Source organism: Amniculibacterium aquaticum (genome assembly GCF_003852705.1).
GTDB classification, from domain to species: domain Bacteria; phylum Bacteroidota; class Bacteroidia; order Flavobacteriales; family Weeksellaceae; genus Amniculibacterium; species Amniculibacterium aquaticum.
Window position 1 is genome coordinate 115,343 of sequence record NZ_REFA01000001.1, and the last position, 115,343, is coordinate 230,685.

Sequence of the window (115,343 nt, forward strand, 5' to 3'; positions counted from 1 at the left end):
CTTTCAAAACCTTAGCCTACAAAGAAGGTGTTAATTATACCGCCGGGTTGCCTTTCGTAAGAACTTCTCCGGATCATGGTGTGGCGTATGACATTGCCGGAAAAAATTTGGCCGATGAACAAAGTTTTTTGGAGGCTGTCTTTACCGGGATTTCTATTTTTAATAACAGAAAAGAATATCAAGACTTGTCCGAAGGACGATTGAGGGTGAAGAAAAACCAACAAGATTCCGGTGTTGATGAGGATTTGTCGGCATTGGATAAGTAACAGTTCAACAAGGATTAAACCTTTTGCTGTAAGGTAAGGTTTATTTCTTAGATAAAAAATATTAAAACATTTGTTAAATTAAAAAAAAAGCGTAATTTTGCGCACTCATTTTATGGACAAATTAAGAAACTATGAGGTGAGCTTTTCCGGGTTGAAAGAAGGAAAACACAACTTTCAATTCCAGATAGGAACATCGTTCTTTGAACTTTTTGATACTGAACAAGAATTTACAAATCCAAAGATTGTAGCAGATGTGCTGTTGGATAAACATTCTACCTTTTTAGAATTTTGGGTGAAAACCTCAGGGACGGTAGAGCTGGTTTGTGATATATCAAACGAATCGTTTGATTGCCCAATAGAAAATGAAGCAAAATTTTTGGTGAAATTTGGAGAAGAATACGACGATAGCAACGAAGAGGTGATCACCATTCCTCAGCACGATTTTGCCTTCAATATTTCGCAAGTGGTTTACGAAAATGTAACCCTTGCCATTCCAATGAAGAAAATTTCTCCCAATCTGAGAGACGAAGATTTGGAAATTCTCAATAAGTTCAGTGTTAATGAAATTATAGAAGAAGAGCAACGAGAAGAAATAGATCCTCGTTGGGAAGCATTGAAACAGTTTAAAAATAAAAATTAAATAGTTTAAAAATATGATGAGATGATGAATCTCATCGCTCATCAATTAAAATTATTAGACATGGCACATCCAAAGAGAAGACAGTCATCTACAAGAAGAGACAAAAGAAGAACCCACTATAAGGCAGTGGCGCCACAATTGGCTAAAGATGCAACAACAGGTGAACTACACTTGTTCCACAGAGCGCATTGGCATGAAGGAAAACTTTACTACAAAGGTAAAGTAGTATTGGAAAAAGAGGTAGCATCTACTGAAGAGTAAGAAAAGCGGTAAAACCCTTTATTTATACAAAAACCACTCAAAATAATCATTTTTGAGTGGTTTTTTGTTGTTTTTTGTAAAAAAATGGTATCTTTGGGCATTAATAAAAACGACTATATGGACATTAAAGACATCCAAAACCTTATTAAATTTGTATCTAAAGCTGAAGTATCTGAAGTAAAATACAAAACCAAAGATTTTGAAATAACCATCAAAACTCCACTTGGTGGGAACGAAGTGAGCTATGTGCCACAACCGACCGTGTACCAAACAGCACCACAAGCTGTAGCGCCGGTTGCAGCAACTGCTCCAGCAGCACCTTCGGCAACTGCAGACGCAACTGCCGATGACAGTAAATTTGTGACGATTAAATCACCAATGATTGGTACTTTCTATAGAAAGCCGTCTCCAGACAAAGATGTTTTTGTAAATGTAGGTGATGAAGTTTCTTCAGGAAAAGTGGTTTGCGTTATCGAAGCGATGAAGCTATTCAACCAAATTGAATCTGAAGTATCTGGAAAAATTGTGAAAATTTTGGTAGATGATGCAACTCCTGTAGAGTACGATCAACCATTATTCTTAGTAGATCCATCATAGTAATTTTAGATTAAAGATTATAAATTTTAAATGAAGCTTTTTCGTTTAAAATAATTTAAAATTCAAAATTTATAATTTAAAATTTCTAATTGATGTTCAAAAAAATATTAATAGCCAATCGTGGCGAAATTGCAATGCGTATCCTTCGTACTTGCAAGGAAATGGGAATAAAAACAGTTGCGGTTTACTCAACAGCAGATAAAGATTCTTTACATGTAAGATTTGCAGATGAAGCAGTTTGTATCGGACCTGCAATGAGCAAAGACTCGTATCTTAAAATTCCTAATATCATTTCTGCGGCAGAAATTACCAATGCCGATGCCATCCACCCGGGTTACGGTTTCTTGTCAGAAAATTCTAATTTCTCTAGAATTTGTCAGAAAAACGGAATAAAATTTATTGGAGCAACGCCAGAGCAAATTGAAAGAATGGGCGATAAGGCAAACGCTAAGGCAACCATGAAAGAAGCTGGTGTGCCATGTGTACCGGGTTCTGATGGGTTGTTGGAGTCGTATGAAGATGCTCTTCAGACTGCTGAAAAGGTAGGATATCCTGTGATGATAAAAGCAACTGCCGGTGGTGGTGGTAAAGGGATGCGTGCCGTTTGGAAAGCAGAAGACCTAAAAGATCATTGGGAGTCGGCAATCCAAGAAGCTGTTGCCGCATTTGGAAACGGCGGCATGTACATGGAAAAACTGATTGAAGAGCCAAGACATATCGAAATTCAAGTTGCTGGAGACCAATTTGGTAAAGCGTGTCACCTTTCCGAAAGAGATTGCTCTGTACAAAGAAGAAATCAAAAACTTACCGAAGAAACTCCTTCACCTTTCATGACGGATGAATTGCGTGAGAAAATGGGGGCAGCTGCTGTAAAAGCTGCTGAATTTATTGGGTACGAAGGTGTTGGGACTATCGAATTCTTGGTAGATAAGCATAGAAATTTCTATTTCATGGAAATGAATACCAGAATCCAAGTAGAGCATCCAATTACGGAACAAGTGGTGGATTATGATTTGATTCGTGAGCAGATTTTATTGGCTGCCGGACATCCTATTTCTGGAAAAAATTATTATCCAAAATTGCATTCTATCGAGTGTAGAATCAATGCAGAAGATCCGTATGCCGATTTCCGTCCAAGCCCAGGGAAAATCACCAACCTGAACATTCCCGGAGGTCACGGAGTTCGTGTAGATACGCATGTGTATTCAGGATATACAATTCCGTCCAATTACGATTCGATGATTGCAAAGTTGATTACAACGGCGCAAACTCGTGAAGAAGCCATTCTTAAAATGAGAAGAGCTTTGGAAGAATTTTATATTGAAGGAGTGAAAACGACCATTCCGTTCCACAGACAATTGATGGAAAATCCAGATTATCTGGACGGAAATTATACCACCAAGTTTATGGAGGACTTCCAAATGGATAGAAAATACGAAAATCATTAAGATATTTTAATGAATATATTTAACCGCCTTTGTTTTTAGGCGGTTTTTTTATTTATATTTTGAAGGAAATTTCACTAAATTTGTGCAAAATAAAACAAAAATGTCAGCAACAGAAACCCAACATACATCAGCCTATTTCATAGATTTAGAAAATAAATACGGAGCACACAATTACCACCCTCTTCCAGTTGTTTTGGAAAAAGGCGAAGGTGTTTTTGTTTGGGATGTCGAAGGGAAAAGATATTACGATTTTCTTTCGGCATATTCTGCAGTTAACCAAGGGCACTCACATCCAAAAATTGTGGAGGCCATGGTTGGTCAAGCACAAAAATTGTCATTAACTTCAAGAGCATTTTTCAATAATAAATTGGGCGAATACGAAAAGAAAATTACCGAAATGCTCGGTTTTGATAAAGTTCTCCCGATGAATTCTGGTGCCGAAGCGGTAGAAACGGCCGTAAAGCTAGCTAGAAAATGGAGCTACGAAGTGAAAGGGATCAACGAAAATGCCGCGAAAATTGTCGTTTGCGAAAATAATTTTCACGGAAGAACCACAACCATTGTATCTTTTTCCAACGACCCGGATGCCAATCAAAATTACGGGCCTTTCACTCCAGGATTTGAAAAAATTCCGTACAACGACCTTCCAGCTTTGGAAGAATTACTAAAAACAGATGCGCAAAATATTGCTGCTTTTTTAGCAGAACCCATTCAAGGTGAAGCCGGAGTCTATGTTCCGGATACCGGATATTTAAAGGATGCTGCCGAACTTTGTAAAAAGTACAATGTTCTTTTTATTGCCGATGAGGTACAAACAGGGATTGCCAGAACAGGAAAGATGATTGCTTGTCATCATGAAAATGTACAACCCGATATCTTGGTTTTAGGAAAAGCACTTTCGGGTGGGATGTATCCGGTGTCGGCCGTCTTGGCAAATGACGAAATCATGAATGTGATAAAACCGGGACAGCACGGATCTACATTCGGAGGAAATCCTTTGGCTTGTGCAGTTGCAATCGCAGCCTTGGATGTTGTGGTTGATGAAAACTTGGCAGAAAACGCAGAGGTTTTAGGTCAGAAATTCAGATCTGAAATTGAAAAATTAATTTCAGAAACCAACCTGATCACCAAAGTTCGTGGCAAAGGTCTGCTGAATGCCATTCTCATCAACGATACGCCAGAAAGCACTACTGCTTGGGAAATTTGCTTGAAACTAAGAGACAACGGACTGCTTGCAAAACCTACACACGGAAATATCATTCGTTTTGCTCCGCCATTGGTGATGACCGAGGAGCAATTGATGGATTGTATCGCTATTATTAGGAAAACGATTTTAGAATATCAAGCTTAAAATAGATTTTTGGAAAAGGTTAGTGGATTAATAATTACCTTCAACGAAGAAAAAAATATTCGTGAAGTGCTTTGTTGTTTTGATTTTTGTGATGAAATAATTATCGTAGATTCTTATAGTACAGATCAAACGATGAGCATTGCTCAGTCTTTTCCAAAGGTAAAAGTCTTTCAAAATAAATTCGAAGATTTTACAAAACAAAGAAACTTCGCATTGGATAATGCAACGAACGATTGGGTGCTTTTTTTGGATGGCGACGAGAGGATCACACCGGATCTGAAAAGCGAAATTGTGGAAGAGTTAGGGAAAGAGAATAAAAAAGATGCGTATTATTTTTACAGAAAATTCTTTTTTTGTGGAAAACCCATTCATTTCTCTGGGACACAAACCGATAAAAATTTTAGATTGTTTAGAAAATCTAAAACGAGATACAAAGCCGATAAAAAAGTGCACGAAACGCTTGAGGTAGGTGGGACAATTGGAGAATTAAAAAATAAACTTTTGCATTTTTCGGTCACGGATTATTCTTCGTACAAAAAGAAAATGATGCATTATGGAGAACTGAAAGGCAAGGAGTTGGCAATGAAAGGGAAAAAGTACAGTTTCATGACTCATTGGTTAAAAACGATCTTTAAATTCTTTAAAACATACATCCTTCGATTGGGGATTTTGGATGGTGTAGAAGGATTTCAACTCTCTTATTTGCAAACTTTAAGCGTTTTTGTAACTTACCAATCTTTAAAAAGAAATACTAAAGCATGAAAATCTGTGTGGTAAGTTTTGATTTCTGGGATTACGATCACTACATCGTGAAAGCCTTATCAAAAAAAGGCGTTGAGTCTCATCATATAAAGATTGGAGCTGTTTCTCATGCAGGACTACAAGAAAAAGTGCTTAATGCTTTGTCAAAAGTGGTTTTGAAGAAAAATTTAAAACACGAAAAAAGACAAAAATATGTAATCAGTTCCTTGGAAAAATTAGGTTTTCAAGATCAAATATTGGTGCTCAATCCTGATGTTTTTACGCACGAAACCTTAGCGTACATTCGCTCTAAAACCAATAGATTGATAACTTTTTTGTACGATAATCTCCAACGATTTCCGGTTCAAGACAAACTGCATTTTTTTGATAAAGTGTTCTCTTTTGATGATGCAGATGTTCAAAAATATGGCTTTGAAAAACTGTGCAATTATAATTATCTAGACCTTCAGCCTCAAGCGGAAAACTCCTCGGACTTGGATCTTTTTTATGTCACTTCTTACGACAAAAGTAGAAATAAAATCATATATCCTCTGGTGCGTAAGTTGTTGCAAATCAATTCTGTATTTCAGATTGTGGTCGTAGGTAAAAAAGCTTGGGTGCCGAAGTTGAAATATTCTATTAATCCTCAAAAAAGCAGAGTTCCGGTCATTTTTAAAAGAAAAGCAATAGGTACCGGCATTATTCTCGACTTTTATAAAAGGACAAAATCCATTCTGGACTTAATGAGGTCTGGACAAACAGGTCTCAGTTTCAGGGTATTCGAGGCCATGGCTTTTGAGAAAAAAATAATTACCAACAATCCAACGATCAAGAATTACGATTTTTATAATCCAAAAAATATTTTGATTCTTAACGAAGATTTTTCTAACTTAACTCCTGAATTTTTCAATTCACCTTATGAAAAAATTCCAGAAGATATTTACCAAAAATATACACTGGACAGTTGGGTGAATTATGTATTTGATTTAAAAAAATAAACCCTGAAACATTTACTTATTTTCACAAAAGAATACCATCATCCTAAGATTTCACAATCCGGAGGGACGGGTGTTTTTTATAAAAATCTCGCAGAACATTTGGTGAGAAGAGGTTACCGAGTTACCGTTTTTGGGACATCAAAACATCCAATTGAGTTTTCGGAAAACGGAATCGATTTCAAATTTGTAAAAGAGTATTTCAAAAAATATAAAGTTAAAGACCTTCTTCGCTCAATAACCGGAAAAATTTCTTTTCTATCGGAGGCTCATCTGCAGTTTTTTGTTGATGAAAAAAAATATATGGTGGATGAGTTGAATGCTTTTTTACACGATAAAAACATAAAACCCGATGTGATAGAAACGCATGATTGGGAAGGCGTTTCTCTGTTTTTGGACCGGTTGAATGTTCCTTATGTCGTTCGTTGTCATGGTTCTTGGACTGTTTTAGAAGGAGAGTTTGGTTACCAAAATGTAGCTGTAGGTAAAAAATATTGTGAGAAACTAGCGTTTCAAAAATCCAAAAATAACATTGTCATATCAGAGTTTTCTAAGAAAATTAATATAAAATATTTTGATATTAACTCTCCTTGTTTGATCTATAACGGGATAGATACCCAGTTTTTTAAGCCGGATATCGATACGGGAAAACTTCCGGGATCTGTTTTTTATTTTGGAAATACCTCTACAGAAAAAGGTGCCGATACCGCTCTGAAAGCGTTTAAAAAAATAAGAGAAGCCATCTCTTACGCAACCCTCCATTTTGTTGGTAATCCTCAGGATTTTCCATCAAGATTGTCGGAGTTTTTGGATGAAAAAGACCAGCCCTTCGTTGTGTTTCACGGGCAAAAAAGAGCGTATGAAATAAAAGAATTATTAGCAAAAGCTGAGCTCTTATTGTTTCCTTCCAAAGGAGAAAATTTTAGTTTATCTTTGTTGGAAGCAATGGGAATGGCTAAGGTTGTAGTTTGCAACGCTATCCCAGCATTTACAGAAATCATAAAAAATGGTGAAAATGGATTTGTCGCAAATAATGAAGAAGGTTTTGCTGCAACTGCAATACAATTGTTGCAAGATACAGAATTGCTGGATGCAATAGGACAACGAGCAAGAAAAACAGTGGTCAAGCATTTTGATGTGAATACTATGATTAACGAAACCATAAAATATTACAAAGAAATACATGGAGAATAATTATGACAAGCCATTTTTGATGGACTTTCCGAAAATAGGAAAACCCGAGTTGGGCTATATTTCTTTGGCAGAAAAAGAAAATCTTCCATTTGTTCCCAAAAGAATATATTGGACTTACTATACTCCGGAGGAGGTGGAAAGAGGCGGGCATTCTCACTATGATTTGCACCAGGTTTTGGTTGCAGTTGCAGGGAAGATCATCGTTACTACAGAATTGTTAAATGGCGATAAACAAGAATTTGTTTTGGAAAAACCCAATCAAGGACTTTTTATCCCCAAAATGTGCTGGAGAACCATGAAATACTCACACAATGCCGTGCAAATGTGTATTGCGAGCATCGAGTATGATGAGAAAGATTACATCCGCGATTATGATGAATTCCTAAGTAAAAAATAGGATGAAAAAACAAAAAGATCTGGATAAGTACCTGTCTTTTCAAAGAAAAAAATATTATTTCAAATCGTTTTTCAGAAAGGCAAAAAGATTGATAGTGGATTTTATACCACTTCAACAAATAGATACTGGATATTGTTCGGAAAGACACACGCTAAGGGCACAAGAAGCCTCATCCGTGTTTTGTCCAAAAGATTTTAAGTCAGACATCGTCGAAAAACCCGTGTCTCTGCTTCCGGTAGAGGCGTTTTCACTTCGTGATGTGTATTTTTCTTTAGATTCTAATACCTTTCTCACAAAGAATTTGAAGACTGCTTATTATGAAGAAGTGGAGAAATTTTCTACCGAATATACACTGATGTACCATTCCAAAAATCTATTGTTTCATTCGGAAAAATTGGCGAAACTGAATAATTTACCGAAAATAGATTTGGGCAGAGAAGTTCTATTTTTAAGCGGTAATTTTTGTTTCAACTATTTTCATTTTCTAATCGAAATTCTTTCAAAAGTTGAGTTTTTAAAAAAGATACCCCACCACGAGCAACTCCTGGTGGTTACTCACCAAAAAGTGGAGGAAATTGAAAACATGAAAGTTTTGTTGTCTTTTTTCATCAAAGAAAATGAAATTCGCTTTTTATCTGAAGACCATTACTATACTGCACCAAAAGTTTGGCATATTTCTTACCCCAATGTTGCAGTACCCAACATCGGTGAAGGTGAGGAATATAAAGCTGAGTTTGCGAAATTTTCACCTCATTCCATCGATTATCTTCGGACGGTTTGTTTGTCTAATCTGGATATGAATGCCGTTAGAATAGATCCGATATCTAAAGTTTTTTTAGCTAGAAAATCTCAATTTAGAAAGTACAACGAAGACGAGTTGTTGCAAGTGGCAGAAAAGTACGGTTTTCAAGCGGTTTATTTAGAAGACCTTAATATTCATGAACAAATGTACCTGATGCAAAATGCAGATTGTATAATCGGACCCAGCGGAGCTGCTTGGACCAATGTACTGTTTGCTCAACCCGGCAAAACAAAAGGATTGCTTTGGTTGGCCAATGTGTGGAAGGAATTTTCTATATTCTCAACTTTAGCCGAATTCTCAGGCTTTGATTTGTACCATTGGCGTTTTGGAGATGAAAGTTTAGGCTTTCATGAAGATTATGTTTTGGATACAAATGAATTTGAACTTCAATTGAATCGATTATTGGCTTTATAAGGTGATTTAATTTTAAAAAATAATAGTATTTTTGTTGCTTATTCACGAAATAATACAACAAGAAAATATGGAAATTAAATTCCTTGACCTTCAGAAAATAAACCTTCAACATCAAGAAGAAATTGAAAACCAAATAGTAGAAACTTTCCGTAGCGGTTGGTATCTTTTGGGTGATAAAACCAAAACTTTTGAAAAAAATCTTGCCGAATACATCGGTGCAAAACATGTAATTGGTGTTGCCAACGGTTTGGATGCGCTTCGTTTGATCATTCGTGGTTATTTAGAATTGGGAATTTTCCAAAAAAATGACGAAATCATTGTCCCTGCCAATACCTACATTGCTTCGCTTTTGGCCATTTCGGACAACCAATTGATTCCGGTTTTGGTCGAGCCTAATCCAGAGAATCATAACATTGATGTGGATAAAATAGAAGCCGCCATCACCCCAAAAACCAAAGCCATAATGACGGTTCATTTGTACGGTCAGGTTTCCTACAACGAGCAACTAAAAGAGATTGCAGAAAAACACAATCTGAAAATTATCGAGGACAATGCACAAGCAATCGGAGCTGAATGCAAAGGCATAAAAACCGGTAATTTGGGTGATGCATCGGGGTTTTCTTTTTATCCCGGAAAAAACTTGGGAGCCTTAGGCGATGGTGGTGCAGTATCAACCAGCGACGATGTTTTGGCAGCAACCATTAGAGCTTTGGCAAATTACGGATCTACAAAAAAATATGTGAATGATTATCTGGGGCTTAACTCTAGATTGGATGAAATACAAGCTGCCATTTTAGATGCTAAACTAAAATATTTGGACCTGGACAATCAAAAAAGAAGAGAGATTGCCAAAAGATATTCATCTGAAATTTCCAATCCAAAAATTGAACTTCCAACTCTTCCTCAAAATGAAAAATCTCATGTTTGGCATCTTTTTGTAGTGAAAACCAAAGATAGAGAGGCTCTACAAAAACATTTGGAAGCTCATGCTATTCAATCCATCATCCATTACCCAATCCCACCTCACAAGCAAACTTGTTACTCGGAGTTGAACGGTTTGACTTTCCCGATCACGGAAAATCTTTGTCAAGAAGTTCTGAGTATTCCTATTTCACAAGTTATGACAGAGGAAGAAGTTTCTTTCGTAATCCAAGCTCTTAATCAGTTTTAATGCACAACAATCTTCCCTTAGTTAGTGTATTAATTCTGACAATGAATCATGAGAGATTCATTCAACAAGCTTGTGCATCGGCTTTGGCGCAGACCTATCCCAATTTGGAAATTATTTTGTTGGATAACTTGTCAGAAGACAAAACCTTTCAATTGGCAAAAGAATGCCTTTCTGATACCCATAGAAAAACGGAAGTTTACCAAAATGCCGAACCGTTGGGTGTTGCCAAAAATCTCAATTTCTTGTTGTCCAAGGCTTCGGGGAAATACATTGGGATTCTTTCCGGTGATGATTGGTGGGACGAAAAGATGATCGCCGAAAAAGTGAAATTTTTAGAAGAGTCCAATTGTGATTTCGCTTTGTCTGATGGATACAAATTTATACAAGAAACTGCTGAGACTGTACCGGCGTATTCTGGAAAAGACAAAGAAAAAGTACAAAACATGTTGGCCGATTTTTTTCTGAAAAATGTTACAGAAAATAGAACGGTGAATGTGGGGACTTTTGCAAAAAAAAACATCCTCGATCTCCATCCTTTTGATGAAAATATACAGACAGAAGATTGGGACATGAATTTGCGCTTGACTCGTTTGGGATACAAATTGGGTTTTTTAGATCAAAAATTATTCTATTACAGGGTTTTGGATAACAGTTTGTCCAGAAACTGGAAAGCAATGTCGGATTCCTACAAAAAAGTAACCGATAAATATCTAGATGTCATACACTCCGACCCGGATTTGGCGAAAGACTACAAACAGCATTTGTTGAAATTTCAATATGAAATTTTACTTTCAGAAACCCAAGACAAGCAAAAAAGAAAATCTCTGAAAAAAGAATGGAAGAAAGAAAAGTATAAAATAAAATATACGCAGCCGTTGTTGTTTTTCAAATTACTTTTGCTTCATTTCAAATAAAAAAAAGGTTGCTCAACTATGGGCAACCTTCTTATTCTTATTCTTATTATTTCAGAATGGATTAATTTCTGTCGTAATCGTCTTCCAACCTCACAATATCATCTTCCCCGAAATAAGTACCCGTTTGTACTTCTATAAAAACAACGGGCTTGTCAGAAAGATTCATCATTCTGTGTTTTGCACCCAATGGGATAAAGATGCTTTCGCCGTAGTTCAAGGCAATTTCTTTTCCATCCAATACAACGGTTGCATTTCCTTCGATAACCGTCCATTGTTCTTGTCTTTTGTGGTGGTATTGATACGATAGTTTTTGTCCCGGATTTACTTCAATTCTTTTTAATTTATAATGAGGTTCATCGGCCAATACAAAGTATTTTCCCCAAGGTCTTTCTCCTATTTCTAACATGGTTTTTTATTTTAATGCAAAAATAGTGATTTATTGAAAGCAAAAAGAACCTCATTTTTCATTAAATTTGCCGATTAAAATTTATAAAATGAGCAAAGTAAGAGTGCGATTTGCACCCAGTCCAACAGGACCATTGCATTTAGGAGGAGCCAGAACGGCTCTTTACGATTATCTTTTTGCTAAAAATAAAGGCGGAGATTTTGTACTTAGGATAGAAGATACCGATACGACCAGATATGTAGATGGTGCAGAAGAGTACATTATGGAAGCCATGGAATGGTTCGGAATTGTTCCGGACGAAAGTCCAAAACACGGTGGACCTTATGGGCCGTACAGACAAAGCGAAAGAAGAGATATCTACGATCGTTATACCGAACAAATCCTAAAAACGGATTATGCGTACATCGCATTTGATACTCCTGAAGAATTGGACGCCATCCGTGCGGAATACGAAGCGAAAGGCGAAGTTTTCTCTTATGACAATAAAACCAGAAGTGCTCTTAGAAACAGCATTTCGCTATCAGAAGCTGAGGTGCAAGAATTGTTAGAGTCGAAAACTCCATTCGTAGTGAGATTCAAGATGCCTTTTGATAGAGTACTCAATCTGGAAGACATCATTCGTGGAAAATTTTCTGTAAATACCAATACTTTGGACGATAAAGTCTTGGTGAAAAATGACGGAATGCCAACCTATCATTTTGCCAACATTATCGATGATCACGAAATGAAAATCTCGCATGTTATCCGCGGCGAAGAGTGGTTGCCGTCCATGGGACTTCATGTTTTGTTGTATGAAGCCATGGGTTGGGAGGCACCGGAATTTGCACACCTTTCTCTCATCCTAAAACCTGAAGGAAAAGGAAAACTAAGCAAAAGAGACGGGGACAAATTCGGATTCCCGGTTTTCCCACTAGATTTTAAAGATCCGCAAACGGGTGTGGTTTCTAACGGGTATAGAGAACAAGGGTATTTGCCCGAAGCTTTTGCTAATTTCTTGGCTTTGTTAGGCTGGAGTCCTGCCGATGACAAAGAAATTTTATCATTGGACGACATGGCAAAAGAATTTGATCTGAACAAAGTGCACAAAGCCGGAGCTCGTTTTTCCAAAGAAAAAGCAGAATGGTTCAACCATCAATACCTTCAGCAGAAATCCAATGACGAATTGGTGTCCTTGTTGAAAGCTTCTGTTCCGGAATTGTCCAATCATGATGAGGATAAATTAAATAGAATCGTTCAGTTGATGAAAGAACGAGCTACCTTCCCGAAAGACATTTTCGAAATGGGTAAATTTTTCTTTGTTGCACCAACTTCCTACGACGAAAAAGCTCTGAAAAAAGCATGGAATGAAGATACCCCAGCTGTTTTGACAGAGTTTGCCGATAAAATTTCGATTTTAGAAAAATTTGATGCTGAAAACATCAAAGAAAGCTTACATCAATTGGCCGAATCCAAAGGACTGGGCATGGGGAAAGTTATGATGCCGCTTCGATTGACTCTGGTGGGCGAATTAAAAGGTCCGGATGTCCCAGATATTATTGAAATACTTGGAAAAGAAGAGAGTACGAACAGAATCTTAAATGCTGTAAAGAATATTAACTAAGATTGGGATAATTTTTTTACATTTGAGGATTAAAATTCTAACAACAAAATGGAATACTTAAGTTTCGAAAAACCAATTGAAGAATTGATGGAACAATACCAAACTTGTTCATTGGTGGGAGAAGATGCCGGTGTAGATGTAAAGCTTGCCTGCAGCCAAATTGAAGATAAAATAATTGAAAAGAAAAAAGAAATCTACGGAAACCTAACCCCATGGGAAAGGGTACAACTATCAAGACATCCGGACAGACCCTATACACTTGACTTTATAGCCGGTATTGTCGATAAAGATTCGTTCTTGGAAATGCACGGAGATAGAAATTTTGCCGACGATCCTGCAATGATTGGTGGTATGGCAAAAATCGATGGACAAAGCGTAATGATCATCGGTACCCAAAAAGGAAGAACGACCAAAGAAAGACAACTCCGTCGTTTTGGTATGTCCAACCCCGAAGGCTATAGAAAAGCTTTGCGATTGATGAAGTTGGCAGAAAAATTTAACATTCCTGTAGTAACTTTAATCGATACACCAGGGGCTTATCCAGGTCTAGAGGCAGAAGAAAGAGGACAAGGTGAAGCCATTGCAAGAAATATTTTTGAAATGACCATGCTGAAAACTCCAATTTTCTGCTATGTAATTGGTGAAGGTGCCAGTGGTGGTGCTTTAGGAATTGGCGTTGGTAACAAAGTGTACATGTTGGAAAACACTTGGTACACCGTAATCGCACCAGAATCGTGCTCGTCAATCCTTTGGAGGAATTGGAATCATAAAGAAGATGCTGCCAATGCTTTGAAACTGACTCCAAAAGATGCTCTGAATGAAAAGTTTATCGATGGAATTATCGAAGAACCTCTTGGTGGAGCACACTACGAGCCGGAAGTGGCTTATGAAAATCTAAAACAATCCATACTACAAAACATCAAGGCTTTTTCTAAATTTACAGGAAAAGAATTGGAAGCTCAAAGGCAAGAGAAGTTTATTGCTATGGGAAAATTTAAAGGATAAAAATAATTTTAAAAATAGAAAGCTGTCATCTGTTGGCGGCTTTCATTTTTTTTAGACAACGAAACGAGAATGATTTTAAAAAAAATACTTACAGCATCATTGTTGGGAGCATCTTTTATAGGATTGATGGCTCAGTCATTCATACCTGCTTACTCCACCAGAGCCAATCAGGTGACACAGACCAATGTCAATACTCTTTTGCAAGAGTTTGAAGCCTTAGGTATAAAAAAAACAGGTACTGTTGCCAATGAAAATGCTTTGCAATGGATAAAAGCCAAGTATCTTAACTTCGGATATTCTGCAGGACAGATTGTCGAAGATGCCTTTTCTTACAACAACGGGATGTCTACGGTCAATTCAAAAAATTTGGTCATCACCAAGACAGGGACCACATATCCCAACACTTTTGTGATTATCTGTGGGCATTTTGATACCATCAACGGGCCGGGTGTAGACGACAACGGAAGTGGGACTGCAGCGATTTTGGAAGTTGCTAGGATACTGAAAGATGTTCCAACAGAATATTCGATAAAGTTCATTCATTTTTCTGGTGAAGAGCAAGGGCTAAAAGGAAGTGCCCATTATGTAAATTCTGTGGTGAATGCGACCAATCCTAAAATGAATATCAAGTTGGTTTTCAACTTGGACCAAGTTGGAGGCAAGATAGGAAATAATAACAATACCATCTATTGTGACCAAGATATGGGTGGGCTTTCGTCTAACAATGCGGCATCCCAAGCCATTACTTTGCAATTGGCCAATTGCACCACGCTGTATTCACCATTGCTAACCGCTTACGACCCTGCTGCCAATTCGGATTATATTCCTTTTGAACAAAATGGAGAAATTATTACCGGTTTTTACGAATATACCAGAGGATATCTGGAACATTCAGCCAACGATACCTTGGCCAATGTGGACAAAGTGTATGTCAAAAATGTAGCCATGGCATCTGTAGGAGCAGCGCAGCATTTTGCAGTAGCACAAAGTACTTTAGCAACCTCCGAGTCGTCTTTGGCAGATGATCAATTTCAAATATATCCAATCCCGACACAAAATGTATTGAATATTGATTTTGTTGAGGTTGGCAATGCTCAATTCATTTTCGACTTGATCGATGCTTCTGGTAGGTTGGTGATGACATCTCAAAACCAAAAACAAATAGATGTAACCGCTTTGGATACTGGGATATACATTGGAAGATTGAAAATAAAAGATAAAATTTTCCAAAAGAAAATCATCATTAAGAAATAAACAAAAGCTATCCTAAAGAAAGGGTAGCTTTTGTTTTATAAACTCTGAAAGGATTATCGGTCGTTCAGCGCCAAAGAGATGTTGTTTTGAATTGTTTTGGTGGAAGAATAAATGGCATTGCAAACATTGGTGGTTAGTGTGTAGGTGCCTTTTGAGACTTCGATAAAGTTTTTTCCTCTTGCTGGGACTTCCAATTTATAGTTTTTGTTTCCACTGAATTTTAAAACAAAACTACACTTGGACTTATTTTCAACCAAAAGTACAGCACTTTTTGAACTGGGATCTGGGTTGAATAAGTTGTTGAGCATAGAAACTGTTTTACCATTTTTTTCAGATTTGAAAACTATATTTTCATTATGAACTGTTTTTACTTTAGGAGATTCGCTAGAAGTTGATGTGCTAGTGTTTTGACTGATAAGTCCGATTAGTTTAGATTTTAACACGCCAAGGTTGGGGTGATCGGGGTTGTTTTTTATAAAGCCGGCAATGGTTTTGGTATCGTTACTTGAAATAGCTTCTTCATAGGTGTGGCTTGTTGCTGTAGGGATATTCTTTTTTTTCTGGGCGAATGAAATGGTCCCAAAGCAGAAAATCAGATAGATAATGAAACATCTCTTCATAATAATTAAATATTTGGCGGTTGTGAAATTAATATTTTTTCTATAACGCAGAAACATTATTTTTAGTTTGTTTGAAAATTATTATCTTTGCATCGCTCAAAATTGAGTAAAATAATGAAGTGTAATTAATAAACAAATAACAGATATGTACACACCAGTAGCGGCAGATGTAGCCAAACTAAGAAACACGACAGGTGCAGGAATGATGGACTGCAAAAAAGCTTTAGTAGAAGCAGAAGGCGATTTTGAAAAAGCAATTGAGATCCTTAGAAAAAAAGGTCAAAAAGTAGCTGCAAATAGAGCAGATAGAGAATCTACTGAAGGTGCTGTTATTGCAAAAGTAAACCAAGATAACACCGCAGGTGTAATTGTAACTTTAAGCTGCGAGACTGACTTCGTTGCAAAAAATGATGCATTCGTTGAGTTGGCTCACGAACTAGCAGAGCAAGCTTTGGCTTATGCTACAAAAGAAGAATTTTTGTCTTCTGACTTCCACGGACTTTCAGTTGCTGAAAAATTAATCGAGCAAACTGGCGTAATCGGTGAGAAAATTGAGATCGGAGCTTTCGAAAGAATCGAAGGTCCTTTCCTAGGAGCTTATATCCATGCAGGTAACAAAATCGCGTCCATTACTTCGCTTTCTGCAAATGTAGATGGCGCTATAGATGCTGCTAAAGCAGTTTCTATGCAAGTTGCTGCAATGAACCCAATCGCTTTGGACGAAACTCAGGTTTCTCAAGAAATTATTGAAAAAGAATTGGAAATCGAAAGAGAATTGCTTACTAAAGAAGGTAAACCAGAAAACATCATCGAAAACATCTTGAAAGGTAAAATGCAAAGATTCTACAAAGACAATACTTTGGTACACCAAGCATTCATCAAAGATAACGCTGTTTCTGTTGCAGATTATGTTAAGTCTGTAAATGCAGATCTTAAAGTAGCTGGATTCAAGAGAGTTAGCTTGTAATACTTTTTACAAAACATATTTCAAACTCCGCAATATTTTGCGGAGTTTTTTTGTATGTCTTTGATTATTAATAACTACATTTGTCTCCCATTTTTTTTAACAACCCATCAATGAGAAAGTTATTTTTACTGCTTTTTTTATCATTATTTAATTTTTCTTTTGCACAATTGGATACCGAACATTGGTTTGCACCCATGTCGGCACAGGCAGGAGCTGGGAATCTTCAAAGTTATTTGTACTTGTCAACCAACGAAACAACTCCCTTTTTGGTCGAGGTTTATAACGATAACATCCAGATTGCTACCGTCACCATCAGTAAAAATAACCCTCAGAAAGTTAATATTCCGGGGAGTTATATGGTGACCACCAATAGTGTTGATCTTTTCACACCCAATGGAATGGGACTTTATGTGAAAGGTGCTAAAAAATTCTATGCCAATTATCGTTTTTCGGTAACCAACCATGCCGAAATCATCACCTCCAAAGGGATGGCCGGTTTGGGAAAAAAATTCTATGCAGCCATGGCTCCCAATACAACTTCATTGTATTATGTCAGTTCTATGATTGGTATTATTGCAACCGAAGACAATACGACGGTTACTCTGTCGGGGTACGATGCCGGGGTTGTCTTTTCTAACGGCAGCACGACCATAACCCAGACCGTAACCCTCAATCGTGGGCAGTCGTACATTGCAGATGTCGTAAGTTCTTCGGCGAATGCCAATCTTACGGGGTTGGTTGGGACTAAAATTGTTGCCAACAAGCCCATCTCTGTTACCAATGGTAACTTCAACGGAATCTACACCATTTATAACTCGTCCAATAACGATATTTTGATGGATCAGTCTGTGCCAGTGGATCGTTTGGGGAAAGATTTTGTACTGGTAAAAGGAAATGGGCCGCAAACTTCGGGGATGGAAGCTGCTTTGGTGGTGGCTACAGAAAACGGAACAAAAATTACCGTGAACGGAGTGAACAATGGCCTCACCTTGAACGAAGGTGAATACGCTTTAATTGATGGGGTGAATTATATCAACCAAGGGAATAACCATTACAACATGTCCATTTCTACCAATAAAAATGCCTATGTATATCAATTGTTAGCAGGTGCTGGGACTGGATCTTATTATGCAACTGGAGGTTTTAATTATATCCCACCTGTTAGTTGTTTTTTACCAAACACAGTTGGAGAAATTGGTTTGATCAATCAAATTGGAAACGATAATTACAATACAAAACTCAATATCCTTACCCAAACCGGTGCATTGGTAACGGTAAATGGAGTGACGCCACCGTTGACTTATGGGCCTTATCCGGTTACAGGCAATCCGAATTGGGTTTCGTATTCGGTGCCCAATATGTCAGGAAATGTTTCTGTTCAATCTACAAAATCGGTAACGGCCGGTATTGCTGCCGGAAGCGGTGCTGTAGGTTATGGAGGTTATTTTGCTGGCTTTTCTTCGGTTCCGGCGATAACTAAAACTGGAAATTGCTTTTCCGGAGTCAAATTGCAAGTTGATAATTCTTTTGACGCTTACCAATGGTATCTAAATGGTGTTGCTATTCCCGGTGCTACCAATTATTTTATTGATCCTGAGTTGTACGGATCGGGAAATTTTACCGTTTTGGTGACCAAAAATAATTGTGAATCTAAATTGACTGATGTTTATTCCTACACGGCTTGTCCGCCAATGCCAACAGTGACATACGACATGGGTTCTTGTCAAACGAAATCCATAACACCGGTATTTACCATTAATACAACACAAAATATTGATCCGACAAAAACTCAAATCGTGGGAATGGCTACCGTTGGAAATGCGGTGGTAAATACAACAACCGGCATCATTTCTTATACTCCCAATGCGGGTTTAACCAATAACACAACCGATTCTTTTGTTTATTATATTGAAGGAAATGGCAATCCGGCAGCAAGTCAGTATATAAAAGTGGTGCTGAATATCGATGTTCTAAAAACCAATAACGCAGGGCCTCTAACCTCTTGTGCAGATGCTAATGGAAATGGAATTTTCGATTTGACCGCAGCAAACATAACACCCCACACCGGAGTTACCATTCAGTATTATGCCAATGCCAATCTTACCAATCCCATTGCTACACCTGCAGCATATTCGGGGCCAGCAGGAAATGTTCATGCTCAAGTAACTTCAGCATTCGGTTGTACGGCAGTGGTGTTGATAACCTTAGAAACCAATCCAAAACCGAATATTAATACTGCCAACTTTAACTCTGTATTTTGTGACGATGATTTGGATGGAAGTGTATCCATTAATTTTAATTCGATTACGCCACAAATTGTGAACAATGCCGGGCAATTTTTAGTGAAATATTATTTGAACCAAGCCGATGCAACAACTGGCAATGCCAATGTGTTACCTGTCAATTGGAACTATACAATGCCAACTACCGTTTTTGTGCGCGTTGAAGGTTTGGCAGGGAATTCTTGTCCTACGGTTTTTGGGCAAATAAATTTCAGCTTCGGAACGAAAATTCCTACGCTAAGCAATCAGGCTACCACTTCGGTTTGTGACAACAATTTGGATAATTCCGAAACGGTTAATTTGAATGATTATAAAAACCTATTTACAACAGATCCCAATACCGTTCTAACATTTTACCAGTCTTTGGCAAATGCTCAAAATGGACAAAATCCGATTGCGGCAACTCAGATTGTAGGTGCTGGCGGTGGAATTTTTTATATTCGTTTGCAAAATGCTTCCGAATGTCCAACGGTGGTTGTGTTGAACATTCAGTTGAAACAACCAACGGCTTCTGCTGTGCTCACCAATCAGGTGGTCTGTGCAAATACCAATGCTACTTTGGATGTAGGACCGGGCTTTGATGCTGTACTTTGGAGTACGGGGGCTACAACTCAAACCGTATCGGTTGGGGTGGGAAATTATTTTGTAGATCTTACCAAAAACGGGTGTGTCTATCGTCAGAATGTGTCTGTGACTTCTGTTCCTGCTCCTAACCTCAACACCAATAATTTTAACGGTACAATTTGCGACGATAATTTAGACGGGTCGGTAACCGTGAATTTTACAAACATCACCCCTCAAATTGTTAACAATCCAACATCGTTTAATGTTAGGTATTATTCAAATGTGGGCGATGCCAATGCCGGGAATAACAATACGCTGCCAAACAACTGGACTTTTAATGCGACAACTACTGTTTTTGTTCGTGTTGATGGGCTAACCGGGAACTGTCCACCAGCAATTGGTCAGATACAATTGAGCATTGGTGGAAAGGTTCAGTTAATCACAGCAATTGTAGAAACTTCGGTATGCGATAGCGATTTGAGTGGTTCAGAATCTGTGAGTCTTAACGATTACAAAAACTTTTTCACCATAGATCCTGCGGTATCTTTAACATTTTACACATCGCTTGCCAATGCGCAATCTGGTACAAATGCAATTCCTGCTGTTCAGAATATTTCTGGTGCTTCAGGTGTTTTTTATGTGAGATTTACCAGTGCTACAGCTTGTCCAGAAGTGGCGAAGCTGACAATAAATTTATCCAATCCAAAGTCATCAACCACCTTGCAGGATAAGGTTATTTGTGCCTCGGCAAGTACTCTTTTAGATGCGGGAGCCGGATTTACATCTTACCTTTGGAGCAACGGTGCGACTTCACAGTCCGTCACAGTTGGTGTTGGAAATTATTTTGTTGATTTAGGTTTTAACGGTTGTATCTATCGACAATATGTTAATGTTACGGCAGCAGAAATGCCGGTGATCGATAAGATAGATGTTAGCGGATTTAATGCTACAATTTATGTATCTGGAGGTACGCAACCTTACCAATACTCTTTGGATGGGATGAATTGGCAATCGTCCAATGTATTTACGGGCTTAACCAGAGGTTTGCATAAGGTTTATGTGCTTTCGGCAGATCGTTGTAACCCTGTAACTAAGGAGTTTTTGGTTCTGAATCTGCAAAATTTTATCACTCCAAATGGAGATGGTATCAATGATGTTTTGGACTATTCCGATCTTAGGGTTAAGAAAGATGTTTCTATAGAAATTGTTGATCGTTATGGAAAAACGGTTTTCAAAAATCATGGAAATTATTACATTTGGGACGGAAAAGTGGGCGGAAGAGCCTTGAATACTGGGAATTATTGGTATCTTCTAAAATGGACAGATCCTGATACTCAGGAGAAAAAACAATATTCCGGGTGGGTCTTATTGAAAAATAGAGATTAATGTCTGAAATAATAAAATGTCGAGATTTTCTCGACATTTTTTCATATATGTCAAAATTTGCAGGTGTATTTTAGATGTTCTTTTTGTTTTTATTGTTATATTTGGCAAATTAATAGTCAGTAATTATGAAAAAATCTTTATTATTATTTTTTCTCTTGGTTGCCATGCAGGTATTTGCCCAAAGAGATACCGACCATTGGTTTGCTCCAATGGTAGAGAGACAATCAATTGGGACCAACAACCAAAATTTGTATTTATCTACCGATGTTACCACTCCTTTTGATGTCAACATCTATAGCAATGCCAATTTTACAACACCTATTGCTACGGTAACAGGTTTGAGTAAAGGAAATCCCAAAACAGTAGTGATCCCAAAGGCAAACATTGTAACCACCGGGAATCCATCAGCAGAAATTTTTAACACCAATTGCAAAATGGGGATCTTCGTAAAAGGAGCAAGTCCATTTTTTGCAAGATTAGGTATTACATCCAGTACCACCCATGCCGAGATTGTTACCTCGAAAGGTAGAGCGGGATTGGGGAACGAGTTTTTCTCCGTAAATACCGAGATGTATTACGATTCGACTGTCGCTAATTTTATGACTAGTATTATGGCTACGGAAGACAATACTCAAGTAACGGTTTCTGGATACAGTCCCATTGTTCAGTTTTCTAACGGAACATCAGCACCAACAATGACATTCACCCTTAATAAAGGACATTCGTACATTATCGAAGGCTGGAATACAGGGAACAACTTTAACGCATTTATCGGGGCAAAAATTGTTGCCAGCAAACCGGTATCCGTAACCAACGGTAACTATAACGGTAACTATGCCAGTACCGGAAATTTTGAAGGTTCGGACATCATCATGGATCAATCGGTTCCGACCAACAGATTGGGAGATACCTTTGCCATGATCAAAGGAAATGGTAATATTGGTGAAACCATGGAAGGAGCAATGGTCGTTGCAACCGAAGACAACACCCAACTTTTTGTGAACGACGAAACGACTCCTTTAGCTACTCTGAATACAGGTCAGTATTATAGAATCCCAGAAACAAAGTACATCAACCAAGCCGGATCTGGACACTACAATATGTACATCCATACCACCAAAAATGTTTATGTGTATCAATTAATTGGTGGACAGTCGGATAGTAACGCAACGGAAGGGTTTAACTACATACCGCCGTTGAACTGTTTCCTACCAAAGAAAATCGATGAACTAGGAAATATTAACTTGAACCCTGGAGTTGTGCCTACGAAACTAAATATCGTAACTGAAACAGGTGCGACAGTAACAGCAACCAGCAACGGTACACCGTTGACATTAAGTGGACCTTTTCCTTTGACAGGAAATGCTGCTTGGGTAACTTACTCTGTACCTAATGTTCAAGGAACGATTGTGGTGAACTCGACCAGCGCAGTAACAGCGGGTATCTCTGCAGGATCCGGAACTTCAGGTTATGGAGGATATTTTGCAGGGGTTTCTACCATTCCGGTAATTACTAAAATGTCTGGCGAATGTATTCCGGGGATTGTTTTGGAAGTACCAGAAGGTTTTGATTATTATCAATGGAATCTAAATGGAAATCCAATACCAGGAGCCAATACACATACTTATACTCCAATGCAACCGGGCAATTATACCTGTACGGTAAATGTTGGAAACTGTACACCCAAAACGACTCCTATTTTTAAAGTTTTCTCGTGTACAATTCAAAAAACAATAAATGTTAATGTTTGCGGATCGGCAATGTTTACGCCATCATTTGCAGGGACAATTTCAACACAAACGGTTAATCCAGGATCTGTAGTTATTACTACTCAACCGGCACACGGTACAGCTGTTGTAAATGCCAATGGAACCATTACTTATACCCCAACTCCAGGTTATTTAGGACCGGATACATTTGTGTATGAATTCCAAGGAAATGCGCCTGAGTTTTTCGATTCAATGCAAGTTACAGTAAACATTAATGTGGTACAGTTGGAAACTTTAACGCCAACCATTAAAGCATGTAACAACAACGATGCTCAAACGGCAGAGTTTGATCTGACTTCAGCAGTTGTGACTACCTATCCGGGAAATCATACCAAGAAATATTTCAAAACCATGGCAGATCTAACTGCTGGAACCAATCAAATAGCCAATCCAACAAATTATGTTTCTGGACCAACGACGATTTATGTGAAAATTGAAACACCAGAGGGTTGTTCTGATGATACAACAATCAAACTAGAATTCTATCCTCTGCCAGAAGTTACTCCGGTAACAATTTCATCATGCTTCTTGGATAATGACAATACCAAAGCTTCTTTTGACCTAACAACGGCCAATATCACGACAACGGCACCTGTAACTAAAAAATATTATCCAACTTTGGCCGATGCTACAGCAGTGGGTAATGGAACAAATGCCATCAACAATCCAACAGCATACATCAGTGGCGATGGTGCAGTTTATGTAAGGGTAATCAACGATAACCAATGCTATCGAGTGGTAAAAGTGACCTTGTTTGTCATCAAGCCAAAACCATCAGCCTTATTGGTGGATAAATACATTTGTATCGAAGATACGACAACTTTGGATGCAGGTCCTGGATATACGGCTTATTTGTGGAGCAATGGTGCGACTACGCAGTCCATCTCGAATATGCCAGTAGGAGATTATTTTGTAACTCTATCTCATGACGGTTGTAATACAAAACAATTTGTTAGAGTTTTGGAAGCTCCGAAACCTATCATCTCTCAGGTGGATATTACCAACAATACCGTGACACTTACGGTAACAAACGGTCAAGCTCCGTACCAATATTCACTAGACGGTATCAATTGGCAAGCGTCCAATGTATTTACAGGATTGCCAAGAGGTGAAAATAAATTCTATGTAAAAGATGCTTTTGATTGTGAGCCGATCATGATCCAAGTAACCGTACCGAATTTCATCAATGCAATTACACCGAACAACGATGGTGTGAACGATTACATCGATTATACAGAGTTGGCTTATAAAGACAATTTCTCTTTTGTAATCTACGACCGTTATGGTAAAAAGATTGCTACGCTGGACAAAGCAAGTAACTACCATTGGGATGGTAAATTCCAAGGTAAGAGATTGAATACCGGTACATATTGGTATCATGTTACTTGGAATGAAAGAGATGCGAACCAAACTTTGGTGAACTATTCTGGATGGATCTTGTTGAAGAATTTTTAATACTTCTTACTATTAATACGAAAGCACAGTCAATTTGGCTGTGCTTTTTTTATTATTTTAGAGGATGTTTAAATTTTATATCTGGATTTTTTTATACCGATATTTAGATGGATTTTGAGTTATAAAATTGAAGTTTTAGTGGGCTAAAACAAAAATTTAAAATACAAAATATGCTAAATAGAATATAAAAAGGCAGATAAGAAAGATTAGAAATTACCGAACTATTATTTTGGTAAAATTTAAACGGGCTCTTAATATAAAGACAATATTTATTTATAAATTTGTTTGAAACCTATTGAATATGAGAAAACTGTATTTCCTTTGTTTTTTTATGTTGTTATCTTGTCTAACTTTTGCACAGTTGGATAGAAAGCATTGGTTTGCTCCCATGGTGGATAGGACCGGAAATCCATTCCAACATCAGACTTTATACCTGTCAACCAACAGGACAACGCCTTTTCCGGTAAAGATTTTCAACAACAATGTTCAGATTGCAAGCGTAACAATCAGTAAAGGAAATCCTCAAAAATACAATGTGCCAAGGGATTTTATTATTACCACAAACCAGAACGATTTGTTTACGCCCACTTCAAAAGGCCTCTATCTGGAAGCGGATTTTACCTATTATGCCAACCTTAGGTTTTCGGTCTATAATCATGCCGAAATCATCACTTCAAAAGGGATTCCCTCAACCGGCACTCTGTTTTATGCAGCCATGATGCCGGTGACAACGGATCCTGTGAGTCCTTACCTTAACTTTATGACCGGTATTTTGGCAACGGAAGACAATACTCAGGTTACGATTTCCGGTTACAGTCCTGCCGTACTGTTTTCCAACGGAATTAGCGGTGCAACACAACCTACGATTACTTTTAACCTAAACAAAGGGCAGTCGTACATTATTGATGGTTTGGCTAATCTGTCCCAAAACACGGATGCTTTTATCGGGGCAAAAATTCAATCTACAAAACCAGTCAATGTCACTAATGGTAATTTTAACGGGCAATATGCAGGTAACATTACTTCCAGCTCGGACATTTTGATGGATCAATCGGTGCCGGTCAATCAGTTGGGAGATGAGTTTATCTTGGTGAAAGGAAATGGAACTTTGGGATCCAATATGGAAGGAGCAATAGTTGTGGCTACCCAAGACAATACTCAGATTTTTGTGAATAACGAAACTGTTCCTGTGGCGACCATCAATACAGGGAAGTATTTTGTTATTCCCGATAGCAAATATCAGCTTCAAGGGAATGGGCATTACAATCTGTACATTCAAACCAGTAAAAATGCGTATGTCTATCAAATGCTTGCCGGTAGCGACGGTACTGCCGAGGCGGCAACCGGAGGATTTAATTTTATTCCGGCACTCAATTGTTATCTTCCAAAACAGATAAACGAGTTGGGTTTGATCGATGAAAATTTTGTGGTTTCTAATGCCAATTCAAACGGAATACTGAACATCCCGACAAAATTGAATTTGGTAACTGAAAAAAATGCAGTTGTAACGGTCAATGGAGTTGTGCCACCGGCAACAACTGGACCTTTTAGCATCACCGGGAACAACAATTGGGTTACTTATGGCATACCAAATGTCAGTGGGACATTAACCATAAATTCGACCAAAGCGATTACAGCCGGTATTACAGCCGGATCGGATGCTGTAGGTTACGGTGGTTTTTTTGCGGGATTTCCCACTCAGCCCATAATTTTGTCTTCCGGTGGGACTTGTATTCCGGGAATTACTCTTTCTGTGGATCCCGTAGTTTACGAACAGTACCAATGGTTTCTGAATGGTCAAGCAATACCTGGTGCTAATAGTCCTACTTTTTCCCCGACCGTACCTGGGAATTATACGGCTTCAGTAGTTATGGGATCGTGTGCACCTTTGGTTACTGAAAAATTTAAAGTTCAAAAATGTTTACTGAATTCTACAGCGGTATATTCCATTTGCACACCACAAACCATACTTCCGGTTTTATCGTCACCAAGCATTCCGCAGTCAATCCTTCCGTCGTCGGTGTCGGTTGTTGGTCAGCCCACTTTAGGTACGGCAGTTGTAAATCCTACAACCGGACAGATCATTTACACACCAAATACGCCCAACAGTGTGGCAACCGATACATTTTCCTATACTTTTTGTGGAGACCATGCCGAGTTTCCAGAATGCGAAACGGTAACGGTCACCATTCATATTCAACAGATTGTGGTGAATAATGCATCGCTGCAAGTCTGTAATAACAACGGTTTTGGAGTTTTTAATCTTAGCAATGCGGTAGTTACATCTGCCAATCCTGTGACCTATTCTTACTATCCCACCTTGGCCGATGCTCAAAATGAAAATCCCGCGGCTTTAATTAACGGTTTTACCAATTATTCGGCACCTCACGGAACGCAAGTTTTTGTTGTGGTCAAAAATGCAAGCGGTTGCAAATCCATTGCGCAAATTACCTTGAATTTATTTAACTTGGCTGTTGTTTCTAACTACAACGGTGTTTTTTGTGATGATGATTTTGATGGCGATGCAGAGGTGAACTTGAACACCATTACCACTCAGGTATTGAACAATCCAACCTATTTTACCAATGTAAGATACTATGCCAATCTGGTCGATGCTAACGCCGGAAATAACAATACGCTTCCGAATAATTGGTCTTTTGGCACAGCAACAACCATCTACATCAGAGTCGATTCTCCGGATGGCTGTCCTGCAGTGATTAAAGCTTTGAATTTTACGATAGGTGCAAAGGTAGCTTTAACTCAGTCTTTGGCTACACAAACAATTTGTGATGATAATTTTGACGGTACCAAATCGGTGAATCTTAACGATTATATCCAACTTTTTACCACAGATTCTTCGGTAATTCCACAATTTTTTTCTACCCTAAATAACGCTCAATTGGGCACAAATCCCATCAGCAGTCAGACGGTCATTAACGGGTTGACCTCTGTATTTATTCGGTTTACGAAAACGGGACTCTGTCCAAATATAGCCACACTTCAGCTCGACATCAAAACCCCTAAAAAATCGGATGTTCTGCTCGATAAAGTGATCTGTTCGAATGAGAAAACCGACTTGGATGCCGGTTCGGGTTTTGAAAATTATCTTTGGAGTACGGGTGCTACGACACAACAGATATCCAATGTGGGACCTGGAAACTATTGGGTCGAACTTACTTTTAACGGTTGCGTGTATAAACAATTGGTGGAGGTATCGACACTTCCGTTGCCGGAAATTACTGCGATAGACATCAAAGATGGAGATGTTACGGTAATAGTTATTGGTGGGAATCCTCCGTATCAATATTCCTTGGATGGACAAAATTGGCAAAGTTCCAATGTGTTTTTGGATTTGGATTGGGGAAATTATACGGTGTATGTAAAAGACAGAACGGCATGCAACATCATCAACAAACCGTTTACCATCATCAATTTAATCAATGCCATAACTCCGAACGGCGATGGTGTGAATGAAACTTTAGACTATTCATCACTTTTGCAAAAGACAGATCCTTCACTGAAAATTTTTGACCGTTATGGAAACGAAATTTTTAGAGGGAATGCTTCCAACCGATTTATTTGGGACGGTAGGATCTACGGAAGGCCTGTGCCTACAGCAACTTATTGGTACATAATCGAATGGAAAGAACTGGGCAGTTCCATACAAATCCGACATACCAGTTGGCTGCTTGTGAAGCATAGAAATGATAATTATTTTAAAGGAAAGTGAAATTGATTTATTTTGTCAATGAGATTCTTGAAAATTACAAATTCAATTTTTTAATAGATTTATCATACCTTTGGCATTCAAAATAATTAAATAAAGACCATGTTTACAGGAATTGTAGAAGCTACCGGGATTGTAAAAAATATTCAAAAAAAAGGTAAAAATATAGACATTACCTTAACTTGTCTATTCACCCAAGAACTGAAAATAGACCAAAGCTTGGCCCACAACGGTACTTGCCTCACCGTGGTTGCAATAGAAGGAGATGACTATGTCGTAACCGCTATAGACGAAACTTTAGAGAAAACCAATCTCGGGTCTTGGGAAGTTGGAACGGTGGTCAATCTGGAGCGATGCATGAAAATGGACGGTCGATTGGACGGACATATTGTTCAAGGACATGTGGATACCACAGGAATTGTACAATCTATAGAAAATAGAGACGGAAGTTATTTTGTAACCGTAAGCTATCATTCCGATTTTGTAACCGTGCCACAAGGCTCCATCACACTGAACGGAATCAGTCTTACCGTCGCCCATAGCGGAAATTCGGATTTTTCTGTAGCCATTATTCCGTACACTTGGGAAAATACCAATATGAAGCAACTGATGGTAGGCGATGTGGTGAATTTGGAATTTGATATCGTAGGAAAATACATTGCAAAATTGTTGCAAAAACAAAATGGCTTCTAAAAAAAGATACAAAGGGTACAGTCTCAGAAATAGAATATTTCTGGGATTTTTACTCATCTGTTTACTCAGTATGTTTGGGACAGGGTTACTGTCTTATTTCATTTTGAAAGACCATTTGGACGAAGAAAATCGTACCGAACTCCAAAGGGGATCCGACGAGATTATGGGGGCCTTCGATTATGCACTCAGTCACAGCGAAATTCATACTCGGGATATTCCTCAGCTTTTGGGAAATAAAATCATGGAAATTTCAGACATCAACAAGCAAGATTTGGTGGTTTTTGATCTGAATGGAAATTTCTTACTTTCCAACCGTGATGCCGATCCCAATTCTCAGAAAAATGTCCCAAATACGGTCATTACCCAACTTTTGAATACCGGAAAAAGAGTCGATATCCAATCCTACGATGCCAAAACCCAAAGCAACATCACTTCGTCCTATATGTTGATGAAAAACAACATGTTAGAGCCAATTGCGGTTTTGTACCTTCCGTACTATCATAACGATTCCAAGTACATGGATTTTTTTGATAAATATCTGAAATTCATCGTGTTGGTAGGGTTGGTGATCATCCTGTTGAGTATGTGGATTTCTTGGCAAATTTCTAAAAACCTAACCAATACCCTAACCAACTTCTCGTCCAGAATTAGAAGGTTAACTTTGTTCAATGAAAGCATCGATCCCATACCGTATTATCACAACGATGAGTTAGGAGCCTTGGTAAAGGCATACAATAAAATGATTTTGCAAATCCAAGATCAGAAAGATCGTTTGGCACAAGTACAAAAAGAAGCCGCTTGGAAGGAAATGGCTAAGCAAGTGGCTCACGAAGTGAAAAATCCACTGACTCCGATGAGGTTAAGGATACAAAATTTTGAAAGAAAATTCGATCCTCAAGACCCTGAAATTTCAACCAAAGTGCATGAGCTTAGCAAAGCTGTTATCGAGCAAATCGATTTGATTGCTACTGTGGCAACGGCGTTTTCACAATTTGCACAACTGCCAGCTAGGCACGACGAGACATTTAGTTTAAATGCCGAAGTTAAAAATATTTTACAAATTTTTAACGACGATAAAATCTACATCCATGCCAATAAGGAAATAGAAATGAAGATGGATAAAATCTATCTGAACAGGATTATTACCAACTTGGTGACCAATGCCAAGCAAGCAAAAAGCGAGGATAGAGACATCATTATCAATGTCGATTTAGAGCAAAACAACAAAAGAATTACCTTGTCGATTGTAGATAACGGCGTTGGAATACCGGAAGAAATGTATGACAAAATTTTTGAACCCAATTTTACTTCTAAAAGTTCGGGAATGGGATTGGGATTGACCATGGTAAAAAGAATGATACAGGATTATCATGGCGAGATACAAGTGTCTTCTGTGGTCGGAAAAGGGACTAAATTTACCATTACCATGCCGTCTAATCTATAAAATTTTGATGAAAGCATTTCAGTTTAAAAAATTCAAAATTCAACAATCGTCAGCTGTATTTCGTGTGGGTACCGATGGCGTTTTGTTGGGAGCTTTATCTACGGTGGTCGGAGCCGAAAAAGTTTTAGAAGTGGGAACCGGTACGGGGCTCATCTCCTTGATGGTGGCTCAGAGAAACGAAAAAGCTGAAATTTTGGCTTTGGATATCGATGCTAATGCCAAAAATCTGGCTCAAGAAAATTTTGAAACCTCTATTTTTTCAGAGAGACTGACTTGTCAACTTCAAGATTTTAAAGACTTTTTCACCGATCAACGCTTTGATTTGATTCTTTCCAACCCGCCCTATTTTGAAGAAAACGATTCTAAAAAAGATGTGCTTGCAAGACAATTGATCACTTTGGATTTTCTATCGTTAATGGAAAAAGCGGCTTCATTGTTATCGGAGAAAGGAAAAATTTCTATCATTATTCCTTTTGATCGAGGCGCAGAAGTCATGGGCTATGCAGACAGGATGGACTTGTATTTGATCAAACAAATAAACATTCGAGGGATTGAAGGAAGCGATTTTAAAAGGGTAATTTTAGAGTTTTCCAAAACCGAATCTCCAACAGAAATGGTAGAGTTTACCATAGAAAAAAGTCCGAGAATCTACTCGGACCAATATCTTGAACAGACCAAAGATTTCCATGTCTTTGGCAAAAAATAAGTTTTAAACAAATAAGTCTGAAGATTGCAAAACGGTGATTTTGCCGTCTTCGCAACGGATGGCATCGCCAGGGTAGTTTTGTATCATGTGGTAGTCGTGGGTAGCCATAACTACGGCACAATGATTTTCGAAGGCCACTCTTTTTAGTAGGCTCATGATGTCGTTAGAAGTTTCAGGATCCAAGTTTCCGGTGGGTTCGTCGGCAAGGATCAGTTCCGGATGGTTCAGTAGAGCTCTTGCAATGGCAATTCTCTGTTGTTCGCCACCAGAAAGTTCGTGCGGCATTTTGTGTTTTTTGGTTTTCATGCCCACGCTTTCCAACACTTCGTTGATGCGGATGTCTATGCCTTTTTCGTCCGACCAGCCTGTTGCTTTTAGTACAAAAGACAAATTTTTCTCCACACTTCTGTCGCTTAGCAATTGGAAATCCTGGAAAACGATGCCCAATTTTCTTCTCAGTCCTGGTATTTCAGAAGATTTCAATTTGGCCAAATCGTATCCGGCAACCGTACCTTTTCCTCCGGCCAATGGGATGTGGGCATAAAGAGTTTTTAGCAAAGAACTTTTCCCGCTTCCGGTTTTACCAATCAGGTAGCAAAAAGATCCTTTTTGGATGTGTAGGTCTACTTGGCTCAGGATGGTTAGTTTTTTCTGAGCGATGGTGGCTTGTTGGAGGCTGATGATGTTGTCTCCGGTTTCGTTTCTATTTGGCATTTGATGGATGTAAAATGTTAAATCATTTTTTGGACTTCAGGATCTGAAGCTTAAAATATGATTTTTCAAAAATAGGAAAAAGCATTAGAAAAGCCTAAAATTTAGCATAATTTTAACAACAAAAAGTGCTTGAAATTTGCATCTCAAGCACTTGATTTGTATGTTGGAAAAGAATTATCTCTTAGCGCGAGCTGCACTAACAGTTAAACTTTTTCTTCCTTTAGCTCTTCTTGCTGCCAATACTCTTCTACCGTTTGGTGTTGACATTCTTTCACGGAAACCATGTTTGTTTCTCTTTTTTCTTTCTGATGGCTGGAATGTTCTCTTGCTCATTTTTGTATATCTTTAGTGTATGACTATTTAATATTTTTCAGGTTGCAAAGATATATATAATTTTTACAAATACAAATTTTTAATCATCTTTATTTTTTTGCTTTTCTAGGGCTTAGCAATTTTTAATCTTATCTTTGCCGTTCATTTAATAATCTGTCCTATGTTTAGTCCTAAAGAATTATCAGAAATCAATAACCTGTTGCAGGTCAATTCCAAAATTGTAATCATTACCCATTACAATCCGGACGGAGATGCCATTGGTTCTTCTCTAGGTTTAAAACATTTTTTGATGGCTAAAGGTCTATCGCCAGAGGTTGTGGTACCCAACGATTATCCCAAATTTTTGAAGTGGATGCCCGAGGCAAAAAAAAATACCATAGCCGATTATAAAAGAAAAAAAGCAGCCGAACTGATCGAGTCTGCCGATGTTATTTTCATCCTGGATTTCAATGCGCCCCATCGTGCTGGAGATATGGTAGGAAAATGGATAGAAAATTCTAAAGCCAAAAAAATATTAATTGACCACCACCAACAACCCGATACTTTTGATTATGTCTATTCGGACACTACCGTTCCGGCAACCTGCCAAATGGTTTATCATTTTATTGAAGCTTTGGGCGAGGAAAATTTGGTAAACAAAGAAATAGCCGAATGCTTGTATTGTGGGATCATGACGGATACCGGAGGTTTTAGGTTCCGATCGACCTCTGCAGCAACACACAGAATTACAGCAAAATTAATAGAAGCCGGTGCCGATCCTGCTTTTATTTCGTCCAGTACTTGGGATACCAATACCGTGTCCAGACTTCATTTGCTATCCTTGGTCCTTAGCCGTTTAGAAGTGGTAGCCGATGGTAAAGTAGCCATCCTAAACCTGAAAAGAGACGAGCTGAAAGCCTATGGCTTCGAAAAAGGCGATACAGAAGGTTTTGTGAATTACGGCTTAAGTGTTGGAGGCGTGAAGATGTCTGCCTTTTTCATGGAAGATTTGTACGAAGATTTTATAAAGATTTCTTTCAGAAGTAAGGACAACATCGACTGCAATGCCTTTTCTAGAAAACACTTTAACGGAGGTGGCCACATCAATGCTGCAGGTGGTAAATATCTGAAATCCATGGAAGAAACCATCGCCGATTTCAAAGTAAAAGTGCTGGAGGTCGAGTTTTAGAAATTCAAAAAAACATTATAAACTTAAATTTACACCGAACAGAAAGCTGCGACTTAACAATTTTGTTTTGTAGGTAAGTGTCATGTAGTCGTGTGTGTATTTTGAGTAAATGTACTCTTCATTTAGGATGTTGTTTGCTGTAAAATTGTATTTCAACCTGCTGTTTTTCGGACTGTAATACAGGTTGAAATTGGTGAAAAGAAAAGCAACACTTTACTTGGTATCCGGTTTGTAATACTCGTTGGAAAGGTTTGTACTAACCTTGTTGTTGAGAAAAGTGTACGAAATGGTATTCTTAAAACTCATGATGTTTAGCTCGCTGTTGTTTCCTAATTCTGAACTAAAATTGGTCATGGAATAATCAAATAGATTTTTTAATTCTTAGATTCAACTGATAAATGCAACAGGATGTATGAGTTGAATCTAAGTTTTAAATAACAGGCCGCAAAAGAGATTTTGTTTTTAAACGCCCAATGAAGTTTTCGCTCAAAAATTGTATGAAAACTGTGATGTTGCATTTGTAACTTGAATCTAAGATTTTTAAACTGTTTATTTTGTGAAAGTGTTTAAAAAAAAACAATAGTTAGGCAACTTACAATACCAATTTTTTAGGCAAATGGTGCAGCAGCTCCGTGTTGATGATGGCTGTGCATATTTCCGGTTTTTCCCAATGTCCACTGTGTCCACAATCCAAGACATAGGATTTTATATTGCTTCTGTCGGGTAAGGCTTGGATTGTTTTTTTTGTATGTACCGCTGTGTCGTGTTTGCCACAAATCACCAAAATACGACCTTCATATTCTTCCAAAACAATCGTTTTGTCCACTCTTGCCACCATGCCTTTTGCACAGGCCAAAGCTCCCAATGGGTCGGTTTCCAAGGCTATGGTTTTGGCGTGGTTTATTTTTCCTTCCAAGCTGTCCCATTCATAACTGTTAAAGTAATTCGGGATTCCTGCCCTAACATAATGGGCAAAAGCCTCTTCTATAATGCGGTAGCTCTTTCTTCTCTGTTCTTTTTTTTCCTCGCTGTCCGCAAAAAAAGTGGAGAAAAATAAAGTTAAACTTTTTACCTTTTCTGCAAACAGATCCGTGTAGGCCAAAGCAACATAACCGCCCATGGAATGTCCCAAAAGATGAAAGTGTGTGATGTTTAGTTGCTCCAAAGTTTCGTTCACTTTTTCAGCCATAAGATCCATCGTTTGTACCTCTGCGATTTTCGGACTTTTGCCGTGCCCCGGAAGGTCTATTTTTATAAGTTTGAAATCCTGAGAAAAATGCTTCTCCATTTCTACCCACATGTTGGAGTTTTCCAAAAAACCGTGCAGTAAGACCAGATTTTCTGTTCCAGAACCGCAAATTTCGTAATGTAACATCGCTGTTGTTTTGCACAAATTTAATAAAAGTCATCTACCCAACCTATTTGTTTTGCTTTTAGGAGCTTCCGTTGCAGATATTCTTACAACACCAGTCCAGCTTTTCGCTCTATCTTTTGCTTGCCACCCACCTCCCAAGGCTTAGCAAAAGGATGCCGCTGCAATCTGGGCTAAGATTTCAGGACTTGCCTTTTTTCATAGTTGTTTTATTCCTTACCTGAGTTCGATTAATGTTTTGTATGAAAAAGGTTATTCGAAACAGCTTTGTAAATATTCCGTATTCTCCATATTTTTTATGTGTATCAAAGTTTATATTTCAAATTTTTTTTTCACTTACATCACAAAAAAAAACCTTGCTCTACACATTCGAGCAAGGTTTCTTTTTAAGTGTATTTCGAAAAATAGTTTTTATTTCTTAACCGGAGCAATGTCCATCAGTTTCATAAACTCATCCAACTTCGGCATGATGATGATTTCCGTTCTTCTGTTTTCGGCTCTACCGGAAATGGAAGCATTGGTTGTTTTAGGATTGTACTCACTTCTACCTCCTGCAGTAATTCTGCTCGGGTTTACCCCAAACTCGGTTTGCAAAACCTTTGCCATAGAGGTCGCTCTCAGTGCAGAAAGATCCCAGTTGTCTTTTGGTAAGTTGTTGGAGTTCAACGGTACATTGTCCGTGTTTCCTTCAATTAATACAGAATAAGTGTCATAATCGTTGATCACTTTTGCAACTTTGCCCAAAACTTCTTTCGCGGTTGACTGGATGTTGTAGTCGCCGGTTTTGTACAGCATATTGTCGGAAAGCGAGATCATTACCACGCCTTTCAGTACTTTTACATCCACATCTTTATCCTGTACATTGTCCAAAGATCTTTTCAATTTGTTGGAAAGAGCCAAGTTCAGGCTGTCGTTTTTCGTTTTTCCGGCAATCAATTCTTTAATGTAAGAGTTGGATGCATTGATCTCTCCGATCAACTTGTCGATGTTTGCAGATCCTTTTCCGGTGTTGGTAAGACAAGCATCCAAAGAAGTTTTCAACGCGTTGTTTTGATCTTTTAACAAGTTGTTTTCACTTTTTAATCCGGAATTAGCCGATTTCAGATCTTGGATTTCTCTTTGTCTTTCGGCAACATTGTCTATGCATTGTTTGTAGTTGGAGTTCAGAGCGTCAAATTGTTTTTTAGAAACGCAACTTGTAAGAGATAAAGCGGCAATTCCTATTGCAAAAATTTTTACAATTTTCATTATGATTATTTTTAATGGTTTGTTTGTGATGTAGTGACCAAAGTTACTAAAAGGTTCTGTAGAAACCGTATCTTTGTCCGGAATTTTCTTTAAGTATCAAAAACCTTGCTAAACTTAGATTCCTTCACTAAAAATTTAGAAAAACTTCTCCCGAACTTCAAGGAGAAGCAATTTTTGTTGGCGGTTAGCGGTGGAGCTGATTCCATGGTGTTGGCTTTTTTGATGCAAGTGCTTGGAGCCCATTTTCAGGTGGCTCATGTCAATTACAAACTTCGTGGCGAAGCTTCGGATCTTGATAGGGAAGTGGTTGGCGATTTTTGCAGAACCAACAACATCCCGCTTCATGTCTATGAGGTGAGCGCAAAAGATGAAAAGCCGGAAAAGTCGATACAACTTTGGGCAAGAGACCTCCGATATTGCTTTTTCAGTGAAATTATTCTCGAAGAAAATCTTTTTGGTTTGATGACGGCTCATCATCTGAATGACGATTTGGAGTCGTTTCTCATCAATCTTTCCAGAGGTTCTGGACTGAAGGGGCTTTCCGGAATTCCGAAAAATGAAAATTCCATCTACAGACCGCTGCTTAAATTTACCAAAAACGAAATCTACGAATTTGCAAAACTGAACAACATCGTTTTTCGAGAAGATGCATCCAACCAAAAAAACGATTACCTGAGAAATAAACTCCGAAATACAATTGTCCCCGAATTGGAAAAGATAGAACCCAAATTCGTTCAAAATTTTTCCAAAAGCGTACAGTATTTGTCGGATGCCCAAGATTTTGTAAGCCAACAATTGGAGGTTATTTTCTCTGAAAATGTACTTGAAAAAGACGGGTGCAAAGTCATCAACAAAAAATGGTTGAAAGCGCAATCCGATTTTGTGAAATTTAACTTGCTGCATCGTTTTGGGTTTTCGTCTCCGCAGGAAATGGATAAGATTTTTACGGCTCAAGTGGGAGCTGTATTTTACACTCAAGATTTCCAACTAACCATCGATCGAGAATTGCTTTTGATTTCTGAAACGACAAACGAAATTTTGGTAGATTCTTCTGAAATTATTTTGATCCGTACATTTCAGGAACTTCAACACCTCGGTTTTCAGATTTCTTTAGAAAAGTATATCGATCCCATTTTTATTTTGGAAAGACAAAATTTGTTTTCAGATTATTGGTCATTAGATGCTTCAAAAATTACCTTTCCGCTCCGGTTGAGAAAGATGAAATCCGACGATGTCTTTTTCCCAAAAGGAATGAAAGGAAAAAAGAAAGTTTCTAAATTTTTTAAAGACGAAAAAATCTCTATTTTAGCGAAGTCAAAAATTTGGCTTCTGTCGGACGCAAGTGATTGTGTATTAGGTGTTTTGCCTTTAAGGCAAGATGCGAGATTTCTGGCGAATTGCAAAAATGCTAAAGAATTGAAGCTTTTCTTGGGGTAAAATCCCTTTTAAGCGTTTGGTTTTAAGCAAAAATTAACCGTATAAAATTATCATAACAAAGTAATAAATAGTTCTATAATGAAATTGAAGCAATTTTTTATGCTTATTTTATCGTTTGCTTTTTCCTTGCTGTTGGCTCAGGGGAAAGATCCGGTAAAAATGTCGTATAAAGTAAATGATTTGGGGAATAACCAATACGAAGCGGTTTTAACTGCTGTTATCGACAAGGGTTTTCACATCAACTCCAAGGACAATTCTCCCGATACGGTAATCCCAACCGAGATGAAGGTGACCTCAAAAGAAGGTATAATCTTGGTGGGCGGTATTGTCGAAGTGGGAAAATTACACAAAGAATTTTCTGAAGCTTTCGGTGGCGAAGTGGCCAATTACTCCGGAACGGTAGCGTTCAAACAGAAATTTAAACTGAAAAACGAAACCAAACCGGCAAATATAGTTTCGGAAATCACCTATCAATCTTGTGACGATAAAGTTTGTTTTGCACCCAAAACTTTAGAATTCGAACAAAAAATTAGTCCAAAAGGAGGCGAAACGCTTGCCGATAATAAAGTAGAAAATACCGACTCGTTGGCGGCAGTTGCAGCTACCAAAATTGTTGCAGATTCCTCTGCTCAGGACAGTCTTGCTGTGGCTACTGCACCTGCGGAAGCCAACAATCCTAAAGATCTAAAAATATCTTCCATCGATTTGGAAAATCCTTTGACCAATTGCGGTGTGGCAAAAGAAGAAAAATCCCAAAGCAACATCATGTATTTGTTTTTAGGATTCTTGGGCGGATTGATTGCGTTGCTTACGCCTTGTGTTTTCCCAATGATTCCGCTGACGGTTTCTTTCTTTACCAAAGGGACAAAAAACAAAGCAAAAGGTAGGAGAGATGCCCTGTTGTACGGATTGTTCATCTTGTTGATTTTCGTATTGCTTTCTGTGCCGTTCCACATTATTGATGGAATTGCGGGGAATATTTTCAACCAAATATCAACTTCTGTTGGGTTGAATATTTTCTTCTTCATCATCTTTATTTTCTTTGCAGGATCGTTCTTCGGATATTACGAAATTACCCTTCCTAGTTCTATTGCAAATAAATCTGCAAAGGCAGAAGAAGCAGGTGGTATCATCGGGATTTTCTTCATGGCTCTTACTTTGGTAATTGTTTCGTTCTCGTGTACGGGTCCAATTTTGGGGAGCTTGTTGGGTACGGCAGTTTCAGGATCGTCGGATGTACCGATGATGCTTACTTTTGCATTGGCCGGTTTCGGCTTGGCATGGGCCATAATTTTCGGAGCGTTGGCGCTTTTCCCACAAGCCTTGCAAAGCCTTCCAAAATCGGGTGGTTGGATGAATACCGTAAAAGTAGTATTAGGGTTTATCGAGTTGGGATTGGCACTGAAATTCCTTTCCAAAGCGGATTTGGTTTCTAAAACTTTCTTGTTGAAGAGAGAATTGTTCATTGCCATTTGGATCGTGATCGCTCTCGGTTTAGCATTGTATCTTTTGGGTAAAATTAAATTTCCACACGATGATAAAAATGCAAAAATTTCCACTACCAGAAAGGTTTTAGGCTTTTTAGGTCTTGGTTTTGTTGTGTATTTGGTACAAGGTTTGGTGCCTTCGGACAGACCAAAATTACAAATGCTTTCAGGGATTTTGCCTCCGCTTAATGTAAGTTATTTCCACAAAGAAGGCGATGGAATTTTAGGAATGCACCCGGAACATGATTATTTCAAAGCATTGGAAATTGCGAAAAAAGAAAACAAACCTTTATTGATAGACTTTACCGGTTACGGTTGCGAAAATTGTAGAAAAATGGAAGAGTTTGTTTGGTCCGAACCGGACATCTTGCCTATCCTTCAAAACGAAGTGGTTTTGGCTTCGCTTTATGTAGATGACAAGGAAGAATTGCCTGAAAACGAACAAGTCTCTATCGACCTTGGTGGTGGTCAAAAACAAAAAATTAAGACCATTGGAGATCGTTGGTCCCAATTCCAAAAAGTGAATTTCCAAGAATATACCCAACCTCATTATGTATTGGTAACTCCGGACGGACAACTGATCAACACGCCGGTTGGAGGATATATGGACAAAGAGAAATTTAAAAACTTCTTGGAATGTGCAGTGAATTTTTATAAAAACAAAAAATAGAAATTTCTATTAAATGAATATCCATCAGGATTGTACGAAAGTGCAATCCTGATTTTTTTATCTATAACCGGTCTAAATTACGGGGTAGAATTTGTTTTTAATGGATTTTATTTGCTTAATTTTAATTTTAGCGCAAATAATTTTAAATGAACTCATTAAGAAAAAGATTTGTTTTACATTTGTGCTAACAACGGCTTCCATTTTATCTTTTGCGAACAACAATGTGCAGTCAAAAGAAAATTCTGCATTAGAAACTTGTACAGTAACGGTAAGCAGGTGTTGTTACGAAACCGGGAAAGAAGTTGTGGGTACTGCAACATCGACCGATGGTAATTGTGCAAATGCTACTATTGCTGCTGAACAAGACAGTAAGAATAAATGTTTGAAATCTGCTGTACAAATAGCAATAAAAGAAGTTCAGAATTTAGAATAAAATTTATGATTAGAAATTTATTTATCTTTTCAATGTTGGTTTTTTCATTTGGCCGTATTTATGGGCAAATGAACGGTGGAATAGTTGCAAATTACATCCTTGAAATTCGATACAACAACACGCATCAGATCGAGGAGACTCCGAAAGTGGATTGTAAATTATTTATAGAAAATGGAGTTTCTCGATTTACAATATATTACGATAAGGCTCAAGAAAAATATCCTGGACGGGTGTATAACGATAGAATGTCTGTCTATAAAGATTTTAATAAAAACGAAATTTACGGGCGGGCTGTTGGATATAAAGGTGGAGAATATGTTGTGAAAGATTCGGTGGATATCATCCCTTGGAATTTGGAAAAAGAAACCAAAATCGTAAATAACAAAACATATAAATTGGCAAAAGCGCATTGGCGGGATTTTGATTGGGAAGCTTGGTACGACGAGACCATCCCCATCTCCGAAGGGCCATATAAATTGCACGGTCTTCCGGGCTTAATTGTAGAAGGGAAAGCCACTTCTTGCACCAAGACGGTTTATGAATTCAAGTTGAACTCGATGGAATATTCGGAAAAATCTTTGAAAGATAAATTGTATTTTCCTTTTTCAAGACCCGAATTTAAGTTTATTTCCTACGATGAAATGTATCGTAATGTATCAAAAACCGAAATGAACTTTTTGAAAAATTCTTATTTGGAAAATAAAGAAAAGAATACCGACCCTACGATAATTAACGGCCCTTCTTGTACAGCAAGCTTGTCCTTCGACTTTTGTTTTTGCTATCCTGAAAATAAGTAAATGCCGAGATTTTTAATCTACATACTCTGTTTTATGGTTTCAATTGCTCAATGTTATGGGCAATTTTCTTTTGTGGGATATGTAAAAGATGAACAAAACAAACCAATAAATAGAGCACGGCTATTGTTGAAATTCGATGATCAGTTAAGTTATGCTTTTACGAATGCAAATGGAAAATATACTTTCCAAGTTTCTAATTCGAAATTTGAAAAAGTACAATTGACGGCATCTGCGGTTGGTTGCAAGTCGGACAGTGTTTTTATTAATTTCACAAAGGATAAATCTGAATATTTTGCAGATTTCAAATTGGTGCAAAAGACGAAAGCAATAGAAGAGGTGGTGATAAAATCTCTGAGAAAACCAGTGGTCATAAAAAAAGATACAGTGGTCTATAATACTGAAAACTTTATGGACGGCACCGAGTCCAATGTAGAAGAGGTATTGAAAAAACTACCGGGCATAAAAGTAAATGAATCTGGAGCTGTCGAATTCAAAGGAAAAACGGTGGTCGCAGTTATGCTGGACGGTACCAATCTGTTCAATTCTAATTATATGACCGGTACCAGAAACATCAACCCCAAAGTGATTGATCAGATTGAAGCCATTGAAAATTGGTCGGAAAACCCGATACTGAAAGAACAGAACATGGATCGGAAAGTTGCTCTAAATTTAAAACTGAAAAAAGATAAAGCGAGCTTTTCTTCAACGCTCAATATTTCTACTGATTTTGATAAAAAATACAATCTTGGAGGGTACGGGTTATTGGTAAATTCCAACATTAAAAGTTTTCTTACGGCAAATGCCAATAATGTTGCAGAAAACAAATCCCCAATAAATGTTGGAGGAAATTCTTTTAGCTATGAAGAATACCTGAACCAAGCCTTTCAAGCTCCAAATGTTATTAGCAACCCAAGCATCAATACTCAATTTGGTTTGGACAAAGTGTATAGAAATCAACAAAAATTTGGAAGCTACAATTCCGTTTTCAAGATCAATAAAAACATTAATTTAAAATTAATATCAACCTTGGTACAAGACAAGGTGAGGATTAATAATTTAACTGAAAATAACTACAGAACCGACCAACAAATTGTACACACCGTAGATGAGAATGCGATCACCAAAGAGCCTCTCAATTTTCTGAATACCGTTGAGCTGAAGTGGTATAAATCTAAAAATGAATTTGTAGAATTGATCACTGACTTTAGTTTTATAGATGATCGTGCATTGAATAAGCTTTATTCCAATATTAATAACAATCTTGATGTAGAAAATAAAATCAAAAGTATATTTACTAAAAACCAATTGGTCTATACATTTAAATTAGACAAAAATGCAATTCAACTGAAAGCTTTATACGCATACAATGAAAAGCCACAACAGGTATTAATTAGCCCATCAAATACAGGTTTTGTAAACAGCTTTCAAAGTGTTGATAATTCCAAAACCGTTTATGGACTAGAGGGTATCTTGCATCACGCCTTCTCCGTAACTGAAAAATTAACAACGAAGCTAGGATTTTCAAATGAAAAATACGCTTTTTCGAGTGCTTTGCTATCCGATGAATATTTTAAAGATTTAGAGATAAGCAACCGTCTTTTTTTTAATAAAAGCATCTATTATGTCGGGGTAGATTATACAATTGAAAAACCAAAATGGAGTCTTTCTGTTCGGCAAAAAAGCCAAATGCAATACCAAGAATTAATGAATGATTTGGAGCTGGGCAAAGCGATTTATCTTAACAATACCGGTGTGTATTTCACCAAAAATTTCCTAAAAAGATTTTCAATGTTTATCAATGGAAACTATTACACAACTCCGTTAGAGAGCAAAAATATTTACAAAAACCCGATACTGATTTCCAATAGAAATATAGTAAGTAACACCGTTTCTTTGGATGTGCAACATTCAGAAAATTATTCACTGGGCTTTGGTTTTGATGATACTTTTCTCAGTTTGTTCAAAGTGATTCTGTCTGCCGGCTACACCAAGACAAGCAACGCGTTTGCCTCGCAATTTACAATTGATCCCAATGTGATTTATACCCAATATTCGAGGCTTAACCGTCCTTTAGAATCGTATAATTTCATGTTGGATTTAGAAAAATTTGTACCATTTCTTTCCAGTAGATTTACCTTGAAAACACAATACCAGTTGTCGGACTCTTTCACACGGGTCAATGGCAATGATTGGCAAAAAACCGAATTAGAAACTTTACAATTTAATATTATTCATCAAGTTGCTTTGGATTTCCCTTTTAGATTAAAAAACGAATTTACCTATCAACAAGCCCATAGCAACACCGCATTCAATTCAGATTATTCTTTTCGCTCCATTAATTTTAAGAATACCGTTTCCTATTCGTGGAAAACCAATATTTGGTCAGCAAATTTCACCAATGAATATTACAAGCACGATTTGCAACAAGAAAAAGGTTTTTGGTTTGTGAATTTTTCTGTTCACTTTTCTCCTAAAAAATCCCATTTCAAATACTTTTTGTCCGGCAGCAACCTCCTGAACGAGGCATTTTTTTACCAAACTTATATTCAAGATTACGGTTCTACGATTTCAAAAACAGAAATAAATCCTCGATTGTTACAGTTTGGGATTCAAATTAATTTTTAAAATTAAATTTTACTAATTTTGTTTCTTTAAACAATAATCTACCACAATGAGTTTTTTTGAAGAAACCTCTCCGGCAATGGATCGCTATCTGGAAAATCATTGCTCAGAAGAACCTGAACTTTTAAGAAAATTGAGAAGAGAAACTTTTCAAAAAACGACTCAACCTCACATGATTTCCGGATACCAACAAGGACGGTTGTTGTCCGTGATTTCTAAGCTGAAACAGCCCAAAAGAATTTTGGAAATAGGCACCTTTACAGGATACGCAACCCTTTGTTTGGCAGAAGGATTGTCTGCCGATGGCAAAATAACCACCTTGGATGTGAACGAAGATTTGGCGTACCTACCGCAAAAATATTTTGCACAAAGCGACTTTTCTTCTCAAATCGAATTCAAACTTCAAAAGGCTTTGGATTATTTGGACGATTGCCAAGAGACATTTGACCTGGTTTTTGTAGATGCCGATAAAGAAAATTACCTCAATTACTTCGAAAAAATAAAATCCAAACTGCACCAAGGATCTGTGGTGATGTTTGATAATGTCCTTTGGTACGGAAAGGTGTTAGAAGAAAATCCCAAACAAAAATCGACCCAAGTCATTAAAGAACTCAATGATAAAATAGCCAAAGACCCGGATTTCGAAAGCCTGATTTTACCTCTTCGAGATGGGGTTCATCTTTTAATAAAACTATAACTTCACAACATCTACTTTATGCTTGCAGACTGTACGGTTTCTTTGTCGCCAATCTATTCCGAGCCCAACCCTCAATCCACCATGGTTTCTCAAATTCTTTTTGGCGAATTGTGCGAAATTTTAGATAGAGAAAACGATTTTTATAAAATAAAATTGTCTTTTGATGGTACAGAAGGCTGGGTGTCTGCTCTTATTTTAAACGATTTGGAGGTGCCTCCTGCCAAAAATACAGTTACAGAACCTTGTGTTAGGTACGCTACCAAGTCCGGAACGCATTTGCTCTCCCTAGGATCTGAAGTAACTGAAGAGACGGATTCGAATTTTAAAAATGAAAATTTAAAAGAAAATATTTCTTCCCTTGCGAATGTTTTGCAAAACATACCCTATGTTTTTGGTGGTCGATCGGTTTTTGGTTGCGATGCCGATGGTTTTGTGCAATTGGTTTTCAAGGCAAATGCCATCTTTTTGCCAAGACAAGCAAAAGATCAAGCTTTGTTAGGAGATGTCTTGGATTTTTTAGGAGAAAGCGATGCCGGAGATTTGGCTTTTTTCGAAAACGAATTGGGGCAGATCAACCATGTAGGCATCATGCTCAACAATTACCAAGTGATTCATTGTTTTGGAAAAGTGAGGATAGACAGTCTGGACAGCTCCGGAATTTACAATGTCGATTTGAAAAAACACACCCACAAACTTCGTTTTGTAAAAAGAATTCTGAACTGAAATGAAAGGTACTGCTAAATTCTTTTTTATTCTGAATATTCTCATATTAATTGCGAACTGGGGATTTGTAATCTACAATTACTTTTCTCTCCCAGAGATTGTGCCCACTCATTTTGGGGTTTCGGGAGAAGCCGATGGCTTTGGGGATAAAAAAATGTATTTTATCCTCTTGGGGATTGCCACGGCGTTGTTTGTTTTGATGAATTACTTGTCCCAAAATCCGTACGCTCCAGGTCTTAATATTCCGGATAAAATGCGAGAAAACAAAGATCTTACAGCACTTTTTGTACAGGTTCTGAATTTCTTTTGCATGGTTTTGTTTGTCAACATTTCCTATGAAAGTTTCAGTGTTGCTTTAGAAAAGCAACAGGACTTGTCGTTGTTCACACCCATTTGCTTGGGACTGATGTTTGTGGTCATGTTTGCTTTTATAATTTATGCCAATAAACAAAAAACGAACGATTAAATGATGATGAAATTTCTTTACAACAGCTCCGTTTTTGCTCTGGCTTTGATCATGAAGCTTGGTTCTTTTTTTAATGAAAAACTGAAGAAAGGATGTTTGGGTCGGAAGAAATCTTTAGAAATTGTAAAGAATGTATTTTCGCAAAACGATCAGGTGATTTGGATGCATGCCGCCAGCCTCGGTGAGTACGAACAAGGTCTTCCTGTTTTGGAAAAGTTGAGAGAAAAATACCCGAATTATAAAATTTTAATAACCTTTTTCTCTCCCTCGGGGTTTGAAAATGTGAAGAATAAACCCCATTTGGCAGATGCAATCTGTTACCTTCCTTTCGATTTCGAAAAGGAAATTTCACGATTTGTAAGAACCGTAAATCCCAAGATTTTTTTTACCGTAAAATACGATTATTGGTACAACCTTTTGCGTGAACTAAAAAAAGTAAATTGCAAAACCTTTGTCGTTTCGGCGTTGTTTTATGAAAAGCAGGTTTTCTTTCAACCGTACGGAAAGTTTTTTGTAGATGAGCTTAAAAAAAACATCGACTGCTTTTTTCATCAAAACGAAAAATCGTTGGAATTGGCTAAAAAGATAGGACTGGATAACGGAATTATAACAGGCGACACCCGTTTCGATAGGGTCAGACAAATTCGTGAACGAGACCTTTTTGTGAAGTACATTTCGGAGTTTAAAAAGGATAATTTATTGTTGGTTTTTGGAAGTTCTTGGGAAGCTGAAGAAAAAATTGCTGAAAGTATTTTTGTGAAATCAAAAAACACCAAGATCATCATTGCTCCTCACGATATGAAAAGGGGGCCTGCTCTGGAACAGCTTTTCCCATCGGCAATAAAATATACAGAAATTGACGAGCGCGATACCCAGTTAGACGCACAAATCCTTATCATAGATTGCATTGGACTTTTGTCCAAGTTGTATTCTTATGCCGATATTGCAGTTGTCGGCGGTGGTTTCCACGACAAGGGACTGCACAATATTTTAGAAGCTGCTGTCTTTGGTATTCCCGTTGTTTTTGGAAATAAATACAGTAAAAATCCAGAGGCAGATGGTTTGATCGCATTTGATGGAGCTAAATCATTTTATGATGAGCATCAAGCATCAGAATTTATTTTGAATTTGATTGAAAATGAAAAATACAGAAAAGAGATGGGGCAAAATTCCAATAACTTCATCCACCAACAGCCCAATTCTTCAGAATTAATTGTAGAAAAAATAAGTTCTTAGCGCCTGTTAGTTTTTATTCAGATAGAATAAAAAAACGCTGAAATGTTATTTTCTGTAAAACTAAAAACGGGGTCTTGCTTTCAATTAAAAATTTTAGAGTACTTCATAAAGCCATTCAGGGCCCAGTTAGCGGTGTAATACATGGATTTTAGGGTAGAGAATTTCATGTGTTCTTTATAAACCAAATACTGATCCATCATGATGTTGGTTTTTTTTCTGGAAACACTGCTGGGGTGCATTCTGTATTTTGCTAAAGTCTTGTTTAGGGGTTTTCCTTCCGGGATTTCCTTCAACAAGTTCAGCCACATCACATGATCTTCTCTTTTGCTGCCTTTTGGAAAATAAAATTTGCCAACTCTTTCGCAATCGTACATAGAGCTGAGAAGGGACAATCTGCAGGTTTTAAGTAGATTTCCAAAAGTGACCACCGTGTCTGCTTGGAAATCTGCGAGATTGGGATTGAGGTTTTCATCACAACGAGCATAGCTGGTGTAGGCCAATTCGGTATTTTCGTTTTGCATAAAAGCGGTTATTTCCTCTAAAAAATGAGGCATCCAAAAGTCATCGGCATCTAAAAAGGTAATGTATTTTCCTGTTGCTTTTTCTAAGGCAAGATTTCTGGCATGTCCCGCGCCTCCATTTTCTTTGGATTCTATCAATTGAATTCTTGCATCTTGTGTAGCTTTTATAATTTGTACGGAATGATCCTTGGATCCGTCATCCGTGATGATCCATTCCCAATCTTTAAAGGTTTGAGAAAGAACAGAATCGATGGTTTCCTGCAAGAATTTTTCAGAATTGTAACAAGGGGTTATGATAGAAACTAAGGGCATCAGAGGCATTTTTGCAAATATAAAATAATAATTTCACAACGGTTGTCGTTAATATTTCATGCTTTTATGAAAATCATTGCCGATTTTATAAAAAAAATTAATAATTTTAGCCCGATAAAAATTTGATATGAAAAAACTAGCTTTATATTTTGGAGTTTTAATGCTGTCGGTAGCTGTTGGATGTAAGCAAGAAGCTGAAGAGTCTGTACAGTATTCTGTTGAAGGAACTTGGCAACCTTTTAAAATTGTAGAAACCACCGTAACCAATGGAGTTTCGGATTCTCAAATTTATAATTTTTCTGCTTGCCAGTTAGAGTCCAGATGGACATTTAACCCAGACAATACAGGAAACCAAATGACCAAAGACGAGGTAGGAACCAATTGCGATGTTATTTTGAACGATAACATTACCTACACCTACGATAATATAGCCAATGCATTGGTAATCACTCATCAAAACGGTGATGTAGAATACGGAAGAGTGATTTCTCAAAACGATACCAAGATGAATGTGGTTTTAGAAACCAATACCGGTACGGTGTATCATTCATTGACCTATTCATTTAATAAAAAATAATTTTTATTATCATAAAGACGAAAGCGACCAATATTTTGGTCGTTTTTTTATTCTTTTCATTCAGCTTGATAAATAAAGTCATTTAGCGTTTATAATATCATTGAAATTAACAATAATGGTTAAATATATAAATTAAAAAGCTAAATTTGTGTAACAAAACACAAAATGATGAGCTTATCCAAGAAAACTACAGTTTTAGGATACAGTAATGCCTATCATTTATTACGGAGATCAACTTATAACATTACAAAAGCTAAGATACTTAGTTTTTCAACAATGACTCCAGATGATGCAGTTACTGTATTGTTTAATTTTACGCCTCCTAATCCACCAAGTCCCCTGAACAATAGTGGAGAGACAATTGTTCCGACCTACGATGCACCAACAATTACAGATAGTCAAAATACGACTTCCGGTAGTTTTGATTTGTTTTGGTGGATGTATCATGCCATGAAGGATCCCTCGATGCAGTACAAGATTATATACTTACTGCATTTATTTTTTGTAACCGATGATGGTGGAAATTACTGGACTAATTATGATTACAAAGAGTTGTTGAGGTTCTATTCTAGTGGAAGTTTGAAAGATTTGGCGATTAAAGTTACTACAGATCCTAGAATGCTTTCGTATCTTAATAACAATGTCAATAAGAAAAACAGTCCCAATCAGAACTACGCGCGTGAGTTTTTAGAATTGTTTACCATATTAAAAGGGCCTCAGGTCGATACAGGAAATTATACCAATTATACAGAGTTGGATGTGCAACAAGCAGCTAAAGTGTTAACTGGATTTACAAACAATAGCAATACATATAATAAAGTCAATCGATTATTAAATGTAGATCCTGTGACTCATTTGCCAAAAGGAGTGATTTCTACAACAAATCATGATACTGGAAATAAAACATTTAGTTCTGCCTTTAATAATGCGGTAATCACAGGTGCAAATACCGAAGCTGCCATCCAAACAGAAATGGAGACTTTTATTTCTATGGTCTTTGATCAGAATGAGACATCCAAAGCCTATTGCAGAAAACTATACCATTATTTTGTAGGTAGAGAAATTACACCCGCGATAGAACAAGATATTATAGCACCTCTGTCGGTTATGTTGAAATCAAATAATTACAATATTTTACCGGTCATTAGAGAATTGTTGACAAGTTCTCATTTCTATGATGAAGACGACTCTATAATTGGCGATGAGGTTATAGGAGCATTGGTGAGAAGTCCTATGGAGATGTTTTTTCATATGTTTAGTTTGCTTCATCTTCAAACTCCTTTGTATGAGGTTAATCCTTCATCAATGCATTCTTTTTTAAGTGTTGTTTTTAGTTATAGTTATAATTCTGGTTTGCCTGTTTTTAGACCTTAATCGGTCAATGGATATGCGGGTTATTCTAGTAGTCCGCATTTTGATAAAAATTTTATTACAACATCTTCACTAAGAATCCGATACAATTATAGTATTGATTTTATTATTAATGGCTTAACATATAACGGATTTGTATTTAAATTGAATAATCCTGATTTTGTAAAGAATTCTGGTAATTTTTCAAACCCAGGAAATGTAGATGTATTGGTGTCTGAGTTTTGTGCTTTGTTGCATATCGAGATCCCACCTAGCGACCGTTTGCTTTATTTTAAAACTGTTTTCTTAAACGGTTTGAGTCCAACAAATTGGCTCAATGAATGGAATAATTATGTTAATACAGGAACTGCAACCAATGTTAAGATTCCATTAGATAGATTGGTGAAAGCCTTAATTAAATCTCCAGAATTTCAAATTTTTTAGCTATGGATCGTAAAGAATTTTTAAAAACAATGACTTTGGCGGGTATTGGTACACCTTTTTTATTGAATGGAATGCCGTCTAGGGTTATGAATCGCTTTGCTGATTTTAGCATCAGTTGCGATGAAGTGAATGAACGATCTTTGGTAATCTTGAGATTGGCCGGAGCTAACGATGGTTTGAATACAGTAATTCCCATTAGTCAGTACGATACTTACGCGAATCTAAGACCCAATATTAAAATTGCCAATACGGGTGCAGGGGGTTATATTAGTTTGGACTCAACGGTGAGTCAAGAGAAGTTGGTGGGTTTAAATCCAAGTATGACTGGGTTTAAGTCTTTGTACGATTCAGGAAAATTAACTTTATTCAACGGTGTAGGATATCCGAACCCAAACTACTCTCATTTTCGTTCCGAAAATTTGATGTTCTCGGGTAAAGATGGGGCTAATAATCAAGATTTGTTTGATGGGATTTTTGGACGATATCTTGGTGCATTGAATCCTGGTCTAGGTGGTAATCCAACAGTGCTTAATCCTGATCCTTTAGCCATGCAGTTTGGTAATCTTAATCCTTGTCTATTTTATGAGCATGCTGTGGAAAAAAGCATTGAGTATAATGCAACGGGATTTCAAAATACATTGTTTAATAGTCTAAAAAGTGCTAATGCTCAGTAACTTGTTTCACCTTCAGAGTATAATGATTTATTGAATTATGTAAAAGGAGTAGCTGCAAGTATGGACAGTTATTACAACCGTGTAATGTCTGTTTTTAATGCCGGAAACAACTCTACGGTAACCTATCCAAACTCAAGTCTTGGAAAGCAATTGAAAACAGTAGCAAGGTTAATAAAAGGTGGTAGTAAAACCAAAATATTCCAAGTTAATATAACAGGATTTGATACCCATGTGAATCAAGTTCAAACCGGAAGTACCAATCTGGGAAGTCATGCTAATTTACTAGGTGATATATCCAATTCAATATTGGCTTTTCAATCCGATCTTGAGAATTTGGGATTGGTAAATCGTGTGTTAACGGTGACATTCAGTGAGTTTGGAAGACAGGTGAGGGAAAATGCAAGCCTTGGAACCGACCATGGAGATCTCGCTCCATTTTTTGTTGTCGGGAACAACATCTCTAGTGGTATAAGAGGGGATCATCCTGTTTTCACGAATTCAACAAATTATTATTATAATCAAAGTCAAAGACGATTTGATTATCGACAGATTTTTGCTTCTATTATTCAAGACTGGTTGGGAGCAGATTCGGGCTTGATGGATACTGTTGACTTGCAAAGTTTTGTTACACCATCTCAAAAAGTGGAGATTGTAGTACCCAACAAGTCGGCTAATGTAGTTTGTGCTGCATCTCTTTTTACTGAAGAAAAAGCGTCAATTAAAAAAATGAAAATTTATCCAAATCCCGCAGATATTTTTATAACCCTTGATTTTGGCCTTGAAGATTGTGTGAAATCACATATTCAAATTTTTGATTCTTCTGGAAGACAAATTCTAGAACTTCATAATTCTGAACAGGTTTTGAGAATACCTATAGAAAATTTTAAAAATGGACTTTATGTGTTAACGGTATTGTGTGAAAATGGTAAACGATTTTCTGAGAAGTTCCTTGTAAAACATTGATATTTATTGATGTGATAATTCTTAAAAAGTTTCATCTAAAAAATCTTAAATTTGTAGCTCAAAAATATTAACAATGTTCTATAATCATCAGCAGATCGAAAAAAAATGGCAGCAAATTTGGGAAGAAAAACAAACTTTCAAAACCGATAGCAAAAGCAATAAAGCAAAGTACTATGTTCTGGATATGTTTCCTTATCCATCCGGAGCAGGTCTGCATGTAGGGCATCCGTTAGGATATATTGCCTCCGATATTTATGCAAGGTTCAAAAGACATCAGGGATTTAATGTTTTACATCCTGTGGGTTACGATTCTTTTGGTCTTCCCGCGGAGCAATATGCTATACAAACAGGGCAACATCCGGCAGTTACAACGGAGCAAAATATCAATCGATACGAAGTGCAGCTTCGTCGTCTTGGCTTTTCTTTCGATTGGTCCAAAGAACTTAGAACTTCCGATTCTTCATATTATAAATGGACTCAGTGGATTTTTATAGAGCTTTTCCATTCTTGGTACAACAAATCAACCGATAGGGCAGAGTCAATTGAAACTTTAATTGAGCATTTTAAAAAATTTGGAACTAAAAATCTGAACGCCTCTCAAACCGAAGATTTGGATTTTGATGCATCCGAATGGAATGCAGCGACTGACTTGGACAAGCAAGATATCTTGCTTAACTATCGTTTGGCTTTCCGTGCAGAAACCACCGTGAATTGGTGTCCAGAATTGGGAACGGTTTTGGCAAACGATGAGGTGAAAGACGGGAAGTCTGAAAGGGGTGGTTATCCAGTTTTTCAGAAAAAAATGATGCAGTGGAGCATGAGAATTACCGCCTATTCTGAGCGTTTATTGCAAGGACTTCAGACCCTAGATTGGCCACAACCCTTGAAAGATGCACAAGAATATTGGATCGGTAAATCTCAAGGAGCTTCTGTGAAATTCTTAATAGATGGATTCTCAATAGAAAATGATTTAGAAGCCAACAACCAACAACCAATTTTCGACAACTTTATAGAAGTGTTCACAACAAGGCCGGATACCATTTTCGGTGCGACATTCATGGTTTTGGCTCCTGAACATCCATTGGTTGAGAAAATTACATCTGCTGATCAAAAAATAGAAGTAGAAAAGTATATTGCAGAAACTTCCAAAAAATCCGAAAGAGATCGTATGGCCGATGTAAAAACCGTTTCTGGTGCTTTCACAGGAAGTTATGCCATCAACCCTTTTACGGAAAAGAAAATTCCAATTTACATCTCGGATTATGTATTGATGGGCTACGGGACAGGAGCGGTTATGGCGGTTCCTGCACACGACGAGAGGGATCATCGTTTTGCGAAAAAATTCAGTTTGCCCATTTTGAAAGTAGTCGATACGGAAGTGGATGTGCTGGAAGAAGCATTTGATTCTAAAGACAGCACTTGCGTAAATTCAGATTTCTTAAACGGGTTGAAGTACGATGAAGCGAAAGAGAAAATGATATTAGAAATAGAAAACAGGAATCTTGGAAAAAGAACAGTAAATTACAAACAAAGAGATGCGATCTTCTCCAGACAAAGGTATTGGGGAGAGCCTGTACCGGTATATTTTAAAGACGGTATGCCGTACACTTTGCCAACTTCTGCTTTGCCATTGGAGTTGCCGGAAGTGGAAAAATATTTGCCAACACAGGATGGAGATCCACCTTTGGGAAATGCAAAAAAATACGCTTGGGACGAAACGAATAATAAAATTGTAGATATCGATTTGATCGATGAAAAAACGGTTTATCCTTTAGAATTGTCCACCATGCCGGGATGGGCAGGGAGTTCTTGGTATTTCTTGAGATACATGGATTCTCAAAATTCCGAAGCTTTTTGCAATAAAGAATTTTCTGATTATTGGGGACAGGTCGATTTGTATATTGGCGGTAGCGAACATGCTACGGGACATCTACTTTATTCTAGATTTTGGAACATGTTCCTAAAAGACAGAGGGTACATTAACCAGGAAGAACCGTTCAAGAAACTCATCAATCAAGGGATGATTTTGGGAATGTCAGCTTTTGTTTATAGAATAGAGGGTACCCAAAAATTTGTTTCTAAAAATTTGGCGAAAGAATACCAAACACAAAAAATCCATGTCGATGTATCGTTGTTAAAAGGGACATCGGATGAGTTGGATACCGAAGCATTTAAAAGTTGGAGAAAAGAATTTGAAAACGCAGAATTTATATTAGAAGACGGAAAATACATCACCGAAAGAGAGGTCGAGAAAATGTCCAAATCCAAATACAATGTGGTGAATCCCGATGATATTTGTGAAGAATACGGCGCCGACTGTCTTCGTCTGTACGAAATGTTTCTGGGTCCATTGGAGCAAAGCAAACCGTGGAATACCCAAGGCTTAACCGGCGTTTACGGTTTCTTGAAAAAATTCTATAACCTTTATTTTGATGGTGATGTTTTCTCGGTGTCCGATGAAGAGCCTACAAAGGAAGAATACAAGATTTTGCATCAATTGATAAAGAAATTTACATACGACATCGAGAATTTTTCGTTTAATACCTCAGTTTCTCAGTTTATGATTGCAGTGAATGAATTGCAAAAGCTGAAATGTAATAAAAAGAAAATCCTTGAAGCTCTGGCAGTTATCGTTTCGCCTTATGCACCGCATGTTTGTGAAGAGCTTTGGCAACAATTAGGGCACGATAATTGTATAGAATTTCAAACTTTTCCAGAATTTAATGAGGATTATTTAAAAGAATCCGATTTTGATTATCCGGTTAGCATCAACGGTAAAGTGAAAATAAAATTGAGTCTTTCAACCGATTTAGATGCTAAAGCCATCGAGGAAATAGTAAAACAAGAAGAGAAAATAGTACAGCTTTTAGACGGGAAATCGTATAAAAAATTAATAATTGTACCTAAAAAGATTATTAATATAGTCGTATAGTGTAGTTTTTAATCTAAAATCAACATTAAATGATTGTTTGGTAAAGTATAGGTTTTTCATTATTATGTTAAAAGAACTTAAAATTTTGGTTAAAGTATATAATTTTATCAATTATTTTTAAGGAAAATACAATGCTTGTACCGGTTTTGTTTTTGTAAAAAATGTTAAGATTTGTTCAAAGTCTTGCATGAAAGAAAAATTTAACTTTATTTTACGCTCTCAAATTTTTAAAAACAATATAATTTAGTTTAATATGGAAATGAATGTTTCAAACACAGACGAGCAATTAGTTGCTAAAAAAGCAGGAGGTCTTAACCCAGCTTTCATTATCCCGGTTATCCTAGGGGTAGGGATTTTAATTTATTTATTCGTGCTTGGTGCACCGGGTAACTTTAAAGATGCAGATAAATTAGGTTCTGGATCCGTAGCTTTTTCAGATGTAGAAGGTAAAGACATTCATCCGGATGGTTTCCTAGGTATCATCTATAAAGGTGGGGTAATTGTACCGGTTTTGATTACTTTCTTGATTACAGTAATCGTGTTCTCTTTCGAAAGAGCTTTGGTGTTGAGCAAAGCAGCAGGTAAAGGAAACTTGGATAACTTCGTGTTGAAAGTAAGAAACTTGTTGAATAGCAACAAAGTAGATGCTGCAATCGAAGAGTGCGACGGTCAAGAAGGATCGGTTGGTAATGTTGTAAAAGAAGGTCTTACAACTTACAAAGCATTGTCTAAAGACAACAACCTGAATAAAGAACAAAAAATGGTTGCATTGAACAAAGCAATCGAAGAAGCTACAACTCTAGAAATGCCAATGTTGGAAAAGAACATGATGATTCTTTCAACTTTAGGTACCGTTGCAACATTGGTAGCACTATTAGGAACCGTAATCGGGATGATCAAGGCGTTCTTCGCTTTAGGTTCTGGTGGTGGTACTCCGGATGCAGCTGCTCTATCTACAGGTATCTCCGAAGCCTTGATTAACACAGCTTTGGGTATTGGTACTTCTGCAGTAGCGATCATTTTGTACAACTATTTTACTTCTAAAATCGACGGATTAACTTATAAAATCGATGAGATTTCTATGAGTATCCAACAATCTTTCGCTGAATTCCACTAAGAATTAGGCAAGATTATTGCAATAAGATTTTATAGAAGTTTAATTTAAAATATTTGTAACAAATGGCGAAAGTCAAACCAAAAAGACATGGTGTATTAGTAGACATGACCGCAATGACCGATGTTGCGTTCCTACTACTTACATTCTTTATCTTGACTACCCAGTTCAAAAAACCGGATGTCGAGCAGATTAAACCGCCATCTTCCATATCGGAAAAATTATTGCCAGATACGAGTCTGATGACCATTAACGCTACACCAGATGGGAAATTTTATTTCCAACCGGTAGAAAATGCTTCAGAAAGACTTCAGCTGTTGGACAATATGGGACAGAAGTACGGACTTACCTTCAACAATGAAGAAAAAGCCGCTTTCCAAAAAGTTCAAGCGATTGGCGTTCCGATGTCACAATTGAAAGGCTATCTTGATTTGTCAGGAGATGAGCAAAAGAATTTTAAAAGTCCAACCGGAATTCCGATGGACAGTACGCATAAAGAATTGATCGACTGGGTACAACAAAGTTTAGCCGTTAATCCCGATTATAAATTGGCGATTAAAGGCGATGTAAACACAAAGTATCCAAAAATCAAAAATTTATTCGAAGGTTTAAGAGATATCGAGTTTCTTAAATTCTGGCTGATAACATCACAAGAAAGTAAACCACAATAACCACAAGTAGAAATGGCAGAAGTACAAGTACAAGAAAAAGGTGGAAAAGGCGGCAAAGTCCGTTCTAAGAAGCAGAGTACAAGGGTAGACATGACTCCGATGGTGGATTTGGGTTTCCTTTTGATTACATTCTTCATGTTTACCACAACTTTTAGTAAACCGAATGTATTAGATCTTGGTCTTCCGGCAAAACCGAAAAAAGACCAAAAAGCTCCAGATACGGAGATTAAACTTTCTAACTCCATCTCCATTATTATTGGAAAGGACAATCGTGTATTTTGGCATCAACAAGACAATACCTCTCTTACCGATGCTAACCTTCACGAAACCACTTTCGATAGAGAAGGAATTAGAAAAGTAGTAGAGCAAGCAAAAGCCAATGCGGCAGATCAAAAAATGTTTACAGTGATCATCAAGCCAACGGACGATGCAGTATTTAAAAACTTTGTTGACTTACTGGATGAAATGGCCATCACCAAGAACGAACAATACGGGGTAACCGATATTAAGCCTTGGGAAAAAGCGATTTATGATAAGAAAGTAGGTGCGGCAGCTCCAGCAGCTCCCACAACCAAGTAATCATTAATTTTTAATTAATATTAAAATGGCTAACGAGTATAACATAGACGAAATTGTTTTTGAACACAGAAATAAGGAATACGGAGCTTATGATCTAAGAACGACCTATCCTAAAATCTTGACAAAAGCTTTCTTAATAGGAACTTCTCTGTTTGCGATAGTTGCATTTTCTCCTTTGATCTACATCACCATCAAGAATTTAACAAAACCTGCAAAGGTTGAGGTTAAAGCGGATATGATGAACATCATACAAGAAGATAAAATTATTGAGCAACCAGAAGAAAAAGCACCGCCACCACCGCCACCACCAAAAGTAGAACCTCCAAAACAAGAGGTAATACAAAATGTGGTTCCGGAACCGAAAAAGGCACCAAAAGTGGAAACACCACCTCCACCGATTACCAAACAGTTAGAAACTACTACAGGTTTGCAAAATCAGGAAGGGGTGACGACTCCAACTTATGCACCACCACCAGCACCACCTTCAACAGGTAAAGGTAATACCGTAGAGGTAAAACCTCAGGTGAGTGATACCCAAGTTTATTCTGAAGTTGAACAGTTGGCAGAATTCCCAGGAGGTATTAACTCTTTTAGAACCAAGGTGAATAACAATTTCGATACTTCCGTAATGGATGGTGATGAAGGAACTTTGAAAACCGAAATTACTTTCGTAGTAGAAAGAGATGGTAGTATTACCGATGTGAAAGCGTCTGGGTCTAATAAAACCTTCAACGAAGAAGCAATCAGAACGGTGAAAAGTATTAAAAACAAATGGACACCGGCAAAAATTAACGGTCAATCGGTAAGATACCGTTTCCGTATGCCACTTACCATGATGTTTGAATAATTTTCATTACCAAACTTTAACAAAGAGAAGTCTTTTAGGCTTCTCTTTTTTTTGTATTTTTGCTTTTATGTTCAATTGGTTATCATTAGTCACCGGATTTTTTTATGTCGTTTTAGGCATAGTTGTTATCGTTTATAAATTTCTAATCGTTACATTAGAACCCAATATCGCTTATGCGATGGGCAGTTTGTTAATTGTTTATGGCGTGTTTAGGATGTATCGTGCAGTGCGAGGTATTAAAGAAAACAAGAGCAATGACTAGATTTTTATTCGTAAGTTTATTTTTCCTTTTTTTTTCATGTAAGAAAAAGGAAGAGTCCAAGACTCCCTCGTACCATAAAGGCAGCATGACCATCTTGACGGACGATGCATACAAGTCTGTTGTAGAAGCATTGGCAGACGGTTATGAAACGCATTATCCAGAAACAAAAATTACGGTGCAATCTGAAAAAGAAGATTTGGCTTTGCTCAGTCTGTTGCAAGGTAAGGTAAAGATAATTGCCATGTCCAGAGATCTTTCCCCTGAAGAGAAAAAAGAATACGAAAGAATTATAGAGCTTAAATATCAACCGGCCAAATTCGCTGCAGATGCTGTGGTTTTTATCGTATCCAAAGACTCGCCCCTTCAGAAGATTTCTTATGATGAAATTAAAAACGGCTTGAACTCGGACAAAAAACCTTTTGTATTTGACGGAGCCAATTCTGGGAACATTAATTTCGTAGCTCAGAAAATAGGAGCTCAACAAAAAGATTTGAAGTTTTCAGTAATCACAGGAAATAAAAATGTAGCCGACCAAATCCAAAAATACCCAGATCGAATCGGTGTTATCGGTCTAAACACTTTCAGCAGAGAGTATAACAAGGAGGCCATACGATTAAGAGAAGAGTTTAAAATTCTACCGGTAGAATATCAAGGGAAAACCTATTTTCCAGACATCAACAATCTGAAAAACATGTCTTATCCATTCACCAGGGTTCTCTATTTCTTGGCCAACGAAGGCAATTTTAACCTTGCCAATGGCATTATTCGTTTCTCGTGTACCCAGCTGGGACAGATGATTGTAGAAAAAGAAGGACTACAGCCCTATAATATTTACAAAAGAGAAGTGCAAATGCGCTAATTTTTAATCTAAATTTAATATTTTGGTCTGATTATTGAGGACTATTTTAATAACTTATTAAACATAAATCTTTATAAAATGAATAGTACAAAAAAACTTGTTCTTGGTGTTGCAGTAGGCTTTTTGTCTAATATGGCTTTCGCACAGTCGCTTCAAGAAGGTATTAATTATATCGATGCCAATAAATATGCTTTGGCTAAAAAGAATTTTGAAGATATGATTGCCAAATCTCCTTCAGCCGATAATTATTTTTATTTGGGAAATACTTTTTTGAGTCAAAATGAACCAAATTTTGATCAAGCTCACGAATTTTTTAATAAAGGTTTAGCTGTTGATAAGAGATCTTATCTTAACAAAATCGGTTTGGCATCTGTAAAGTTGGGCAAAGGTGATAAGTCTGCAGTTGCAGAAATCCAAGCTGTTGTCGCAGATTCTAGAGAAAAAGATCCTGAGGTTTTATACAGAGCCGGTGAAGCATTAACTTTATTTGAAAAGAATAATTCTCCTGAATTGGCAATCGATTACTTGGTAAAAGCCATTGATAAAGCAACCAAAAATGGGGTGCCTGCACATTATTACTACACTTTGGGCGACGCCTATCGTTTGAAAAGAGATCCGGGATCTGCCATGACGGCTTATGACAAAGCATCTGTTGTAGCCAAAAATAAAGCATCTGTGTTTACCAGAATGGGAACACTTTGGATGGCAGCACAACAATGGCCGCAAGCGATTGAAAAAATTAATGCCGCAATTGCTGTTGATCCATCGTATGCACCGGCTTACAAGGCAAAAGCGAGTTACGATATTCGTTATCAAAAAAATGAATTGGCAACACAAGACTTGATCAACTATTCTAAATATGCCGATGAAGATCCGTACACACAATTGGAAATTGCTAAATTGTATTTTACAAACGACGATTTTGCGAATTCTAAAGCGACTTTAGATAAGGTTTTTGATAAAGTAGATGACCCGATTAAATATAAACTAAAAGCATATCTGGATTATCAGGCAGACAACAACTATGCTGCAGCTAAAGCTAATTTGGATAAATTTATGTCAACGGTAAAAGAGAAGAATAGAATCTTACCTGCAGATCAAGGATTGATGGGGCTTATCATGGCTGGACTTGCGCAGTCCGAAAAGGATGCCGCGCTTAAGAGCCAACTCATTGCTGAGGCGACACAAAAAATTGCTATCGCTAATGCTGCGAAAGACACCACAATGGACTGGAGTGCAGAAATGGCAAAAATTCAAAGTGGAGGAGGCATCTCTGAAGAAGCGGTGAATGCAGGACCTACCAACCCAACAATTGAAGGTCTGAAAGCAAAAGTAAAAGCCAATCCAAAAGACGCTGATGCTTTGGTAAAATTGGGAACAGCTTATACAGAAGCCAAAAACTGGAGCGGAGCAGTAGTTACCTGGGACAAAATGATTTCCTTGGCTCCGGATTGGGTGTACTCTTATTACGCAAAAGGATCTGCTTATCAGCAATTGGGCAACAACGATATGGCTGAAAATTCTTATCAAAAATTCATTGATATGGTGTTGAAAAAGCCTCAAGCAGAGCAAGATCAGAATAAAGACTCTCTATCCTATGCGTATTATTTAGTCGCTTATTTCAATCAAACTAAAGATTTGGCAAAAGCGAAAGAGTATGCCGCAAAAGCAGTTCAGTTGAATCCTACATTTGAAGATGCTGTGAACTTCAACAAACAAATTAATAAATAATTCGAAAAATATTCTTTGTCAAGGCACTTGTCTTGACAAAGTTTTTTTATAATGAAATTAAGTACCATGAAAGTTGATATATTGGCTTTTGGAGCCCATCCTGACGATGTAGAGTTGGGTTGTGGCGGAACATTGGCAAAGTTGATAAAAGAAGGAAAAAAAGTGGTTATTGTGGACTTAACTCGTGGTGAGTTGGGTACGCGTGGGACTGCCGAAACAAGACGAGGAGAAGCGCAATTGGCCGCCGAAATATTGGGAATTGTCGGAAGAGAAAATCTTGAAATGAAAGACGGTTTTTTGGTCAATTCTGAAGAATACCAAATGAAGATCGTAGAGATGGTGAGAAAGTATCAGCCTGAAATTGTTTTTTCCAATTCAATTGATGATCGACATCCGGATCATGCCAAAGCGTGTAAACTGGTTTCTGATGCGTGTTTTTTATCGGGTTTGGTGAAGATAGAAACAAAATCACAAGGCCAGATTCAAAATGCTTGGCGACCAAAGCAAATCTATAATTATATACAATGGAAGTCCGTAACTCCGGATTTCGTAATTGATATTTCGGATAGTATGGATCAAAAAATAAAAGCGTGTTTGGCGTATTCCACACAGTTTTATAATCCCGAATCCAACGAACCTCTTACTCCCATTGCAACAAAAGACTTTTTAGAGAGCCTAACTTACCGCGCTCAGGATCTTGGTAGGTTGTCGGGAGTGGCTTATGCTGAGGGTTTTACCACAGAAAAACTTATGGCATTGAAAAATTTTGATGGAATTGTTTTGTAGTTTAAAACAATTTCTTATATTTGCACCACTGAAAACGGTGATTGTAGCTCAGTTGGTTAGAGCGTCGGATTGTGGTTCCGAAGGTCGTGGGTTCGAGACCCATCATTCACCCTATAAGCATCCATTTTTGGATGCTTTTTTTTTGTTTTATAATGAAGAATGTGTGCAATAAAAAACCACTTGCACAAAATGGTGAAGTGGTTTATGTTGTTGGTAGAAGTTGTATTAAACTTCGTCTTGACTTTCTATGGTATAGGTCTTACTTTTATAGTCCTTTTCATGTCTTTCAGAAATTACATCTTCGCCTTTTTGGCTGATGATATAATCGGTAGATTCATTGAATAAGTCCTGAAAGTTTTTGAAATCTTCTTTGTAAAGATAGATTTTGTGTTTTTCAAATGTAGCCTCTCCACTGTCATTAAAGTTTTTTTTACTTTCGGTAATGGTTAGGTAATAATCTCCTGCTTTAGTCTCGCGTACATCAAAGAAATAAGTTCTTCTTCCTGCCTTCAACACCTTGGTGAAAATTTCATTCTCTTGGCGTTCCTTATAATCACTCATCGTTATTGTTTTAATACTTATCTAACAAATATAATGGATTTCTTTGAACTGCAAAATATTTTTTTTATTTAATCGTTATCTAAACTTGTGTTTTGTATTGATTTTTTTAATTTACTGAGGTTCAGTATTTTATTTGCGTACTTGGTGCTGGATTTACGATGTGAGATAATTATCGAGGTCTTTTTTTCCAATTCAGACTCAATGTTTTGTAATATATTTTCTTCAGTTTCTGTATCCAATGCCGAAAGAGCATCGTCAAAAAGTAATATTGCAGGTTCTTTTATAAAAGCTCTGGCTATGCATATCCTTTGTTTTTGGCCACCTGAGAGCATGCCCCCTCTTTCACCAACCTTGGTGTTGTATTGGTCTTTAAAGTGGATGATGTTTTTATGAACATCTGCTTTTTTAGCATATTCTACAACTTTTTCAGAATCCGGATGGTCAATTGGGAAACCTATATTGTTGGCAATGGTGTCGGAGAACAAGAAACTTTCTTGTGGGATGTAACCGATGTGTTTTCTGTAAAGATCCAGGTTGTGTTCTCTCAGGTCTTTACCATCGATTAAAATTTGACCGGAACTCGGGTCTATTAATCGACACAATAAAAGTGCAATGGTCGTTTTGCCGCTGCCGGTTTTTCCCATTATGGCAAGACTTTCGCCAGCATTTACTTTGAAACTAAGGTTGGAGATCGCTTCAATGCCTGTGTTGGGGTAGGTGTAGGATACATTTCTAAATTCGATATCACCCGTAATCGGGTATATTTCATTGTTTTTATTTACGATTTCTGGTTTTTTGTCTAGAAATTCATTGATTCTTTGCATGGCGGCTTCTGCTCTTTGGTTTACAGAAGTTACCCAACCCACCATGGAGAAAGGCCAAATGAGGATATTGACATACATAAAGAAATCCACAATGGCACCTACTTTCAATTCTCCAGAAATGTATTTTTCGCCCCCGATGTACAAGATTACAACATTCAACAATCCGATAACAAAAAGGATAATGGTATAGAAATAGGCTTCGACACTTGCCAGGTCAAGAGCTTTTTTCTGGTATTCGGCAACTTTTTCACCGTAGTTTTTTTCAATGTAATTTTCTTTCGCAAAAAATTTAATAACACGGATACCTGAAAAACTATCTTGGACAAAGGTAGAAATGGCAGCCTGACTTTTCTGTACGATTTTGGATTTTCTGTTGATGATGGAGCTTACTTTGTAAATGGCATAGGACAGAATGGGGAGTGGTACCAAAGTCCAAAGCATGATGGCAACATTGGTTTTCATCATATAAATTGCTGTGATGATGACCAAGATGATCAAATTAACTACATACATAACCCCCGGTCCCAAATACATTCTCACGGCAACAACATCTTCGCTTAACCGGTTCATCAGGTCGCCAATGGTGGTGTTTTTATATTCGGTGAACGATAAGGTTTGGTAGTGGTTGTAGATTTTATTTTTCAGTTCATATTCTATTCTTCTGGAGCTCACGATGATGGTTTGTCGCATCATAAAAGTGAAAACTCCGGTAAGTATTGAAGATCCAATGATGATGGCCACATTCGTAAGGACGGTGGTATTGGTTCCGTTGAGTAAATTTTTGGATAATTCATCAACCGATTTTCCAATAAACTGTACTTTGTAAATGTTGAAGAAATTACTGGCAACAATAAATAAGAATCCCCAAAACAACATGACTCTGTGTTTCCAGAAATAGGGATTCAAAGTTTTTAATGCGTTCATTTTTTATTGTAAAAAGAAGATTTTCAGGTTTAAATTTTGGGTATTGATCAAAAATTTTGTCATGCAAAAGTAAGGATATTATCTGTGTTTTTAATCGTATTTTGGGCGAATTGATGGAATCAATAACACGGTTTGTAACTTGTATTACGGGGTTTCCGTTCTTTTCTTAAAGCTTTTTTTTCGTCTTAAAGTAAAGATCCATGAAATCGTTGTTTAAAATTAAAATAAAAATTTGTTATCTTTGCACCCACTAAAAGCTCTTTGAATGTTAGGAAGACGACAAATCCGCGAAAAGGTAGTAGAGACACTATACTCCTACCACCAAAACCCAATTAAATTTGAGGCACTGGAAAGACAAATGTTCTCCGGTATCGAAAAAATTTATCATTTGTACATTTATCAGCTCAATTTCTTGATTGCTTTGAAAGATATGGCTGAAAGACAAATTGAGATTGGTAAAAATAAATTTATCAAGACCGATCATGAGCTTAATCCTAATCAAAAATTTATCCGAAACCAAGTTCTTATCAAGTTGGATGAGAATGTAGAGAGACGCAGTTTTACTTCAAAATATAAAGAATTGAAGTGGGACATGCACGATGAACTCTTGGTGAAAACTTTCCAAAGGATGACTGCTGGAAAAAGATACCAAGATTTTATGAAAGAAGATGGGATCAGTTTTGTAGAAGATCAAAAATTCATAGGCAAACTGTTCCTGAGGTATGTTGCGGAAAATGAAGATTTCCATGCCAGATTGGAGGATAAAGAAATTGGTTGGGCAGATGATTTTCATATTGCCAATTCCATGGTTCAGAAAACCCTTGGGTTCATGAAGGAAGACGGGCCAAACGATACCCTAATCCGAATGATAAAGGACGAAGAGGATAGACAATTTGCAACCAAACTTCTAAAAGAAACCCTGAACAATTGGGAAGAAACCGAGAAAAAACTTCAAGAAAGATTGCAAAACTGGGATCTGGAAAGGGTTTCTCTAATGGATAAGCTTATTCTTATCGCCGCCATTTCCGAGTTGGATCATTTCCCATTCACCCCATCCCGAGTGATTATTAACGAATATATTGAGATTGCAAAAGTATTTGCTACCGAAAAATCCAATATTTTTGTAAACGGTATTTTGGATAAATACATCAAAGATCTGAATAGAAATTAATCCAATTTGAACTAAAATAATATTATGAAAAACAAATTTTTTGCTTCTGTTATTTTTACATCTCTCGCTTTGGTAGGGTGTAAAGAAGAAAAAAAAGAAGTGGCAACGGAAGTTTCTCCTGAAACTGAAGTGGTGGATCATCAGCTGGAGTTGAAACCGGAATTGGCAGCTAAATCTGCAGAAATGCCACAGGAAGAAAGTCCTGTGTATAAACCGGAAGATTTGGCAAAGGATGTCAAAGATAAGCCCATCACCAATTTGGTGCTTTCTGAAAGCAATTTTAATTTTGGAAAAATTACCAAAGGACAAGTGGTTGAACATACTTATGAAGTGACCAATACAGGGAAAAATCCTTTGATAATTGCTCATGTAAAACCGGCTTGCGGCTGTACAGCACCGGACTATACCAAAGAGCCCATTTTACCTGGAAAAAAAGGTAAGATTACTTTAAAATTCGATTCTGCACAATTTGACGGAATGGTGCAAAAGCAAGCTGAAGTCTATGCCAATGTAAATGCTGTGCCTATTTTGTTAACTTTCACAGCAGATATTCAACCTAAATAATACAGAGTATGATTACGATATTACAAGCACAAGGTAGCAATACAACCATGATTTTGATGATGGTGGTGATGTTTGCGGGTTTTTATTTCCTAATGATTCGTCCACAAGTGCGTAAGCAAAATCAAGAAAAGAAATTTCAAGAAAATCTAAAAGTCGGACAACGAGTAGTCACAACATCAGGGATGCACGCTAGAATCGCTCAAATCGCAGAAGACGGTGTGGTCTTGGAAACACTTTCTGGTAAATTGAAATTCGAAAAGTCAGCTATTTCTAGAGAATACACTCAGGCAAGATTCCCAGAAGGAACTGAAGAAAAGAAATCATAATTATCTTGTATAATGTTAAAGCATCCATCTTTTTCAAAAGCTGGATGCTTTTTTTAGACCTATGAAAGCATAAAAAAAATCGGCTGCAAATTTTTGCAACCGATTTTTTGTACTTGTAGCTTTGGTTTAATCTCGGTTTTTAACCATGATCCAACCGCTGAATTTTATTGGAGTTTTGTTGGCGTCTTTTTCCTTCCAAGTGATGACATACCAATAAGTGCCTGTTGACAATTTACGACCGCCAAGTTTTCCGTCCCATTGGTAGTTGTTGTTTTTGTTGGCTTGGTGCAATACGCTTCCGTATCGGTCAAATACCGTGAATGTAAGATCGTCTTTCATGGAAAGTGCAGAGTAATCCACAACATCATTTACACCATCATCATTTGGAGTGATTAGGTTGATGATGTTCGGTACAGTAACTTCAGTGATGATGGGTTCGCAATTGCTCTCGTCTTTTACATAGATTTTCGTAACACCCCTTGGTACTGCTGTGAAAACATTGGAGTCTTGCCAAGTGATATTGTCCAATGAATATTTATAAGGTGCTTTGCCTCCATATACCGTTACGGCAAGGGTTCCGTTTCCAATTTCAACATTGGTAATGGATGGGACATCAACCGGTAGAATTTTTACCTTTTGTAAGGTTTCGCAACCGTCTTTGGTTAGCTTTACCCAATAATCTCCAACTCCAACATTGGAAATACTCGGCGTGGTCTCTCCTGTGCTCCATAGATATTCTAGATAACCGGGACCGGCATCCAAAGTCGTTGTTTTTTCGGTACAAATAACCTGATCCTTCAAGATTGGAGATGGATCCGGAGGCGTAACTTCCAGAGTAATCTTTGCGATATTATAACATCCTTGATTGGTAATTAATTTAACAAAAACAACACCGTTAGGAGCGTTATATGCAGTAGGATTTAGGATTTCATTGGTTTCGTTTACAGCATCAGTTGGTGATGGATAATATTTTTTTACAATACCCGCAGTACCGGTAACATTGGCTTGGGTTAAGTTGAATATTCCGTTAGACGGTAGGTTTTCCAAATGACACATTTTCATGGTTTGGTCATTTTTAATTGCCAATGGATGAAATTTTAAAGTGATTTTTGCAATGCTGGTACAGCCAAAAGGACTTGTAGCTTTTACAAATACTTCACCTTCGGCAGAGGTGTACAAAAATGGATTTGCAATCTCTATTCCTGCATTTAGTTCGGCCATGCTGGCGTAATATTTCTTGACAACCGCTGGGTCGTTGTTGACATTAGCAGTTGTCAGATCGTAAGAGGCAACTCCAACATCGTTACTGCTGCATTCGGTGAGTACCGCATCCATGGTGGTGATGGCTCTTTGGTCAAAAGTGATGGTGCCAAATTGCTTACACTTGCTCAGTACTCCATTGTTTGGGTTGTTGGGGTCGGTAAAATAAATGGCATAAATATAGGTTGCCGCTGTATTTACATTGACCATACCTATGATAGGATTGTTTCCTGTAAGAGCATCGTTGTTGGAAAGATGGTAGCTAACATGGAAGTTAGGGTTTCCATTGATGATGCCGTCAGTAAGTGTGCTGAAATCAAATTGTGCAGGGTTGGTACAGATGACTACTTCTCCATCTTGATTAGGTCCTGGAGCGATGAATGGGTTGGGTTGAAGTTGTTGATTAAATGGGTTAGAAAGGATTGCAGTTCCTCCCCAAGTTAGGACAAAACCGTTTGCATTTTGGGAGAAGTTGTCCACAACTAAATAATAAGTTTGTCCCGGAAGTACATCTAAGTATCTGCAGTATCCCGTACCGCCAGCGGGATCGGTTAGGTTGGCTGCGGTTAAGCTAAGTCCGGTATTGTATAGGCCGTTGTTGCTGGGTGGTGCATCATAAGAACATCGGATAGGTGCTCCTAGATTACCGCATGGTTTGTTGGGACCATAAACTGCCCAGTCGTAATCGGCATTTCCGTTTGGTACAATTTCAAAAGTTAAAGTTCCGGCGGTAGCAGCAGTAAAAGTGTACCAAACGGAATAGTGTTCGTCTGAAGATAAGCAACCGCCCAAGTCTTCTAAAATCTGACCTGGTCCAGTTGGAGTGTACGAAATCTGAGAATTTCCACAAGCCGGTAAAGCAGAGACGCAATCGGACTGCGCCCAGAGTATTTGTGATATTGTTAGTAGTAAAGGAAATAGAATTTTTTTCATGTTAATAAAATATCAACAAAAATATAAATAAATCGTTGTTGATACAAGGTTTTTTTTGTTAATATTTTATATGTTTCTATCTCTTTTTGATGAATTGTCCTGAAGGTGTCGTTGTTTTCTTTTACAGACTGCTTTAGTTTTGATTGTTTTTGTTTAACCCAATAAGTATAATGATGAAAAATGTGAAAAAAATTAATTTAGGAGTCGGCTTTTTTTGCAAAGAAAATTAAACGGACTCTAATACTGCATTTTTCTGAGTTTTGAATTGGTGAGACCAACAATACTAACTACTGCAACGGTCATTATACCACCAAACACAACGGATCTCACTACACCCAAAAGTTTTGCGGCAACTCCACTTTCAAATTGTCCCATCTCGTTACTGCTCATAATGAAGATGGAGTTGGTGCTCAGTACTCTGCCACGGATGTGATCTGGTGTTTTTAATTGAACAATGGTCCCACGAATGACTACCGAAATGCCATCCAACATACCACTTAGCACCAAGAATCCAAACGAAAGCCAATACCATTTGGAAAGACCAAACCCGATGATGCACAGTCCAAAACCAGTAACAACCGCCAATAATATTTTTCCTTGATTCTTTTTTAGAGGGAAGAAGGAAAGCGTTATGATCACGCACATGGACCCAATGTCCGAAGCAGCGTTCAGGATTCCAAATCCCTCAGCGCCTACTTTTAAAATGTCGCTCGCAAATACCGGAATCATGGCGACAGCTCCACCAAACAAGACCGCAAACATATCCAAGCAAAGTGCGCCTAATATTTCTTTGGTTTTGTAGATGTAGGAAATTCCTGTTTTTATACTTTCAAAGACTTCTGGTCTTTCGTTTTTGTATTCAGAATGTTGTGGGTTTAGTTGCCAGAACATTAGTGAAGCAAATAAAATAAGACTGACAATAATAACTAAAGTCCGGTCTATGCCTATAAAAGCAATTAAGAAACCTCCCAATGCATGTCCCATTACCGATGAACTTAAGAAAGTTGCTTGGTTAAGTGTTACTGCTCCGGCAAGTTTTTCTTTGCCAACAATTTTTGGAATCATCGACGGAACGATGGGGCCTAAAAAAGCTCTGGCGATTCCCGTGAAAAAGATGACTCCATAAATAAAGTAGGTAATCTGATGCCCTGACATGTCCAATTTGTGGCCAAAAAATGCGGGTATTAACAGCAGGCCGATCAACAATATATAAGCATAATTGCAGATTAAAAGCAATCGTTTTTTTTCATTCATATCTATGACATGTCCTGCAAACAGGGCGCAACTCACAGCGGGTATCACTTCCGACAATCCGATAAGACCAATGGAAAATGGGTCTTTGGTAAGCTGATAGACCCACCATCCCAACAAAGTGGCAAGCATTCTAAAAGCAAGGATAATTAAAAATCTTCCGGTTAATAAATTTCTAAATTCAACAATAGAAAGGGTTTGTAGTGGGGATGTTTTTGACATGTTACAAAAATAAAATATTTTAATGGTCTAAGATTGAATTTAGTCTTCTTATTTTTGCAACCATGAATTGGATTATACTCATTATTGCAGGATTGTTTGAAACGGGATTTGCCATTTGTCTTGGAAAAGCACAACAGTCCGAAGGGCGCGAAAGTCTATTTTGGTGGTTGGGATTTGTGATCAGCCTATCGATGTCTATGTTTCTTATGTACAAAGCGATTTCTGGTGAAAATGCAATTCCCATCGGCACAGCTTATGCTGTTTGGACGGGAATTGGTGCTGTGGGAGGTGTGCTCTCCGGAATTATTTTGTTCAAAGAACCCATTGTTTTTTGGAGGATGTTCTTTGTGACGACATTAATTATTTCTGTTGTCGGGCTGAAAGCGGTTAGCGAACATTAATTTATCTCGCTGCACTGATGCCAATTAGTATAGCGCCTGCAGCTCCAATTACGGTACCAACCGTAGTAACAGTTGCTTTGGTATTGTCCCTCACTCCGGTCACATTGCCTTTAGCTAAAGAAATTTGGATGCTGTCTTTTTTCCCTGTAAAACCAATAATGCTGTCGTTTTTTATTTTGTGAAATCTCATTTTTTGCTTTAACTTGCTGTCTCTTAGTGAGAATGAGTATGACTTTCCACTTTGTAATTGCGAATAATCGTTTTTGCTAAGATCATCGGAATATTTGGTCGTTGCACAAGAGGAGGCAACGAATAAACTTGCAAATAAAATTGATTTTAAAGGTAAATGTTTTTTCATTTTTAAAATATTTATCGTTCAAATGTATTATAATTTTGAATAATATCCTAATAGAGATGCTACTTCTTTAATTTATCTAAGAAATCAGCAATTTTTCTATCATTGGATAATCTCGGGATTTTGTTTTGTCCTCCCAATTTCCCTTCCGATTTTGCGTAATCCTGAAAAGCATTTTTTTGCAACCTCGTTATTTTTAGGGTTTGAAGGATATTTCCAGAGATTAAATCGTCATAATACGAATTTCTTTTTCTCAGCTCAAGATCCAATTTTTGCCTAAAATCTTCCAAGTTTTCCGGTTCTTTTTCAAATTCAAAAAACCATTCGTGATACGGCAAAGATTGATTTTCTGGATTCACTTGTGGAGCCAGATGAAACTCGGTTATCTGGGCAGGAAAAGTTTCCACGGTATCTTTTAGTGCGGCTTCAACCTCACCGGCAATCACATGTTCTCCAAACGCCGAGGTATAATGAGAAGTCCTTCCGGTAACCAAGATTCGGTACGGTTTTTTAGAAATAAATTTGATGACATCTCCAATCGAATAAGCCCAAAGTCCGGAATTGGTGGTCAGGATCAGGGCATAATCTTTATTCAGTTCTACTTCTTTCAGGGTCAGTCTTCTGGCATTTTCTTTTCCAAATTCTTCTAACGGAATAAATTCATAGAAAATCCCGTGATGGGTGAGCAGCAAAAGCCCTTCTTCTTTATAATGGTCTTGGAAGGCAAAAAAGCCTTCGCTGGCAGGGAAGGTCTGTACAACATCTACCTCAGCGCCCAAAAGTTCCTGCATTTTTTGTCGGTACGGCTCATAATTGACCCCTCCGGTGATGATGAGTTGAAGGTTGGGGAAGAGTTCTTTTATTTTTTTACCATTCCTTTCGATGAGTTTTTCAAAATACATGATGAGCCAAGGCGGTATGCCCGAGATCAGGGTCATGTTTTCTTTTTCGGTTTCCTTTACGATCGTGTCCACTTTGGTCTCCCAATCATCAATGATGTTGGTTTCGTATTTTGGGAGTCTGTTTTTTTGTAAATACTGCGGGATGTGGTGGGCAACAATTCCGGAAAGTCGTCCGGTTTTTATGTCGGCAATTTCCTCCAATTCTGGACTTCCCTGCAAGAAAATCATTTTCCCACACACAAAATCGGCGTTATTTTTTTGTGAAATATAATGGAAGATGGCACTTTGTGCGGCTTTTACCTGACAGTCGATGCCTTCTTTGGTTAGTGGGATGTACTTGGTGCCCGAAGTGGTGCCGGAAGTTTTTGCAAAATATTCCGGTTTCTCGGGATACAAGATGTTTCGGTCTCCATGTTTTATTTTTTCAATGTACGGCTTCAGTCCTTCGTAGTCGGTGATGGGTACAGATTTTTGAAAATCTTCTATGGTTTTTATTTGTCCAAATTGATGGGCAATGCCAAAGAGTGTTTTTTCGGATCTTTTCACCAAGTCCAACAAGAGTTGCTCTTGCAATTGAACTCCGTTTTGTTTGAAGTTTTCACAATCGGAAAGGTGTTTTTTAGCCCAAACTTTGGCTGCTTTTTTCTTGAAGAATTTTAACATGTAACAAAATTACAAAAGCCTACAAAATAATCTGTAGGCTTTTTGAGAAAAATGAAAAGTTATGATTTTTTATTTTTTGTGCTCTTTGTATCTTTTATCCGGAGTGCCGTCTTTTTTCAAGTGCTTGTTTTCCTTGAATCGTTTGTCCACGGTGCCGTCTTTTTTAAGTTTGAGCCCTGTTTTGTTTGTCGACTCTTTAACTTTAGCAGCCTCTTTTTTAGCTGAAGTTTCTATTTTGGCTGCTTTTTTTTCAACTTTTTGTTTTTCAACTTTCAAAGCCTTTGTAGGAGGTGGGGTAGTAACGGTTGTTGCTGCCTGTGTGTGTTGTGCTTGTGCCAGTCCCAATCCTAAAATGATGGACATTGCAGTAAGAAATTTTTTCATTATTTTATTATTTTGATGTTGTAAATGTAGGAAATATTTAAAATGGGCAAAATCTTTTTTCACAAATTAACCAATTTTTATAAATTCTTAAAATAAACTTAAGGTTGGCCCAAGAATCAGTCACGATGAAGGAACATTAAGAGCTTAGAACATCTATAAAATTCCTTTCTAAATTCCGCTTACCCGTTTTTCATTCTTTGTATAATGTTTACCTTTGCTGAGCTCTAACGATTTCGGACTTTGTTCCCAAATCGTGTTTGGCGTTTATGCAAAATACAGTTTATGTCTCTTAAAACCATCAACCAAACCCTAATCCCATCTTTGTTGAAACAAGGATTTGGACAGGAAATTTTTGATCTTTCCGAAAAAAATCAACATGTTTTTATTAAAGGAACGGCCGGATCCTTCTCCACAATTTTTGTTGCCGAACTTTTTCTTAGCTCAGGTTTGGATGTTCTTTTTGTTTTGGATGACAAAGAAACTGCGTTTTATGCCACAACAGAATTGGAAGAAATGTTGGGCGAGGATAAAGTCCTGTACTTCCCAGAAACTTTGGTACAGCCCTACCAAATCGAGAAAACCCAAAATGCCAATATCGTACTGAGAACAGAAGTCTTGAACCGATTGAACACGGACAAAAACCCGAAAGTCATCGTAACTCATGCACTTGCACTTTCGGAAAAAGTGATTAAAAAAGAAGATTTTAAAGCCATCACGCATCAGATAAAAGTGGGTGAGCGGTTGGATTTTGATTTCACGGAAGAATTGCTGCGCCAGTTTTCCTTCAATTTTGTAGATTTTGTCTCCCAACCTGGAGAGTTTTCCGTTCGTGGCGGTATTGTCGATGTCTTTTCCTATGCCAACGAAAAGCCGTACCGAATTTCTTTCTTTGGAAACGAGGTCGAAAGTATAAAAGAATTTGACATAGAAACCCAACTGTCCATCCGTAAGGTTGATGGCTTTCAGCTGGTGTCCAATATGAATTATTCGGTGTCGGGATCCAAGATTTCGTTTCTGGACTTGATGGACAAACGAAGCACCGTCGTTACCAAAAATGCCAAAGACAGCCTTAGGAAAATTAAAGACTATTTTGCCAAAGCCGAACAGAATTTTGCCGGACTTAGCGAGACCATCGCACACATCAGCCCCGAAGATTTGTTTGTTTCAGAATTTGTATTTTCCAACGGACTCAATTCGTTCAAGACCATCGATTTTGGGAACAGCCCGATTTTGGGTTTGCGACCTATAGAATTGGTGCTTCAGCAAAGTCCACAGCCGAGTTTTCATAAAAATTTCGAGTTTTTATTGGAGGATTTAACCCAGAAAAAACAACAAGGTTATCAAGTTTGGATTTCTTTTTCTTCCGAGAAACAAAAAGACCGATTGGAGTCCATTTTTAGAGAAATTGGAGGCGAAGATTTGGAAAGTTTTTGGGAGAACGATTTCGTTTCCGAACTGCATGAAGGTTTTGTTGATGCCAATCGTTTGATCTCCATTTACACCGATCATCAGATTTTTGACCGTTACCAACGCTTCAAGGCCAAAACGGCATTTGCCAAGTCCGAACACATCACTCTGAAAGATTTGGTCTCACTGAAAGTGGGCGATTACATTACCCATATCGACCATGGAATAGGCAAATTTATGGGTTTGGTAAAGGTGACCAACGATGGGAAAGTTCAGGAATGCTTCAAACTCAATTACAAAAATGGAGATCTACTCTATGTCAGCATTCATGCTTTGCATAAAATTTCTAAATACAACGGCCCCGACGGAAAGGAAATTACCCTGTCAAAGCTGGGTTCGCCAGCGTGGAAGGCTCTGAAACAAAAAACCAAAGCCCGAGTAAAACAGTTGGCTTTCGACCTTATAAAACTATACGCCAAAAGAAAAACAGCCAAGGGCTTTCAGTACACTCCGGATACATATCTTCAAAATGAATTAGAAGCCAGTTTTATCTATGAAGATACTCCGGATCAGGAGAAGGCTACTTTTGATGTGAAAAAAGACATGGAGGCCGAAACCGTAATGGATCGATTGATCTGTGGCGATGTGGGTTTTGGAAAGACAGAAGTTGCCATTCGTGCAGCTTTCAAAGCGGCAACCGACAGCAAGCAAGTGGCAATTTTGGTGCCGACCACCATTTTGGCATTTCAGCATTACCGAAGTTTTATGCAAAGACTCAAGGATTTTCCGGTGAACATATCTTACCTCAACCGTTTCCGTACAGCAAAACAGAAAAGTGAAACACTGAAGGGTTTGGCAGAGGGCAAAATTGATATCGTGATCGGAACCCATCAATTGGCTTCGGAGAAAGTGAAATTCAAAGATTTGGGACTTTTGATTATTGATGAAGAACACAAATTCGGGGTTTCGGTAAAAGACAAACTGAAAACCATGAAATCCAATGTAGATACGCTGACTTTGACCGCAACTCCCATTCCAAGGACATTGCAATTTTCATTGATGGGCGCTCGGGATTTGTCGGTTATTAAGACGCCACCACCCAACCGTCAGCCGGTGGATACGCAAGTGGTTGGTTTTGATGAAGAACTTCTGAGAGATGCCATTTCCTACGAACTGCAAAGGGATGGGCAAGTTTATTTCATCAACAATCGAATTGAAAACCTGAAGGATATTGCCGGGATCATCCAACGATTGGTTCCGGATGCCCGAGTGATCACTGGACATGGGCAATTGGAAGGAAAAGAGTTGGAAAAAAGAATTTTGGACTTTATGGATGGGAAGTACGATGTTTTGGTTTCTACAACGATTGTGGAAAGTGGGGTCGATGTCCCCAATGCCAATACCATTTTCATCAACGATGCACAGAAATTTGGCATGGCCGACCTGCACCAAATGCGCGGTAGAGTAGGGCGAAGCAACAGAAAAGCATTTTGTTATCTGATCACTCCGCCTTACGATATGGTTACTTCGGATGCTAGAAAAAGATTGGAGGCCATCGAGCAATTTTCGGATTTGGGATCGGGTTTTCAAATTGCAATGAAAGATTTAGAAATCCGTGGTGCCGGAGATCTTTTAGGGGCAGAGCAAAGTGGTTTCATCAACGAAATGGGCTTCGAGGCGTATCAGAAAATCATGCAAGAAGCCTTGGAGGAATTGCAAAACGATCAAGAATTTGAAGATTTGTTTGAAAATGAAGAGGAAAGGAAAAAATTATTCAAATCCACCAAGGAGGTCAACATCGATACCGATTTTGAACTGATGTTACCCGATGCCTATGTGAGTTCCATAGAAGAGCGACTTTCCTTGTACCAAAAATTATCTGAACTGGGGAGTGCCCAAGAATTGAAAGATTTTGAAAATGAACTGATTGACAGATTTGGTGCATTGCCGGAGGAAGCCATTAATCTTTTGAAGTCGGTAGAGTTAAAATGGTGGGCTTCTGAGATAGGATTTGATAAAATTGTGATGAAAAACGGCGTGTTTTTGGGGTACTTCCCGGATAATCCTCAGGATAAATTTTACCAAAGCGAAAAATTCCGTCACATTCTCAGTTATCTTACACAAAATCCTCAGGAGGCAGTACTCAAAGAAAAGAACAACCAACTGATGATGAGAAAAGAAAAAGTTGAAGATATTGAAGGGGTTAATATTTTATTGAGTAAAATTTTAATTTCAAAAAGCATTGGGTAGTTGTGTGTTGTATGCAGTTTGTTATTTTTTAATTAAATTTGTAAAGACTTTTTAGTTAAAAACACAAGAAACGAAACACATAAACCGATGAAAAAGTATATTATTTTACTTGCAGCTGTTGCTTTGATAGGCTGTAAAAAAGAAGAAGCTAAAAAAGAAGGCGGTTTGGGACAGGCAATAGATCAAGTGTCATCTCTGAGTAAAATTGCAAGTTCAGCCGATGAACTGAGCAAACATATTGAAGAGTTAAGCAAATTGACGCCCATTACCAACGACCAAATAAAGGCTATTTTCCCAGATGTTTTTATGGGAAATAAGCGAACAGAATACTCCTCCGGACAAGCGGCGATACTCCAAGTTTCTATGGGGGAAGCAAAGTATAAAAATTCCGACGGGCAAAAGTCAGTAGAAATTAAAATCACCGATGGAGCGGGTGTAGGGAGCAGTATTGTGACCGGTATCATGTTTACCCTGCAATCGGATATGGAAAAAGAAACCGAGACCGGTTTTGAAAAAGTAACTGAAATAAACGGGGTGAAAATGTTGGTGAAACAAGATACAAGCGGAGAAACCACCGATTCGAGCTTAAAGTTTTTGTATAAAAATCGTTATCTCATTGAAGTGGATGGCGATTATCCCGTTGATGAATTGTCACGATCCATTTCCGAAATCAAACTTTCTACCTTACCATAAATTGTTTATGTTGATGAATATATTTTGTTTTTCAATGATTTTTCGACTAATAAAATGATGTCTGTATTGTTATTTGTTTTAATTATAGAGAGTAAAACACATTTTATTTTGGAAAATTAATTTATATTTGTCAAAATTTATAACAATTAGAAAATGAAAAAAAATATATCTCTTTTTGCCGCTGCTGTTGTGATGTTCTCTGTGCAATCGTGCAGCAGATCTTCAGAAATAGATGGAAATCTTTTGAACGATATGGATGCCAATCAAGGTGGGCTAATCGGTAAAAGAGCGTTGTTTAGAGAGACGATGGTGGGAGATACCCTAACCTATTATTATACAGGATATAACCTAACCAGTGCAATCGGGACCAACGATGCAACCCTTATTTCGTACAACGGAAATGCTATTGACAAAATTTCATTTAACGGTTTTGTAGGAAATAATATGGTGTCTTACACACAAAATTTCAACTACGATAACAACGGTGTAATCAATACGGTGATCGAAAATAGAAATGTAACGCCGGCAGGTCAAGCAACTGCGATCAATATTAAATCTGAAATTACCGTTAAGTATAAAGCCGATAAATCCATTGACTCATTAATTGTGAAATCGGGTGAAGTGGTTGCAGGACAACCGTTTGAGTACAATGCGTATGCTCGTACTGCATTTACTTATACCACAAATAAAAATGTAACCCAATTGGTGAAAAACCAAGGTGTGATTACGGCAGGACAATTTGTACCGTCCATCGTAAATACCACATATAAGTTTGAAAACTTCGACGATAAGAAAAGTCCTTATTCTTTAATTCCTTTTGCATACCTATTGTCACAAGCGATTGATGAAACGGGAAATGCATATAAGTTTTCTACGAACAATCCTAAAAAGATGAGTTTCCAGACACACCTTATGCCTAATCCAACAGTGGTTACTACAGCCAATACTTATGATCCTCAGGATTATTTGGCAACTTCATTTAATGTGTTTTTTCAGTACAAACCTTTTTAATAGTAAAAAATGTTTAAAATAAATCTTCTATTGGGATTGGCCTCTTTGGGCTTAGTTTTATCGTGTAATTCATCAGGAGATGTTGTTGGGATGGACGAGATTGATCTTAACGGACCACACCAAATCATTCATAAGATATCAACAACCGGAAGCACCAATGTTTTAATCTATAACATGGGTGGGAATAAGTTTATTAAACTATCGGATACGGATAACAATATGCTTCAGCAGATTTCGTATAACAATAACAAAATATCCAACATTACCGGCTTCTACAAAGATGCCAACAACGGTGGTGCTGTTACCAATTTTAATTTGAATTTTGTGTATTCCGGTACTGTATTAACCAGTTTGCAAGGAACTGAAGAAACTGCAGGGACAACAAGCGATGTGGCAACAACCTTCACTTATACCAATGATAAATTAACCAAAACCTATACAACCCGAACCCAAACGGTCGCTGGAGTTGCAATTGTAAATTATGCTCAAAATGATTTGACCTATACGGGATACAACCTTTCTCAGTCGGTATTTACAACGGGAGTATTAAATGCCAATATTCCAATGCCGGGAGTTACGGTGACTACCACCTATTCGGGGTACGACTCTAAGGTGAGTTATCTTTACGGAATCCCAAAAGAATATGCGTATTACAGTACCTATAATTCTTCGGGTGCCAACTATCTGTCTCCCAATAATGCAGGTTCTGTTGCAATTGAGGTGATGGGGCAGACTCAGACAAAAAATTATGCCTATACTTATGGGACTGCATCCATGCCAACGGTAGCAACGGAAGGGACCGATATCATCAATTATACCTATCAACCTAACTAAAGTTGAATTTTAAAATTATAAAGAATCCCAAGCCGATAGGTTTGGGATTTTTTGTGATTAAATCTATCTTTGCAATTATTTTTTATACAAGAAAATCGTGAAATATCTTATTGTAGGCCTAGGAAACAAAGGAGTCGAGTATGAAAATACCCGACACAACATCGGCTTCAAAGTGGCTGAAAAAATTGCTGAATCCCTAGAGGTTTCGTTCAGTTCCGCTAATTTTGGTTGGATGGCCGAAGGAAAATATAAAGGAAGAAAAGTTTTTGTCCTAAAACCGGACACCTACATGAATCTTAGTGGGAAAGCAGTGAAGTTTTGGATGCAAAAAGAAAACATTCCACTAGAAAATGTACTGATTGTCACCGATGATTTGGCACTTCCTTTTGGTACGCTTCGCCTTAAGATGAAAGGTTCTGATGCCGGTCATAACGGGTTGAAAAACATTCAGGAGCAATTGCAAACACAAAATTATTCCAGGTTGAGGTTTGGGATTTCTGCAGATTTTTCCCAAGGAAAGCAAGTGGATTATGTTTTGGGAGAATGGTCCGAAGAAGAAAATGAAAAACTGAAAGAACGAATAGAATTTTTTGCAAAAGCTTCTTTATCGTTCGTTTTTGCCGGTGTGCAGAACACGATGAATACTTTTAACGGTAAATGACAAATGGGTAGTATAAAAAAAATCGGAGGTAATGATGATTACTTCCGATTTTTTTTAGATTATTTAGCGTCCTTCCAATAATTGTTGGCCATGGCTATCGTTTGGAATTCTACCGCGATAACATGTGCCGATGCAATCAGCTGAGCCGTATCATTGGCATAGTCATTACGCATTGCTTTTCTAGCTTCTGGATCTCTTTGTATGGCAGCAATGGATTTTCTAGACATTTTTATTGCCAATTCTCTGCCTTCTTGTGGGGTTTTGGTGATGAGGCTTTTTAGCCAAATTTCTGTGTTTTCCATACTGTATTTTTATTTTGTTACTTATATTTTTATTCTGACTTTGCACCCCGACCTGAGTGGAGCTCTTTTATTTTTTTGTAAGGAAATTGTCTTGACAAAAAAATAAAAAGCGGGAACGGAGGGCGGTAAAGGTGCCCAAATAAAAAAAACTATTTTTTCTTGATGCTTTTCATCCAATTGGAATTGGTAAGGTCGTAGATTTTCTGGATGTTTTTTAGGATTTTCTTAAAGTCAATTTTCAAATCGACCAGTTTCCCTGTCTTCATGTCGAAAACCCAACCGTGGACCATTGGATATTCATCAATTAAATAGCGTTCTTGTACGCAGGCCATTTTTATGATGTTGATGCATTGCTCTTGTACATTGAGTTCGACCAAGCGGTCGTATTTTTTATGAGGATCTTTTATGTTGTCCAATTCTTCTTGGTGCAATCGGTACACATCTCTTATGGTTCTTAGCCAAGGGTTCATCAATCCATAATCTTCCGGGGTCATCGCAGCTTTTATACCGCCACAACCGTAATGCCCGCAAACAATGATGTGTTTTACTTTTAAATTTTCTACAGCATATTGGATTACGGCAGTAGCATTCATGTCCAAAGTGTTAACGACATTGGAGATGTTTCTGTGCACAAATACTTCTCCTGGCTTTAGTCCCATCAGTTCTTCGGCAGAAACTCTGGAGTCCGAGCAACCGATGTACAGGTATTCTGGAGTTTGTCCTTCGGATAATTTATTGAAAAAATCGGCATCTTCGCCCAATTTTTCTTCTACCCATTTTTTATTGTTTTCAAAAATGGTTTCATAGTTTTTACTCATTAGTTTAGATTTTATTGTTGATGTATCCCTCGGTTGCATGATCGTTTGGGATAATGCTAGCAGGGTTGCCCAAAACTACGGAATGATTTGGGACGTCAAAGTTAATGTATGAATTTGGAGCGACCAAAACATTGTTACCAATTTTTATTCCGCCGACAATTACGGCATTGGCTCCTATCCAGACTTCATCGCCAATGGTGGGCACTCCAGCGTTTTTTCCACGGTTTTGTTGGCCGAGGGTTACGCCTTGTGCAATATTACAATTTTTGCCTATTTTCACTTTGGGGTTGATGACCAAGGCTCCCCAATGTCCGAGGTAGAGACCTTCGCCAATTTGCGTTTCCGGATAAATTTGGAAACCGTATTTGATCTGATAATGCCTTAGAATCAATCGGTTTAGTTTGCCTTTCCAACTGTTTTTAGGTTGGCTTTGAGCCTTTCTGAGCCAATAAATAAAGTGTAAATTCGGACTGAAACATGCTTTCCAGATTTGAATTTTGGAAAGCCATTTCCCGGTGGCACGGTAGAAATCTTTTTGAATGATGGAATGGTTTGGAGACATGGTTATTATAAATTTGGAATGATATTTTCTCGCAGGAAAGTTCTTCTGAACCAGAGTTCAAAAACAGGATCTAAAAGCTCGAAAAGTTGATCGGTTTTATGAATGAGATCTTTTCCTAAAAGAACTTCCTTATTCTTGGTTACGTTGGCGGAGGTTCCCAGATTGTATTTGCTAAGATTCGCTTTAGACGATAATTGTTTTTCTTGATTAATAATAGCTTTAATGAGGTTGATTTGCCCAATACTTAGTTCTTCTATCAGTTGTTGAAAAAGCGGAACATTGCTTTGGATAAGCCTTTCTAAGGCATTATTGAAAATTTCTTCGGTGACTTCCTTCGTTGTTTCAGACCAAATATAATAAGAAAATTGTTGTACATACCAAGAATGATTTTTCATCAGTTTCGGGATTTTCTCTGCCCATTCTGGATGGATTTCTTTTTCGGATTGATGAAATTTTTCTTGAATAAAGCTAATCCATTTTTCCTTTTTAATTTTTTCTAAAAAGAAAATATCCCCAAATCTATAGAATGGAGCCGAAGAATCGTTAAAAAGCTGAGTCATCAGATGTCTTTTGCTACCGTATAAACAAAAAACACAATGCTTAAAAGTTTGCCAACTGGCTCTGAGTTTTTTCTCTAATTTTTTATAGTCTTGATATTGGGAAAGATTTTGAAACTCATCGATGCAAATTAAGAATTGTACATTCTTTTTCTGGGCTAAAACTTCAGGTAAAGCCAAAATTTCACTCATATTTTTTTCGGCTTCTTTCCATTCAAAAGACAAACTGAAATCACTTTCCGGTTGTATGCCAAAACTAATTTTCGGAATGATGTTTTTAAATACTTCTTTAGCGTCTGTTATCCATTCTTCCCATTTATCTGCAGATGCTTTAAGAACTTCTTTGGCATAAGTTTCTAAAAACTCTTGAGTGTCACTACAAGAAAATAAATCAATTTTTACAATCTTAATATCTTGGCGTTCATGACTTATTTCTGCACAAGTTTTTGCAACCAATGATGATTTTCCCCATCTTCTTGGTGAAATAAGGATGGTGTTTATCCCGGAATAGATGTTTTTTTTCAACTTTGCAACATCATCTTCTCTATTGGTAAAAGATTGTAAATTAACGATATGCCCAAATGCAAACGGTGAAATTTCTTTTTTCATAGCAGCTTACTTAACAGTAACTTACTTGTTGGTAACTTACCTATTGGTAAGCCAAAGGTACAAAATGTTTTTATAAATGATCCAATATCCCGATGATCTCCTTTACAGAATTTTTCAAATCAAAAGGCATTGTATAGTTTTGAAATTCTTTTTGGTACTTTTCAAAAGATTCAGGCTTACTTAAAGCTTGTTTCATTCCTGTATAAATTCCGTGTTCAGAATTTTCTACCATCAATCCTAATTTTCCGTTTTCCAACATCTCTTGAACTCCCGAAACATCGGTCGCGATGATGTTTTTCTTTAGGACAATGGCTTCAAACAAAACCGTTGGGAAACCTTCGTATCTGGAACTTAGTACAAAATAATCCGCATGTTTCAGATAAGGATAAGGATTGTCTGTAAAACCGAGTAGGGTTGAAGTTCTTTCAACTTTTAATTCGTGTTGAAGTTTTTTTATGTTTTCAAAATCATAACCGTCACCGATGATTAATACTTGATGTTGAAAGCCTTCATCTAATAATTGTTTATGAACTTTCAGAAGTCGATCATAACCTTTTTGCGGAAAAACCGTACCAATGGAAACAAATAAGGGTTGTTGGTTGTCGGTTGTCGGTTGATGGTTCTTAACCTCAGCCTTAGCCTCGATCTCCGCTGTATCTAATGGATTGTAAATTCTAACAATTTTGGATTTTTCAGTTTCGTTTTTGGCGAGACTTTCAAAATCGTGTTGAATGTGTTCGGAGATCACCATGATTTTATCATAGCCAAAAAACTTTCGAATTTCAGCATCTGTATAATTATGGAAATGTGTTTTCCGCAAATCATTATGAATCCAAATAATTTTTTTTGAAGTTTTTATGGGCGACCCCAAGATCTCGTCTCGAAAACCATGGATGGCCGCAAACTCTATGTCGTATTTTTTATTTTTTAGAATGAATTTATACAATAAAGTTGGAAAAGATTTCAACAACTTTTGATAGATCACTCTGAAGGCTTTTTTCGGAATATCCTGAAGTCGGTTGGTGGTAATCATTTCGCCTTTATTCAGGTACTTAATATTTATCCAATCGGGGATTTCGGCAAGGTATTTTCCGGAATAGAGGTTGAGCAAAAGATCGATTTCGTATTTGTCTTTGGGTAAATTTTTGAGGAAGGTAGCCAAGACTTTCTCTGCGCCGCCATGACGAAGAGAACCTATCCTAATGAGTATTTTTTTTTGGGGGAACATTTACTTTTTTACCGGTTTATAGGTGTGTGGGAGGTTTTTTATTAAAAATTCATCAAGTTGTTTTCTATTTTGTTCGATTTCTCGAGGGTAAATCACATTGTTTTTCATTAATTTTTCTCCATAATCGTCAATAGTACAAATGAATTTTGCCGGATTTCCTGCGTAAACAGAGTTATCTGGAATGGAACAGTTTACCACGGACATTGAACCAATGATAGAGTTGTTACCAATGGAAACAGCGGGTAGGATAATAGTTCCTTTGCCAATAAAAGTGTTGTTGCCTATTTTTATTCTTCCAAAGTAGCGTTCGTCTTTGTATTTTTCTATTCTTTTGGTCACCCTGGCTTCGCCTCCATGATTGATAAAAGTTACATCTTGTGCTATTGTTACATGGTCACCAATCTCAATTAGATAAGGCTCAGATCCAAAATTTGGAATGCCTTGTATATAAATGTTTTTTCCAACTTTAAGACCTCTTTTTAAAGCTAATTTCAGAGTGCTTTTTTTAATTAAATCTTCATATAAAGTGTGGAGCTTTAGCAAAATTCGATATAGGTAGGTCATGTGTTAATCTTTTACTAAATTTAAAAATAGTTTTTCCACTGCAGAGAAAATCTTTTTATGATCGAATTGCTTTTCGATGTCTTGTAGATTTTCCTTAATTTCTTCCACCATCCCTTTATTCGTTAGGAATTCTTTCATGGCAGCGTACATTTCTTCTGTTTTATAGTCGATAAGTACGCCGGTTTTTTTATCCGAAATCATCTCAGGGATATCTCCGGTTTTGGTGGCGATAATCGGTTTTTGCAAAATTAGGGCTTCGGCAATCACCAAAGGCCAAGCTTCGGATTCCGAAGGGAGAATGAAAAAATCCGCTTGTTTCACAAAAGGATAAGGATTCATTTGGTTTCCTGCAAAAATAAAGGATTTTTCAACTCCTAATTTTTTTTGTTGAGCTAAAAGATTTTGCAATTCTTCGCCATCACCAAGGATAATTACCGTATGTGGGTATCCTTCTTTGATGAGTTGCGCATGAGCTTCCATCAATTTATGATAGCCTTTTCGGCTGTGCAATCTTCCTATGGAAACAAAAACGGGTATTTCTTTTGGAAAATTTTCAATTTTCTCTTCTGCTTTTCTTTTAATTTCCTCAATAGGAATGGCATTGATGATGACCGATTCTGCTGGATATTTCAAGTCCGGATAATGGTAGTGCATCAGCGTTTTTATTTTTTCCGAACAATAAACCATTTGGTCGAATTGAGGGAAGTGTACCAAAATCTTGGGTACCAAAGGTTGTAGCTTTGGCAATTGAATTTCGGAATGAAACCACCCGATTTTTTTTGAATTTTTATTGGTTGAATTTAAGACCATTTCGAAATCGTTGTAGGTCATGCCGATTTCGATGTCGTATTTTTCTTTTAAAATGGTGTCATCAACCCATTTTGGGTTGTTTCTAAATTTTTCAAGTTGATTTTTTCTTTTCCAAAGCTGGAATTTTTGCAAAAGAATATTTTCAGAAAAATCCTCTTTGCCATCGGCTAAATAAACCTTCCGGATGTGTTTTGGGAACTCGTCTCTCAGTTCGCCTTGGTTGATGTTGAGGCAGACCGTCATTTCAAACTTTTCTGGATTGAGGTTGTTGAGAAGGGAAAGCATCACTTTTTCCACCCCACCCATTTCCATGGAGCGGTGCCTGAAGAGGACTTTTATTTTGTTTTTTTCGGTCATTGTAGTTTTTGAAGTAGTAATTTAATTTTTTTTAAAATGCGATATTTCCAACCATTTTGATAATCTAAAAGTTGAAAGATTTCATTGGAATTGGTATAAGTTTCGGGAATTTTTTTCCCGTTGATGGTTGTCATGCCTCGTCTTTTCATGGCATTGAAAATCACTTCGCCCCAGTATTCGTAGGACTTTTTTTTGTTCTCGTTTTGGGAGATTCCTCTGTTGTGGGTTCGGTACAGATAGTTGGTTTCATCAATGAATTTTACTTTTCCTTTTTCGTACATTTTGAGATAAAGATCTTGATCTTCGGAAATTTTTAAAGAGGAATTCATTTTCTCAGTTTTCAGATAGATGTCTTTTCTAAAACAAACAAAGTGTGCAATTTGAACGGGTATGTTAAAAAAAGAAGCATCTGAATTGAGGACTTGTCTCGCAGGTGAAAATTCAGAAATCGGTTTCAGGTTTTCATCGCAAGTCATGAATCTAGAGTAGGTGAGGACAACTTCTTTTTGCTCTTGAAAAACTTGAATGGATTTCTCAATTGCCGTTGGTAAAATTGCATCATCAGGATCTACAAAGCCACAAATGTTTCCGGTTGCCAATTCTATCAGCTTAGCTTTGGTAATACCAACACCGGAGTTGTTTTCGTTTTCAAAGTATTTAAAACGAGAATCTCCAGAGATCAATTGTTTTAGAGCTAGCTTTTCTTCGGGTTTAGAAGCATCATCTAAGACGATGGCCTCCCAATTTTGGTATGTTTGTTTTTGTAAGGACTGGTAGCAATCCTTAAAATATTCGCTGTTGTTGTAGTGTGCTATGAGAACGGAAAACTTCATCTTCGGGTTTTTATTTCAAGATTTTGGTGGTTAATGACGGTAGAGTTTTCCGGGACATCTTTAAAAATGATGCATCCCGCGCCAATAATGCAGTTGTCACCGATGGTTACCCCTTTTAGTACGGTAACATTGGAGCCTAGCCAACAATTTTTTCCAATCGAAATGGGCTTTGTATTAAATTCCGAATGAGAAACCGAAAATTCAGGTTCGGTTTGGTAGCTGTGGTTGTGGTCGTACAATTTTACATTTTCACCAAACAAGGTGTTGTCGCCTATTTCAATTTTTTCTAGACAATTGATGGAGCAAAAGTTATTTAGGAAAACTCGGTTGCCAATGGTTAGTTCGGCGTTGTTTTGCACAATAATGTGGATGTAATTTCTGAAATTAATCCCGTTTCCGAAATCAATTTTTTTTACTTTATCATAAATTGTAAAGTGATTGTTAAGGCCAATTTTAATATGTTGAATGGGAGCTGATGAAAATTTTTTTAGAATTTCCAATTGCTTTTTCCGTTGAAATTTTTCGTAGATGCGATTTAGCATGTTCATGTGTTTTTGGAAATTAAAGAATGATATCCAATTAAAGTTTTGATACGGATAAAATTATTAAAATCTTCCGACAAATATAGCATTATTCGATAAAAACTGTATTTTTGCATGAAACCATAAATGAAACACAGTGAGCGAAGTACTAAGAGTTACCAAGACCTTTTTTGCCTATTTGAAAAGACCAGACTTGTATCCAGAGTTGGGCAGAAAAATAATTAAAAACATTTTTAATAGAAATGCGGCTTTCAAAGGGAAAGAGAAAACCAATTTTTGGGCTTCTTCTATCGCGGTTACTCAAGAAACAGCCATTAATAATTTATTTGGAAAAGACTGCATTCCATTTTCAGAGCAATTTGCAACAGAATTTCAAACGGCTTTGCAAAAGCAAAATACTTGTCCGATAAAAATGGGCGGAGCAGGAGCATTGGAACTGATCTACGCTGCTTGTGAATACACACAGTCCAAAAATGTTTTGGAAACTGGGGTGGCTTACGGTTGGTCGTCTTTTGCTGCTTTGCAATCTTTAACTACAAGAAATGGACATTTGTACAGTTCGGATATGCCGTATTTGGGGCAAGATGGAGATCAGTATGTGGGTTATGTTGTACCCGAAGATTTGAAAAAGAATTGGAGGTTATTCCGCCACGCGGATAGAGAATCTCTACCCAAGATTTTCCTGTATCAAAAAGAGTTTGATGTGATGCATTACGACTCCGACAAGGCGTATGAAGGTATGTTTTGGGCGTATGGAGAGTTGTATAAACACTTGAGAAAAGGAGGTGTTTTTATCTCTGATGACATCAATGACAATTCTGCTTTCCAAGATTTCTGTGAAAAAAACGCCATTGAACCTACCGTAATTTCTTTTGAAGGAAAATACATCGGTGTTTTTGTGAAGGACTAAGTTATGAGCAAGATTTATTTCATCATATCGGCTTATAATGAAGAGTCCAATGTAGAAATCCTGGTGAAGCAATTGGATACGGAACTCCAAAAAGTAAATTTGGAAAATTATGAACTGGTCTTTGTCAATGATGGTTCTACCGATGCTACTCTCCCAAATTTGGTTGCTTTGCAAAAAGAATTTAAAAACATTGTTATCATCAATCAATCCAAAAATTTTGGACATGAAATGGCGATGACAGCCGGATTGAATTTTGTTGCTTCAGAAAAACATGCCGGAAAATATGCCGTTCTTTTTATGGATGCCGATTTGCAACATCCTGTAGAATTGGCGATAGAGATGATTGGTCTTTGGCAAAATGGAAATCAATTGGTACTCACCAAAAGAGTGAATAACGAAGATACGGGATTGCGATACAAAATCATGGGAAACACCTATTACTGGCTTCTCAACATGATTTCTGAAGTTAAAATACCGAGAAATATGCCGGATTTCCGATTGCTTGATAAGAAATATGTGGAATGGCTGAACCAACTGAACGAAAACGACAGAATGTTTCGAGGGATGTTGTCTTTGGTAGGGCTGAGAGATGCAAAAGTCATCGATTTTGTGGCTCCGAAAAGATTGTCTGGGACTTCTAAGTACAATTTTTGGAAACTCTATAAATTGGCGATAGATAGCGTAATACAATTTTCGGTAAAGCCGTTGAGGGTGGCAACCGTAATTGGATTGTTGGGTTGTATTTTATCGGTATTATTTTTAGGATATTCTATTTACAGCTCACTTACCAGCCACGAGCCAAAAACCGGATTTTTAACTTTACTTACCGTAATGACTTTTTTCTGTTCTCTTATTATTTTATTTTTAGGAATAATAGGAGAATACATTGGCAGAATACACATAGAGGTAAAACAAAGACCGCTCTATTTTAATGAAATTATTAGGTATGAGGAGCAATAAATTACCGTATATATTATTGGTATTTATTAATATAGCTGTTGCTTTGAGTATTTACTTTTATCCTCCAATGCGGGATACTTTTTATTATTTGGATCAAAGCAATCCCAATTTATTACAAGAATATTGGGAATCGTACCATTTTGGAAATCCGAGAATTGGGCAATTAATTACCAATGCCGTATCGAGAAATATAGTTATTACTCTTTTATTCGGATTATTCCTTTTAAATTCCTTCTTTGTTTTTGTTTTTTTATTGGTTTTTAGAAGGTTGCCAAACTATCAATCGGAAAATGATAGTAAGATGTTTTGTGTTATAATTGCTTTGTTTTCCTTTTTAATTTTTGTTTTTGGAGAAATGTTTTATTACACTCCTTTTAGTGGAAACTATACTTTTTTGATGCTATTTCATCTGTTTTTTATTTATGTAATGACTGAGTATTTTTTGTTTCAGAAGTTAATATTTAAAGAAAAAGTGAGCAACTTTCCTTTAATCGTATTTTTAGGGTTGTTTTGCGGAATGGGAAATGAACATGTACCTCCTATCCTGGTTTTGGTTTCAATTATTTGGGGTTTACAATATGTTTTCAAAAATAAAAAACTTCCTCCCATTTCTATTATCTTGTATCAGATTTCCGTTGGTATTGGCTATTTGTTGCTGTTTTTTGCTCCAGCCAACTCTGTGAAATACGAAACTGTAGATAAGAAACAATTGGGTTTTAATCTTATGGATTATATTGGTGGAATTGGTAATATAGCTAAAATTTACCGATATTATAACCCGGAAATGGTTGCGGTTGTTTTGTTTTCATTGTTCTTTGGAGTCTATTACTATAGAAAAAACCTCCTTGAAAAGGCAGAATATTACAGGTTGCTATCTCTGTTTGTAATGGGACTTTTAGCATTATTTGTAGCAGCTTATGCACCACTTTCCGGCACACGATTGTTGTTTTTCAGTAACACCTTGTTTTTGATAATTTTCTTTATCTTGTTTTTTAAAATTCCTCTTATACAAAGGCATATTAGTCTTGTTTTTAATGGAACTGCTTTTTATTTGCTTATATTTTTCTCTTTAAGTATTTACATAACACAGTATGGGAATTCTAAATTCAATCAAACACTATCAGAAATTGAATTAAAAAGTAAGACTCAAAAAACAATATATTTAACTCAGCCTTTTGATTTTTTTCAACCGGAACTGGGCAGTTTCAATCGTAGATTTTTATTAGATCAAGGCACAGATTATATAGATAATAATCCACACAAAAGCGAATCTCAAGAATTGATTCTCAGAAGTATTTATCAAATCGATGATATTTTAATAAAAAAGAAAAATTAGATGGATAAAAAGAAAATAATTATCAATGCCGACGATTTGGGATTTACAAAAAGTATTAACCTCGCAATAAAAGAAGCACATCTTTCGGGCTATCTTACCCATGCCAGTTTGATGGCGAATACGGCTTTCTTTAATCATGCTGTAGATGAGGTTTTACCTCATTGTCCTCAATTAAATATCGGGGTTCATGTAAATTTAACCTGCGCAAAAACATTAACTGGCAATTCCGAAATTGCAAAAGAAGGAACTCTGAAATGGTCTTTTGTGAAATTATTACTTTTAAGAAAAAGCCCTGAAATTTTAAACAAAATTGAGGAAGAAATAGAAGCTCAAATACAAATGGTAAAATCAGTTCATCATAACATTTCCCATATTGATGGGCACGAGCACATCCACATCATCCCGTCCATTAATAAAATTGTCAGAAAACTTGCAAAGAAATACGATATACCAAGAGTGCGAGAGATAAATGAAAATTTCTTTGAAAGTTGGAAATACAATTCCAGCACAACCCCTTTTGTAAATATTATAAAATTAGAGCTACTGAAATTTCTCTCTTTTTTTAATGAAAATTCCGGAAAAGTAGCTTTCTATTCTATTTTAAATACCTGTATGGTGAATGAAAATAACCTATTCAATTATCTTGAAAATACAAAGTCTGATGAGATTGAAGTGATGCTTCACCCTTCTTTGGGATTTAACGACAATGACAAAGAGGATTTAGATGAAAGGTTTATCGAGTTTTTTAAGTCTCCGTTTCGTAAACAAGAATATGAGCTTTGTTTTAATAAAAAATTTGAAAACTATGTTTAGACCGTTTTCATTTGCAGAAACAGAAGGTTGGAAAAAAGCAGTAACAAAAACATATCCCCTTACAACATCAGAGCTTAATCTGCAGAATACAAAAATTCAACTTTATGGAAATGGAAAAGAGTTTTCTAACTCACCATATATTACCGATGGGGGTTTCTTTACATTTAACAAGCCTATAGTTCTGGATGATATTCTGCCAATACAAAAACCAATTTTGTTGAAAAGCAGAAATGCCATTGACATGGATGTTTCCATCCCTCATGTTTTATGTAAAGATTATTTCACCTATTTATTGGATTTAAGAGAAGGGGAAAAAGCGGTTTGGAAAAATAAAGTAAAATCAAAAACTAGAAATCAAGTTAGAAAAGCGGAAAAATTAACTTATGAAGTAAAATTTGGCAAGCTGGATCTTTTAGATGATTTTTATTCCGTTATTTCTGAAGCGTGGAGGGATCTTGGTACCCCAACGCATTCCAAGAGTTTTTACAAAAATATTATTGAAAACCTGAACTCCAATGGCTATGGCAGTTGTTTCATGATTCTTTATGTTCAGTCTAAGCCTGCTTCAGTAGCTTGTTTAATTTTTGATGAATATTCCATACATCACCCGTATGCAGCGACATTAAAAGAGTATAATAAATACTCACTAAATAACGCATTGTATTGGCAAATTATTAAATTTGCAATAAGTAAAGAGGTGCATTTTTTTGATATGGGTCGCAGTAAAAAAGGACAAGGGACAGAATTGTTCAAATTATCTTGGGGGGCAGAGCCGATACAACTGTATTATTACTACCTCAATAAAAAATCTCACACGAATGATGAAGATGGAAAATTTGTTCAATTTGCAATTAGAATGTGGAAAAAACTACCTCTAACCATCTCCAATTTTTTAGGCCCGAAATTAATCAATAAAGTTTTGAAATGATTAAAGAAATAGCTGAAAATGATATTCACCAGTTGGCTCTTTTACATAAAAGGATATTGCCAAGTTTTCTTTCTACTTTTTCTATTTCTTTTATAACAAAATTTTATAAATGTCAATTAGAAAGAGACAATCAATTGCTTATCGGATACTTTGAGCAAGATAAATTGATTGGATTTGTTTTTGGGACAGATGATGTTAATCTCCTATATTCGGAATTTATTAACCAAAATAAATTTTATTTTTATACTCAAACTCTAATTTCGTTTTTAAAGAATCCAAAATATTTACTGCTGTTTTTAGCTAAATTTACCTCTGAATCTTTTACTTCTACTTGCCAAAGGCAATTGGTCTATATTGGAGTTGATAACAAAACGAAACAAAAAGGAATTGGATCTCAATTGTTAAAATATTTTGAAAATCAATGGAAAGAGTTTGGCTATTATGAATTAGAAGTAGAAAGTGAAAATCCCGCTCTACAATTCTACAAAAGAAATAATTTTAAAATTGTCCATACTTATAATAACTGGGTCGAAAAAAAATTATTGATGGGGAAGACTTTACCCTAATGTCTTTCTAAAATTAATATTATACAATCCTGATTTTATACTTGGAAAATCCAAGAATAAATATTTTATAATCATTCCCCATTTTTTTAAGAAAGAGGCATCGGCTATGCGCCAGCTTCTCGCCATTCTACAGATATGAAGTTGAATGTCTTTTGGCATTTCAGTCTGTGTTTTTGACCATCTTTCAACCTCGTTCCACAGCAAAACTCTGGAGATCGCAGGATTCACTTTACCGGAATCCACTTGGGTAATTCGGTTGCTTTCGTGCACGCCTCTCATGGCAACAGCTTGGTCAATACTTCCGGGATACAGTTGGGCAATGTATGACAATCTGAATAGAAATTCTGTATCTTGGTGCAGTCTAAGTTGGGTTTGCATAACGGGTTGCAATTTGTCGATGGCTGATTTTCTTACGGTTAGTCCATCAATAGAAAACAGTCCGAAACTTCCTCTCATTCCCAATTGTCCAGGGAAAACCTCTTCAGGTTGGTGTTTTTTATAAACGGTTGTTAATTTGTTTCCAAAGATTGGGAAATATTGTTCTTTGGCTTTTTCAGAATAATAATGTACGCCAATTGCTCCGTAAACTCCTTCTACTTCTGGATTTTCAAATAGCTTTTTTTCGGCATCAAATCGGTTAGGAAGGTAAAAATCATCGGCATCTAGAAATGCGATATAATCACCTGAAGCTTTGGAAATTGCCAAATTTCTACTCGCACCTGCACCGTGGTTTCCTTGGTCGGGGTGTTGATAGAGCTTCACCCTATCGTATTTTTCGGCTAAATTTTTGCAAACGCCCCAAGCGTTATCGGGCGATTGGTCTTCCACCAAAATAACTTCAAAAACTTCTTCAAATTGCAGTGCAGATTCCACCGCTTGGGTTATGTATTTTTCGGCATTGTAAACCGGTGTGATCACGGAGATTTTCATAGGTGCAATTTTTAGCAAATTTTTTCTTTTAGAAAATTAGTCATTTTCTTTTCAATAATTAAATATAAGAGAGATGAAGTAAGAATTACGACTCCAATTTGTAGGACAAATTCCAAAATATTTCCATTTTCACCAAGGTTAATGTGTCTAAATAGGATTTCTACGAAAGGATGAGAGAGATAAATGGAATATGAAATATCACCTAAATAAACTAAAAACGGATGAGGTGATGATTTGAAATTTTGATCTAATATTAGAAAAGATAGTACAAAAGAGGTAACTATCGGATAGTGCATCCAAGTTAGATTTTCCGGAATGAAATTTAACAAGAGCAATACAAATGATATTGTGCTAAGGGTTAAAAATGCAAGTGAGGTTTTTTTTGAAAATTCAATATATTTTAATAGCAATCCAAGCACGATTCCATTTACAAAATACAAATTAATGGGGTCTGAGATCATTTTAAAAAATGCAGTGCTGGGTTTGAATATCTGACCTAAAACAATTGCAGCCGTAAAAAACAGGATAATAAAATAATACCTCTTAGTCGTGAAAAAAAATGATAATGCAAAAATAAAATAGAAAAACATTTCGTAATTTAATGACCACCCCAAATACAAAATTGGAAATTCTTTTTGAGGTAAAAACAATAGAGAACGCCACAATCTATTTACTAAATCCCCTTGGAAATAGGCCAATAAAGATCCTCCAAAAAATATCCAAGCAAAAGTTAATAAGTAGTAAAGCGGCACGATTCTAATTACTCGTTTTATTAGAAAGTCAACAATCAAATGTATTTTAGAATGATTTAGATTTATATTTTTACTTGTGTAAACCATGATGAAGCCACTAATAACAAAGAAAATAGGAACACCTATGCTTCCTTTGTTAAATAAAAGATCTCCCCAATTAAAATCATTGGAATTTAAGTTGTTTTTAAAATGAAAACAACAGACTAAAAGAGCTGATATTCCTCGTAAAAATTGAATGTTTTTTAATTTCATAAATAAAGAAAACGGTATCTTGTTTTTAAAATTTCAGGGTTTTTCAAAAGATATTGAAAAAGCAATAAAAACTTATTAAGACCTTTTTTTTGTGTTAGCTCATAGGTTGCAGCGTGCAGTTGAATAGTTTTATGACATACTTTTTGAATTTTGTTTTTATCTGCCCACAGTTTTAAAGAAGACCAAAGCAGAAATTGTCTTTCCTTATATTGATCAGAATACAATTTTATCTTTGTAATTCTATTGTCATCGTGCACCCCTCGAATGGATACAGGCTCATTAATATTTCCTGTTTTTAGATGGGATTGATAAGCTAATTTTATAATAAAATCCGAATCTTGATGAACTCTTAAATCTTTATTAAAAGTCAATCCTCGTAGTGATGTTTTTTTTAAAGTTAGAGCAATTAAAGAAAAGAAAGATCCAAATGTGTTTTTTGAAACTCCTAAAAGTCCTTTGAAAACCTCTATTCCTTCTGCAGGATAGTTAACGGTGGTTATTTCGGAGTTAAACTTATTTTTATATTCTTCTTTACCTTTTTCGCTTAAAAAAGCTGTTCCTATTGCCCCGAATACGCCCTCTATTTTTGGGTCTTTGAAGAGTTCTCTTTCGGCATCAAAACGATTGGGTAGATAATAATCGTCGGCGTCTAAAAAAGCGATGTACTCTTGTGAGGCCATTTCTAATCCAAGGTTTCTGGTCGCCCCAGCTCCGTGATTTCCTTTGTCGGCATGTTGTATTAGTTTTATTCTAGAATCCATATCGACAAGCTTCTGGCAAACCTCTAAAGATTGGTCTGGTGAACCGTCTTCAATTAACAAAATTTCTTTTACTTCATCAAATTGTAAAGCAGATTCTACCGCTTTTTTCAGAAAGCGTTCGGCGTTATATACTGGGATAATGACAGAGATGTTCATGGTATTATTTTCGATCCTTCAAGGATTTTAAATCCTTGAAGGATTATTAAGATGGTATTTAATATTCAATTGTGAAGTCCTGAATTTCTTTGTAGTCCAAACTTTCTTTATGATAGAGGTGAAAGTCTTCTTCATTTGGAAAGATTTCATGAACAAAACTTCGTTTTAATTTCGATGGTTTATGAGAAAAAATACTTCCATAAGAACTCCAAGGATAATCGGATGCTGAATCTGAAAAGTTGTGTTTTACAGGGTTGTTATGTATGTAATGAATCATTTGTCTAAAATAAGCAATGTTGTCGATTTCTTTTCTTTCAAAATTCTTTTCAAACAAGCTACCCGTTCTCTTATATCGTTTGTTGATCGCCTTTGCATACGAGTTGAATAAATGTCCGAATTGAAGATGTACATCTATTCTTTTTGGTATTTCTACCGTGTTATAACTTAGTTTGTTCATATCAATATCATTTCGATTTTTGACGAATATTAAAAAATGAAAATGATTTCTAAGTAATACCCAAGCAATGGTGTCACAAACGGGTGAGATGTATTGGTCATAACGATTCAAGAAAAATAGAAAGTTGTCTTCTTCAAAGAAAATATCCTGACCGTTATTTCCACGGTTGTAGATATGATAGTATTTTCCGTAGTCAAGAAGTGTTTTTTCCATTTTTGTTGTTTTTGTTTTAAAGCAATCCTTCAAGGATTTAGAATCCTTGAAGGATTATTCATCAACGCTAAGTTATAAATTAACTTTGGAGTTTTAACAAGTCCAATTGCAATACTATTAATAACCTTTAGGATGTCTATTTCCAAACCTTCAAGGATTTCAAATCCTTGAAGGTTTATCTTAAAATTTAATTTACAAATTATTCTCCGCCCAAAGTGCCAGTTGCAAAAGATTCCAATGTTTTTTGTCTTTCTTCAGTAAAGATTGAGCATATTGAAAGTCTATGGTTGAAAAGACTTTGGCATTTTTATTTTTCAGCAACTCATCCGACAATTTGTTAAGACTTTCTGTTTTAAACCAGTTTTCAACCTCAGATCCAAAGCCTTGTTTGCCTCTATTTCTGATGGATTCAGTCCAATAACTTTGCATGGCTTCTCTCAAAATTATTTTATCATGTTCCGTATTTATTTTCAGATTATCGGGTAAGGCGATACAAAATTCGGCAAAGTCCACATCTAAGAAAGGAGTTCTCACTTCTAGCGAGTTGGCCATCGCCATTCTGTCGGATTTCACCAGCATATTTCCCGGAACATATTTTTCCAAATCGACCCTCATAATATCGTTGAGCGAGTTGGGATTGGGTGTGAAGCTGTAGGGTTGATGGTAGTTTTCTCCAATGCCAAGATTTATTCTTTCATCCGCATCAAAATAATTTCGCACATGGTTTTGGTGGAAATCTAAGATGTTTTTGTATTTCAGATTTTGTTGGGTAACAAAAGAAGTAGGTCGAATTTTTTGATAGAGCGAAAGTCCGAATTTTGTAATGATATTACCATAAGAAAAATGATTTTTCAGCTCATTTTCAACTCTGTAGAAGTTGTATCCGCCAAAAAGTTCGTCGCCAACATCGCCGGCTAGGACTACGGTAAGATGTTTTCTGGCTGCTTCGCAAATTTTATATTGCGGCGTATAGCTCATATCGGCAAAAGGTTCATCAAAAAAATTAGAAATTTTTAATAAATCATGGGCTATTTCACCACGGTTTTCTTTTATTTCTATATGTCGGGTGTTGAATTTTTCGGCAATTTCCTCGGCAAATTTTAGCTCAGAGTGTTCCCCAAAATATCCGTAAGAAATGGTCGTTTGTTTTGGCGTGAACTCATTTACCATCGCAACAATTGAGGACGAATCCAAACCTCCACTTAGGAAACTTCCTACTTCTACATCGGCAACCAATTGTTTTTTAATTGCGGTTTTTAGAAGAGCAACAAATTCCTCTTTTGCTTCAGAAAGTGAGATTACACTATCATTTTTTGGGATAGAATAATATCTTTTCACTTCAATTTTGCCATCTTTATACAAAAGTTGGTGTGCCGGAGGAAGCGGAATAATATTTTTATAAATACTTTGGTAGGTACTTACATAACCGTATTGCAGGTAATGAGAAAGCGCTTCTTTATTAATTTCGGGAACGATTAGTCCAGAAGCAAGAAGGGCTTTAATTTCGGAGCCAAAAATAAATTCTCCATTTTTTCCGATGGCGTAATAAAAAGGTTTTTCACCAAAACGATCTCTGGCACAGAAAAGTTCTTTTTTTTCTTCGTCCCAAAGGGCAAAAGCAAACATGCCGGGAAGTTCGTGGATCAGGTTTTTACCCAAAACTTTGTACATCGCCAAGACAACTTCGGTATCCGAACTGCCTATGTAAGTGTACGAATTGTATTTTTTTTTGAGATCTTGGTAGCCGTATATTTCACCGTTTAGGACAATGCATTCTTTTTTGTCTGAAGAAAACAGAGGTTGCTTTCCGTTTTCAGAAAGATCGATGATGGACAATCTACGATGGCCAAGTGCGGCACCATCATAAAACTCATGACAGGCAGCATCGGGACCTCTATGAGCGATGGCATCGGTCATTTTTTGGAGTTCTTCCGAATAATTTCGGGCATTTGGGGTGATAATTCCGGCTATTCCGCACATAGATCTATGGTTTTAAAAAGGTTAAACCTTTCTGTTGAATTTGTTTTTTTAGTTGGAAGAGTTGCTCTTTCTCCTGTGAAATTTTTTGAAATTTTGCAAAAGAAGATTTGAAATTCGTCCACTGTCCCAGGCTTATATTTTTAATCATACTTTGTATTAAAGCCGATTTTTCTTGTTTAAAACTATTTTCTAAAGCTGGGCTCATTATTTTAGTCTCAATGCTGAGGTCTTTGAAGAGTTGGTAATTAACCTTGTTGAGCATTTGCTTGCCGTCATGTACCACTTTGCTTTTTGTACAAAGTAGTATTTTCTTTTTATGAAAATGAACTCGGTTCACATATTCGTTATCTTCTCCGTAATGAAAAAAATAAGGGTTAAAGCCTCCAACCGTTTCAATGGTGGATTTTGGAAGCAACCAATGGGCGGCATTTACAAAAGATATTTCGTAAGACTCCTTGATGTTTTGACAGAATAAATCTGAAATTAATCTGGTTTTTTCAAAGTTTGTAGCGATGTATTTGTCCAAAAAAATGTCCAGATTGTTCTCGGTTCCGTCCAAATGCATGGGGCTTAGGATTCCGATTTCGTCTTTGTTGGGATATTCTTTATAAACATCAAGCATTTTTTGAATGGAATCTTCAAAAATCCAAGCATCTTGGTTCATCAGATAAAAGAAATCAGCACCGTTTTTATACGCTTTTTCAATGCCCAGGTTGTTGGCTTTTCCGAATCCTAAATTTTCAGAGGATTGGGTAAAATCAACTTCCGGGAAATGTGTTTGTATGTATTCTTGCGTCCCATCGGTAGAACCGTTGTCCACCACAATGACCTCCACAGGGACAGATGATTTTCTAAGACTGGAAAAACACCTTTCTGCCCATTTCATGGCATTGTAAGTAACGATAATGACGGAGATTTTAGAAAATTTCATCGAGTATTTTATAATAATATTTCATTTTTATTTTGGTGATCCACCGCTTGGCAAGAGGTAAATTTAAGATAAATTTTCGATAATCTTCTCTGCATTTTTCTGTATATAAATCTACTAAATTAGGGTCGAGTCTAAATGCTGTAACGCAGTCTTTGATAAGCGGGATTCTTTTTATTTTACTGTAGAACGAGGCTAAAGTTTCTGTCGTGTTTGTATTAATATCGGTATCGAAACCTATGTTTTGGTGGTCGTGTTTTCTGTATAAAGTGAGGGATTCATCAATCATCAAAAAAGCATGGTCTCTAATTGATTTCAGTAGAATTTCATAATCGTGAATGATGTTTTTATGAGGAGTTTGCAGGGGCAGGTATTTTTCTTTCGCCGTTTTTGTAATTGCCAAAGACATCCCCGGGAAAACATTCCTTTGGAAAAGTAGGTATTTCAAAAGTTCAGCATTGTCCCAATTTTTATTAAAACCCTCGATGTCCCAAAATGAGATGTTTTGCACTTCGTTGTTTGGGGTTAAAATCTCTATTCTGTGGGCAAAAACATTTTTATCCGGACGGCATTCGGCGATTTTCTTGATGCGTTCTATCTTGTTGTTTTTCCAAACATCATCTTGATCGCAGAGGAAAATTAAATCTCCCGAGCATAGAGAAATTGCTTTTTCAAAATTTTTGGTGTAGCCTAAATTTTTTTCATTTTTAAAAATTTTAAAAACAAGAGGGAATTTATTTTCAAACTCATCCAAAATCCGAATAGTACCATCGGTAGAGCCGTCATCGCACACCACAATTTCGTCCACAACAATACTTTGTGAAAGAATACTGTCCAATTGTTCGGCAAGATATTTTTCGCCATTATAAGTGCAAAGTGCGACGGAGGTGGTCATAAATTTAGAAAGGGAAAATATTTTTTATTTTTTGTACGACTCTTTTATGCAATGGCTTTTCAGAAATATCCACCAGATGTACCGATTTTTTGTGTTTGTAATTTTCAAAGTTTCGATAATAGGGTTTGAATTTTTCTGATTTTTTGGTGAAGATTACACAGTTTTGCCCTAAAGACATCATCTCGATCTGTTGCAAACATTGGGTTTCTAAATCGGATAAATTGTATTTGGTTTGTAAATTTTCTTCAATAAATTCGGAATTGATAAATTCATTGACGATATCTAATTTTTGATATATGGAAAAAATTCTTGAATCGAAACCGTATCCATATTGCCAAGCTCTTCCCCAGAAATTGGTTTCGGTATCTTCGATAATGTACACACCGCCTTCTTCCAAAATAGAGAAAAAGCGTATAAAGGTATTCCACTGATGTTGTGGGATATGCGAAGCATCGTCGATGATGAAATGATAGTGTTGAGAGTTTTGTTTTACAAATGCATCTAATTCTTCGGTTTTATCTTGGTTTACATTGTAAAATTTGTTCAATCTTTCATCTTTCGGATTGTCGATAATATCAATAGAATCAATTTTAGGATTTTTAAAATACGCTTCCCAAATTCCAATAGAGTATCCATTGTCATACCCAAGCTCGAGCATTTTTAGATTTTCAATATCTCGAAGAGGCTCTAAAAAATAAGGGTAAAATCTTTGATATCCGTGGTGAAGGGTCTTGTCTGATTTTTCATTGCAAGCTACAAAGTCATTGATGGCTTTAATTTTCATATTTTAGTTCTTAGGTTATAGTACAATTTTTTTAAATTCAGATATTTTGATAAAAAAATATCGTTCTTCAATTTCTTGAGTTCTATTTTTAAATCTAAATTCTCAAAAGATTTGGTTTTTATTTCGTGATAAGCTAATCGGTCATGGGTTTCATCACCATACAAAATCTTTATTTTTGGGAAGATAGCAATCTTTTGCAATACCAATTTTTTCAAATCTCCAGACATCGAATTATCATCTTCTTTCCTGTAGTTGGCCAATGCATTGTCAATGGTTTTGTAATTGGGTTTTTTATTAAAGATGTGCAACCACATCAGCCAATCTTCCATACTTTTAACATTCGTGTCAAATTTGAAATCCTGAAGGCAATTGCTCTTAAACAACCCACAATGTATGGGGATGCTTATTTCTTTGCCCCAAAAAAGAAGGATACTTTCAAAATTGAGAAATTCATTTTTTATGATGGAATATCCTGGGAACTTTGCTTTACCTTTTTGTATGTTGAATTGAGAAATGATTAGATCATGGTTTTCAAAATATTTTGTACTTTCTTGGAACTTTTCTTTTTCTAAAGTATCGTCACAATCCAAAAATTGTATCCAATCGCCTTTTGCATTTTCTAACCCGGCATTTCGTGCTGAAGAAAGCCCACCATTTTCTTTGTTTAAATATAGAAAACGATCGTCTTTATCCGTCCATTGCAAAGCAATATCCTCGGTATTGTCAGGGCTGCCATCATTCACAATGATGCATTCCCAATTGGGATAGGTTTGGTCCAGAACTGATTGCAGACATTCGTCCAAGTACTGGGCTTGGTTGTAGCAAGGAACGATGACGGATATTAATGGTGTAGTCAAGATTTTTAAATTTAATATCGTTATAAAATTAATTTATAAATAAAAGATGGTATTCTGTATTTCAATGCTAAATATAATCTTTTACTTTTATACGGATAGTTAAGAAAAGCATTTCTAATTTCGGAACTTAATTTATTTTCAATATATTCTTTATAAATTTTTGTATTAATATATTTTTGATAGACTCCCTCTTTATCAAACATCATTCGTAGGAGAAAATCTTCTGTTGCAATTCTTTCTGCTTTTGTTTTGCTGATGTTGGTATCGTGTTGTCTGTAGAAGGCTAATTTTTCTGGGATATAAGCAATGTAATATTTTTCACTTATTTTCAACCAACGATAATAGTCTTCAACTATAAATTTAGAGTCGTATTTTCCGGTTTCTTTTACCACATCGGTTCGCATTAAAACGGTTAATGCTGCGATTTTATTCCCATCTATTAATTTAGCTCTAAATTCTAATGGAGAAATACTACCTAAACTGTTATAATCTGCAATTTCTGCAATGATATTTGAATGGTCATTAATGGCAAAAGTATCGGTGAAAACCATCCCATAATTTTCTCCCAAACTTTCTAATTTTTCCACGCATTTTTCTATCGCTTCCGGGTGTAAAAAGTCATCTGCAGCAATGAGTTTTATGTATTTTCCGTTGGCCTTTTCTATACACTCATTCAGCATGGTTGCCAAACCGGTGTTTTTTGTATGATAATTTTTATAGGTCGTAGGGTAATTGTTTTCCTTTAACCAATTTTCAAATACCTCCACAGAGTTGTCTGGTGAGGCGTCATCACCTACGATTAATTCTATATTGGGATAGGTCTGGTTTTTTATACTATCTAGATTTTCACGGATGTATTTTCCTTGGTTGTAGGAGATAACGACGATGGTGACGAGAGGTTTATTTTGTATCATTACTCTTAGGTAATTACTTTTTCTTCAAATATTTTGCAGGATTCCCAACCCAAATTTCATTAGCAGGAACATCTTTGGTGACCACAGTTCCGGCGCCAATTAAAGCATTTTCACCAATGGTAATCCCTGCCAAAATGGTTGCATTGGCTCCTATGGAAGCTCCTTTTTTGATGAGCGTCTCCTTTAATTCAAAATCAACATTTTTCGATTTTGGGAATAGATCGTTGGTAAAGGTAACATTAGGCCCCACAAAAACATTGTCCTCCAGAGTAATTCCGTCCCAAATTTGCACACCGGGTTTTACGGTTACATTGTCGCCAATTATTGCTTTGTTTTCTATTAAAACTTGGCAATTAATATTGCAATTTTTTCCGATTTTAGCATTTTTTAAAACCACGCAAAATTGCCAAATCATAGTGCCATCACCAATATTTTCGGACTGTACATCAGCCAAAGGATGAATTTTAACCATTAGTATATTCTTTAAATTCTGTGAAATTTCTAAAATAATCGTCTTCCGTATAATGTTCGGATGCCAAACACAACAATACCGCCGAGTGGGTAAAGTGGATGTCTCTCCAGATGAGTTTTGGGATGTACAATCCCTTGGAAGGATGGTCCAAAACAAAGGCTTCTCGGTTGCCGTCTTTGTCTTCGGTATTGAAGGTAATCGTTCCTGAAACCGCAAAAATAACTTGTTCCAAATTTTTATGAGCATGCCCACCTCTCACCACATCTTGTGGCGTATAATAAGTCCAATAGACTCTTTTGATCTCAAACGGAATGTTTTGCTGTGCTTCCGCAATGGTTATGTAGCCAAGGTCGGAAGAACCTATCTTGTCTAATGTTATAAGGTGGGGGTTAGTATTTTTCATAGTTTGTGTGTAGTTTAGAGAATATTTTTTTAAAATGCATAAAGTCTATTTCAAAATTACTTTGGGTGTGTTTTTCATCATTATCATATAATTGAGAGATTAACTCTACATCAAATATTTGCGCTAAATTAGAAAAAGCAGCAAATTCTTTTGCGTTTTTGGGTAGAAAACAAATGGCTTTGGGCTGGTTTCTACAAAAAATTAGATTAGCCCATGCAGCTCCCGAAATACCAATAATACTTTTTGCGTGGTAAAAATAACTTATTTGTTTTTCTAAGTCCAATTCCTCCAGGCAGATTGCCTTGTAATTATACTGAGAAAGAAAATCTACGATTAGGTCTTGGTTTTTTGCAATACGATGAGTGTTTTTTCGATATAAAAAAATATTTTCTGCCGTTTTGGGTTCTAATTTAATAGATTGCAATATTTTATCTGAAAATTTTTGAGTTAACTCTGCATTAAAGTAGGTGCCGTCGGATTTTATTTCATCATCAAAACGATTGAATTGTACATGGTTGAAGTCATTGATATACCACAGTTTATTCACTTCATAAAGTTGATTTTTGTTAAGGTAAATTAAGTTTGCATTATCATTTATTAAATTTAAAATTTTCTGCATACTCGGATATTTTATAACCGTTTCGCTTACCAAAATAGTGGTTTCTAATTGGGTATCAAATAATAAAAGTTTTGGAGCAATTTCCACTAAAAAATGATACCAATTCCAACTTCCATTACCTCCTAAAAAAAAACCGGAATTTATTTTTTCAGTCGGGCTGATTTTTATTTTAGCATTTGTCGTATCGTGCCATTGTACAAAACCTTCATTATATCTCTCGTCATTATATCGGCATACTCGTAATTTTTTTAGATACATAATTGCTGTGCTGTCTGCATCTACAATTGCATTTTTGAATTGAAACAATGCTGTTTCTGGACTTTTTACGACTATTGATTTAGGTGGGTTGTTTGTATCGAATCTTGGTAGCCAACTGGTAAATCGAGATGCAGAGAAATAGGTTTTTATCCTCTCTTTTTCGCAATTTTTGAGATCCTCTATTTTTACAATTTGATGGGTAGCATGATATTTTTTGTTAAAAATGAATTTAACAAAAGGATTAGAAATGTTTTCGTTGTTTTTTATATAGTGTACAATTTTTCTTATAATTGCTTCCATTCAAAATTTGTTTTTACAAACCCGGGTTCTATCCCCATCCATTCTCCAAAGTCTTTACTTCTTTCTTTAATTCTAAAGGTAAGTAGGTCTTCTTCATACAATACTGCTTCATGAGTATTTTTTATAATGTAGAGTGAAATAACATATTCTCCCACATTAAAAAAATCTTTTGGAATATCGCAAATTATTTGGTTGTTTCCTCCTTTTAATTGGGTATTGTATGCATTATTCATGGTAAACAACACATCATTATTAAAGTTTTTTACGACATACGAAAGATGATATTTGTTTTCAGAATCATAAATGTTTATATCGGTAAGTAGGTTGAATTTTTCGTTTTCTTCAAAATCTTTTTCTTGGGCTTTAAATTTTTCATCAACCAACTCTACTTTATTAAGCTGGAATAATTTATTATTAAAATCCCTATTTTCACCGAGGATTACAGTATTTCCAAAGGATTGTTTGTCTCCATTGTACTCGCTTAGAGCTCTTTCTATTGCCCCGGTATATAATATTTTACCATTAGACATGACGATTCCTGTTTTGCAAAGTGATTTCACCGCCGTCATATTATGGCTCACAAACAAAACCGTTCTCCCTTCGCCTTTGGATACATCACCCATTTTACCCAAACATTTTTTCTGGAACTCGGCATCGCCAACGGCTAAAACTTCATCTACAATCAGGATTTCGGATTCCAAATGGGCGGCAACGGCAAACGCCAATCGCACATACATTCCGCTGGAATATCTTTTTACCGGCGTATCGATGTATCGTTCTACTCCAGAGAAATCGACAATCTCATCAAATTTTCTTGCAATTTCTTTTCGGGTCATCCCAAGGATAGCACCGTTAAGGAAAACATTTTCCCTGCCCGTCATTTCGGGGTGGAAACCTGTACCTACTTCCAATAAAGAGGCAATTCTACCTTGGGTATAGATTTTTCCGGTGGTGGGTTTGGTTACTTTACTTAGTAATTTCAAGAGAGTCGATTTTCCAGCACCGTTTCTCCCGATAATGCCCACGGCATCGCCTTGTTCTATTTCGAAATTGATGTCTCGAAGAGACCATACATATTCAGAATTTCCTTTGGATGTTCTGTCGTTGGCTTCGCCAATTTTCAGATACGGATCTTCTTTACCGCGGATTTGAGCCCAAAAACGGTTCAGATCATGGGAAATGGTCCCGGTTCCGACTTGTCCCAGTCGGTATTGTTTGGATATATTTTCAGCTTTTAGTGCGAGCATTTGTGTGAGGTTTAGGTTTAGACTAAGGCTAAGGCTAAGATTAAGGCTAAGGCTTAGGCTAAGGTTAAGGCTTAGGCTAAGATTAAGGCTTAGAGTCTAAAGTTTTTATTATTTTATTGATATGATGGATGCAATCGTCTATTTTAGTACAAATATTTTGGATATCGGTTGAGTTAAAGTATTTAGTCTGTTGTCCATAGATAAGATGACTTTTTGTTTCGTAAGCAGAACCTTTTGCAAAGTAATAAAAGTTGATTTTGTCTTTGGTGTGAAATCTGCCAAACGCTTCAGCAATATTTGCAGAAACACTCTCAGCCGATCTGCGGATTTGAGATTTCAAGGCATAATCTTCGGATTTAGGAAGAGGGCAGCTAAGATGAAAGACTTCAACCGCAATTTCCATTGCTGTAATCCAAACCGGCATCTCTGTAAAATCTTTATACATCATCTAAATCTTTTGCTTAATCTAAATCTAAACCTTAGCCTAAACCTTAATCTTAACCTCAACCTTAAACCGTGTCCATAAAAGATTTTTCTACTTTGTTAAAGATAAGAGTTCCTATGGCAAGTAGGATTAAAATGATCCCTGTACTTACGGCCAAAATCATGGGCGAGAAGTCGCCAGAACCCAGCCAACCGTATTTGAAACATTCAAAAATTCCGGTAAGTGGATTGTAAATAGCAATTTTTTTGAAAATCCCACTCAATGCAGAAAGGGGATAGATTACCGGCGTGGCGTACATCAACAAACTTACCCCAAAGCTGAGAAGCATTTGCAAATCTCTGTATTTGGTGGTCAGTGCCGAGAAAATCATTCCCATACCCAGGGCAAAAATGGCCATTAGGAAAATGAGAAATGGGGTAGCCAAAATCCAAATGTTGGGCTGTATTTCGCCTTCAGAAAAATAATAGATCCAAGCGATCAGAAAGAGCGCAAACTGCACCCCGAATTTCATCAAATTGGAGATGACAATGGTAATGGGCATCACCAATCTGGGGAAATAGACTTTCCCGAAAATATTGGCATTGGCGGTGAATACATTGGAAGTGCCCAACAAGCAGCTGGAGAAATAATTCCAAAGTGTTACACCTACCAAGTAAAATAAAATTTTAGGCACACCGTCTGTTGATAGTCCGGCAATTTTACCGAAAACAACCAAATAAACGATGGTGGTAAGGATGGGATTGATGAAGAACCAGAGCGGCCCCAAGATGGTTTGTTTGAAACCCGAGACAAAATCCCTTTTAACAAACATATAGACCAAGTCTTTGTAACGCCAGACTTCTTTTAGTTTTAGGTCAAATAAAGAATGCTGACTTGCGATCACTTCAGTCCATTCTTGTTTCTTTTCTGTCATTCAAATGTTTTTTACAAATATATATTAAATCTTTATTTTTTCAAGGTCAATCTTCGATAATACCAAAGTGGATAAGAATATTGGGACATACAATCGTACTTCATACAATATTCCGGTTAATAGGCACATCGCCAAATAAGGGATGGCGAAAAATAGAAAACTCCAAATGAGTTTTTTCTGAATTTTGCTTTCGCAAATGATCAGGGTAAAATGGAGTAAAAGCCCCATAAATATTAAACCAAGTAGGTTTTTGGCTTGGGTGAAATTCTCATAAATTAACAATCCATCGTTGGTGTCAAAACTTCCTCTGGAAAGTCGTAATCCTAAATAAATGGCTATGAATACCAAGACGAAAATACCCGTTGGAACTATGGATTTTTTAGAAATTCCAAATTGATGGTACAGCAAAACTGCTCCAAAAGAAATCGATAATGCCGACGACTCTCTGTTGATGGTTGAAAGCGCCAAAGTTAGACCAAGTAAAAGGAGGGTCGAAGTTTTATTTTCTTTCAGATATTTCAAAAACAGATATATGAATAAGGCAAGAAAGAAATAACTGCTGCAATCGTAGGGGACAATGACGAATTGTGTGACTGCCATTATCAAAATAGCAACAGTAGGTAGGTATATCTTCTCGGATTTTGAAGCGTTAAAAAGTTTACTTTTTGTTATTCTGTAAATGAATAAGGAACAGAGCGCAAGAAATATCGTGTTCAGCAGATACAATGCCAAGTACATCCTTGGCTCGGAATTTTCTTCAATAAACTTGAATTTGAATATCGAGTAATCCAAGTTGAATTCTCCCAAAAATTGATAAATTCCCATCAATAAATAGCCACTTAATATGCGGTACTGATAAATTCCCGAATGAAATTGTTCGATAAATTGATGATGGTTCAAGATCGTGGTCGAATAAGTGTTGGCAAACCCAAAATACACAAAACTATTGACGGTAATCGCCAATAGCATAAAGTAAATGATATGTGAAATGCCTTTCATGTTTGGAATTTCCTAGCCAATCAATTTTTTCAAATAATCGCCATAGCCGCTTTTTCCGTATTTTTCGGCTGCAGCTAGCAGTTGTTCTTTATTGATGAAACCTTTGGAGTAGGCAATCTCCTCGATGCAGGATATCTTGAATCCTTGTCTTTTCTCTAAAACTTTTACAAATTCTGATGCTTCGTGCAAAGAGTCGAAAGTCCCGGTGTCCAACCAAGCGGTACCTCGGCTCATCACACCCACTTCCAATGTTCCTTTTTCCAAATATATTTTGTTGATGTCGGTAATTTCCAGCTCACCTCTTGCCGATGGTTTTAGGTTTTTGGCATATTCAACCACAGAATTGTCATAAAAATACAATCCCGGAACGGCATAGTTGGACTTGGGTTCTGTAGGTTTTTCTTCTATTGAAATGGCTTTGTTGTCCTTGTCAAATTCGACCACGCCGTATCGCTCCGGATCAGAAACCGAGTAGGCAAATACGCAACCTCCTTTTACATTGGTCTTGCTCTCTAAAAGTTCTGGCAAACCTGTTCCGTAGAAAATATTGTCGCCCAAAACCAAGGCTACAGAATCGTCGCCGATAAATTCTTCACCCAGAACAAAAGCTTGAGCCAAACCGTCTGGAGAAGGTTGTATTTTATATTCAAAACGGCAACCGATTTGCGATCCATCGCCCAACAATTTTTGAAAAGCCTCCTGATCATGAGGTGTGGTGATGATTAAGATCTCTCTAATCCCCGCCAATAATAAGATGGAAAGTGGGTAGTAGATCATCGGTTTGTCGTACACCGGCATCAGTTGTTTGCTCACGGCAATCGTTAGTGGATAAAGTCGGGTTCCGGATCCTCCGGCAAGTATAATTCCTTTCATTTTAAGTAATTGGTTTTTTGAGGGGTTGAGTTGTAAAGTCGTGAAGTTGTGAAGGTGTAAAGTTGTTAAGTAGTTAAATTATCGTTGTTTTTTAGTTTATTATAAAAGGAATTAAGTTTGTTTGTGATGCTTTCAATTTTTTTCCTTAGCTCTATGTATTTTTCAGTTTCAATCCAAGTCAATTCATGTGAAATAATTAAAAAATTTAATACCTCTATACTTGAAGAGTACGCTTGGTTGATAAATCTTGCTTTATCAGCATTGGTTTTTCTTGAAATCCCTTCTGCAATATTTGCGGAGATACTGAATGTTACTCTTCTGATTTGATTCGTAATTCCGTATTGTTCAATTTTAGGAAATCGTCCGATACTTTGAAAATTATTATTCCTAAATCTTTTGCTTCTTTCCAAACTTCCAATCTTTCAAAATAATAAATTTTCATTTTTATTTATTTTTGTTGATTCGTTAATTCGTTGATTTGTAAATTTGTAAAGTTTTGAAGCTGTTAGTAGGTTTCGAAAAGCCTTTTCCAATTTTCTAATTAACCTTTTTTAAACACCTTTACCAATTAACATCTTCACATCTTCACAACTTTACATCTTCACACTTTATACTGCGAATTATAATACGACATATAATCTCCACTTGTTACGCTTTCCAGCCATTCTTTGTTTTCAAGGAACCAATCTATGGTTTTGGATAGACCTTCCTCAAAAGTGACTGAGGGTTTCCAACCCAAATCGTTATGGAGTTTTGTGGCATCTATGGCATATCTCTTGTCGTGTCCAGGTCTGTCTTTTACAAAGGTGATCAGTTTTTCAGAATAACCTGCGGGTTTGCCTGTTTTCTCGTCCACTTGTCTGATGAGCTCTTTTACCAGATCGATGTTTTGCCATTCATTCCAACCACCGATGTTGTAAGTCTCACCCGTTTTTGCTTCGTGGAAAATCTGGAAAATAGCCTTAGCGTGATCAATCACAAAAAGCCAATCTCTGGTGTATTTTCCATCGCCATAGATAGGAAGTGGTTTTTCATTCAAAATATTGTGTACACAAAGCGGAATTAATTTTTCCGGGAAATGATTGGGTCCGTAATTGTTCGAGCAATTCGATACGATGAAGGGCATTCCGTAAGTGTTGCCGTACGCTCTCACCAAATGATCGGATGCGGCTTTGCTGGCAGAATACGGAGATTTCGGGTCGTAAGAAGTTTCTTCTGTGAAAAATCCCGTTTCGCCCAAAGCGCCATAAACTTCATCCGTAGAAACATGGTAGAAAAGATTCTTTCTGGTTTCATCCGGGAAATTCCCGTGTTGATGATCCGGATTCAGAGTCCAAAATTCTTTACAAAGATTCAGCAAGTTGGCGGTTCCGTTCACATTGGTGTTGATGAAGGCATTCGGGTCGGTGATGCTTCTGTCCACATGAGATTCGGCAGCCAAATGAACAACGGCATCCGGTTGGTGTTTTTCAAAAACCTTTCTCAGTTCCTCAGGTTGGGTGATGTCGGCTTTTTCGAAAATATAATTCGGTGAGTTTTCAATATCCTTCAGGTTCTCCAGGTTTCCGGCATAGGTGAGAGCATCCAGGTTGATGATGTTGGTATTTGGAAGGTTTTTCACAAATTCTCTAACCACATGCGACCCAATAAAACCGGCACCTCCGGTGATGATGATGTTTTTCATTCTTTTAACGATAGTGTTTTTAACAATCTACAAAAATAGCATTCCAAAAGTAAATATAAATGATTTATCTTCTTTTTCTTGTGAAAGGCAGAAATTTTTTATTTAAAACCTCGTGAAAGTTTGTTTTTTGGGTCAATTTTTTGTCTTAAAGTCTGAATAATATTTCAAATTGGTGCTTAAATATTTTTTAGAAATTCGGTGTTTTTTAAATAATTACAAATTGTACTGTAGGATTTTGTATAATTTTTCATATCTTTGCAAAAGATTTACGGAAAAAATGGAAAGGCCTTCGAAAGAAAGCCTTTTTTCGTAGGCATAAAAAAGCCTACCCCGTTTAGTTTTTTTAGAATTATGGAATTTAAAAATAAAATAGAAGAATTGCTAAATCAATTTCTTGAAGAAAGAAAGGATTTGTTTTTACTCGATTTGAAAATATCAGCAGGTGATGATATTACCGTGATTTTGGACGGCGACCAAGGGGTGACCTTACAGGATTGTTTGGATGCCAGTCGTGCGATAGAATTTAATATGGACAGAGAAGAGCATGATTTTTCACTTCAAGTAATGTCTGGTGGCTTGAGTGAGCCGTTGACCATGCCAAGACAATATCAGAAAAACATGGGTAGAGATTTGGACATCATCTTAAGCGATGAATCTAAAATTTCTGGTGAATTGGTAAAAGTAGATGATCAACAGATTTCTTTGTTGCTCAGATACCGAAAACCAAAAGAAGTAGGCAAAGGAAAAGTAGATGTGGAAGAAGAAAAGGTAATTCCTTATACCGAAATAAAAAAAGCACTGGTTGCAATAAAATTTTAATAATACCTTAAACTTAATATATAAAAGGATGAACAGTTTAGCGTTGATAGAAGCCTTTGGCGATTTTAAAGACGAAAAAAGCATTAACAAACACGAGTTGATGGCCATAATCGAAGATTCTCTAAAAACTTTGTTGAGAAAAAGATTCGATTCTGACGATCATTTTGATGTGATCGTTAACCCGGACAAAGGAGATTTTCAAATTTTCCTTAACAAAACCATCGTAGAAGACGAAATGTCCGAAGATGATGATTTGGAAATCGAAATCTCTGAAGCGAAGAAAATTGACCCTACTTTTGAAGTGGGTGAAGAATATACCGTGGAGATACCTATTGCCCAATTGGGAAGAAGAAGTATCCTTACCCTGAAACAAATTCTAGCAACCAAATTACAAGAAAGAAACAACTCTAAATTGTACGATAAATTCCGAGACAGAATCGGAGAAATCGTGGTTGGAGAGGTGCACCATGTTCGATTCAAACATGTAATTTTGGTAGATGATGAAGACAATGAATTCATCTTGTTGAAAGAAAATCAAATCCCGTCCGATTTCTTTAAAAAAGGAGATAGCGTAAGAGCAATTGTAGAATCCGTAGATTTTAAAGGCTCTAAACCGCAAATTTTTGTTTCCAGAACAGCTCCTAAATTCTTGGAGAAATTATTAGAATTAGAAATCCCAGAAATCCAAGACGGTACCATCATGCTGAAAAAAGTGGTGCGTATCCCAGGAGAAAAAGCAAAAATCGCTGTAGATGCTTACGACGATAGAATTGATCCTGTTGGAGCTTGCGTTGGTGTAAAAGGTTCTAGGATCCACGGTGTGGTAAGAGAACTTCGCAATGAAAATATCGATGTGATCCAATGGTCCAAAAACCCGGAAATCTTAGTGAAAAGAGCTTTGGGGAATGTGATCATCAATAAAATCGACATCAATACCGAAGAAAATTACGCATTGGTACATACGCCGGTAGAAGAAATTTCTAAAGTCATCGGTAAGCAAGGACAAAATATTCGTTTGGCATCTTGGTTAACAGACTACGAGATAGATGTGTACAGAGAAACTGCCGAAGACGATGATGTGGATTTGAACGAGTTCAACGATGAAATTGAAGGATGGATTATTGAAGAGTTCAAAAAAGTAGGATTGACTACCGCTAAAAGTGTCTTGGACAAAGAAACCGAATCTTTGCTTAACATGACCGATCTGGAAGAAGAAACCATTGAGGAAGTGAAGCAAATATTAAAAGCAGAATTTGAAGATTAATTTTTGGTTAAACTTCAAATTCATACCCCATAAAGTTGTTAGAAACTTTTATTTACATAATTTTATAAAAATAATTCAATTAATACATGCCAAAAGTTAGATTAAACAAAGCGCTTAAGGAATTTAATATTTCGATGAACCGATTGGTTGAGTTTCTTCAGTCGAAAGGATTCGAAGTAGAAGCCAATCCTAATACGCAATTGGAAGAATCGGCATATTCTGCATTGGAAGCGGAGTTCGCTAAGGACGGTGAACAGAGAAAAGCTTCTCATGAGGTTGTAATTGCTAAAGTCCCAGAAGAAAAACTGGAACTTGAAGTGAAAAAAGAACCTGAGGTGATAAGAGCCAAAGCATCTGTGAAAACAGAAACCAAAATTTTAGGCAAAATAGATTTGGAAGCAAACAAACCTGTTGTGGAAAGCCCTAAAGTTGAAGTACAAGAAACAAAAGTTGAAGAACCTGCGAAAATAGAACCTGAAAAAGTGGTTGCTCCAGTTTCCGAAAAACAAGAATTTAAAGTTTTGGACAAGATTGATCTGTCCCAAATCGATAGCTCATCGAAACCTAAATCCAGTAAAAAAGCTCCTGCAAAAGCAGAAAGTCCAAAAGAGCAAAAGCCTAAAACAGCTGCTCCAAAAACGGAAGCTAAAGAAACGGTGAAGCCTGTCGAAAAAACAGCTCCAAAGCAAGAAGTACAGGCTGAGAAAAAAGCCGAAAAACCTGCGGAAATCAAAGAGGTTTCTTTTGAAGAACCTCAAAAGATAGAAACGGTTTATCAGAAATTGGAAGGTCCTAAAATTTTAAAACAAACCGTGGATCTTTCTCAATTTGCAGACAAATCCAAAGGTGCTTCTGCAAAAAAGAAAAGAAAAAGAATAGACAAAAAAGATGCTCCTAATCAGGGTACAGCTAACAATACCAATACTCAAGGTGGCGGCAATAGACCTCCACATCAGGGTGGTGGCAATAGACCTCCGCACCAAGGCGGGCCAAATCGTCCAGGACAGCAAGGTGGACAAAACCGCCCAGGACAACAAGGAGGTGCAAACAATAAAAGAGGTAAAAGACCAGAAAGGGTTATGCCTGTGGAATTGACCGATGAACAGGTGAAAAACCAAATCAAGGAAACTCTTGAAAAGCTAACCAACAGAGGTAAGTCTAAAGCGTCTAAGCACAGAAAAGAAAAAAGATCTTTCAGAAGAGAGCAGGACGAAATGCAACAAGAATTGGATGCGCAAGACAGAACTTTGAAAGTGACCGAATTCATTACCGTAGGCGAATTGGCCAGCTTGATGAATGTAAGTCCTACAGAAGTTATCTCTGCTTGTTTCTCCCTAGGTGTCATGGTAACGATGAACCAAAGATTGGAAGCCGATACCCTAACTTTAGTAACCGATGAGTTTGGATATAAAGTAGAATTCCAAGATGCAGACCTTGAGGAAGCCATTGAAGAAATTGAAGATACCGAAGAAGAATTGGTTGCTAGAGCACCCATTGTAACCGTAATGGGGCATGTGGACCACGGTAAAACTTCATTACTCGATTATGTTCGTAAAACCAATGTTATCGCTGGAGAATCCGGAGGTATCACGCAGCACATCGGTGCTTACAATGTTAAATTGGAAAACGGACAAAAAATAACTTTCCTAGATACACCCGGTCACGAAGCCTTTACCGCGATGAGAGCGAGAGGAGCACAAGTTACCGACATCGCAATTATCGTAATTGCTGCGGACGACGATGTAATGCCTCAGACCAAAGAAGCCATCTCCCACGCACAAGCAGCTGGTGTACCAATGATTATTGCCATCAATAAAGTGGATAAGCCAACAGCGAATCCGGACAATATTCGTCAACAACTTTCCGGACTCAATGTCTTGGTTGAAGAATGGGGTGGTAATGTACAGTGTCAAGAAATTTCAGCAAAATTCGGTAACAATGTCGATTTGTTGTTGGAAAAAGTTTTGATCCAAGCAGAAATGCTAGAGCTGAAAGCCAATCCGGATAGAGTAGCACAAGGCGTTGTGATTGAAGCCTCTTTGGATAAAGGTAGAGGATATGTAGCAACCGTTTTGGTACAAACCGGTACTCTGAAAATTGGTGATTATCTCTTAGCCGGTAAAAACCACGGTAAGGTAAAAGCCATGTTGGACGAAAGAGGTAGAAATATGAAGACGGCCGGTCCGTCCATGCCGGCAACCATTTTGGGTCTGGACGGTGCACCAACAGCCGGGGATAAAATTCGTGTATTCGAAGATGAGTCTGAAGCTAAATCCATTGCCAACAAGAGAGGTCAGTTGCAAAGAGAACTTTCCATTCGTACCAAGAAACATACAACTTTGGAAGAGTTGGGAAGAAGAATTGCTCTTGGAGATTTCAAAGAACTGAACATCATCTTGAAAGGGGATGTAGACGGTTCCGTAGAAGCTCTTTCCGATCAGTTACAAAGACTCTCAACAGAGGAGATTTCAGTAAACATCTTGCACTCCGGGGTGGGACAAATTACAGAATCGGATGTTAACTTGGCCAATGCATCGGATGCGATCATCATCGGGTTCAATGTAAGAGCTGGAGCGTCTGCAAAAGAATTGGCGGACAGAGAAGAAATCGAAATCAGAACTTATTCCATCATCTACAAAGCCATCGATGAGGTGAAAGAAGCGATGGAAGGTATGCTTTCTCCAGAAATTAAAGAACAGGTAATCGGAAATGTAGAAATCCGTCAGGTGTTCAAAATTTCTAAAGTGGGAAGTATCGCAGGGTGTATGGTACTTACTGGTAAGGTAACCAGAAACTCCAAGATTCGTTTGCTTCGTGATGGAATTGTGAAGTTTGATGGCGAACTGGAAAGTTTGAAACGATTCAAAGACGATGTGAAAGAAGTAAGCAAAGGATACGACTGTGGTCTGAACCTGAAAGGGTACAACGACATCGAAGAAGGTGATATCCTAGAAGTTTACGAGGAAGTCGAAGTGAAGAAAAAATTGAAATAAGATTTCGTTTTTTCTCATAGGATATACAAAACCGGAATTGCAACTTGCAGTTCCGGTTTTTTTTGGAGTCTATAAAAATTCCAAAGAAAATACATTATGACCCTCGTTTTAGTACCACAGTTTTTAGATGAAATTGTTTAGTTGTAAGAATAAGTTTTGAAAAAGAATTAAAAAATTCGCTATTAAACAGCTGTTTGCGTGTGATTTATTCCCTTTGTTCGTGGTATAAATGCTTTATTTATTTAAATAAAAATGGATTGGTAAAAAATATGTATATTTACCAACTTTAATTTATTAACAATCAAGTAATAGTAATAATGAAAAAACTTTTAGTTATCGTTGCGATTTTGCCTATTTTCTTAAATGCGCAAACCGCAGAAGAAAAAAGAAAAATAGCTTCTTTTTCCAACCAAGAAGCTAATGCTGTACTTATGCAGCAATTAAAAGTTGAAGAGCAACAAAGATTAGCAAGACTAGAGCAATACTTACAAGCGCACCCAGAGGTTGAAAAATATCAAGTGTCTAAAGACGGACAAATTACCGAATTGATGGATGTCTTGCCAAATGGTGAAAAGATTATTGCAAAAACGGATAATGCCGGTGCAGCCATAACAGCGAGAGCCAATAAATTATACAACGGAGGTTCTTTAGGAATCAACATCCAAGGTCAAGGGATGACTGCAGGTGTTTGGGATGGAGGATCTATTCGTGATACGCATAGAGAATTTGTGGTAAATGGTACCTCAAAAGTAGAATTGTACGATTCTGCTTCTCCATTTGCTGCCCATG

The 115,343-nt window shown here is 36.9% G+C and carries 109 protein-coding genes and 1 tRNA gene (2 of these 110 running past the window's edge); 66 read left to right on the top strand and 44 right to left on the bottom strand.

Going from position 1 to position 115,343, the window contains the following annotated elements; translation table 11 throughout:
- The 13 genes from pdxA to EIY84_RS00580 form a co-directional block, all read left to right on the top strand.
- A protein-coding gene (gene pdxA, locus EIY84_RS00520; protein ID WP_124639403.1) for a 4-hydroxythreonine-4-phosphate dehydrogenase PdxA crosses the window boundary here: on the top strand, positions 1-266 show its end. 826 nt of this gene lie to the left of the window's left edge; 266 of the gene's 1,092 nt are visible here — the last part of the coding sequence; the start codon falls outside the window, past its left edge; its stop codon occupies positions 264-266.
- Between the two features lie 112 nt (positions 267-378).
- The gene (locus EIY84_RS00525) at positions 379-906 is read left to right on the top strand and encodes a YceD family protein (protein WP_124639406.1); all 528 of its coding nucleotides are present in this window, start codon (positions 379-381) and stop codon (positions 904-906) included.
- A gap of 60 nt (positions 907-966) precedes the next feature.
- Positions 967-1,167, top strand: coding sequence for a 50S ribosomal protein L32 (gene rpmF, locus EIY84_RS00530; protein ID WP_124639733.1), 201 nt, complete (start codon positions 967-969; stop codon positions 1,165-1,167).
- Between the two features lie 117 nt (positions 1,168-1,284).
- The gene (gene accB / locus EIY84_RS00535; protein ID WP_124639408.1) at positions 1,285-1,764 is read left to right on the top strand and encodes an acetyl-CoA carboxylase biotin carboxyl carrier protein; all 480 of its coding nucleotides are present in this window, start codon (positions 1,285-1,287) and stop codon (positions 1,762-1,764) included.
- Between the two features lie 92 nt (positions 1,765-1,856).
- A complete protein-coding gene (gene accC, locus EIY84_RS00540; protein WP_124639410.1) occupies positions 1,857-3,212 on the top strand; it encodes an acetyl-CoA carboxylase biotin carboxylase subunit in 1,356 nt (451 codons plus the stop codon).
- A gap of 100 nt (positions 3,213-3,312) precedes the next feature.
- A complete protein-coding gene (gene rocD, locus EIY84_RS00545) occupies positions 3,313-4,563 on the top strand; it encodes an ornithine--oxo-acid transaminase (protein WP_124639412.1) in 1,251 nt (416 codons plus the stop codon).
- A gap of 9 nt (positions 4,564-4,572) precedes the next feature.
- Entirely contained in the window at positions 4,573-5,325 is a 753-nt protein-coding gene (locus tag EIY84_RS00550; RefSeq protein WP_124639414.1) for a glycosyltransferase family 2 protein, read from the top strand.
- Positions 5,322-6,302: a CgeB family protein gene (locus tag EIY84_RS00555; RefSeq protein ID WP_124639416.1), complete on the top strand. Its 981-nt coding sequence runs from the start codon at positions 5,322-5,324 to the stop codon at positions 6,300-6,302. The genes EIY84_RS00550 and EIY84_RS00555 overlap by 4 nt, the downstream gene beginning before the upstream one ends.
- A gap of 48 nt (positions 6,303-6,350) precedes the next feature.
- On the top strand, positions 6,351-7,493 hold the full coding sequence (locus EIY84_RS00560; protein WP_262696896.1) for a glycosyltransferase family 4 protein: 1,143 nt from the start codon (positions 6,351-6,353) through the stop codon (positions 7,491-7,493).
- Positions 7,483-7,890, top strand: a complete 408-nt coding sequence (locus EIY84_RS00565) for a sugar 3,4-ketoisomerase (RefSeq protein ID WP_124639420.1) — start codon at positions 7,483-7,485, stop codon at positions 7,888-7,890. The genes EIY84_RS00560 and EIY84_RS00565 overlap by 11 nt, the downstream gene beginning before the upstream one ends.
- A 1-nt stretch (position 7,891) precedes the next feature.
- The gene (locus EIY84_RS00570; protein ID WP_124639422.1) at positions 7,892-9,106 is read left to right on the top strand and encodes a glycosyltransferase family 61 protein; all 1,215 of its coding nucleotides are present in this window, start codon (positions 7,892-7,894) and stop codon (positions 9,104-9,106) included.
- 67 nt (positions 9,107-9,173) lie between these two features.
- Positions 9,174-10,277, top strand: a complete 1,104-nt coding sequence (locus tag EIY84_RS00575) for a DegT/DnrJ/EryC1/StrS family aminotransferase (protein ID WP_124639424.1) — start codon at positions 9,174-9,176, stop codon at positions 10,275-10,277.
- Complete coding sequence (locus EIY84_RS00580; RefSeq protein ID WP_124639426.1) at positions 10,277-11,191, top strand: glycosyltransferase family 2 protein; 915 nt, start codon at positions 10,277-10,279, stop codon at positions 11,189-11,191. The genes EIY84_RS00575 and EIY84_RS00580 overlap by 1 nt, the downstream gene beginning before the upstream one ends.
- A 61-nt stretch (positions 11,192-11,252) precedes the next feature.
- Here EIY84_RS00580 and EIY84_RS00585 read toward each other — a convergent pair whose 3' ends face one another.
- The gene (locus EIY84_RS00585; protein ID WP_124639428.1) at positions 11,253-11,597 is read right to left on the bottom strand and encodes a phosphomannose isomerase type II C-terminal cupin domain; all 345 of its coding nucleotides are present in this window, start codon (positions 11,595-11,597) and stop codon (positions 11,253-11,255) included.
- 88 nt (positions 11,598-11,685) lie between these two features.
- Between EIY84_RS00585 and gltX the strand changes: the two genes are divergently transcribed.
- The 3 genes from gltX (at position 11,686) to EIY84_RS00600 (ending at position 15,456) form a co-directional block, all read left to right on the top strand.
- A complete protein-coding gene (gene gltX, locus EIY84_RS00590) occupies positions 11,686-13,197 on the top strand; it encodes a glutamate--tRNA ligase (protein ID WP_124639431.1) in 1,512 nt (503 codons plus the stop codon).
- Positions 13,198-13,245: 48 nt separating this feature from the next.
- The gene (locus tag EIY84_RS00595) at positions 13,246-14,202 is read left to right on the top strand and encodes an acetyl-CoA carboxylase carboxyltransferase subunit alpha (protein WP_124639433.1); all 957 of its coding nucleotides are present in this window, start codon (positions 13,246-13,248) and stop codon (positions 14,200-14,202) included.
- A gap of 69 nt (positions 14,203-14,271) precedes the next feature.
- Entirely contained in the window at positions 14,272-15,456 is a 1,185-nt protein-coding gene (locus EIY84_RS00600) for a M20/M25/M40 family metallo-hydrolase (RefSeq protein ID WP_124639435.1), read from the top strand.
- Between the two features lie 53 nt (positions 15,457-15,509).
- Here EIY84_RS00600 and EIY84_RS00605 read toward each other — a convergent pair whose 3' ends face one another.
- Positions 15,510-16,076, bottom strand: coding sequence for a DUF6759 domain-containing protein (locus tag EIY84_RS00605; protein ID WP_124639437.1), 567 nt, complete (start codon positions 16,074-16,076; stop codon positions 15,510-15,512).
- Positions 16,077-16,221: 145 nt separating this feature from the next.
- Between EIY84_RS00605 and tsf the strand changes: the two genes are divergently transcribed.
- The 7 genes from tsf to EIY84_RS00640 all read left to right on the top strand — a co-directional run bounded on the left by tsf (position 16,222) and on the right by EIY84_RS00640 (position 31,069).
- Positions 16,222-17,043: a translation elongation factor Ts gene (gene tsf, locus EIY84_RS00610; RefSeq protein WP_124639439.1), complete on the top strand. Its 822-nt coding sequence runs from the start codon at positions 16,222-16,224 to the stop codon at positions 17,041-17,043.
- A gap of 110 nt (positions 17,044-17,153) precedes the next feature.
- Complete coding sequence (locus EIY84_RS00615; protein WP_124639441.1) at positions 17,154-21,275, top strand: T9SS type B sorting domain-containing protein; 4,122 nt, start codon at positions 17,154-17,156, stop codon at positions 21,273-21,275.
- Between the two features lie 125 nt (positions 21,276-21,400).
- Positions 21,401-24,499: a T9SS type B sorting domain-containing protein gene (locus EIY84_RS00620; RefSeq protein WP_124639443.1), complete on the top strand. Its 3,099-nt coding sequence runs from the start codon at positions 21,401-21,403 to the stop codon at positions 24,497-24,499.
- Positions 24,500-24,800: 301 nt separating this feature from the next.
- A complete protein-coding gene (locus EIY84_RS00625) occupies positions 24,801-28,229 on the top strand; it encodes a T9SS type B sorting domain-containing protein (RefSeq protein ID WP_164471989.1) in 3,429 nt (1,142 codons plus the stop codon).
- Positions 28,230-28,328: 99 nt separating this feature from the next.
- Positions 28,329-28,919 carry a riboflavin synthase gene (locus EIY84_RS00630; protein WP_124639445.1) on the top strand — a complete coding sequence of 197 codons (591 nt, stop codon included), beginning with the start codon at positions 28,329-28,331 and terminating at the stop codon, positions 28,917-28,919.
- Positions 28,909-30,363: a sensor histidine kinase gene (locus tag EIY84_RS00635; RefSeq protein WP_124639447.1), complete on the top strand. Its 1,455-nt coding sequence runs from the start codon at positions 28,909-28,911 to the stop codon at positions 30,361-30,363. The genes EIY84_RS00630 and EIY84_RS00635 overlap by 11 nt, the downstream gene beginning before the upstream one ends.
- A gap of 7 nt (positions 30,364-30,370) precedes the next feature.
- Entirely contained in the window at positions 30,371-31,069 is a 699-nt protein-coding gene (locus tag EIY84_RS00640; protein ID WP_124639449.1) for a tRNA1(Val) (adenine(37)-N6)-methyltransferase, read from the top strand.
- A 3-nt stretch (positions 31,070-31,072) separates the two neighbouring features.
- On the opposite strand, the gene EIY84_RS00645 is transcribed toward EIY84_RS00640, so the two are convergent.
- A complete protein-coding gene (locus tag EIY84_RS00645; RefSeq protein ID WP_124639452.1) occupies positions 31,073-31,783 on the bottom strand; it encodes a cell division ATP-binding protein FtsE in 711 nt (236 codons plus the stop codon).
- A gap of 174 nt (positions 31,784-31,957) precedes the next feature.
- A complete protein-coding gene (gene rpmH / locus EIY84_RS00650; RefSeq protein WP_034701860.1) occupies positions 31,958-32,116 on the bottom strand; it encodes a 50S ribosomal protein L34 in 159 nt (52 codons plus the stop codon).
- Positions 32,117-32,276: 160 nt separating this feature from the next.
- Here rpmH and EIY84_RS00655 point away from each other — a divergent pair, with 160 nt between their 5' ends.
- Positions 32,277-33,284 (top strand): DHH family phosphoesterase, encoded by a 1,008-nt coding sequence (locus EIY84_RS00655; RefSeq protein WP_124639454.1) that lies wholly within the window; start codon positions 32,277-32,279, stop codon positions 33,282-33,284.
- A 213-nt stretch (positions 33,285-33,497) separates the two neighbouring features.
- Here EIY84_RS00655 and EIY84_RS11775 read toward each other — a convergent pair whose 3' ends face one another.
- The 3 genes from EIY84_RS11775 to EIY84_RS00665 form a co-directional block, all read right to left on the bottom strand.
- On the bottom strand, positions 33,498-33,638 hold the full coding sequence (locus tag EIY84_RS11775) for a hypothetical protein (protein WP_164471990.1): 141 nt from the start codon (positions 33,636-33,638) through the stop codon (positions 33,498-33,500).
- A 238-nt stretch (positions 33,639-33,876) separates the two neighbouring features.
- Entirely contained in the window at positions 33,877-34,659 is a 783-nt protein-coding gene (locus tag EIY84_RS00660; RefSeq protein WP_124639456.1) for an alpha/beta fold hydrolase, read from the bottom strand.
- 408 nt (positions 34,660-35,067) lie between these two features.
- On the bottom strand, positions 35,068-35,904 hold the full coding sequence (locus EIY84_RS00665) for an OmpA family protein (RefSeq protein WP_124639458.1): 837 nt from the start codon (positions 35,902-35,904) through the stop codon (positions 35,068-35,070).
- 105 nt (positions 35,905-36,009) lie between these two features.
- Between EIY84_RS00665 and tilS the strand changes: the two genes are divergently transcribed.
- From tilS to EIY84_RS00710, 9 genes are all read left to right on the top strand, one after another.
- A complete protein-coding gene (gene tilS, locus EIY84_RS00670) occupies positions 36,010-37,341 on the top strand; it encodes a tRNA lysidine(34) synthetase TilS (protein ID WP_124639460.1) in 1,332 nt (443 codons plus the stop codon).
- A 78-nt stretch (positions 37,342-37,419) separates the two neighbouring features.
- Positions 37,420-39,498 carry a protein-disulfide reductase DsbD family protein gene (locus tag EIY84_RS00675; protein ID WP_124639462.1) on the top strand — a complete coding sequence of 693 codons (2,079 nt, stop codon included), beginning with the start codon at positions 37,420-37,422 and terminating at the stop codon, positions 39,496-39,498.
- Between the two features lie 223 nt (positions 39,499-39,721).
- Entirely contained in the window at positions 39,722-39,931 is a 210-nt protein-coding gene (locus EIY84_RS00680; protein WP_164471991.1) for a hypothetical protein, read from the top strand.
- A gap of 5 nt (positions 39,932-39,936) precedes the next feature.
- Positions 39,937-40,728, top strand: a complete 792-nt coding sequence (locus EIY84_RS00685; protein WP_164471992.1) for a GLPGLI family protein — start codon at positions 39,937-39,939, stop codon at positions 40,726-40,728.
- Positions 40,729-43,353, top strand: coding sequence for a peptidase associated/transthyretin-like domain-containing protein (locus EIY84_RS00690; RefSeq protein WP_124639468.1), 2,625 nt, complete (start codon positions 40,729-40,731; stop codon positions 43,351-43,353). It begins immediately after the preceding gene.
- Between the two features lie 46 nt (positions 43,354-43,399).
- Positions 43,400-44,047, top strand: coding sequence for an O-methyltransferase (locus EIY84_RS00695; protein ID WP_124639470.1), 648 nt, complete (start codon positions 43,400-43,402; stop codon positions 44,045-44,047).
- 18 nt (positions 44,048-44,065) lie between these two features.
- On the top strand, positions 44,066-44,770 hold the full coding sequence (locus EIY84_RS00700) for a C40 family peptidase (RefSeq protein ID WP_124639472.1): 705 nt from the start codon (positions 44,066-44,068) through the stop codon (positions 44,768-44,770).
- Between the two features lies 1 nt (position 44,771).
- The gene (locus EIY84_RS00705) at positions 44,772-45,236 is read left to right on the top strand and encodes a DUF1648 domain-containing protein (protein ID WP_124639474.1); all 465 of its coding nucleotides are present in this window, start codon (positions 44,772-44,774) and stop codon (positions 45,234-45,236) included.
- Between the two features lie 6 nt (positions 45,237-45,242).
- Positions 45,243-46,472 carry a 3-deoxy-D-manno-octulosonic acid transferase gene (locus EIY84_RS00710; RefSeq protein ID WP_124639737.1) on the top strand — a complete coding sequence of 410 codons (1,230 nt, stop codon included), beginning with the start codon at positions 45,243-45,245 and terminating at the stop codon, positions 46,470-46,472.
- Positions 46,473-46,552: 80 nt separating this feature from the next.
- Here EIY84_RS00710 and EIY84_RS00715 read toward each other — a convergent pair whose 3' ends face one another.
- On the bottom strand, positions 46,553-47,305 hold the full coding sequence (locus EIY84_RS00715) for a glycosyltransferase family 2 protein (protein ID WP_124639476.1): 753 nt from the start codon (positions 47,303-47,305) through the stop codon (positions 46,553-46,555).
- A 127-nt stretch (positions 47,306-47,432) separates the two neighbouring features.
- On the opposite strand from EIY84_RS00715, the gene EIY84_RS00720 reads away from it, so the two are divergent.
- From EIY84_RS00720 to EIY84_RS00790, 14 genes are all read left to right on the top strand, one after another.
- Positions 47,433-47,882: a lipocalin-like domain-containing protein gene (locus tag EIY84_RS00720; RefSeq protein ID WP_124639478.1), complete on the top strand. Its 450-nt coding sequence runs from the start codon at positions 47,433-47,435 to the stop codon at positions 47,880-47,882.
- A 165-nt stretch (positions 47,883-48,047) separates the two neighbouring features.
- Positions 48,048-49,256 (top strand): DUF1800 family protein, encoded by a 1,209-nt coding sequence (locus tag EIY84_RS00725; protein WP_124639480.1) that lies wholly within the window; start codon positions 48,048-48,050, stop codon positions 49,254-49,256.
- 141 nt (positions 49,257-49,397) lie between these two features.
- The gene (locus tag EIY84_RS00730) at positions 49,398-49,676 is read left to right on the top strand and encodes a hypothetical protein (protein ID WP_124639482.1); all 279 of its coding nucleotides are present in this window, start codon (positions 49,398-49,400) and stop codon (positions 49,674-49,676) included.
- 2 nt (positions 49,677-49,678) lie between these two features.
- Positions 49,679-50,350: a DUF1501 domain-containing protein gene (locus EIY84_RS00735; RefSeq protein ID WP_124639484.1), complete on the top strand. Its 672-nt coding sequence runs from the start codon at positions 49,679-49,681 to the stop codon at positions 50,348-50,350.
- Between the two features lie 60 nt (positions 50,351-50,410).
- Positions 50,411-51,313, top strand: a complete 903-nt coding sequence (locus tag EIY84_RS00740; RefSeq protein ID WP_124639486.1) for a DUF1501 domain-containing protein — start codon at positions 50,411-50,413, stop codon at positions 51,311-51,313.
- Positions 51,314-51,386: 73 nt separating this feature from the next.
- Positions 51,387-54,245 (top strand): leucine--tRNA ligase, encoded by a 2,859-nt coding sequence (gene leuS / locus EIY84_RS00745; protein WP_124639488.1) that lies wholly within the window; start codon positions 51,387-51,389, stop codon positions 54,243-54,245.
- A gap of 253 nt (positions 54,246-54,498) precedes the next feature.
- Positions 54,499-55,362, top strand: coding sequence for a MotA/TolQ/ExbB proton channel family protein (locus EIY84_RS00750; protein WP_124639490.1), 864 nt, complete (start codon positions 54,499-54,501; stop codon positions 55,360-55,362).
- A gap of 62 nt (positions 55,363-55,424) precedes the next feature.
- On the top strand, positions 55,425-56,030 hold the full coding sequence (locus tag EIY84_RS00755; protein WP_124639492.1) for an ExbD/TolR family protein: 606 nt from the start codon (positions 55,425-55,427) through the stop codon (positions 56,028-56,030).
- 12 nt (positions 56,031-56,042) lie between these two features.
- Positions 56,043-56,609 carry an ExbD/TolR family protein gene (locus tag EIY84_RS00760; protein ID WP_124639494.1) on the top strand — a complete coding sequence of 189 codons (567 nt, stop codon included), beginning with the start codon at positions 56,043-56,045 and terminating at the stop codon, positions 56,607-56,609.
- Between the two features lie 25 nt (positions 56,610-56,634).
- A complete protein-coding gene (locus tag EIY84_RS00765; protein ID WP_124639496.1) occupies positions 56,635-57,456 on the top strand; it encodes an energy transducer TonB in 822 nt (273 codons plus the stop codon).
- Between the two features lie 254 nt (positions 57,457-57,710).
- On the top strand, positions 57,711-58,577 hold the full coding sequence (locus EIY84_RS00775; protein ID WP_124639500.1) for a PstS family phosphate ABC transporter substrate-binding protein: 867 nt from the start codon (positions 57,711-57,713) through the stop codon (positions 58,575-58,577).
- Between the two features lie 78 nt (positions 58,578-58,655).
- Entirely contained in the window at positions 58,656-60,308 is a 1,653-nt protein-coding gene (locus tag EIY84_RS00780; protein WP_124639503.1) for a tetratricopeptide repeat protein, read from the top strand.
- A 66-nt stretch (positions 60,309-60,374) separates the two neighbouring features.
- Positions 60,375-61,094, top strand: coding sequence for a bacillithiol biosynthesis deacetylase BshB1 (bshB1, locus tag EIY84_RS00785; protein WP_124639505.1), 720 nt, complete (start codon positions 60,375-60,377; stop codon positions 61,092-61,094).
- Positions 61,095-61,130: 36 nt separating this feature from the next.
- Positions 61,131-61,206 (top strand) — tRNA-His (locus tag EIY84_RS00790).
- 113 nt (positions 61,207-61,319) lie between these two features.
- On the opposite strand, the gene EIY84_RS00795 is transcribed toward EIY84_RS00790, so the two are convergent.
- Both EIY84_RS00795 and EIY84_RS00800 read right to left on the bottom strand, forming a co-directional pair.
- Positions 61,320-61,655, bottom strand: a complete 336-nt coding sequence (locus EIY84_RS00795; protein WP_124639507.1) for a DUF3276 family protein — start codon at positions 61,653-61,655, stop codon at positions 61,320-61,322.
- A gap of 68 nt (positions 61,656-61,723) precedes the next feature.
- Positions 61,724-63,403, bottom strand: coding sequence for an ABC transporter ATP-binding protein (locus tag EIY84_RS00800; protein WP_124639509.1), 1,680 nt, complete (start codon positions 63,401-63,403; stop codon positions 61,724-61,726).
- A 265-nt stretch (positions 63,404-63,668) separates the two neighbouring features.
- Here EIY84_RS00800 and nusB point away from each other — a divergent pair, with 265 nt between their 5' ends.
- Genes nusB through yajC form a run of 3 tightly spaced genes read left to right on the top strand, consistent with a single transcriptional unit; the run spans position 63,669 to position 65,464 of the window.
- Positions 63,669-64,574: a transcription antitermination factor NusB gene (nusB, locus tag EIY84_RS00805; protein ID WP_124639512.1), complete on the top strand. Its 906-nt coding sequence runs from the start codon at positions 63,669-63,671 to the stop codon at positions 64,572-64,574.
- Between the two features lie 24 nt (positions 64,575-64,598).
- Positions 64,599-65,138, top strand: a complete 540-nt coding sequence (locus EIY84_RS00810) for a DUF1573 domain-containing protein (RefSeq protein WP_124639514.1) — start codon at positions 64,599-64,601, stop codon at positions 65,136-65,138.
- 8 nt (positions 65,139-65,146) lie between these two features.
- The gene (yajC, locus tag EIY84_RS00815) at positions 65,147-65,464 is read left to right on the top strand and encodes a preprotein translocase subunit YajC (RefSeq protein WP_124639516.1); all 318 of its coding nucleotides are present in this window, start codon (positions 65,147-65,149) and stop codon (positions 65,462-65,464) included.
- A 126-nt stretch (positions 65,465-65,590) separates the two neighbouring features.
- Here the strand turns inward: yajC and EIY84_RS00820 are convergent, their stop codons facing one another.
- Positions 65,591-67,657, bottom strand: a complete 2,067-nt coding sequence (locus tag EIY84_RS00820; protein WP_124639518.1) for a T9SS type B sorting domain-containing protein — start codon at positions 67,655-67,657, stop codon at positions 65,591-65,593.
- Between the two features lie 237 nt (positions 67,658-67,894).
- Positions 67,895-69,130, bottom strand: coding sequence for an MFS transporter (locus EIY84_RS00825; RefSeq protein ID WP_124639520.1), 1,236 nt, complete (start codon positions 69,128-69,130; stop codon positions 67,895-67,897).
- A 62-nt stretch (positions 69,131-69,192) separates the two neighbouring features.
- Between EIY84_RS00825 and EIY84_RS00830 the strand changes: the two genes are divergently transcribed.
- Positions 69,193-69,531, top strand: a complete 339-nt coding sequence (locus EIY84_RS00830; protein ID WP_124639522.1) for a DMT family transporter — start codon at positions 69,193-69,195, stop codon at positions 69,529-69,531.
- Position 69,532: 1 nt separating this feature from the next.
- Here EIY84_RS00830 and EIY84_RS00835 read toward each other — a convergent pair whose 3' ends face one another.
- The 3 genes from EIY84_RS00835 to EIY84_RS00845 all read right to left on the bottom strand — a co-directional run bounded on the left by EIY84_RS00835 (position 69,533) and on the right by EIY84_RS00845 (position 71,835).
- Positions 69,533-69,889: a hypothetical protein gene (locus EIY84_RS00835; RefSeq protein WP_124639524.1), complete on the bottom strand. Its 357-nt coding sequence runs from the start codon at positions 69,887-69,889 to the stop codon at positions 69,533-69,535.
- A gap of 59 nt (positions 69,890-69,948) precedes the next feature.
- The gene (locus EIY84_RS00840) at positions 69,949-71,451 is read right to left on the bottom strand and encodes a GH3 family domain-containing protein (RefSeq protein WP_124639526.1); all 1,503 of its coding nucleotides are present in this window, start codon (positions 71,449-71,451) and stop codon (positions 69,949-69,951) included.
- Positions 71,452-71,520: 69 nt separating this feature from the next.
- Positions 71,521-71,835 carry a hypothetical protein gene (locus EIY84_RS00845; protein ID WP_124639528.1) on the bottom strand — a complete coding sequence of 105 codons (315 nt, stop codon included), beginning with the start codon at positions 71,833-71,835 and terminating at the stop codon, positions 71,521-71,523.
- A 282-nt stretch (positions 71,836-72,117) separates the two neighbouring features.
- Between EIY84_RS00845 and mfd the strand changes: the two genes are divergently transcribed.
- The 5 genes from mfd (at position 72,118) to pth (ending at position 78,691) form a co-directional block, all read left to right on the top strand.
- Positions 72,118-75,492, top strand: a complete 3,375-nt coding sequence (gene mfd, locus EIY84_RS00850) for a transcription-repair coupling factor (protein WP_124639530.1) — start codon at positions 72,118-72,120, stop codon at positions 75,490-75,492.
- An 87-nt stretch (positions 75,493-75,579) separates the two neighbouring features.
- On the top strand, positions 75,580-76,185 hold the full coding sequence (locus EIY84_RS00855; RefSeq protein ID WP_124639532.1) for a hypothetical protein: 606 nt from the start codon (positions 75,580-75,582) through the stop codon (positions 76,183-76,185).
- Between the two features lie 153 nt (positions 76,186-76,338).
- Positions 76,339-77,196, top strand: coding sequence for a hypothetical protein (locus EIY84_RS00860; RefSeq protein ID WP_124639534.1), 858 nt, complete (start codon positions 76,339-76,341; stop codon positions 77,194-77,196).
- A gap of 9 nt (positions 77,197-77,205) precedes the next feature.
- Complete coding sequence (locus EIY84_RS00865) at positions 77,206-78,030, top strand: hypothetical protein (RefSeq protein WP_124639536.1); 825 nt, start codon at positions 77,206-77,208, stop codon at positions 78,028-78,030.
- A gap of 97 nt (positions 78,031-78,127) precedes the next feature.
- Positions 78,128-78,691, top strand: coding sequence for an aminoacyl-tRNA hydrolase (gene pth / locus EIY84_RS00870; RefSeq protein ID WP_124639538.1), 564 nt, complete (start codon positions 78,128-78,130; stop codon positions 78,689-78,691).
- Between the two features lie 59 nt (positions 78,692-78,750).
- Here pth and EIY84_RS00875 read toward each other — a convergent pair whose 3' ends face one another.
- From EIY84_RS00875 to EIY84_RS00915, 9 genes are all read right to left on the bottom strand, one after another.
- On the bottom strand, positions 78,751-78,993 hold the full coding sequence (locus EIY84_RS00875) for a hexameric tyrosine-coordinated heme protein (RefSeq protein ID WP_124639540.1): 243 nt from the start codon (positions 78,991-78,993) through the stop codon (positions 78,751-78,753).
- 149 nt (positions 78,994-79,142) lie between these two features.
- Positions 79,143-79,811 carry a carbonic anhydrase gene (locus tag EIY84_RS00880; RefSeq protein WP_124639542.1) on the bottom strand — a complete coding sequence of 223 codons (669 nt, stop codon included), beginning with the start codon at positions 79,809-79,811 and terminating at the stop codon, positions 79,143-79,145.
- 4 nt (positions 79,812-79,815) lie between these two features.
- On the bottom strand, positions 79,816-80,373 hold the full coding sequence (locus tag EIY84_RS00885; protein WP_124639545.1) for a serine O-acetyltransferase: 558 nt from the start codon (positions 80,371-80,373) through the stop codon (positions 79,816-79,818).
- Between the two features lie 5 nt (positions 80,374-80,378).
- A complete protein-coding gene (locus EIY84_RS00890) occupies positions 80,379-81,539 on the bottom strand; it encodes an AAA family ATPase (RefSeq protein ID WP_124639547.1) in 1,161 nt (386 codons plus the stop codon).
- Between the two features lie 70 nt (positions 81,540-81,609).
- Positions 81,610-82,767, bottom strand: a complete 1,158-nt coding sequence (locus tag EIY84_RS00895; protein WP_124639549.1) for a glycosyltransferase — start codon at positions 82,765-82,767, stop codon at positions 81,610-81,612.
- Complete coding sequence (locus EIY84_RS00900; protein ID WP_124639551.1) at positions 82,768-83,331, bottom strand: acyltransferase; 564 nt, start codon at positions 83,329-83,331, stop codon at positions 82,768-82,770.
- 3 nt (positions 83,332-83,334) lie between these two features.
- The gene (locus tag EIY84_RS00905) at positions 83,335-84,498 is read right to left on the bottom strand and encodes a glycosyltransferase (RefSeq protein ID WP_124639553.1); all 1,164 of its coding nucleotides are present in this window, start codon (positions 84,496-84,498) and stop codon (positions 83,335-83,337) included.
- Positions 84,495-85,331 (bottom strand): glycosyltransferase family 2 protein, encoded by an 837-nt coding sequence (locus EIY84_RS00910; RefSeq protein WP_124639555.1) that lies wholly within the window; start codon positions 85,329-85,331, stop codon positions 84,495-84,497. The genes EIY84_RS00905 and EIY84_RS00910 overlap by 4 nt, the downstream gene beginning before the upstream one ends.
- The gene (locus EIY84_RS00915) at positions 85,328-85,873 is read right to left on the bottom strand and encodes an acyltransferase (RefSeq protein WP_241154710.1); all 546 of its coding nucleotides are present in this window, start codon (positions 85,871-85,873) and stop codon (positions 85,328-85,330) included. Before EIY84_RS00915 ends, EIY84_RS00910 begins: the two co-directional genes overlap by 4 nt.
- 136 nt (positions 85,874-86,009) lie before the next feature.
- Here EIY84_RS00915 and EIY84_RS00920 point away from each other — a divergent pair, with 136 nt between their 5' ends.
- Genes EIY84_RS00920 through EIY84_RS00945 form a run of 6 tightly spaced genes read left to right on the top strand, consistent with a single transcriptional unit; the run spans position 86,010 to position 91,386 of the window.
- Positions 86,010-86,783: a class I SAM-dependent methyltransferase gene (locus EIY84_RS00920; RefSeq protein WP_124639559.1), complete on the top strand. Its 774-nt coding sequence runs from the start codon at positions 86,010-86,012 to the stop codon at positions 86,781-86,783.
- 3 nt (positions 86,784-86,786) lie between these two features.
- Complete coding sequence (locus EIY84_RS00925; RefSeq protein ID WP_124639561.1) at positions 86,787-87,743, top strand: glycosyltransferase family 2 protein; 957 nt, start codon at positions 86,787-86,789, stop codon at positions 87,741-87,743.
- On the top strand, positions 87,715-89,079 hold the full coding sequence (locus tag EIY84_RS00930; RefSeq protein ID WP_124639563.1) for a DUF6056 family protein: 1,365 nt from the start codon (positions 87,715-87,717) through the stop codon (positions 89,077-89,079). The genes EIY84_RS00925 and EIY84_RS00930 overlap by 29 nt, the downstream gene beginning before the upstream one ends.
- Positions 89,080-89,892 (top strand): carbohydrate deacetylase, encoded by an 813-nt coding sequence (locus EIY84_RS00935; RefSeq protein WP_124639565.1) that lies wholly within the window; start codon positions 89,080-89,082, stop codon positions 89,890-89,892.
- A complete protein-coding gene (locus EIY84_RS00940; protein WP_164471993.1) occupies positions 89,885-90,820 on the top strand; it encodes a GNAT family N-acetyltransferase in 936 nt (311 codons plus the stop codon). The genes EIY84_RS00935 and EIY84_RS00940 overlap by 8 nt, the downstream gene beginning before the upstream one ends.
- Complete coding sequence (locus EIY84_RS00945; RefSeq protein ID WP_124639569.1) at positions 90,817-91,386, top strand: GNAT family N-acetyltransferase; 570 nt, start codon at positions 90,817-90,819, stop codon at positions 91,384-91,386. Before EIY84_RS00940 ends, EIY84_RS00945 begins: the two co-directional genes overlap by 4 nt.
- Here the strand turns inward: EIY84_RS00945 and EIY84_RS00950 are convergent.
- The 20 genes from EIY84_RS00950 to rfbB all read right to left on the bottom strand — a co-directional run bounded on the left by EIY84_RS00950 (position 91,378) and on the right by rfbB (position 109,478).
- The gene (locus tag EIY84_RS00950; RefSeq protein ID WP_124639571.1) at positions 91,378-92,316 is read right to left on the bottom strand and encodes a glycosyltransferase family 2 protein; all 939 of its coding nucleotides are present in this window, start codon (positions 92,314-92,316) and stop codon (positions 91,378-91,380) included. The two genes, EIY84_RS00945 and EIY84_RS00950, sit on opposite strands and share 9 nt — an antisense overlap.
- A gap of 11 nt (positions 92,317-92,327) precedes the next feature.
- Positions 92,328-93,320 (bottom strand): acyltransferase family protein, encoded by a 993-nt coding sequence (locus tag EIY84_RS00955; RefSeq protein WP_124639573.1) that lies wholly within the window; start codon positions 93,318-93,320, stop codon positions 92,328-92,330.
- Positions 93,317-94,237 (bottom strand): glycosyltransferase family 2 protein, encoded by a 921-nt coding sequence (locus EIY84_RS00960; protein ID WP_124639575.1) that lies wholly within the window; start codon positions 94,235-94,237, stop codon positions 93,317-93,319. The genes EIY84_RS00955 and EIY84_RS00960 overlap by 4 nt, the downstream gene beginning before the upstream one ends.
- A 58-nt stretch (positions 94,238-94,295) precedes the next feature.
- Positions 94,296-94,907, bottom strand: a complete 612-nt coding sequence (locus EIY84_RS00965; RefSeq protein ID WP_187478407.1) for a hypothetical protein — start codon at positions 94,905-94,907, stop codon at positions 94,296-94,298.
- Positions 94,908-95,099: 192 nt separating this feature from the next.
- Positions 95,100-96,887, bottom strand: coding sequence for an asparagine synthase (glutamine-hydrolyzing) (gene asnB, locus EIY84_RS00970; protein ID WP_124639577.1), 1,788 nt, complete (start codon positions 96,885-96,887; stop codon positions 95,100-95,102).
- 4 nt (positions 96,888-96,891) lie between these two features.
- Complete coding sequence (locus EIY84_RS00975; protein ID WP_124639579.1) at positions 96,892-97,818, bottom strand: glycosyltransferase family 2 protein; 927 nt, start codon at positions 97,816-97,818, stop codon at positions 96,892-96,894.
- On the bottom strand, positions 97,805-98,710 hold the full coding sequence (locus EIY84_RS00980) for a glycosyltransferase (protein ID WP_124639581.1): 906 nt from the start codon (positions 98,708-98,710) through the stop codon (positions 97,805-97,807). The genes EIY84_RS00975 and EIY84_RS00980 overlap by 14 nt, the downstream gene beginning before the upstream one ends.
- Before the next feature lie 4 nt (positions 98,711-98,714).
- Complete coding sequence (locus EIY84_RS00985) at positions 98,715-99,494, bottom strand: hypothetical protein (protein WP_124639583.1); 780 nt, start codon at positions 99,492-99,494, stop codon at positions 98,715-98,717.
- A complete protein-coding gene (locus EIY84_RS00990) occupies positions 99,491-100,351 on the bottom strand; it encodes a glycosyltransferase family 2 protein (protein WP_164471994.1) in 861 nt (286 codons plus the stop codon). Before EIY84_RS00990 ends, EIY84_RS00985 begins: the two co-directional genes overlap by 4 nt.
- Before the next feature lie 20 nt (positions 100,352-100,371).
- The gene (locus tag EIY84_RS00995; protein WP_124639587.1) at positions 100,372-101,265 is read right to left on the bottom strand and encodes a glycosyltransferase family 2 protein; all 894 of its coding nucleotides are present in this window, start codon (positions 101,263-101,265) and stop codon (positions 100,372-100,374) included.
- 13 nt (positions 101,266-101,278) lie between these two features.
- Positions 101,279-101,737, bottom strand: a complete 459-nt coding sequence (locus tag EIY84_RS01000; protein ID WP_124639589.1) for an acyltransferase — start codon at positions 101,735-101,737, stop codon at positions 101,279-101,281.
- Positions 101,730-102,140, bottom strand: coding sequence for a sugar 3,4-ketoisomerase (locus EIY84_RS01005; RefSeq protein WP_124639591.1), 411 nt, complete (start codon positions 102,138-102,140; stop codon positions 101,730-101,732). Before EIY84_RS01005 ends, EIY84_RS01000 begins: the two co-directional genes overlap by 8 nt.
- On the bottom strand, positions 102,127-103,017 hold the full coding sequence (locus EIY84_RS01010; RefSeq protein WP_164471995.1) for a glycosyltransferase family 61 protein: 891 nt from the start codon (positions 103,015-103,017) through the stop codon (positions 102,127-102,129). The genes EIY84_RS01005 and EIY84_RS01010 overlap by 14 nt, the downstream gene beginning before the upstream one ends.
- A gap of 284 nt (positions 103,018-103,301) precedes the next feature.
- Positions 103,302-104,564, bottom strand: coding sequence for an ABC transporter ATP-binding protein (locus EIY84_RS01015; protein WP_124639595.1), 1,263 nt, complete (start codon positions 104,562-104,564; stop codon positions 103,302-103,304).
- 82 nt (positions 104,565-104,646) lie between these two features.
- The gene (locus EIY84_RS01020) at positions 104,647-105,012 is read right to left on the bottom strand and encodes a four helix bundle protein (RefSeq protein WP_206428183.1); all 366 of its coding nucleotides are present in this window, start codon (positions 105,010-105,012) and stop codon (positions 104,647-104,649) included.
- A gap of 61 nt (positions 105,013-105,073) precedes the next feature.
- On the bottom strand, positions 105,074-105,922 hold the full coding sequence (locus EIY84_RS01025) for an ABC transporter permease (RefSeq protein ID WP_124639597.1): 849 nt from the start codon (positions 105,920-105,922) through the stop codon (positions 105,074-105,076).
- A gap of 24 nt (positions 105,923-105,946) precedes the next feature.
- Positions 105,947-106,921 carry a glycosyltransferase family 39 protein gene (locus tag EIY84_RS01030; protein ID WP_124639599.1) on the bottom strand — a complete coding sequence of 325 codons (975 nt, stop codon included), beginning with the start codon at positions 106,919-106,921 and terminating at the stop codon, positions 105,947-105,949.
- A 12-nt stretch (positions 106,922-106,933) separates the two neighbouring features.
- Positions 106,934-107,794 carry a glucose-1-phosphate thymidylyltransferase RfbA gene (gene rfbA, locus EIY84_RS01035; protein ID WP_124639601.1) on the bottom strand — a complete coding sequence of 287 codons (861 nt, stop codon included), beginning with the start codon at positions 107,792-107,794 and terminating at the stop codon, positions 106,934-106,936.
- A gap of 65 nt (positions 107,795-107,859) precedes the next feature.
- The gene (locus tag EIY84_RS01040; protein ID WP_241154711.1) at positions 107,860-108,204 is read right to left on the bottom strand and encodes a four helix bundle protein; all 345 of its coding nucleotides are present in this window, start codon (positions 108,202-108,204) and stop codon (positions 107,860-107,862) included.
- A gap of 191 nt (positions 108,205-108,395) precedes the next feature.
- On the bottom strand, positions 108,396-109,478 hold the full coding sequence (gene rfbB, locus EIY84_RS01045; protein WP_124639603.1) for a dTDP-glucose 4,6-dehydratase: 1,083 nt from the start codon (positions 109,476-109,478) through the stop codon (positions 108,396-108,398).
- 351 nt (positions 109,479-109,829) lie between these two features.
- Between rfbB and rimP the strand changes: the two genes are divergently transcribed.
- From rimP to EIY84_RS01065, 4 genes are all read left to right on the top strand, one after another.
- On the top strand, positions 109,830-110,297 hold the full coding sequence (gene rimP / locus EIY84_RS01050) for a ribosome assembly cofactor RimP (protein ID WP_124639605.1): 468 nt from the start codon (positions 109,830-109,832) through the stop codon (positions 110,295-110,297).
- Between the two features lie 28 nt (positions 110,298-110,325).
- Positions 110,326-111,561, top strand: coding sequence for a transcription termination factor NusA (gene nusA, locus EIY84_RS01055; RefSeq protein WP_124639607.1), 1,236 nt, complete (start codon positions 110,326-110,328; stop codon positions 111,559-111,561).
- 86 nt (positions 111,562-111,647) lie between these two features.
- Positions 111,648-114,554, top strand: a complete 2,907-nt coding sequence (gene infB / locus EIY84_RS01060) for a translation initiation factor IF-2 (RefSeq protein ID WP_124639609.1) — start codon at positions 111,648-111,650, stop codon at positions 114,552-114,554.
- A gap of 317 nt (positions 114,555-114,871) precedes the next feature.
- Positions 114,872-115,343, top strand: the 5' end (the start) of a protein-coding gene (locus tag EIY84_RS01065) for a S8 family serine peptidase (RefSeq protein WP_124639611.1). It continues 1,439 nt past the right edge of the window; 472 of the gene's 1,911 nt are visible here — the first part of the coding sequence; the start codon lies at positions 114,872-114,874; the stop codon falls past the right edge of the window.

Bases quoted from the DNA above. Each gene is read 5' to 3' on its own strand.
- EIY84_RS00675 (WP_124639462.1), top strand. From the start codon at position 37,420: ATGAAATTGAAGCAATTTTTTATGCTTATTTTATCGTTTGCTTTTTCC.
- EIY84_RS00780 (WP_124639503.1), top strand. From the start codon at position 58,656: ATGAATAGTACAAAAAAACTTGTTCTTGGTGTTGCAGTAGGCTTTTTG.
- EIY84_RS00865 (WP_124639536.1), top strand. From the start codon at position 77,206: ATGTTTAAAATAAATCTTCTATTGGGATTGGCCTCTTTGGGCTTAGTT.
- EIY84_RS00855 (WP_124639532.1), top strand. From the start codon at position 75,580: ATGAAAAAGTATATTATTTTACTTGCAGCTGTTGCTTTGATAGGCTGT.
- EIY84_RS00910 (WP_124639555.1), bottom strand. From the start codon at position 85,331: ATGAAGTTTTCCGTTCTCATAGCACACTACAACAACAGCGAATATTTT.
- EIY84_RS00570 (WP_124639422.1), top strand. From the start codon at position 7,892: ATGAAAAAACAAAAAGATCTGGATAAGTACCTGTCTTTTCAAAGAAAA.
- leuS (WP_124639488.1), top strand. From the start codon at position 51,387: ATGTTCTATAATCATCAGCAGATCGAAAAAAAATGGCAGCAAATTTGG.
- EIY84_RS00625 (WP_164471989.1), top strand. From the start codon at position 24,801: ATGAGAAAACTGTATTTCCTTTGTTTTTTTATGTTGTTATCTTGTCTA.
- EIY84_RS00800 (WP_124639509.1), bottom strand. From the start codon at position 63,403: ATGAACGCATTAAAAACTTTGAATCCCTATTTCTGGAAACACAGAGTC.
- EIY84_RS00705 (WP_124639474.1), top strand. From the start codon at position 44,772: ATGAAAGGTACTGCTAAATTCTTTTTTATTCTGAATATTCTCATATTA.
- EIY84_RS00720 (WP_124639478.1), top strand. From the start codon at position 47,433: ATGAAAAAACTAGCTTTATATTTTGGAGTTTTAATGCTGTCGGTAGCT.
- EIY84_RS00940 (WP_164471993.1), top strand. From the start codon at position 89,885: ATGTTTAGACCGTTTTCATTTGCAGAAACAGAAGGTTGGAAAAAAGCA.
- EIY84_RS00575 (WP_124639424.1), top strand. From the start codon at position 9,174: ATGGAAATTAAATTCCTTGACCTTCAGAAAATAAACCTTCAACATCAA.
- gltX (WP_124639431.1), top strand. From the start codon at position 11,686: ATGAGCAAAGTAAGAGTGCGATTTGCACCCAGTCCAACAGGACCATTG.
- EIY84_RS00810 (WP_124639514.1), top strand. From the start codon at position 64,599: ATGAAAAACAAATTTTTTGCTTCTGTTATTTTTACATCTCTCGCTTTG.
- mfd (WP_124639530.1), top strand. From the start codon at position 72,118: ATGTCTCTTAAAACCATCAACCAAACCCTAATCCCATCTTTGTTGAAA.
- EIY84_RS00975 (WP_124639579.1), bottom strand. From the start codon at position 97,818: ATGAAATTTTCTAAAATCTCCGTCATTATCGTTACTTACAATGCCATG.
- EIY84_RS01030 (WP_124639599.1), bottom strand. From the start codon at position 106,921: ATGAAAGGCATTTCACATATCATTTACTTTATGCTATTGGCGATTACC.
- EIY84_RS00945 (WP_124639569.1), top strand. From the start codon at position 90,817: ATGATTAAAGAAATAGCTGAAAATGATATTCACCAGTTGGCTCTTTTA.
- rfbA (WP_124639601.1), bottom strand. From the start codon at position 107,794: ATGAAAGGAATTATACTTGCCGGAGGATCCGGAACCCGACTTTATCCA.
- EIY84_RS00635 (WP_124639447.1), top strand. From the start codon at position 28,909: ATGGCTTCTAAAAAAAGATACAAAGGGTACAGTCTCAGAAATAGAATA.
- EIY84_RS00825 (WP_124639520.1), bottom strand. From the start codon at position 69,130: ATGTCAAAAACATCCCCACTACAAACCCTTTCTATTGTTGAATTTAGA.
- EIY84_RS00840 (WP_124639526.1), bottom strand. From the start codon at position 71,451: ATGTTAAAATTCTTCAAGAAAAAAGCAGCCAAAGTTTGGGCTAAAAAA.
- EIY84_RS00890 (WP_124639547.1), bottom strand. From the start codon at position 81,539: ATGAAAAAAGAAATTTCACCGTTTGCATTTGGGCATATCGTTAATTTA.
- EIY84_RS00775 (WP_124639500.1), top strand. From the start codon at position 57,711: ATGACTAGATTTTTATTCGTAAGTTTATTTTTCCTTTTTTTTTCATGT.
- rimP (WP_124639605.1), top strand. From the start codon at position 109,830: ATGGAATTTAAAAATAAAATAGAAGAATTGCTAAATCAATTTCTTGAA.
- EIY84_RS00795 (WP_124639507.1), bottom strand. From the start codon at position 61,655: ATGAGTGATTATAAGGAACGCCAAGAGAATGAAATTTTCACCAAGGTG.
- EIY84_RS00930 (WP_124639563.1), top strand. From the start codon at position 87,715: ATGAAATTATTAGGTATGAGGAGCAATAAATTACCGTATATATTATTG.
- EIY84_RS01015 (WP_124639595.1), bottom strand. From the start codon at position 104,564: ATGCTCGCACTAAAAGCTGAAAATATATCCAAACAATACCGACTGGGA.
- tsf (WP_124639439.1), top strand. From the start codon at position 16,222: ATGTACACACCAGTAGCGGCAGATGTAGCCAAACTAAGAAACACGACA.
- EIY84_RS00985 (WP_124639583.1), bottom strand. From the start codon at position 99,494: ATGAAAATTAAAGCCATCAATGACTTTGTAGCTTGCAATGAAAAATCA.
- EIY84_RS00640 (WP_124639449.1), top strand. From the start codon at position 30,371: ATGAAAGCATTTCAGTTTAAAAAATTCAAAATTCAACAATCGTCAGCT.
- EIY84_RS00740 (WP_124639486.1), top strand. From the start codon at position 50,411: ATGGACAGTTATTACAACCGTGTAATGTCTGTTTTTAATGCCGGAAAC.
- EIY84_RS01020 (WP_206428183.1), bottom strand. From the start codon at position 105,012: ATGATGTATAAAGATTTTACAGAGATGCCGGTTTGGATTACAGCAATG.
- EIY84_RS00615 (WP_124639441.1), top strand. From the start codon at position 17,154: ATGAGAAAGTTATTTTTACTGCTTTTTTTATCATTATTTAATTTTTCT.
- EIY84_RS00585 (WP_124639428.1), bottom strand. From the start codon at position 11,597: ATGTTAGAAATAGGAGAAAGACCTTGGGGAAAATACTTTGTATTGGCC.
- rpmH (WP_034701860.1), bottom strand. From the start codon at position 32,116: ATGAGCAAGAGAACATTCCAGCCATCAGAAAGAAAAAAGAGAAACAAA.
- EIY84_RS00960 (WP_124639575.1), bottom strand. From the start codon at position 94,237: ATGAACATCTCTGTCATTATCCCAGTATATAACGCCGAACGCTTTCTG.
- EIY84_RS00915 (WP_241154710.1), bottom strand. From the start codon at position 85,873: ATGCTAAATCGCATCTACGAAAAATTTCAACGGAAAAAGCAATTGGAA.
- EIY84_RS00645 (WP_124639452.1), bottom strand. From the start codon at position 31,783: ATGCCAAATAGAAACGAAACCGGAGACAACATCATCAGCCTCCAACAA.
- asnB (WP_124639577.1), bottom strand. From the start codon at position 96,887: ATGTGCGGAATAGCCGGAATTATCACCCCAAATGCCCGAAATTATTCG.
- EIY84_RS00875 (WP_124639540.1), bottom strand. From the start codon at position 78,993: ATGGAAAACACAGAAATTTGGCTAAAAAGCCTCATCACCAAAACCCCA.
- EIY84_RS00950 (WP_124639571.1), bottom strand. From the start codon at position 92,316: ATGAAAATCTCCGTGATCACACCGGTTTACAATGCCGAAAAATACATA.
- EIY84_RS00735 (WP_124639484.1), top strand. From the start codon at position 49,679: ATGGATCGTAAAGAATTTTTAAAAACAATGACTTTGGCGGGTATTGGT.
- accC (WP_124639410.1), top strand. From the start codon at position 1,857: ATGTTCAAAAAAATATTAATAGCCAATCGTGGCGAAATTGCAATGCGT.
- EIY84_RS00750 (WP_124639490.1), top strand. From the start codon at position 54,499: ATGGAAATGAATGTTTCAAACACAGACGAGCAATTAGTTGCTAAAAAA.
- EIY84_RS00580 (WP_124639426.1), top strand. From the start codon at position 10,277: ATGCACAACAATCTTCCCTTAGTTAGTGTATTAATTCTGACAATGAAT.
- EIY84_RS00765 (WP_124639496.1), top strand. From the start codon at position 56,635: ATGGCTAACGAGTATAACATAGACGAAATTGTTTTTGAACACAGAAAT.
- EIY84_RS00935 (WP_124639565.1), top strand. From the start codon at position 89,080: ATGGATAAAAAGAAAATAATTATCAATGCCGACGATTTGGGATTTACA.
- EIY84_RS00760 (WP_124639494.1), top strand. From the start codon at position 56,043: ATGGCAGAAGTACAAGTACAAGAAAAAGGTGGAAAAGGCGGCAAAGTC.
- EIY84_RS00860 (WP_124639534.1), top strand. From the start codon at position 76,339: ATGAAAAAAAATATATCTCTTTTTGCCGCTGCTGTTGTGATGTTCTCT.
- accB (WP_124639408.1), top strand. From the start codon at position 1,285: ATGGACATTAAAGACATCCAAAACCTTATTAAATTTGTATCTAAAGCT.
- EIY84_RS00630 (WP_124639445.1), top strand. From the start codon at position 28,329: ATGTTTACAGGAATTGTAGAAGCTACCGGGATTGTAAAAAATATTCAA.
- EIY84_RS00905 (WP_124639553.1), bottom strand. From the start codon at position 84,498: ATGACCGAAAAAAACAAAATAAAAGTCCTCTTCAGGCACCGCTCCATG.
- EIY84_RS00820 (WP_124639518.1), bottom strand. From the start codon at position 67,657: ATGAAAAAAATTCTATTTCCTTTACTACTAACAATATCACAAATACTC.
- EIY84_RS00595 (WP_124639433.1), top strand. From the start codon at position 13,246: ATGGAATACTTAAGTTTCGAAAAACCAATTGAAGAATTGATGGAACAA.
- EIY84_RS00665 (WP_124639458.1), bottom strand. From the start codon at position 35,904: ATGAAAATTGTAAAAATTTTTGCAATAGGAATTGCCGCTTTATCTCTT.
- EIY84_RS00925 (WP_124639561.1), top strand. From the start codon at position 86,787: ATGAGCAAGATTTATTTCATCATATCGGCTTATAATGAAGAGTCCAAT.
- EIY84_RS00690 (WP_124639468.1), top strand. From the start codon at position 40,729: ATGCCGAGATTTTTAATCTACATACTCTGTTTTATGGTTTCAATTGCT.
- rpmF (WP_124639733.1), top strand. From the start codon at position 967: ATGGCACATCCAAAGAGAAGACAGTCATCTACAAGAAGAGACAAAAGA.
- EIY84_RS00565 (WP_124639420.1), top strand. From the start codon at position 7,483: ATGGAGAATAATTATGACAAGCCATTTTTGATGGACTTTCCGAAAATA.
- EIY84_RS01005 (WP_124639591.1), bottom strand. From the start codon at position 102,140: ATGAAAAATACTAACCCCCACCTTATAACATTAGACAAGATAGGTTCT.
- EIY84_RS01000 (WP_124639589.1), bottom strand. From the start codon at position 101,737: ATGGTTAAAATTCATCCTTTGGCTGATGTACAGTCCGAAAATATTGGT.
- rocD (WP_124639412.1), top strand. From the start codon at position 3,313: ATGTCAGCAACAGAAACCCAACATACATCAGCCTATTTCATAGATTTA.
- EIY84_RS00605 (WP_124639437.1), bottom strand. From the start codon at position 16,076: ATGAAGAGATGTTTCATTATCTATCTGATTTTCTGCTTTGGGACCATT.
- EIY84_RS00695 (WP_124639470.1), top strand. From the start codon at position 43,400: ATGAGTTTTTTTGAAGAAACCTCTCCGGCAATGGATCGCTATCTGGAA.
- EIY84_RS00980 (WP_124639581.1), bottom strand. From the start codon at position 98,710: ATGACCACCTCCGTCGCACTTTGCACTTATAATGGCGAAAAATATCTT.
- EIY84_RS00845 (WP_124639528.1), bottom strand. From the start codon at position 71,835: ATGAAAAAATTTCTTACTGCAATGTCCATCATTTTAGGATTGGGACTG.
- bshB1 (WP_124639505.1), top strand. From the start codon at position 60,375: ATGAAAGTTGATATATTGGCTTTTGGAGCCCATCCTGACGATGTAGAG.
- EIY84_RS11775 (WP_164471990.1), bottom strand. From the start codon at position 33,638: ATGACCAATTTTAGTTCAGAATTAGGAAACAACAGCGAGCTAAACATC.
- EIY84_RS00660 (WP_124639456.1), bottom strand. From the start codon at position 34,659: ATGTTACATTACGAAATTTGCGGTTCTGGAACAGAAAATCTGGTCTTA.
- EIY84_RS00620 (WP_124639443.1), top strand. From the start codon at position 21,401: ATGAAAAAATCTTTATTATTATTTTTTCTCTTGGTTGCCATGCAGGTA.
- EIY84_RS00715 (WP_124639476.1), bottom strand. From the start codon at position 47,305: ATGCCCTTAGTTTCTATCATAACCCCTTGTTACAATTCTGAAAAATTC.
- EIY84_RS00955 (WP_124639573.1), bottom strand. From the start codon at position 93,320: ATGAAATTAAAAAACATTCAATTTTTACGAGGAATATCAGCTCTTTTA.
- EIY84_RS00525 (WP_124639406.1), top strand. From the start codon at position 379: ATGGACAAATTAAGAAACTATGAGGTGAGCTTTTCCGGGTTGAAAGAA.
- EIY84_RS00880 (WP_124639542.1), bottom strand. From the start codon at position 79,811: ATGAGTAAAAACTATGAAACCATTTTTGAAAACAATAAAAAATGGGTA.
- EIY84_RS00895 (WP_124639549.1), bottom strand. From the start codon at position 82,767: ATGTTCCCCCAAAAAAAAATACTCATTAGGATAGGTTCTCTTCGTCAT.
- rfbB (WP_124639603.1), bottom strand. From the start codon at position 109,478: ATGAAAAACATCATCATCACCGGAGGTGCCGGTTTTATTGGGTCGCAT.
- EIY84_RS00600 (WP_124639435.1), top strand. From the start codon at position 14,272: ATGATTTTAAAAAAAATACTTACAGCATCATTGTTGGGAGCATCTTTT.
- nusB (WP_124639512.1), top strand. From the start codon at position 63,669: ATGTTAGGAAGACGACAAATCCGCGAAAAGGTAGTAGAGACACTATAC.
- EIY84_RS01010 (WP_164471995.1), bottom strand. From the start codon at position 103,017: ATGTATCTAAAAAAATTACGAGTATGCCGATATAATGACGAGAGATAT.
- EIY84_RS00725 (WP_124639480.1), top strand. From the start codon at position 48,048: ATGATGAGCTTATCCAAGAAAACTACAGTTTTAGGATACAGTAATGCC.
- EIY84_RS00700 (WP_124639472.1), top strand. From the start codon at position 44,066: ATGCTTGCAGACTGTACGGTTTCTTTGTCGCCAATCTATTCCGAGCCC.
- EIY84_RS00900 (WP_124639551.1), bottom strand. From the start codon at position 83,331: ATGACCTACCTATATCGAATTTTGCTAAAGCTCCACACTTTATATGAA.
- EIY84_RS00885 (WP_124639545.1), bottom strand. From the start codon at position 80,373: ATGTCTCCAAACCATTCCATCATTCAAAAAGATTTCTACCGTGCCACC.
- yajC (WP_124639516.1), top strand. From the start codon at position 65,147: ATGATTACGATATTACAAGCACAAGGTAGCAATACAACCATGATTTTG.
- EIY84_RS01025 (WP_124639597.1), bottom strand. From the start codon at position 105,922: ATGACAGAAAAGAAACAAGAATGGACTGAAGTGATCGCAAGTCAGCAT.
- EIY84_RS00965 (WP_187478407.1), bottom strand. From the start codon at position 94,907: ATGGAAAAAACACTTCTTGACTACGGAAAATACTATCATATCTACAAC.
- nusA (WP_124639607.1), top strand. From the start codon at position 110,326: ATGAACAGTTTAGCGTTGATAGAAGCCTTTGGCGATTTTAAAGACGAA.
- EIY84_RS00830 (WP_124639522.1), top strand. From the start codon at position 69,193: ATGAATTGGATTATACTCATTATTGCAGGATTGTTTGAAACGGGATTT.
- EIY84_RS00655 (WP_124639454.1), top strand. From the start codon at position 32,277: ATGTTTAGTCCTAAAGAATTATCAGAAATCAATAACCTGTTGCAGGTC.
- EIY84_RS00710 (WP_124639737.1), top strand. From the start codon at position 45,243: ATGAAATTTCTTTACAACAGCTCCGTTTTTGCTCTGGCTTTGATCATG.
- EIY84_RS00555 (WP_124639416.1), top strand. From the start codon at position 5,322: ATGAAAATCTGTGTGGTAAGTTTTGATTTCTGGGATTACGATCACTAC.
- EIY84_RS00685 (WP_164471992.1), top strand. From the start codon at position 39,937: ATGATTAGAAATTTATTTATCTTTTCAATGTTGGTTTTTTCATTTGGC.
- EIY84_RS00995 (WP_124639587.1), bottom strand. From the start codon at position 101,265: ATGATACAAAATAAACCTCTCGTCACCATCGTCGTTATCTCCTACAAC.
- EIY84_RS00835 (WP_124639524.1), bottom strand. From the start codon at position 69,889: ATGAAAAAACATTTACCTTTAAAATCAATTTTATTTGCAAGTTTATTC.
- EIY84_RS00755 (WP_124639492.1), top strand. From the start codon at position 55,425: ATGGCGAAAGTCAAACCAAAAAGACATGGTGTATTAGTAGACATGACC.
- infB (WP_124639609.1), top strand. From the start codon at position 111,648: ATGCCAAAAGTTAGATTAAACAAAGCGCTTAAGGAATTTAATATTTCG.